General features: G+C 66.1%; 106 protein-coding genes, 2 tRNA genes, 8 pseudogenes and 1 riboswitch (2 of these 117 running past the window's edge). Of the genes and pseudogenes, 47 read left to right on the top strand and 69 right to left on the bottom strand.

The window, feature by feature from the left end; genetic code table 11:
* The 8 genes from ACV7NQ_RS26780 to ACV7NQ_RS26745 all read right to left on the bottom strand — a co-directional run.
* Positions 1 to 1,331, bottom strand: the 5' portion of a protein-coding gene (locus ACV7NQ_RS26780) for a PstS family phosphate ABC transporter substrate-binding protein (RefSeq protein ID WP_463362153.1). The gene continues 196 nt to the left of window position 1, outside the view; the window shows 1,331 of its 1,527 coding nt (coding positions 1-1,331); the start codon lies at positions 1,329 to 1,331; the stop codon falls past the left edge of the window.
* Positions 1,332 to 1,533: 202 nt separating this feature from the next.
* Positions 1,534 to 2,598: a PHP domain-containing protein gene (locus ACV7NQ_RS26775; protein WP_463362152.1), complete on the bottom strand. Its 1,065-nt coding sequence runs from the start codon at positions 2,596 to 2,598 to the stop codon at positions 1,534 to 1,536.
* Positions 2,599 to 2,603: 5 nt separating this feature from the next.
* On the bottom strand, positions 2,604 to 3,185 hold the full coding sequence (locus tag ACV7NQ_RS26770) for a dihydrofolate reductase family protein (RefSeq protein ID WP_463362151.1): 582 nt from the start codon (positions 3,183 to 3,185) through the stop codon (positions 2,604 to 2,606).
* Positions 3,186 to 3,249: 64 nt separating this feature from the next.
* Positions 3,250 to 4,110, bottom strand: coding sequence for a bifunctional DNA-formamidopyrimidine glycosylase/DNA-(apurinic or apyrimidinic site) lyase (mutM, locus tag ACV7NQ_RS26765; RefSeq protein ID WP_463362150.1), 861 nt, complete (start codon positions 4,108 to 4,110; stop codon positions 3,250 to 3,252).
* A gap of 1 nt (position 4,111) precedes the next feature.
* A complete protein-coding gene (gene rnc / locus ACV7NQ_RS26760; protein ID WP_463362149.1) occupies positions 4,112 to 4,834 on the bottom strand; it encodes a ribonuclease III in 723 nt (240 codons plus the stop codon).
* A 22-nt stretch (positions 4,835 to 4,856) separates the two neighbouring features.
* A complete protein-coding gene (rpmF, locus tag ACV7NQ_RS26755) occupies positions 4,857 to 5,039 on the bottom strand; it encodes a 50S ribosomal protein L32 (RefSeq protein WP_014987105.1) in 183 nt (60 codons plus the stop codon).
* Positions 5,040 to 5,093: 54 nt separating this feature from the next.
* On the bottom strand, positions 5,094 to 5,723 hold the full coding sequence (locus ACV7NQ_RS26750; protein ID WP_463362148.1) for a YceD family protein: 630 nt from the start codon (positions 5,721 to 5,723) through the stop codon (positions 5,094 to 5,096).
* 111 nt (positions 5,724 to 5,834) lie between these two features.
* Positions 5,835 to 6,581, bottom strand: coding sequence for a DivIVA domain-containing protein (locus tag ACV7NQ_RS26745; RefSeq protein ID WP_463365827.1), 747 nt, complete (start codon positions 6,579 to 6,581; stop codon positions 5,835 to 5,837).
* Between the two features lie 293 nt (positions 6,582 to 6,874).
* Here ACV7NQ_RS26745 and ACV7NQ_RS26740 point away from each other — a divergent pair, with 293 nt between their 5' ends.
* Positions 6,875 to 7,381 carry a GtrA family protein gene (locus ACV7NQ_RS26740; protein ID WP_463362147.1) on the top strand — a complete coding sequence of 169 codons (507 nt, stop codon included), beginning with the start codon at positions 6,875 to 6,877 and terminating at the stop codon, positions 7,379 to 7,381.
* A 77-nt stretch (positions 7,382 to 7,458) separates the two neighbouring features.
* On the opposite strand, the gene coaD is transcribed toward ACV7NQ_RS26740, so the two are convergent.
* The 3 genes from coaD to ACV7NQ_RS26725 are packed head-to-tail and all read right to left on the bottom strand — an operon-like array spanning position 7,459 to position 11,945.
* Positions 7,459 to 7,944, bottom strand: a complete 486-nt coding sequence (coaD, locus tag ACV7NQ_RS26735; RefSeq protein WP_463362146.1) for a pantetheine-phosphate adenylyltransferase — start codon at positions 7,942 to 7,944, stop codon at positions 7,459 to 7,461.
* Positions 7,945 to 7,971: 27 nt separating this feature from the next.
* A complete protein-coding gene (gene rsmD / locus ACV7NQ_RS26730) occupies positions 7,972 to 8,544 on the bottom strand; it encodes a 16S rRNA (guanine(966)-N(2))-methyltransferase RsmD (protein WP_463362145.1) in 573 nt (190 codons plus the stop codon).
* The gene (locus ACV7NQ_RS26725) at positions 8,541 to 11,945 is read right to left on the bottom strand and encodes a pyruvate carboxylase (protein ID WP_463362144.1); all 3,405 of its coding nucleotides are present in this window, start codon (positions 11,943 to 11,945) and stop codon (positions 8,541 to 8,543) included. The genes rsmD and ACV7NQ_RS26725 overlap by 4 nt, the downstream gene beginning before the upstream one ends.
* A gap of 209 nt (positions 11,946 to 12,154) precedes the next feature.
* Positions 12,155 to 12,396, top strand: a riboswitch (cobalamin riboswitch).
* A gap of 145 nt (positions 12,397 to 12,541) precedes the next feature.
* Between ACV7NQ_RS26725 and metE the strand changes: the two genes are divergently transcribed.
* On the top strand, positions 12,542 to 14,809 hold the full coding sequence (gene metE, locus ACV7NQ_RS26720) for a 5-methyltetrahydropteroyltriglutamate--homocysteine S-methyltransferase (protein WP_463362143.1): 2,268 nt from the start codon (positions 12,542 to 12,544) through the stop codon (positions 14,807 to 14,809).
* Positions 14,810 to 15,423: 614 nt separating this feature from the next.
* Here the strand turns inward: metE and ACV7NQ_RS26715 are convergent.
* Entirely contained in the window at positions 15,424 to 15,585 is a 162-nt protein-coding gene (locus ACV7NQ_RS26715) for a hypothetical protein (protein ID WP_463362142.1), read from the bottom strand.
* Positions 15,586 to 15,618: 33 nt separating this feature from the next.
* On the opposite strand from ACV7NQ_RS26715, the gene ACV7NQ_RS26710 reads away from it, so the two are divergent.
* Positions 15,619 to 15,972, top strand: a complete 354-nt coding sequence (locus ACV7NQ_RS26710; RefSeq protein ID WP_463362141.1) for a hypothetical protein — start codon at positions 15,619 to 15,621, stop codon at positions 15,970 to 15,972.
* 176 nt (positions 15,973 to 16,148) lie between these two features.
* Here ACV7NQ_RS26710 and ACV7NQ_RS26705 read toward each other — a convergent pair whose 3' ends face one another.
* The 4 genes from ACV7NQ_RS26705 to ACV7NQ_RS26690 form a co-directional block, all read right to left on the bottom strand.
* On the bottom strand, positions 16,149 to 18,692 hold the full coding sequence (locus ACV7NQ_RS26705) for an ATP-binding protein (RefSeq protein ID WP_463362140.1): 2,544 nt from the start codon (positions 18,690 to 18,692) through the stop codon (positions 16,149 to 16,151).
* A gap of 41 nt (positions 18,693 to 18,733) precedes the next feature.
* Positions 18,734 to 20,245, bottom strand: coding sequence for a helix-turn-helix transcriptional regulator (locus ACV7NQ_RS26700; protein WP_463362139.1), 1,512 nt, complete (start codon positions 20,243 to 20,245; stop codon positions 18,734 to 18,736).
* A 71-nt stretch (positions 20,246 to 20,316) separates the two neighbouring features.
* Entirely contained in the window at positions 20,317 to 20,895 is a 579-nt protein-coding gene (locus ACV7NQ_RS26695) for a dihydrofolate reductase family protein (RefSeq protein ID WP_463362138.1), read from the bottom strand.
* Positions 20,896 to 21,214: 319 nt separating this feature from the next.
* Positions 21,215 to 21,949, bottom strand: coding sequence for a MerR family transcriptional regulator (locus tag ACV7NQ_RS26690; RefSeq protein WP_463362137.1), 735 nt, complete (start codon positions 21,947 to 21,949; stop codon positions 21,215 to 21,217).
* A 160-nt stretch (positions 21,950 to 22,109) separates the two neighbouring features.
* Between ACV7NQ_RS26690 and ACV7NQ_RS26685 the strand changes: the two are divergent.
* Positions 22,110 to 22,274, top strand: a pseudogene (locus ACV7NQ_RS26685) (DUF1707 SHOCT-like domain-containing protein); the annotation flags it as partial.
* A gap of 22 nt (positions 22,275 to 22,296) precedes the next feature.
* Here ACV7NQ_RS26685 and ACV7NQ_RS26680 read toward each other — a convergent pair.
* The 3 genes and pseudogenes from ACV7NQ_RS26680 to ACV7NQ_RS26670 all read right to left on the bottom strand — a co-directional run.
* Complete coding sequence (locus ACV7NQ_RS26680; protein ID WP_463362136.1) at positions 22,297 to 24,372, bottom strand: serine/threonine-protein kinase; 2,076 nt, start codon at positions 24,370 to 24,372, stop codon at positions 22,297 to 22,299.
* A 6-nt stretch (positions 24,373 to 24,378) separates the two neighbouring features.
* Positions 24,379 to 24,756, bottom strand: coding sequence for a hypothetical protein (locus tag ACV7NQ_RS26675; protein ID WP_463362135.1), 378 nt, complete (start codon positions 24,754 to 24,756; stop codon positions 24,379 to 24,381).
* A gap of 192 nt (positions 24,757 to 24,948) precedes the next feature.
* A pseudogene (locus ACV7NQ_RS26670) lies at positions 24,949 to 25,242 on the bottom strand (amino acid permease); the annotation flags it as partial.
* Positions 25,243 to 25,590: 348 nt separating this feature from the next.
* On the opposite strand from ACV7NQ_RS26670, the gene ACV7NQ_RS26665 reads away from it, so the two are divergent.
* Both ACV7NQ_RS26665 and ACV7NQ_RS26660 read left to right on the top strand, forming a co-directional pair.
* Positions 25,591 to 25,767, top strand: a complete 177-nt coding sequence (locus ACV7NQ_RS26665) for a DUF1737 domain-containing protein (RefSeq protein ID WP_463362134.1) — start codon at positions 25,591 to 25,593, stop codon at positions 25,765 to 25,767.
* A 136-nt stretch (positions 25,768 to 25,903) separates the two neighbouring features.
* A complete protein-coding gene (locus ACV7NQ_RS26660) occupies positions 25,904 to 27,349 on the top strand; it encodes a short-chain fatty acyl-CoA regulator family protein (protein WP_463362133.1) in 1,446 nt (481 codons plus the stop codon).
* Positions 27,350 to 27,415: 66 nt separating this feature from the next.
* Here the strand turns inward: ACV7NQ_RS26660 and recG are convergent, their stop codons facing one another.
* Both recG and ACV7NQ_RS26650 read right to left on the bottom strand, forming a co-directional pair.
* Positions 27,416 to 29,710 carry an ATP-dependent DNA helicase RecG gene (recG, locus tag ACV7NQ_RS26655; protein WP_463362132.1) on the bottom strand — a complete coding sequence of 765 codons (2,295 nt, stop codon included), beginning with the start codon at positions 29,708 to 29,710 and terminating at the stop codon, positions 27,416 to 27,418.
* 4 nt (positions 29,711 to 29,714) lie between these two features.
* Positions 29,715 to 31,457, bottom strand: coding sequence for a DAK2 domain-containing protein (locus tag ACV7NQ_RS26650; protein ID WP_463365826.1), 1,743 nt, complete (start codon positions 31,455 to 31,457; stop codon positions 29,715 to 29,717).
* 323 nt (positions 31,458 to 31,780) lie between these two features.
* Here ACV7NQ_RS26650 and rpmB point away from each other — a divergent pair, with 323 nt between their 5' ends.
* From rpmB to ACV7NQ_RS26635, 3 genes are all read left to right on the top strand, one after another.
* Complete coding sequence (gene rpmB, locus ACV7NQ_RS26645) at positions 31,781 to 31,972, top strand: 50S ribosomal protein L28 (protein WP_011210730.1); 192 nt, start codon at positions 31,781 to 31,783, stop codon at positions 31,970 to 31,972.
* 106 nt (positions 31,973 to 32,078) lie between these two features.
* Positions 32,079 to 32,582, top strand: a complete 504-nt coding sequence (locus ACV7NQ_RS26640) for an N-acetyltransferase family protein (protein ID WP_463362131.1) — start codon at positions 32,079 to 32,081, stop codon at positions 32,580 to 32,582.
* A gap of 66 nt (positions 32,583 to 32,648) precedes the next feature.
* A complete protein-coding gene (locus ACV7NQ_RS26635) occupies positions 32,649 to 33,428 on the top strand; it encodes an enoyl-CoA hydratase/isomerase family protein (RefSeq protein WP_463362130.1) in 780 nt (259 codons plus the stop codon).
* Positions 33,429 to 33,458: 30 nt separating this feature from the next.
* On the opposite strand, the gene ACV7NQ_RS26630 is transcribed toward ACV7NQ_RS26635, so the two are convergent.
* From ACV7NQ_RS26630 to thiL, 4 genes are read right to left on the bottom strand one after another with little or no spacing between them, the layout of a single operon-like run.
* Positions 33,459 to 34,325, bottom strand: coding sequence for an alpha/beta fold hydrolase (locus tag ACV7NQ_RS26630; RefSeq protein WP_463362129.1), 867 nt, complete (start codon positions 34,323 to 34,325; stop codon positions 33,459 to 33,461).
* A gap of 58 nt (positions 34,326 to 34,383) precedes the next feature.
* Entirely contained in the window at positions 34,384 to 34,650 is a 267-nt protein-coding gene (locus ACV7NQ_RS26625; protein WP_463362128.1) for a hypothetical protein, read from the bottom strand.
* Between the two features lie 27 nt (positions 34,651 to 34,677).
* On the bottom strand, positions 34,678 to 35,361 hold the full coding sequence (locus tag ACV7NQ_RS26620) for a uracil-DNA glycosylase (RefSeq protein ID WP_463362127.1): 684 nt from the start codon (positions 35,359 to 35,361) through the stop codon (positions 34,678 to 34,680).
* An 11-nt stretch (positions 35,362 to 35,372) separates the two neighbouring features.
* A complete protein-coding gene (gene thiL / locus ACV7NQ_RS26615) occupies positions 35,373 to 36,521 on the bottom strand; it encodes a thiamine-phosphate kinase (RefSeq protein ID WP_463365825.1) in 1,149 nt (382 codons plus the stop codon).
* 182 nt (positions 36,522 to 36,703) lie between these two features.
* Here thiL and ACV7NQ_RS26610 point away from each other — a divergent pair, with 182 nt between their 5' ends.
* A complete protein-coding gene (locus tag ACV7NQ_RS26610) occupies positions 36,704 to 37,597 on the top strand; it encodes a DUF3515 domain-containing protein (protein WP_463365824.1) in 894 nt (297 codons plus the stop codon).
* Between the two features lie 42 nt (positions 37,598 to 37,639).
* On the opposite strand, the gene ACV7NQ_RS26605 is transcribed toward ACV7NQ_RS26610, so the two are convergent.
* The 3 genes from ACV7NQ_RS26605 to ACV7NQ_RS26595 form a co-directional block, all read right to left on the bottom strand.
* On the bottom strand, positions 37,640 to 37,840 hold the full coding sequence (locus tag ACV7NQ_RS26605; protein WP_463362126.1) for a DUF6191 domain-containing protein: 201 nt from the start codon (positions 37,838 to 37,840) through the stop codon (positions 37,640 to 37,642).
* Between the two features lie 27 nt (positions 37,841 to 37,867).
* On the bottom strand, positions 37,868 to 38,968 hold the full coding sequence (locus ACV7NQ_RS26600) for a D-alanine--D-alanine ligase family protein (protein WP_463362125.1): 1,101 nt from the start codon (positions 38,966 to 38,968) through the stop codon (positions 37,868 to 37,870).
* Positions 38,969 to 39,044: 76 nt separating this feature from the next.
* On the bottom strand, positions 39,045 to 40,055 hold the full coding sequence (locus ACV7NQ_RS26595) for an NAD(P)H-dependent glycerol-3-phosphate dehydrogenase (RefSeq protein ID WP_463362124.1): 1,011 nt from the start codon (positions 40,053 to 40,055) through the stop codon (positions 39,045 to 39,047).
* Positions 40,056 to 40,086: 31 nt separating this feature from the next.
* On the opposite strand from ACV7NQ_RS26595, the gene cofC reads away from it, so the two are divergent.
* The 3 genes from cofC (at position 40,087) to ACV7NQ_RS26580 (ending at position 43,997) form a co-directional block, all read left to right on the top strand.
* Positions 40,087 to 40,785 carry a 2-phospho-L-lactate guanylyltransferase gene (gene cofC / locus ACV7NQ_RS26590; RefSeq protein WP_463362123.1) on the top strand — a complete coding sequence of 233 codons (699 nt, stop codon included), beginning with the start codon at positions 40,087 to 40,089 and terminating at the stop codon, positions 40,783 to 40,785.
* A 72-nt stretch (positions 40,786 to 40,857) separates the two neighbouring features.
* A complete protein-coding gene (locus tag ACV7NQ_RS26585; protein WP_463362122.1) occupies positions 40,858 to 43,032 on the top strand; it encodes an RNA degradosome polyphosphate kinase in 2,175 nt (724 codons plus the stop codon).
* 20 nt (positions 43,033 to 43,052) lie between these two features.
* Positions 43,053 to 43,997, top strand: a complete 945-nt coding sequence (locus ACV7NQ_RS26580; RefSeq protein ID WP_463365823.1) for an NUDIX hydrolase — start codon at positions 43,053 to 43,055, stop codon at positions 43,995 to 43,997.
* Between the two features lie 156 nt (positions 43,998 to 44,153).
* Here ACV7NQ_RS26580 and ACV7NQ_RS26575 read toward each other — a convergent pair whose 3' ends face one another.
* The 3 genes from ACV7NQ_RS26575 to leuC all read right to left on the bottom strand — a co-directional run bounded on the left by ACV7NQ_RS26575 (position 44,154) and on the right by leuC (position 47,103).
* On the bottom strand, positions 44,154 to 44,807 hold the full coding sequence (locus ACV7NQ_RS26575; protein WP_463362121.1) for an HU family DNA-binding protein: 654 nt from the start codon (positions 44,805 to 44,807) through the stop codon (positions 44,154 to 44,156).
* Between the two features lie 156 nt (positions 44,808 to 44,963).
* Positions 44,964 to 45,572 (bottom strand): 3-isopropylmalate dehydratase small subunit, encoded by a 609-nt coding sequence (gene leuD, locus ACV7NQ_RS26570; protein ID WP_463362120.1) that lies wholly within the window; start codon positions 45,570 to 45,572, stop codon positions 44,964 to 44,966.
* Between the two features lie 106 nt (positions 45,573 to 45,678).
* On the bottom strand, positions 45,679 to 47,103 hold the full coding sequence (leuC, locus tag ACV7NQ_RS26565) for a 3-isopropylmalate dehydratase large subunit (RefSeq protein ID WP_463362119.1): 1,425 nt from the start codon (positions 47,101 to 47,103) through the stop codon (positions 45,679 to 45,681).
* 167 nt (positions 47,104 to 47,270) lie between these two features.
* On the opposite strand from leuC, the gene ACV7NQ_RS26560 reads away from it, so the two are divergent.
* The 3 genes from ACV7NQ_RS26560 to ACV7NQ_RS26550 all read left to right on the top strand — a co-directional run bounded on the left by ACV7NQ_RS26560 (position 47,271) and on the right by ACV7NQ_RS26550 (position 48,882).
* Entirely contained in the window at positions 47,271 to 47,972 is a 702-nt protein-coding gene (locus tag ACV7NQ_RS26560; RefSeq protein ID WP_463362118.1) for an IclR family transcriptional regulator, read from the top strand.
* Positions 47,973 to 48,004: 32 nt separating this feature from the next.
* On the top strand, positions 48,005 to 48,562 hold the full coding sequence (locus ACV7NQ_RS26555; RefSeq protein WP_463362117.1) for a pyridoxamine 5'-phosphate oxidase family protein: 558 nt from the start codon (positions 48,005 to 48,007) through the stop codon (positions 48,560 to 48,562).
* A 134-nt stretch (positions 48,563 to 48,696) separates the two neighbouring features.
* Positions 48,697 to 48,882, top strand: coding sequence for a DUF5302 domain-containing protein (locus ACV7NQ_RS26550; protein ID WP_463362116.1), 186 nt, complete (start codon positions 48,697 to 48,699; stop codon positions 48,880 to 48,882).
* Between the two features lie 510 nt (positions 48,883 to 49,392).
* Here ACV7NQ_RS26550 and ACV7NQ_RS26545 read toward each other — a convergent pair.
* The 4 genes from ACV7NQ_RS26545 to ACV7NQ_RS26530 form a co-directional block, all read right to left on the bottom strand.
* A tRNA-Glu gene (locus ACV7NQ_RS26545) sits at positions 49,393 to 49,465 on the bottom strand.
* 147 nt (positions 49,466 to 49,612) lie between these two features.
* A tRNA-Gln gene (locus ACV7NQ_RS26540) sits at positions 49,613 to 49,684 on the bottom strand.
* A 121-nt stretch (positions 49,685 to 49,805) separates the two neighbouring features.
* On the bottom strand, positions 49,806 to 51,293 hold the full coding sequence (gene gltX / locus ACV7NQ_RS26535) for a glutamate--tRNA ligase (RefSeq protein WP_463362115.1): 1,488 nt from the start codon (positions 51,291 to 51,293) through the stop codon (positions 49,806 to 49,808).
* 47 nt (positions 51,294 to 51,340) lie between these two features.
* The gene (locus ACV7NQ_RS26530; RefSeq protein WP_463362114.1) at positions 51,341 to 52,117 is read right to left on the bottom strand and encodes a fumarylacetoacetate hydrolase family protein; all 777 of its coding nucleotides are present in this window, start codon (positions 52,115 to 52,117) and stop codon (positions 51,341 to 51,343) included.
* Positions 52,118 to 52,368: 251 nt separating this feature from the next.
* On the opposite strand from ACV7NQ_RS26530, the gene ACV7NQ_RS26525 reads away from it, so the two are divergent.
* The 3 genes from ACV7NQ_RS26525 (at position 52,369) to ACV7NQ_RS26515 (ending at position 54,219) form a co-directional block, all read left to right on the top strand.
* On the top strand, positions 52,369 to 53,547 hold the full coding sequence (locus ACV7NQ_RS26525; protein ID WP_463362113.1) for an MFS transporter: 1,179 nt from the start codon (positions 52,369 to 52,371) through the stop codon (positions 53,545 to 53,547).
* 79 nt (positions 53,548 to 53,626) lie between these two features.
* A complete protein-coding gene (locus ACV7NQ_RS26520; protein ID WP_463362112.1) occupies positions 53,627 to 53,842 on the top strand; it encodes a hypothetical protein in 216 nt (71 codons plus the stop codon).
* Between the two features lie 2 nt (positions 53,843 to 53,844).
* On the top strand, positions 53,845 to 54,219 hold the full coding sequence (locus ACV7NQ_RS26515) for an antibiotic biosynthesis monooxygenase family protein (RefSeq protein ID WP_463362111.1): 375 nt from the start codon (positions 53,845 to 53,847) through the stop codon (positions 54,217 to 54,219).
* Between the two features lie 18 nt (positions 54,220 to 54,237).
* Here ACV7NQ_RS26515 and ACV7NQ_RS26510 read toward each other — a convergent pair whose 3' ends face one another.
* Positions 54,238 to 55,338 carry a branched-chain amino acid aminotransferase gene (locus tag ACV7NQ_RS26510; protein WP_463362110.1) on the bottom strand — a complete coding sequence of 367 codons (1,101 nt, stop codon included), beginning with the start codon at positions 55,336 to 55,338 and terminating at the stop codon, positions 54,238 to 54,240.
* 239 nt (positions 55,339 to 55,577) lie between these two features.
* Positions 55,578 to 55,994, bottom strand: coding sequence for an IS200/IS605 family transposase (gene tnpA / locus ACV7NQ_RS26505; protein ID WP_463362109.1), 417 nt, complete (start codon positions 55,992 to 55,994; stop codon positions 55,578 to 55,580).
* A 22-nt stretch (positions 55,995 to 56,016) separates the two neighbouring features.
* Here tnpA and ACV7NQ_RS26500 point away from each other — a divergent pair.
* Positions 56,017 to 56,064 (top strand): annotated as a pseudogene (locus tag ACV7NQ_RS26500) (helix-turn-helix domain-containing protein); the annotation flags it as partial.
* Positions 56,065 to 56,095: 31 nt separating this feature from the next.
* Positions 56,096 to 56,668, top strand: a complete 573-nt coding sequence (locus ACV7NQ_RS26495) for an RNA-guided endonuclease InsQ/TnpB family protein (RefSeq protein ID WP_463362108.1) — start codon at positions 56,096 to 56,098, stop codon at positions 56,666 to 56,668.
* Here ACV7NQ_RS26495 and ACV7NQ_RS26490 read toward each other — a convergent pair.
* Positions 56,606 to 57,814: an ISAs1 family transposase gene (locus tag ACV7NQ_RS26490; RefSeq protein WP_463358437.1), complete on the bottom strand. Its 1,209-nt coding sequence runs from the start codon at positions 57,812 to 57,814 to the stop codon at positions 56,606 to 56,608. The two genes, ACV7NQ_RS26495 and ACV7NQ_RS26490, sit on opposite strands and share 63 nt — an antisense overlap.
* Before the next feature lie 156 nt (positions 57,815 to 57,970).
* On the opposite strand from ACV7NQ_RS26490, the gene ACV7NQ_RS26485 reads away from it, so the two are divergent.
* The gene (locus ACV7NQ_RS26485; RefSeq protein WP_463362107.1) at positions 57,971 to 58,585 is read left to right on the top strand and encodes an RNA-guided endonuclease InsQ/TnpB family protein; all 615 of its coding nucleotides are present in this window, start codon (positions 57,971 to 57,973) and stop codon (positions 58,583 to 58,585) included.
* A 43-nt stretch (positions 58,586 to 58,628) separates the two neighbouring features.
* On the opposite strand, the gene gcvT is transcribed toward ACV7NQ_RS26485, so the two are convergent.
* Positions 58,629 to 59,729, bottom strand: a complete 1,101-nt coding sequence (gene gcvT / locus ACV7NQ_RS26480) for a glycine cleavage system aminomethyltransferase GcvT (RefSeq protein WP_463362106.1) — start codon at positions 59,727 to 59,729, stop codon at positions 58,629 to 58,631.
* On the opposite strand from gcvT, the gene ACV7NQ_RS26475 reads away from it, so the two are divergent.
* Complete coding sequence (locus ACV7NQ_RS26475; protein ID WP_463362105.1) at positions 59,706 to 60,095, top strand: hypothetical protein; 390 nt, start codon at positions 59,706 to 59,708, stop codon at positions 60,093 to 60,095. The genes gcvT and ACV7NQ_RS26475 overlap by 24 nt on opposite strands.
* Before the next feature lie 12 nt (positions 60,096 to 60,107).
* Positions 60,108 to 61,619 carry a leucyl aminopeptidase gene (locus tag ACV7NQ_RS26470; RefSeq protein ID WP_463362104.1) on the top strand — a complete coding sequence of 504 codons (1,512 nt, stop codon included), beginning with the start codon at positions 60,108 to 60,110 and terminating at the stop codon, positions 61,617 to 61,619.
* Between the two features lie 36 nt (positions 61,620 to 61,655).
* On the opposite strand, the gene ACV7NQ_RS26465 is transcribed toward ACV7NQ_RS26470, so the two are convergent.
* Complete coding sequence (locus ACV7NQ_RS26465; RefSeq protein ID WP_463362103.1) at positions 61,656 to 62,018, bottom strand: oxidoreductase; 363 nt, start codon at positions 62,016 to 62,018, stop codon at positions 61,656 to 61,658.
* Positions 62,019 to 62,277: 259 nt separating this feature from the next.
* On the opposite strand from ACV7NQ_RS26465, the gene sucB reads away from it, so the two are divergent.
* The 5 genes from sucB (at position 62,278) to lipA (ending at position 67,509) form a co-directional block, all read left to right on the top strand.
* Positions 62,278 to 64,125, top strand: coding sequence for a 2-oxoglutarate dehydrogenase, E2 component, dihydrolipoamide succinyltransferase (sucB, locus tag ACV7NQ_RS26460; RefSeq protein ID WP_463362102.1), 1,848 nt, complete (start codon positions 62,278 to 62,280; stop codon positions 64,123 to 64,125).
* A 36-nt stretch (positions 64,126 to 64,161) separates the two neighbouring features.
* Positions 64,162 to 65,070: a TIGR01777 family oxidoreductase gene (locus ACV7NQ_RS26455; RefSeq protein WP_463362101.1), complete on the top strand. Its 909-nt coding sequence runs from the start codon at positions 64,162 to 64,164 to the stop codon at positions 65,068 to 65,070.
* On the top strand, positions 65,067 to 65,600 hold the full coding sequence (locus ACV7NQ_RS26450; RefSeq protein WP_463362100.1) for an N-acetyltransferase family protein: 534 nt from the start codon (positions 65,067 to 65,069) through the stop codon (positions 65,598 to 65,600). The genes ACV7NQ_RS26455 and ACV7NQ_RS26450 overlap by 4 nt, the downstream gene beginning before the upstream one ends.
* 110 nt (positions 65,601 to 65,710) lie before the next feature.
* Positions 65,711 to 66,445: a lipoyl(octanoyl) transferase LipB gene (gene lipB / locus ACV7NQ_RS26445; RefSeq protein ID WP_463362099.1), complete on the top strand. Its 735-nt coding sequence runs from the start codon at positions 65,711 to 65,713 to the stop codon at positions 66,443 to 66,445.
* Between the two features lie 47 nt (positions 66,446 to 66,492).
* On the top strand, positions 66,493 to 67,509 hold the full coding sequence (lipA, locus tag ACV7NQ_RS26440; RefSeq protein ID WP_463362098.1) for a lipoyl synthase: 1,017 nt from the start codon (positions 66,493 to 66,495) through the stop codon (positions 67,507 to 67,509).
* Between the two features lie 535 nt (positions 67,510 to 68,044).
* Here lipA and ACV7NQ_RS26435 read toward each other — a convergent pair.
* The 3 genes from ACV7NQ_RS26435 to ACV7NQ_RS26425 all read right to left on the bottom strand — a co-directional run bounded on the left by ACV7NQ_RS26435 (position 68,045) and on the right by ACV7NQ_RS26425 (position 72,619).
* Complete coding sequence (locus ACV7NQ_RS26435; RefSeq protein WP_463362097.1) at positions 68,045 to 68,911, bottom strand: SMP-30/gluconolactonase/LRE family protein; 867 nt, start codon at positions 68,909 to 68,911, stop codon at positions 68,045 to 68,047.
* Between the two features lie 228 nt (positions 68,912 to 69,139).
* Positions 69,140 to 70,933, bottom strand: coding sequence for a hypothetical protein (locus tag ACV7NQ_RS26430; protein WP_463362096.1), 1,794 nt, complete (start codon positions 70,931 to 70,933; stop codon positions 69,140 to 69,142).
* Positions 70,934 to 71,389: 456 nt separating this feature from the next.
* Positions 71,390 to 72,619: a glycosyltransferase gene (locus tag ACV7NQ_RS26425; RefSeq protein WP_463362095.1), complete on the bottom strand. Its 1,230-nt coding sequence runs from the start codon at positions 72,617 to 72,619 to the stop codon at positions 71,390 to 71,392.
* A gap of 189 nt (positions 72,620 to 72,808) precedes the next feature.
* On the opposite strand from ACV7NQ_RS26425, the gene ACV7NQ_RS26420 reads away from it, so the two are divergent.
* From ACV7NQ_RS26420 to ACV7NQ_RS26410, 3 genes are all read left to right on the top strand, one after another.
* On the top strand, positions 72,809 to 73,198 hold the full coding sequence (locus ACV7NQ_RS26420) for a hypothetical protein (RefSeq protein ID WP_463362094.1): 390 nt from the start codon (positions 72,809 to 72,811) through the stop codon (positions 73,196 to 73,198).
* Positions 73,198 to 75,888, top strand: a complete 2,691-nt coding sequence (locus ACV7NQ_RS26415) for a DUF4132 domain-containing protein (RefSeq protein ID WP_463362093.1) — start codon at positions 73,198 to 73,200, stop codon at positions 75,886 to 75,888. The genes ACV7NQ_RS26420 and ACV7NQ_RS26415 overlap by 1 nt, the downstream gene beginning before the upstream one ends.
* Positions 75,889 to 76,163: 275 nt before the next feature.
* Complete coding sequence (locus ACV7NQ_RS26410; RefSeq protein ID WP_463362092.1) at positions 76,164 to 76,331, top strand: DUF4158 domain-containing protein; 168 nt, start codon at positions 76,164 to 76,166, stop codon at positions 76,329 to 76,331.
* Positions 76,332 to 76,426: 95 nt separating this feature from the next.
* On the opposite strand, the gene ACV7NQ_RS26405 is transcribed toward ACV7NQ_RS26410, so the two are convergent.
* Both ACV7NQ_RS26405 and ACV7NQ_RS26400 read right to left on the bottom strand, forming a co-directional pair.
* The gene (locus ACV7NQ_RS26405) at positions 76,427 to 80,167 is read right to left on the bottom strand and encodes a beta strand repeat-containing protein (RefSeq protein ID WP_463362091.1); all 3,741 of its coding nucleotides are present in this window, start codon (positions 80,165 to 80,167) and stop codon (positions 76,427 to 76,429) included.
* A gap of 344 nt (positions 80,168 to 80,511) precedes the next feature.
* A complete protein-coding gene (locus tag ACV7NQ_RS26400) occupies positions 80,512 to 80,727 on the bottom strand; it encodes a DUF4158 domain-containing protein (RefSeq protein ID WP_463362090.1) in 216 nt (71 codons plus the stop codon).
* Positions 80,728 to 81,028: 301 nt separating this feature from the next.
* Between ACV7NQ_RS26400 and ACV7NQ_RS26395 the strand changes: the two genes are divergently transcribed.
* Together ACV7NQ_RS26395 and ACV7NQ_RS26390 are read left to right on the top strand one after the other, a co-directional pair.
* Complete coding sequence (locus ACV7NQ_RS26395) at positions 81,029 to 81,787, top strand: alpha/beta fold hydrolase (protein WP_463365822.1); 759 nt, start codon at positions 81,029 to 81,031, stop codon at positions 81,785 to 81,787.
* Between the two features lie 399 nt (positions 81,788 to 82,186).
* Entirely contained in the window at positions 82,187 to 82,612 is a 426-nt protein-coding gene (locus ACV7NQ_RS26390; protein ID WP_463362089.1) for a tautomerase family protein, read from the top strand.
* On the opposite strand, the gene ACV7NQ_RS26385 is transcribed toward ACV7NQ_RS26390, so the two are convergent.
* On the bottom strand, positions 82,560 to 83,555 hold the full coding sequence (locus ACV7NQ_RS26385; protein WP_463362088.1) for a LysR family transcriptional regulator: 996 nt from the start codon (positions 83,553 to 83,555) through the stop codon (positions 82,560 to 82,562). The two genes, ACV7NQ_RS26390 and ACV7NQ_RS26385, sit on opposite strands and share 53 nt — an antisense overlap.
* Before the next feature lie 99 nt (positions 83,556 to 83,654).
* Here ACV7NQ_RS26385 and ACV7NQ_RS26380 point away from each other — a divergent pair, with 99 nt between their 5' ends.
* Positions 83,655 to 84,284, top strand: coding sequence for a carboxymuconolactone decarboxylase family protein (locus ACV7NQ_RS26380; protein WP_463362087.1), 630 nt, complete (start codon positions 83,655 to 83,657; stop codon positions 84,282 to 84,284).
* 66 nt (positions 84,285 to 84,350) lie between these two features.
* Here ACV7NQ_RS26380 and ACV7NQ_RS26375 read toward each other — a convergent pair whose 3' ends face one another.
* Positions 84,351 to 85,277, bottom strand: coding sequence for an aldo/keto reductase (locus ACV7NQ_RS26375; RefSeq protein WP_463362086.1), 927 nt, complete (start codon positions 85,275 to 85,277; stop codon positions 84,351 to 84,353).
* Positions 85,278 to 85,448: 171 nt separating this feature from the next.
* Positions 85,449 to 85,691 carry a hypothetical protein gene (locus ACV7NQ_RS26370; protein ID WP_463362085.1) on the bottom strand — a complete coding sequence of 81 codons (243 nt, stop codon included), beginning with the start codon at positions 85,689 to 85,691 and terminating at the stop codon, positions 85,449 to 85,451.
* Between the two features lie 195 nt (positions 85,692 to 85,886).
* On the opposite strand from ACV7NQ_RS26370, the gene ACV7NQ_RS26365 reads away from it, so the two are divergent.
* The 6 genes from ACV7NQ_RS26365 (at position 85,887) to helR (ending at position 92,806) form a co-directional block, all read left to right on the top strand.
* A complete protein-coding gene (locus tag ACV7NQ_RS26365; protein ID WP_463362084.1) occupies positions 85,887 to 87,368 on the top strand; it encodes an AAA family ATPase in 1,482 nt (493 codons plus the stop codon).
* A 40-nt stretch (positions 87,369 to 87,408) separates the two neighbouring features.
* Positions 87,409 to 87,600, top strand: coding sequence for a DUF6228 family protein (locus tag ACV7NQ_RS26360; RefSeq protein ID WP_463362083.1), 192 nt, complete (start codon positions 87,409 to 87,411; stop codon positions 87,598 to 87,600).
* A gap of 247 nt (positions 87,601 to 87,847) precedes the next feature.
* The gene (locus ACV7NQ_RS26355; protein ID WP_463362082.1) at positions 87,848 to 89,281 is read left to right on the top strand and encodes an ATP-binding protein; all 1,434 of its coding nucleotides are present in this window, start codon (positions 87,848 to 87,850) and stop codon (positions 89,279 to 89,281) included.
* A gap of 332 nt (positions 89,282 to 89,613) precedes the next feature.
* Positions 89,614 to 90,135: a hypothetical protein gene (locus ACV7NQ_RS26350; protein WP_463362081.1), complete on the top strand. Its 522-nt coding sequence runs from the start codon at positions 89,614 to 89,616 to the stop codon at positions 90,133 to 90,135.
* Positions 90,136 to 90,423: 288 nt separating this feature from the next.
* On the top strand, positions 90,424 to 90,657 hold the full coding sequence (locus ACV7NQ_RS26345) for a hypothetical protein (protein ID WP_463362080.1): 234 nt from the start codon (positions 90,424 to 90,426) through the stop codon (positions 90,655 to 90,657).
* Complete coding sequence (helR, locus tag ACV7NQ_RS26340) at positions 90,614 to 92,806, top strand: RNA polymerase recycling motor ATPase HelR (RefSeq protein ID WP_463362079.1); 2,193 nt, start codon at positions 90,614 to 90,616, stop codon at positions 92,804 to 92,806. Before ACV7NQ_RS26345 ends, helR begins: the two co-directional genes overlap by 44 nt.
* Positions 92,807 to 93,036: 230 nt before the next feature.
* Here helR and ACV7NQ_RS26335 read toward each other — a convergent pair whose 3' ends face one another.
* From ACV7NQ_RS26335 to ACV7NQ_RS26305, 7 genes are all read right to left on the bottom strand, one after another.
* Positions 93,037 to 94,092 (bottom strand): RDD family protein, encoded by a 1,056-nt coding sequence (locus ACV7NQ_RS26335; RefSeq protein ID WP_463365821.1) that lies wholly within the window; start codon positions 94,090 to 94,092, stop codon positions 93,037 to 93,039.
* Between the two features lie 140 nt (positions 94,093 to 94,232).
* Positions 94,233 to 94,733, bottom strand: a complete 501-nt coding sequence (locus tag ACV7NQ_RS26330; protein WP_463362078.1) for a hypothetical protein — start codon at positions 94,731 to 94,733, stop codon at positions 94,233 to 94,235.
* A 160-nt stretch (positions 94,734 to 94,893) separates the two neighbouring features.
* Complete coding sequence (locus tag ACV7NQ_RS26325; RefSeq protein WP_463362077.1) at positions 94,894 to 96,204, bottom strand: WXG100 family type VII secretion target; 1,311 nt, start codon at positions 96,202 to 96,204, stop codon at positions 94,894 to 94,896.
* Entirely contained in the window at positions 96,201 to 96,548 is a 348-nt protein-coding gene (locus tag ACV7NQ_RS26320) for a hypothetical protein (RefSeq protein ID WP_463362076.1), read from the bottom strand. Before ACV7NQ_RS26320 ends, ACV7NQ_RS26325 begins: the two co-directional genes overlap by 4 nt.
* A 14-nt stretch (positions 96,549 to 96,562) precedes the next feature.
* Positions 96,563 to 97,084, bottom strand: a complete 522-nt coding sequence (locus tag ACV7NQ_RS26315; protein WP_463362075.1) for an ESX secretion-associated protein EspG — start codon at positions 97,082 to 97,084, stop codon at positions 96,563 to 96,565.
* A gap of 85 nt (positions 97,085 to 97,169) precedes the next feature.
* On the bottom strand, positions 97,170 to 97,532 hold the full coding sequence (locus ACV7NQ_RS26310; RefSeq protein ID WP_463362074.1) for a hypothetical protein: 363 nt from the start codon (positions 97,530 to 97,532) through the stop codon (positions 97,170 to 97,172).
* Between the two features lie 248 nt (positions 97,533 to 97,780).
* The gene (locus tag ACV7NQ_RS26305; RefSeq protein ID WP_463362073.1) at positions 97,781 to 97,915 is read right to left on the bottom strand and encodes a hypothetical protein; all 135 of its coding nucleotides are present in this window, start codon (positions 97,913 to 97,915) and stop codon (positions 97,781 to 97,783) included.
* A 332-nt stretch (positions 97,916 to 98,247) separates the two neighbouring features.
* Here ACV7NQ_RS26305 and ACV7NQ_RS26300 point away from each other — a divergent pair.
* Positions 98,248 to 98,562 (top strand): annotated as a pseudogene (locus ACV7NQ_RS26300) (NAD(P)/FAD-dependent oxidoreductase); the annotation flags it as partial.
* A gap of 6 nt (positions 98,563 to 98,568) precedes the next feature.
* Here ACV7NQ_RS26300 and ACV7NQ_RS26295 read toward each other — a convergent pair.
* Both ACV7NQ_RS26295 and ACV7NQ_RS26290 read right to left on the bottom strand, forming a co-directional pair.
* Positions 98,569 to 98,832 (bottom strand): annotated as a pseudogene (locus ACV7NQ_RS26295) (NAD(P)-binding protein); the annotation flags it as partial.
* A gap of 75 nt (positions 98,833 to 98,907) precedes the next feature.
* Positions 98,908 to 99,552 carry a hypothetical protein gene (locus ACV7NQ_RS26290; RefSeq protein WP_463362072.1) on the bottom strand — a complete coding sequence of 215 codons (645 nt, stop codon included), beginning with the start codon at positions 99,550 to 99,552 and terminating at the stop codon, positions 98,908 to 98,910.
* A gap of 277 nt (positions 99,553 to 99,829) precedes the next feature.
* On the opposite strand from ACV7NQ_RS26290, the gene ACV7NQ_RS26285 reads away from it, so the two are divergent.
* Positions 99,830 to 100,666: a transposase family protein gene (locus ACV7NQ_RS26285; protein WP_463358528.1), complete on the top strand. Its 837-nt coding sequence runs from the start codon at positions 99,830 to 99,832 to the stop codon at positions 100,664 to 100,666.
* 185 nt (positions 100,667 to 100,851) lie between these two features.
* Here the strand turns inward: ACV7NQ_RS26285 and ACV7NQ_RS26280 are convergent.
* Positions 100,852 to 101,205, bottom strand: a pseudogene (locus ACV7NQ_RS26280) (transposase); the annotation flags it as partial.
* A gap of 627 nt (positions 101,206 to 101,832) precedes the next feature.
* Between ACV7NQ_RS26280 and ACV7NQ_RS26275 the strand changes: the two are divergent.
* Positions 101,833 to 102,624: a class I SAM-dependent methyltransferase gene (locus ACV7NQ_RS26275; protein WP_463362071.1), complete on the top strand. Its 792-nt coding sequence runs from the start codon at positions 101,833 to 101,835 to the stop codon at positions 102,622 to 102,624.
* Positions 102,625 to 102,786: 162 nt separating this feature from the next.
* Here ACV7NQ_RS26275 and ACV7NQ_RS26270 read toward each other — a convergent pair whose 3' ends face one another.
* From ACV7NQ_RS26270 to ACV7NQ_RS26235, 8 genes and pseudogenes are all read right to left on the bottom strand, one after another.
* Entirely contained in the window at positions 102,787 to 103,200 is a 414-nt protein-coding gene (locus ACV7NQ_RS26270; RefSeq protein ID WP_463362070.1) for an LppA family lipoprotein, read from the bottom strand.
* A 140-nt stretch (positions 103,201 to 103,340) separates the two neighbouring features.
* Positions 103,341 to 103,850: a DUF2247 family protein gene (locus tag ACV7NQ_RS26265; RefSeq protein WP_463362069.1), complete on the bottom strand. Its 510-nt coding sequence runs from the start codon at positions 103,848 to 103,850 to the stop codon at positions 103,341 to 103,343.
* A gap of 129 nt (positions 103,851 to 103,979) precedes the next feature.
* Complete coding sequence (locus ACV7NQ_RS26260) at positions 103,980 to 105,185, bottom strand: hypothetical protein (protein ID WP_463362068.1); 1,206 nt, start codon at positions 105,183 to 105,185, stop codon at positions 103,980 to 103,982.
* Positions 105,182 to 105,361: pseudogene (locus ACV7NQ_RS26255) on the bottom strand (WXG100 family type VII secretion target); the annotation flags it as partial. The gene ACV7NQ_RS26260 and the pseudogene ACV7NQ_RS26255, both read right to left, overlap by 4 nt.
* Before the next feature lie 214 nt (positions 105,362 to 105,575).
* Positions 105,576 to 105,872, bottom strand: coding sequence for a YciI family protein (locus ACV7NQ_RS26250; RefSeq protein WP_463362067.1), 297 nt, complete (start codon positions 105,870 to 105,872; stop codon positions 105,576 to 105,578).
* 236 nt (positions 105,873 to 106,108) lie between these two features.
* Positions 106,109 to 106,435: a hypothetical protein gene (locus tag ACV7NQ_RS26245; RefSeq protein WP_463362066.1), complete on the bottom strand. Its 327-nt coding sequence runs from the start codon at positions 106,433 to 106,435 to the stop codon at positions 106,109 to 106,111.
* 534 nt (positions 106,436 to 106,969) lie between these two features.
* Entirely contained in the window at positions 106,970 to 107,665 is a 696-nt protein-coding gene (locus ACV7NQ_RS26240; RefSeq protein ID WP_463362065.1) for a maleylpyruvate isomerase family mycothiol-dependent enzyme, read from the bottom strand.
* A gap of 483 nt (positions 107,666 to 108,148) precedes the next feature.
* On the bottom strand, positions 108,149 to 108,292 hold the full coding sequence (locus ACV7NQ_RS26235; RefSeq protein WP_463366118.1) for a hypothetical protein: 144 nt from the start codon (positions 108,290 to 108,292) through the stop codon (positions 108,149 to 108,151).
* A 128-nt stretch (positions 108,293 to 108,420) separates the two neighbouring features.
* On the opposite strand from ACV7NQ_RS26235, the pseudogene ACV7NQ_RS26230 reads away from it, so the two are divergent.
* Positions 108,421 to 108,896 (top strand): annotated as a pseudogene (locus ACV7NQ_RS26230) (TetR/AcrR family transcriptional regulator).
* 146 nt (positions 108,897 to 109,042) lie between these two features.
* Positions 109,043 to 109,216 carry a hypothetical protein gene (locus ACV7NQ_RS26225; protein WP_463362064.1) on the top strand — a complete coding sequence of 58 codons (174 nt, stop codon included), beginning with the start codon at positions 109,043 to 109,045 and terminating at the stop codon, positions 109,214 to 109,216.
* 37 nt (positions 109,217 to 109,253) lie between these two features.
* Here ACV7NQ_RS26225 and ACV7NQ_RS26220 read toward each other — a convergent pair whose 3' ends face one another.
* Positions 109,254 to 109,385: a hypothetical protein gene (locus ACV7NQ_RS26220; protein WP_463362063.1), complete on the bottom strand. Its 132-nt coding sequence runs from the start codon at positions 109,383 to 109,385 to the stop codon at positions 109,254 to 109,256.
* Positions 109,386 to 109,660: 275 nt separating this feature from the next.
* Between ACV7NQ_RS26220 and ACV7NQ_RS26215 the strand changes: the two genes are divergently transcribed.
* Positions 109,661 to 110,026, top strand: a complete 366-nt coding sequence (locus ACV7NQ_RS26215; protein ID WP_463362062.1) for an HPF/RaiA family ribosome-associated protein — start codon at positions 109,661 to 109,663, stop codon at positions 110,024 to 110,026.
* Between the two features lie 1,253 nt (positions 110,027 to 111,279).
* Here ACV7NQ_RS26215 and ACV7NQ_RS26210 read toward each other — a convergent pair.
* Entirely contained in the window at positions 111,280 to 111,543 is a 264-nt protein-coding gene (locus tag ACV7NQ_RS26210) for a HEAT repeat domain-containing protein (protein ID WP_463362061.1), read from the bottom strand.
* Positions 111,544 to 111,601: 58 nt separating this feature from the next.
* Positions 111,602 to 112,330, bottom strand: partial view of an NF041680 family putative transposase gene (locus ACV7NQ_RS26205; RefSeq protein ID WP_463358523.1) — the 3' portion only. The gene runs 711 nt beyond the window's last position; only the last 729 of its 1,440 coding nucleotides appear in the window; its start codon lies beyond the right edge, outside the window; its stop codon occupies positions 111,602 to 111,604.

Below are 112,330 nucleotides of genomic sequence, written 5' to 3'. Positions count from 1 at the left end.
TCGCGGGTCGCTGCGACCCCGTCCAGGTCGAGAGTGCCCACATCCGCCTTCGCCGCCTCCGAGGACTCGCTGTAGCCGATGGCGCCTGGGATCGCGGCGACGGCCTGCAGCATATCCGTGGTGACCGGTACGTCGCAGTGCGCGCCGACCGCCTGGGGCGTGTCCATGATCGCCATGCAGCTCACGTGCGGGCGGTTCGGCTGCGGTTCGCTGAGCAGTCGATGCTCGAAGGTGTTCCTGGTGCCGGATCCGGGGATCCGATTGACCAGCACGATCGGCAGATCCGGGCCGCCGACGTCGCGCCAGTTGGTGACGCGGCCCGAGTACATGTCTTGGATCTGCGCGCCGGTGAGATTGTGGACGCCCACCGCCTTGTTCACGACCATGCTGAACAGCGACAGCGCCAGCGAACGGTACCGCAGTTGCGGATATCCCTCGCCCTTCGGACCATCGGTGATCGCCAGCAGCTCCCGATTGTCCTTGCCCTCCTTGGTGATTCGGTCCAGACCGCGTTCGGTGCCCTCGAAGCCGAAGGTGAATTTCGCTCCGGTGCAACGCTTTGTGTACTGCTGCGCGGCCTCCTGGATAACCGGTGCGAACGCCGTCGAGCCGACCACCGTGACGCTCCCCTCGGCACACTCCAGCGGCGCCGGCTCCGGAGCCAGCACATTGACGACGACCTGGACGACGATCACCGCCACAAGAAAGGCGATGAGCGCGACCATCACTCGGGAAATACCGGTGCGGCTGCGGGTCTCTGCCACTCGCCCGCCCTTGATCCGCCCGCGCAGCACCGGCTCCGGATACTCGCCGCTGCCCTCGGACCGTTGCAGGATCGCCAGGATCTTGTAGTGGTCCGCCCGATTCATCGTCACCTTGGGCAGATCGATCACGCCGATGTGCCCGGCCGTGTCCTCGCGCACGGCAATCCCGGAATCGCGGTCCAGGCTGTCGGCGAGTCCCGGTTCGCTCAGCTCGGTGACCGCCATGCCGATGACGCGACGCTGCGGGAAGTGCAGGTGCAGCCCGACGCGGCCGGCATCGGGCACGGCGTAGTCGTTGGTGTCGATGGTGGTGGCGCCGCTGTTCTCGATGCGGACCAGCACTACCGACAGGTCCTTCAGATCCGGGCTCGGACCGTCGCTCTCGGGTCGCAATTGCGGCAGGACACCGGGAAAGACCGATTCGATCTCACCGGTGACCGGCGTGTCCATCTGCACGCGGTAACCGAGTCGCCGACGTCCGACCAGCACGAATTCCCACAGAAACGCGACGATCGGCACCGCGATACCGACGAAGGCCAGCATCATGTCGATCGGAAAGCCGCCCACCCGCTAATCCACCCCCAAGAGATCTGTGTGCCACCATCTTCGGGCATGCGCGCGCCGCCGCCCACCTACGCCACAAGTGTTCGGCAACAGTTAACCCGACGGCCAAGGCCCGCGAGACATTATCGGTTGCACCGACGAAAGTCCTTCATAGCAGTGGATCCCGACGTTCGCCGTGATGACGGGATGCCACCGGCTCGGCTGCTCAGGCGTCCGCCGACTCGGTCCAGGCCAGCAGGTCGGCGAAGGGCCAGGTGTTGATGACCCGTTCGGCCGCAACACCATTAGCGACGGCGCGCTCACACCCGTAACCCTGCCAGTCAAGCTGACCCGGCGCATGCGCGTCGGTGTCGACGGAGAAGTAGCAGCCCATCTCGACGGCGAGCTGGATGAGGCGCGCGGGCGGGTCGCGGCGTTCGGGGCGGCTGTTGATCTCGACGGCGGTGCCGTAGTGACGGCACGCCTCGAACACCACCTCCGCGTCGAAGGTCGACTCCGGCCGAGTGCCCCGCCCACCCTCGACCAGCCGACCGGTGCAATGGCCGAGTACGTCGACATTCGGGTTCGCCACCGCGTACACCATGCGCTTGGTCATCACGTCGCTTTCGGCACGCAGATGCGAATGCACGCTGGCGACAACGATATCGAGCTCGGCGAGCAGGTCGGCCTGCTGGTCCAGGGTGCCGTCGTCGAGAATGTCCACCTCGATGCCGGTGAGAATACGAAACGGCGCCACCCGCTCGTTGAGCTCCGCGACCACATCCAGCTGGCGGCGCAACCGGTCGGCGGACAGACCGTTGGCGACGGTCAATCGCGGGGAATGATCGGTGAGGGCGCAGTATTCGTGCCCGAGCGCGGCCGCGACGCCCATCATCTCCGCGATCGGACTGCCACCGTCGGACCAGTCGGAGTGAGTGTGCAGATCACCGCGCAGCAGCGTCCGCAGCGGCTTGCCCGGCACGCCGATGGGCTGCGCGGCCATCCGCAGATCGGTTAAATAGTCCGGTACCGCACCGGAATACGCCTGTTCGATGACGGCCGCGGTCTTCGGCCCGATCCCGGCGAGATCGCGCCAGCTGTGTGCGATGCGGTGTGCGTCGCGTTCCTGCTCCGACAGCTCCGCCACAATGTCGGCGGCGCGCCGGTATGCCTTCACCCGATGCGTTTCCGCGCGCGAGCGTTCCAGCCAGAAGCCGATCTCACGCAGCGCCCGCACCGGACCCGGCACCTGCGTCAGGTCCGGTGCGGCGGTCGAATCATCTTCCGCCACAGCGGTTATCGAATCCTGGCGTACTTCACGAAGGCCACGCCATCCTCAAAGATCCGGCTGGTGATCACCCGGAATCTGGCCGCATCGGGCAGCCGAGGGCCGCGACCGAACAGTGGGCGTCCCCCGCCGAGCACCACAGGATACAGCTTCAGGAAGATCTGATCGATCTCCGGCAGCAACACCTGAGCGAGTTCCCCGCCACCGCACAGCCAGATCCCGAGCCCGTTGTCCCGCTTGAGCTCTCGCACCTTCGTCAGAGGGTCCGCGGCGATCAGCTCGACCGCCGGATCCGGGTTCTCCGGCAACGTCGTCGACACCACGTACTGCCGCAGGTGCGCATACGGACTCGACGTCCCGGTGCGCACGCCGAAATCATGCGTCTTGCGCCCCATCAGCACCGTATCGAAGTAGCGGTTGTACTTATCGATGCCGAGCGCCTCCCGCACCTTCGTCGGCAGCGTCTCCGGATACTGCGCGGTGATCGCGGGGCCGTGGTCACCGCCGACCGGGAAGAAATCGACCGAGCCCTCCTCGGTGGCGATGAAACCATCGATGGTCGATGCGACGTAGTAGGTGAGCTTGCGCATATATCCTTCCTCCACGGGTCGATGTGACTCCCGAACCCCCAGAAGAAACGGTAGCTCGGCGGGTCTAGTGCAGGCGGGGCTTCGGCTGGCAGCGAGGGCAAGAGTACGACGAACGGTTCATGAAGCGCTCGCGACGGATCGGCGCGCCGCAGCGGCGGCACGGCTCGTCCTCACGACCGTAGACTGCCAGGAAGCGCTCGAAGTAGCCGGATTGGCCGTTCACGTTGACATACAGCGCGTCGAACGAGGTGCCGCCCGCGGCGAGGGCCTCGCTCATCACCACGCCGACCTCGCCGAGCAGGGTCCTCAGGGCGGGGCGGGTGAGCCCGGCCGCGAGCCGGTTGCCATGGATCTTCGCGCGCCACAGGGATTCATCGGCGTAGATGTTGCCGATACCGGAGATCACGGACTGATCCAGCAGCACACGCTTGATCTCGGACTGTTTGCCGCGCAGCGCGGCCACCACCGACTCGGCGTCGAAGAGCGGATCCAGCGGATCACGGGCGATATGCGCGACCGGCTCGGGCAGCAGGGCGCCGTCGACCGCGACGAGCGGCGCGAGCGCCCAGCCGCCGAAGGTGCGCTGATCGATGAAACGCAGCTGGGTGCCGTCGTCGAGGGTGGCGAGAATGTGCGCGTGCTTCTCCACCGGGGCGTCGGCGGGCTGCACCAGCATCTGCCCGCTCATCCCCAGGTGCACGACCAGTGAGGTGTCGGGATCGTCGAAGGTGAGCCACAGGTACTTGCCGCGCCGTTGCGCCGCGGCCACCCGTAGCCCGGTCATCCGGGCCGCCAGATCGGCGGCACCCTCGAGATGCCTGCGCACCGACCGAGGATGGGTCACCGCCACCGACTCGATGACATGGCCGGCCACATGTTCGGCAAGTCCGCGACGGACCACCTCGACCTCGGGGAGTTCGGGCACGTCAGGCTTCGGCGGTCAGCGCCTGATAGGCGGCGCCCGCGGCCTTCTGTTCGGCTTCCTTCTTGGAGCGGCCGATACCGGAACCGTAGGGGCGGCCACCGATCACCGTGGTCGCGGTGAATTCCTTGTCGTGGTCGGGGCCCGTCGAGGTGATGACGTAGCTGGGCACGCCGAGTCCACGTTCGGCGGTGAGCTCCTGCAGGCTGGTCTTCCAGTCGAGGCCCGCCCCCATCCGGGGACCGCGTTCGAGCAGGTCCGCGAACAGTCGCAGCACCACACCGCGGGCCACGTCGATGCCGTGCTCCAAGTGCACCGCACCGAGCAGCGATTCCATGCCATCGGCGAGGATGCTCGGCTTGTCCCGGCCGCCGGTGAGCTCCTCGCCCTTGCCGAGCAGCAGGTGGTCGCCGAGGCCGCCCTCGCCGAGCCCGCGCGCCACCTCGGCGAGCGCATGCATGTTCACCACACTCGCCCGCAGCTTGGCCAGTTCGCCCTCGGACTTCTCCGGGTGCTCACGGTACAGCCGCTCGGTGATGCTCAGGCCGAGGACCGAGTCGCCGAGGAATTCCAGACGCTCATTGGTCGGCAGCCCGCCGTTTTCATAGGCATACGACCGGTGCGTCAGCGCGAGGCGCAGCAAATCCGGCTGCACATCCACGCCGAGCGCGGCGAGCAGCCGGTCATGGTCAACGGACGGGCCGGATTCGTCCTTACTGGCGGTCACGTCTATACGACAGGTCGAACGATCAGACAGCAGCGGTGACCTGGCGGCCCTTGTAGGTGCCACAGGAGGGGCACGCGATGTGTGGCAGCGTCTTCTCGCCGCAGGCGCGGTTCGGGCACGTGATCAGGGTCGGCGCGGTGGCCTTCCACTGACTGCGCCGCGACCTGGTGTTGGAACGGGACATCCGGCGCTTGGGAACGGCCACGACTACATCTCCTCTTGTCCTGTTGCTTGCCAGTCGGCAGCACGGGTCTCGGTCTTAATGGTCTGGGTTGGCCGCACCCGAATCGGGGCTGCCGCTGCCGGGCGACTCGGTGGCAAAGTTCGCCAACCCGGCCCAGCGAGGGTCAAGTATCTCATGCCCATGGCCGGAACCCGCAATCGCCATCCGTACACCGCATTCCGGGCACAGTCCGGCGCAGTCCGGCGAGCACAGCGGCTGCAGCGGAAGCTCCAGGCCGATGGCGTCGATGATCACCGGTTCCAGGTCGATCGTGTCGTCGACAAGGCGGTGGATCTCGTCGTCCTCGGTGGTCTGCTCCGTGGCGCTGTCGGGGTAAGCGAACAGCTCCGTGAGGTTCAGTTCGACCTCGCCGGTGAACGGGTCGAGGCAACGCCCGCATTCGCCTGCCGTCGGCGCGGTCACCGTTCCGGTGACCAGCACACCCTCGGACACCGCCTGTAGCTGCACATCGAGCTCGACCTCGGAGCCTGCCGGAATCGCGATCAGATCCAGCCCCATTCGATCCTTGGTGGCGACCGCGCGACGCACCTCCTGCATGGTGCCGGGGCGACGGCCCAGGCTGCGGGTGTCCAGCACGAAGAACGCGTCCGGATTGCGGCGGGCGGCCGCACCAGGACGCGAGGCAGAACCGGAACCGGCGGGCATCACGAACTCACTCACGTATTCGAAGGGAAATGGGCAACCACACCACAATACGCGAGGCCATGGCGAACCCCCAAAACGCGAGCGGCATCGCCGCGGATCGGCGAAGCGCGTCTACCGGCGATAGTCGGCGGCGTAGTCCGGCGCTCCCGCACCCGAACGCAGTTGGTGACGGCCCCGGCCAACGGTCCGCAGGGTGCTGTCGAGGGTCTCCTCGAACTCGGCGAGCTTGCTGTCGACGTACTGGTCGCACTCCTCGCGCATACGGTCAGCCTCGGCGTGCGCCGCGTCGATCACCCGCGCCGACTCGGCGTGAGCGGCGCGCACCACCTCGGTCTGCGCGACCAGGCGGGCCTGCTCGGCCAGCCCGTCGGCGACGGAGCGGTCGTAGGATGCCTGGCCCGCCTCGATCATCCGCTCGGATTCGGTGCGGGCGCGGCCGGTGACAGCCTCGAATTCGGCATTGCCGTCGGCGACGACGCGGTCGGCCTCTGCCTGCGCGGTGCTGACCAGATGGTCGGCGTGCGCGCTCGCCTCGGCCACCATGCGGTCGGCATGGGCCTTGGCGTCGGCGAGGATCCGGTCGGCCTCGTCGCGCGCGGATCCGACGGTCTGGTGTGCCTGTTCGTTGGCGCTGGTCACCGTCGTCTCGGCGGCCGAGCGGGCGTCCGAGACGATCTTGTCGCGATGGTCGAGCACGTCTTGGGCGTCGTCGAGCTCGCCGGGCAACGCGTCACGCACGTCGTCCAGCAGTTCGAGCACCTCGCCCCGCGGCACGATGCAGCTGCGGGTCGGCGGGATGCCGCGCGCCTCTTCGACGATGGCAACCAGCTCGTCGAGTGCTTCGAATACGCGATACATGCTCACTACCCCACTCTCCTGCGGACCTACGGCGAACTTTCCACCGAGGCCCAGTGTGCCCCCCGTCACGGCTCGTGCCGAGTCATCCTCCGGTGTGTCGCGCCAGTGTCTCGTACACCACAAAAATCAAGTGGAGGATCTACCTCCACTTGGTGTTACATTTATCCAGAAGGTTCGGAACAAGACCTTCATAAGCGAATCCCAGGCCCCTACCGGGACTGTGGGACAGGAGGAGGCCCGCCAGGCGGACGTCCAGAAGCCGACTGTTGAACTCGTGTTCGATCGGAAAGACAATGACTGTTCTCGAAGCACCGCGACCGGTGGCCGCCAGCATCTACACCCCCTGGGCTGGCCCGTACCCGGTGCTGCGCGCGCCATCGGCGGCCAGGATCGAACAGCTCATGGGGTACCTGCGCGGCGACCGCGCGTTTGCTCAGTTGATCCGTTTCGCACTTGTCGGTAGCTCCAGCAATATCGCCTACGTCCTGCTGTTCTTCGCCATGCACGGCATCGGCCCGCTGATCGCCAACGTCGTCGGATCGATCGTCAGCACCGTGATCGCCAATGAGCTGCACCGTCAGCTCACCTTCCACGCGTCCGGCCGGGTCGGCTGGTTCACCGCACAGTGGGAAGGCGGCGGCCTTGCGCTGATCGGCCTCGGCATCACCACCGCGGGACTGGCCGCGCTCGATGTGTGGACCCCCGGCATCGGCGGGGTCGCGGAGGCGACCGCCATCCTCGCCATCACCGCGGCGGTCGGCGGCATGCGCTTCCTGGCCCTGCGTGGCCTGGTCTTCTAAATCCTTCGGTATCAGCCCACACGAATCCGCCCCGGTCCCGGAGTTTTGGAGCCGGGGCGGAATCGCGTCCGGGGTAGTTATCCGCGGCGTTCCGCGAGACGGTCCAGCAGGCGCTTGTGTACCGAGGGCGGGAGCATGTCGGTGACATCGCCACCGAAGGTCGCGACCTCCTTGACCAGAGAGCTGGATAGGAAGCTGAAGGCGGGGTTGGTGGCGATGAAGAAGGTGTCCACTCCGGACAGGTGCTTGTGCATCTGGGCCATCTGTAGTTCGTAGCCGAAGTCGCCCGCGTCACGCAGACCCTTGACGATCGCGCTGATGCCCTGCTCCCGAGCGAAATCCACGAGCAGGCCGTACCAGGACTCCACCCGGATATTGGGCAGGTGCGCGGTGGCCTCGCGCAGCATCTCCATGCGCTCTTCAACGCTGAACATGCCCTGCTTGCTCTTGTTGATCATGACGGTCACCACGACCTCGTCGAACTGGGCCGAGACCCGGTTGAAGACGTCGATGTGTCCATTGGTCACCGGGTCGAACGAGCCCGGGCACAACACTCCTGCCATGCGTCAAACGCTAGCAGGCGACATCCGTCATCCCGCCGTTGCGACAGCGGTGAACTCGGCGAGCTCGATTCGGGTCTCACCGTACTTACGCGGCTTGGCCGCGACATAGCCTGCGGGCCAATCGATCTCGGGCGAGCGAATGGAGCGCTCCACCACCACGATGGCGTCCGGCGCGAGCCAGCCGCGCTCGCTCAAGGCCCGCAGATCAGCCGTCACCGCGGCCGGGTCGACGTCATAGGGCGGGTCGGAGAACACCACATCGAATTCGCCCGCCCCGGCTCGCTCCAACACCGAAGCCACAGTCCCCATCCGCACTTCCGCGCCGGGCAGCCCGAGGTCGGCGATATTGCCGCGCACGATCGCGGCGGCCGCGCGGTCGGATTCGATCAGCAGCGCATGTGCGGCCCCGCGCGACAGCGCTTCCAGGCCGAGCGCGCCCGACCCGGCATAGAGGTCGAGCACGCGGACACCGTCGAAGTCGATCCTGGCGTCCAGCGCGCTGAACAGCGCCTCGCGCACGCGATCGGAAGTGGGCCTGGTGCCAGCGGGCGGCACCCGTAGCCGCCGCCCGCCCGCGGTCCCCGCGACGATCCGCGTCATTCGGCCGCTGACTCGCGCACCGTTAGTTCGACCAGCAGGTCGCCGCCCTCGACCTGCTGGACCCGGCCGATCGCGACCCGGCCGACGGTGCCGGCGCGCGGCGCGGTGATCGCGGCCTCCATCTTCATCGCCTCGATGGTGCCGATGGTGTCGCCCGTCGCGATCGAATCGCCTTCCGACACAGCCAGTGTCACCACGCCGGCAAACGGCGCGGCGATGTGGCCCGGGTTGGACTTGTCCGCCTTCTCCGCGGCCGGGATCTCGCTGGCGATGGACCGGTCACGGACCGCGACCGGACGCAGCTGACCGTTGAGAATGCACATCACCGTGCGCATACCACGCTCGTCGGGCTCGGAGATGGCCTCCAGGCCGATGAGCAGGGTGACGCCCTTCTCCAACTGCACGCGATGTTCATCGCCACGGCGCAGGCCGTAGAAGAACTGGTTGGCCGAGAGCCCGGAGGTATCGCCGTATTTCTCACGGTGGGCGACGAATTCGACGGTCGGGGCGGGGAACAGCAATCGGTTCAACGTGTCGCGCCGCTGCTGCGAGGAACCGGCGAGCCCAGCCTCGTCCTCGGCGGTCAGCGCGGTTTCCGGTTTCGCGGGGCCGCGTCCCGCGAGTGCCCGGCTGCGGAACGGTTCCGGCCAACCGCCCGCCGGCGTGCCGAGTTCGCCACGCAGGAAACCGATTACCGAATCGGGGATGTCGTAGCGGCCGGGATCGGCGGTGAAGTCCTCGATGTCGACGCCGGTCCCGACGAGCGCCAGCGCCAGGTCACCGACCACCTTGGACGAGGGTGTCACCTTGACCAGCCGACCCAGAAGTCGGTCCGCCGCTGCGTATTTCGCCTCGATCTCTTCGAACCGGTCGCCGAGCCCGAGCGCGATCGCCTGCTGGCGCAGGTTCGACAGCTGGCCGCCGGGAATCTCATGGGTGTACACGCGTCCGGTCGGCGCAGGCAGCCCGGATTCGAAGGGCGCGTATACCTTTCGCAACGCCTCCCAGTACGGCTCCAGATCGCAGACATTCCGCAGGCTCAATCCGGTGTCGAACTCGCTGTGCGCCGCGGCCGCGACGATCGCCGACAGCGCGGGCTGACTGGTGGCGCCCGCCATGGCGGCACTCGCGCCGTCGACCGCGTCGGCGCCGGCCTGCCATGCGGCGAGGTAGGTGGCCAACTGTCCGCCCGGGGTGTCGTGGGTGTGCACGTGCACCGGCAGGTCGAAGTTGTTGCGCAGCGCGGTGACCAGGGTCGCGGCGGCCGGAGCGCGAAGCAGGCCGGCCATGTCCTTGATGGCGAGCACGTGCGCGCCCGCGTCCACGATCTGCTCGGCCAGCTCGAGGTAATAGTCAAGCGTGTAGAGGGTTTCGTCCGGGTTGGACAGGTCACCGGTGTAGCTCATCGCGACTTCCGCGATGGCCGTTCCGGTTTCGCGCACCGCGTCGATGGCGGGACGCATCTGATCGACGTTGTTGAGCGCGTCGAAGATGCGGAAGATATCGACGCCGGTGTCGGTCGCTTCCTGCACGAACGCGCGCGTCACCTGCTCCGGGTACGGCATGTAGCCGACGGTATTGCGGCCGCGCAGCAGCATCTGCAGGCAGATATTGGGCACCGCCTCGCGCAGTGCGGCCAGCCGCTCCCACGGGTCCTCGAACAGAAAACGAAGCGCCACATCGTAAGTCGCACCGCCCCATGCCTCGATGGACAGCAGCTCGGGGGTCAGCCGCGCGACGTGCCCGGCGACCGCGAGCAAGCCGTTGGTGCGCACCCGGGTGGCCAGCAGCGACTGATGAGCGTCGCGGAAGGTGGTGTCGGTGACGCCGACCGCCTTCTGTTCGCGCAGCGCCCGCGCGAAACCCTCAGGGCCCAGCGCAAGCAGCCGCTGCCGCGAACCGGCGGGCGCCGGCACGGTCAGATCGATGGCGGGCAGCTTGTCGTGCGGGTACACCGTGGTCGGCCGCTCGCCGTGCGGCTTGTTCACGGTGATGTCGGCCAGGTAGTTGAGGATCTTGGTGCCGCGGTCGGCCGACTCGCGCAGGGTGAGCAGCTGCGGACGTTCCTCGATGAACGAGGTGGTGACCCGGCCCGCGCGGAAATCGGGATCGTCGAGCACGGCCTGCAGGAACGGAATGTTGGTGGCCACGCCGCGGATCCGGAACTCCGCCACCGCGCGGCGGGCGCGGGCCACCGCGGCCTCGAAGTCACGGCCGCGGCAGGTGAGCTTCACCAGCATGGAATCGAAGTAGGCGCCGACCTCGGCGCCCAGGTTCGCGCCGCCGTCGAGGCGGATGCCGGCACCGCCGGGGGTGCGGTAGGCGGTGATGCGGCCGGTATCGGGGCGGAAACCGTTGGCCGGGTCCTCGGTGGTGATGCGGCACTGCAGCGCCGCACCGCGAATCGTCACCGTTTCCTGGCTCAGCCCCAGCTCTTCGAGCGTCTCGCCCGCCGCGATACGCAGCTGCGCCTGCACCAGGTCCACATCGGTGATCTCCTCGGTCACCGTGTGCTCGACCTGGATGCGCGGGTTCATCTCGATGAAGACGTGATTGCCGCGTTCATCGAGCAGGAACTCCACAGTGCCGGCACAGCTGTAGCCGATCCGCTCGGCAAAGGCCACCGCATCGGCGCAAATCCGTTCGCGCAGTGCGGGATCCAGGTTCGGCGCGGGCGCGAGCTCGATCACCTTCTGGTGGCGGCGCTGCAGCGAACAGTCCCGCTCGAACAGGTGCATCACATTGCCATGCTGGTCGGCCAGGATCTGCACCTCGATGTGGCGCGGGTTCACCACGGCCTGCTCGAGGAACACCGTCGGATCGCCGAAGGACGACTCGGCTTCCCTGGACGCCGCCTCGATCGACTCGCGCAGGTGTTCGGCATCAGCGACCCGGCGCATACCGCGCCCGCCACCACCGGCCACCGCCTTGACGAAGATCGGGTACGCCAACTGCTCGGAGGCCGCGAGCAGCTCTTCGACGTCGGCCGAGGGCTCGCTGGACCGCAGTACCGGCAGCCCGGCAGCCTTGGCCGCCGCGATGGCCCTAGCCTTGTTGCCCGCCAGTTCGAGCACCTCGGCGGACGGGCCGACGAAGGTGATGCCCCCGCGAGCGCACGCCGCGGCCAGATCCGGGTTCTCGGACAGAAAGCCGTAGCCGGGGTAGATGGCGTCGGCACCGGCCAGCTTCGCGGCCTCGATGATGGCGTCGATGGACAGGTACGCGCGGACCGGGTGACCCTTTTCGCCGATCTGGTAGGACTCGGCCGCCTTCAACCGGTGGACCGAATTGCGGTCCTCGTAGGGGAAGACAGCGACCGTACCGATCCCGAGTTCATAGGCCGCGCGGAAGGCACGTATCGCGATCTCGCCGCGGTTGGCAACCAAGACTTTCGAGAACATTGGCCTAAGGTACCGGCCCCGAATGCGCTTCCGACACGGAAGGTCCCTTCGCAACCATCTTCACAACCGGACCTAGCAGGCTTGCGAAGTTCCGTTTACGGCGCCGATACATCTCACCGAGCGGCCCGGTCGCCGGTGCGGCGAAAGGTATGCTCGAGTTGCAGCTGGTTCGCCGGTGCGCAGGCGAGATGGAGCCGCGACGTCGCGTATCCGGAGCCGAGTTCGCTTCGTCCGTGCTGGGCGGGGCGGGCGAGAGGGAATCCGGTGAGAATCCGGGACTGTTTCGCAACGGTATGCAGGAACGACCGCCGTCACACCCACTGAGTTCGATGGGCCGACCAGTCCGCGATTTGGGAAGCGACGGCCAGTAGGTGAGCCCCGGCGCAGGCCGGGGTGGGCCAGAAGGCCCGTGCCCGCAAGTCCGAAGACCTGCCAGCCGTGTCGGGTACGCCGTATCCGGCGGCCACCGCCTCGTGGATTGGGCGCGCGGACCACCAGTGCTGACGTGTCGGGCTCCTGTCGGTTTTCCGGCGTGTCACTTGGTTTCCGCGAGCTCGTATGGCGATGACCCTCGAACTCAGCACTGGAGAAACATCGTGACTGTTTCGGATCACACACCGTTCACCGCAACGGTTCTCGGTCTCCCGCGGGTGGGGCCGCACCGTGAGCTCAAGCGCGCCACCGAGTCCTACTGGGCCGGGCGTATCGACGCCGAACACCTGCACGCCGTCGCGCGCGACCTGCGACGCTCCCAGCTCACCGAACTAAAGGCCGCCGGGCTCGATTCGATTCCGGTCGGCACCTTCTCCTACTACGACCAGGTGCTCGACACCGCCGAACTGCTCGGTGCGCTGCCGCCCCGGGTGGCCGGGATCGCCGAGCCGCTCGACCGCTATTTCGCGGCCGCGCGCGGCACCGACACGGTCGAACCGCTGGAGATGACCAAGTGGTTCGACACCAACTACCACTACCTCGTGCCCGAAATCGACTCGGAAACAACATTTTCACTGCACCCGGAGAAAGTGATCGACGAGCTGCGTGAGGCGCTCGCACTCGGTGTCCCCGCTCGACCGGTGGTGGTCGGCCCGGTCACTTTCCTGAAACTGGCGAAGGCGACCGGAGTGGCGGCGCTGGATCGTCTCGGCGAACTCGTTCCGCTCTATCGTGAGCTGCTGCGGCTGCTCGCCGCGGCGGGGACCGAGTGGGTGCAGTTGGACGAGCCCATCGTCGTCACCGACCTGACCGACGACGAGATCGACCTGGTGCGGCACACTTACGCCGAACTGTCGGCGGCGACGGATCGTCCGGCGATCCTGGTCGCCACCTACTTCGGACGGCCTGGCGCCGCACTGACCGCACTGGCTGGCACCGACATCGAAGGTGTCGCACTGGATTTCACCGTGCCGACCGATTTCTCGGAGATCGTTGCGGTACCGGCATTGGCGAGCAAGCTGCTGGTCGCGGGTGTGGTCGACGGACGAAATGTGTGGCGCGCCAACCTGGATCAGGCCCTGGCCACGCTCGGCACGCTGCTGGGTAGCGCGGGGCCGGTGGCCGTGTCGAGTTCCTGCTCGCTGCTGCACGTGCCCTACACCCTGAAGCTTGAAACCGGCATCGACGAGCAACTGCGCTCGTGGCTGGCGTTCGGCGCCGAGAAGGTCGCCGAGGTGCGACTGCTTGCGACCAGGCTGCACGAAGGCCCGGAGGCGATCACCGACGCATTAGCCACCACCCGTGCGGCTTTGGCGACCAGGCGCACCGATCCCCGCCTGCACAACCCGCAGGTGCGGGCCAGGCTCAACGCGCTCGGTCCGGAGGCGACGAGGCGCGCGCCCGCGGACGAGCGACGCACACTGCAGGCCGAACGCCTGCGATTGCCCGCACTGCCGACCACGACGATCGGTTCGTACCCACAGACCTCGGCGATCCGCCGGGCCCGCGCAGCGGTGCGCAAGGGTGAGATCGATCAGGCCGAGTACGTCCGCAGGATGCATGCGGAAATCGCGGATGTCATTGCGCTGCAGGAGAAGCTGGGCCTGGACGTGCTGGTGCACGGCGAGCCGGAACGCAACGACATGGTGCAGTATTTCGCCGAACAACTCGACGGCTTCGCCGCCACCGAGGCGGGTTGGGTGCAGTCCTACGGCACCCGCTGCGTGCGGCCGCCGATCCTGTACGGCGATGTGGCACGGCACAATCCGATGACCGTCGATTGGATCACCTATGCCCAATCGCGCACCGACAAGCCGGTCAAGGGCATGCTTACCGGCCCGGTGACGATTCTGGCCTGGTCGTTCGTCCGCGACGACCAACCGCTCGCGGATTCGGCACGGCAGGTGGCGCTGGCGATCCGGGACGAAACGGTGGACCTGCAGGCCGCGGGCATCCGCATCGTCCAGGTCGACGAACCGGCGCTGCGCGAACTACTCCCCCTGCGCGCGGCGGATAAGCCAGAGTACCTGGACTGGTCCGTGCACGCCTTCCGCCTGGCGACCTCCGGGGTCTCGGACGCCACCCAAATCCACACCCACCTTTGCTATTCGGAGTTCGGTGAGGTTATCGGCGCCATCGCCGGTCTGGACGCCGACGTGACATCGATCGAGGCGGCCCGCTCGCATATGGAGGTGCTCGACGATCTCAACGCGGCGGGCTTCGGTCTGGGTGTTGGTCCCGGCGTCTACGACATCCACTCCCCCAGGGTGCCGAGCGTCGAGGAGATCACCAGGTCACTGCGGGCCGCACTGAAAGCCGTCCCCGCCGGACGGCTCTGGGTCAATCCCGACTGCGGCCTGAAGACCCGCGGACCGGTCGAGGTCGAAGCGTCGCTACGCAATATGGTCGTCGCTGCGGCGGCGGTGCGCTGACCGGCGCGGCGCCAGAGCCGTCCCACTGCCAGCGCAACCCCCACATTCTCACTCTGATGCGCGCAGTCTCACTCTGATTCGGGCTCCGGCCGCGGCATCCGACGCCGCGACGGATACCGCTCGCATGGCTCCTCGGGCCGCGGCTCCCGTATCCGCGATCGCGAGCCGATGCCCTGACGCCACGCGGTATGACACCCCGGACAACGATCCATATCCCCTCCTCGCACGCTCGGCACAGCATCCCCTGTTGTCATCCTTCGACGCGCGAGACCCCGGTCCGGTTCCCACCGTTTCCTGCGGATTCTCCGACGACACCAGCGCTGACCGTTTCGACTCGCCGCGCCGCCTTCCCGCCAGCGACAAAACTCTAGACATCTATCGAACCGTCGATTAATGTGACGTTATATAGCGGCACGATAGAAAATGAGTCGCTAGCCGGGGATTCCCGGACGATCCAGCGATCGTGACAGGAACGGACGCAAACGATGACCAGCGACAACAAACCGCGACGGACGACGAAACCGCTCCTGCGCCTGCTGATCGTGAGCGCAACGGTGGCGACCCCTGAGGTGCTGATGCCGACACAGGTTCTAGCCGAGCCCGGCCCGACCGTTTCAGCGGCACGGACCGAAATCCTTGACCACCACCGACACGACCGGCCCGGCAGCGATTCGCAGCGCCATCGCAGGCGCCGCGAGCACGAGCGCCGCGAGACCTGCTGCGCGCAGTTCATTCCCGGCCGACTCTTTTGCGGCGTTTTCGCCGACTGAACCCACTTTGACCAGCTTGAAAGTGAACGGAGAAATTCGATGACCACTAATACCTCCCATCCGACCGGCCGCCGCTTGCTCACCTTTGCCGCAATCGTCGGCGTGGTCACCACCGCCTCGGCGGGTTTGGTATTCGCGGAGTCCGGCCGCAGCAACCATTCGACCGGCCGCGGCGGCTCCTACAGCGACGGTGACACCACCGGCGCGCATCACATCGACCCCATGGGCTACATGCACAGAGAGTCCGATCCCCTGAAGCAGGCCGAGCAGGACCAGTCCGTTCGCGACTACTACCAGCAGCACAACACGGGCAACAACACGTACGGACGCGTCGGCTCCGCTGACGGCGGCGGCTGGGTCGTGTGCAAAGCCCAAGCGAGCTGGTGCAAGTAATCCAACAAGTGTATGTGCCGTTATCCAGCGGCACATTACATGACGCGTAAAGTACCCCGAAAAGCCTGAACGAAAAGACGGAATACAACGACTACTGCGTGGGCGGTCAGCTGATCGAAGGCGCGCAGGACGTGTACCGAGTGGTCACCGACCGCACGGTGCCATGCACTGGACTGTCACGGTCGGGTCGGCGGGCGAACGGGCCGCTGCTCGGATTCGAGCCGGATGCGCTCGTCGAGTTCGCCGGGCACGTGCGCCATGATGTCCGAGCGAGTGGCCGCCATCAATTTGCGGCGGACCGTCGCGACCTGAGCATCGACCGTCCGAATAGAGCTGCCGCGGCGCGCGGCGATGGCACTGTTGGCCCAGCCCGCAGCCGCCAGCACCGCGACGTCCCGCTCTGCGGGCGAGAGTTCCTGCCAGCGAGAGGCATTCGCGCGAGCGACGGCAACCTCGCGCGGCAGCTCCTCGATCGCGAGCCTGCCCAGCATGAACCGTTGCACCTCATCGAGTTCCGGGCGCAGTCGCGCCCCGCGGCGTGCGGCCTCCGTATAAGCCTGCGCACCGAGGACCGAGGTCGCGACCTCGCTGGCCTGCTCGATCCCCCTGGCCACCAACGTCACCCGGTCGGCGACGACGCCCAACCAACGGTGCAGAGTCGCGACACCGCCTTGCAGATAGGCGATCTCGGTGGCCGCCGTCTGTAGTTCGGCGCGGTTGCCATCCCCCTCCGCTATCCGGGTGGCGAGGATATAGCTCAGCGCCATCATGCTGAAGTGGATGACCCAGCTTGCCGTCCACCTGTCGCCGATGCCGATATGCCGTTCCACCGCGGCCCTACCGATTTTCACCGCCTCGTGCGGGTCGGCGTGCCTGGACAATGCGATCAACCACGCCAGTTCCGCCCAGGAGACCGCCCATCCGGAATCGGCGCCGACGGACCGATCGAAATGCTGCCGCGCCACACTCAGGGCTTGCTCGGCCTCACCCAGGTTCGCGCAGGTGAGCGCGTGGAACAGTTCGCTGCGTTGCGCGCCGCCCTGGTCGTCCAGCTCGATGAATTTCCTTCGCGCCCTGGCCAATACATCGACCGCCCGCAGATCCAGATGGATCAGGAACAACTCGAGTCCCCAGGTGGACTCCACCGGGGCGGGCAGGCCGATATCGTCGCGGGTGGTCTCGCGCCAGTTCCGACGCAGTCCCGGATCCGTCACGCACTCGGCCACGCATTCCTCCAGCAGTTGCGCGGTGTAGGCATGCCGCCCCTGCCAGATCGCGACCCATCCGAGCAGCGCGGTCGCGGTCATCCGCAGCCGGGTGGGTGCGAGTTCGACATGGCGGGTGACTTCCAGAGCCTGTTCGGTGAGCCCCGCGATGGCGCGGTTAGCTCCGGTGATGAACGGAACGCGCAGCGCCATCAGGACGGCGGCGGTCTCCAGGCCGATGACGGCCTCGGTGGGCTCGGTCAGGCTGGTTTCTATGGCCGTGAGGATGTTGCACCACGCCGCGCGTACCCAGTCGAGCCATTCCTGTTCGCGCGGGCTGTACCACGCGGCCTGACCCGCGACGACCCTGTCCCGGTAGTAGCGCCGATGGCGGCCGAGCAGCCGCGCATCGTGCACACCGTCGGTGCGGCGAGACAGCCGGTCGCGCGCGAACACCCGGACGCTTTCGAGCAGGCAGTACCGCACGGTGGTCGGCGCGATCCGCACCGAGACCAACGACCGTTCCGTCAGCCGCTCCAGCAGCCGCGCAATCTGCGCCTTCGGCAGTGACGGATCGGCGCATACGGCCGCGATGGCGTCGTATTCCGCTCCGCCGGTCCGTGTTTCGTCGCCCTCGGCCTCGCAGCCCGCGGCGAATACCGACATCCGGTCCAGCAGAAGCTGTTCAGGGCCGGTACACAGTCCGTACGACCAGGCGATCACGTCACGCACGCTGCTATGGCGTTCCTCGGCCCCCACCCGGACGCCGCGCGACCACTGCATCCGCCGGTCGTCGGTATCGCCGGTGAGTTCACGCAGCACGATGACGGGCGTCCGGTGCCGCAGGCGCGCCGCCGCCAGTCGGATGAACAGCGGGTTGTTGTGCACGTGCCCGCAGATCTGCTGGGCGATGGCGAGTTGGTCGGGATCCTCGGGGATCGGCTGCCCGGTGAGCTGCGCGCGCTGCCGGAACAGTTCGAGGGCGTGACCGGCCGACAGCGGCGGCACGGTGACGATGTGCTCATCGATCCACCCGACCGGTTCCCGACTGGTCGCGATGATGGTCAGCGCCGGCGCCGCTTCCAGCAGCCAGACGATCAGCGGACCCACGCCTGCGAGCACGTGCTCGCAGTTGTCCAGCACCAGTATCGATCGGTGGCCGGCCGCCGCGTCGCCGCCCGCGAAGGTCCCCAGCAGACCGTCCCAGGCCGAGTGGGTAGCGATGTCGGACGTGATGACCGACTGCACCACCTTTTCGGCAACGACCGCGGTATCGACACCCGGCGCCAACCGGGACAGCCGCGTCCAATACACGGTGTGACGCGGTGTCTTTCGGAACCTGCGCAAGGCTTCGGTCGCCAGTGTCGTCTTGCCGATACCACCGGGTCCGGCCAGGGTGATCAGTCGAGCATTGGATGAGGACAGCAGCGCGTCGATCACCCGCAGCTCGGCGTGCCTGCCGACGAACTCACTCGCCGCTGCGGGAACCTCACCGCCTGGATGCGCTGCAGACATGTTGCTCACCTATCGATTTCGTTGGCACCTGTCGCAGTAGCCTATCGATGCCGAGACTGCCTGCGGATCGGCCGGCGTTCGGATTCATTCCGGACGCGTTCGGTGAGTTCATCAGGAATGTAGCCGACGATATCGGTGCGCGAGGAAATCATCAGTTTCTGCCGGACGGTGGCGACCTGTGCGTCGACGGTCCGGATGGAGCTGCGCCGGCGGGCCGCGATCGCGCTGTTGGGCCAGCCCGCGGCGGCGAGCACAGCCACGTCGCGTTCCGCCTGGGACAGATCGCGCCACCGCGACGCAACCCGCAGCGGCCGCGGGCAGGGCACGGTGGCCGCCGGATTCCAGGCCGACAGCACCGAGTCCAGTGCGGTCTCGTTCTTCGGAGCATGCTGGATAACCTGTCCGACAAGGACTTTGGACCGAAAGTAGCGACGTTGCGCGGCGGCCAGTCGGTCCGCTTCACCGCGGTCGCGGTGGCGTAGTCGGTCGCGGGCGAAGACCTGAACGCTCTCCACCAGATACCAGCCGACGGTGGTCTCGGTCAGGTGCACCGAAAGCAGCGATCGCTCCGTCAGTCGTTCCAGCAGGTGCTCGATCTCGCTCGCGGGCAGCACCTGGTCCGCGCACACCGCGATCACCGCATCGAGTTCGATGCCCTTGCGGGGTGATTCGTCGTCATCGGTCTCGAAACCCGTGGCGAATACCGACAGCCGCTCGAGCAAGAGTTGTTCCTGCGCGCCGCACAGCGCGAACGACCAGGCGATGACGTCGTACACGCCGCGGTGCCGTACCGCGGTGCCCGCCCGGGCGCCGTGTGTCCACTGCAGGCGCTTGTCGTCGGCGTCGCCGGTGAGCTCGCGCAAGATTATGGCGGGCGGTTGATGCCGCAGGCGCGCCGCGGCCAGCCGGATGAACAGCGGGTTGTAGTCGACGCGTCGGCAGATCCGCGCGGCGACGGCGAGTTGCTGCGGATCGCCGGAGACCCACCGCCCGACGAGTTCGGCGCGTTGCCAGAACAATTCGAGCGACTGCTGCGGCGACAGCGGCGGCACCGTCAGGATGTACTCGTCGACCCAGCCGATCGGTTCCCTGCTGGTGGCCAGGATCGTCAATCCCGGGGCTGCCGCCAGCAGATCCGAGATCAGCGGACCGATGGCGCCGAGCAAATGTTCGCAGTTGTCCAGCACCAGCACCGCTGGATCGGCGGAATGGTCGGTACCGCCGTCGATGGCGCTCGCAGGCACGTCGCGCCGCGGCCGGGATGCGACGGCGGCGCGTACCGCCGACTGCACCCGGTCCCGCGCGGTAGTCGCGCGGTCGGCTTCCAACTCGGCCAGCCACACCCAATAGACCGGGCGGATTCCGGCGCGATACACCCCACGCATGGCCTCCACAGCCAACCTCGTCTTGCCGATGCCACCCGGACCGACCAGGGTGATCAGCCGTGCACCCCCCGCCAGCAGGGTGCACAGCCGGTCCAATTCCATTGGGCGGCCGACGAATTCACAGGTCGACGCAGCCAGCACGTTGCTATGTGCCTGTACCAGGGACATAGAGATGAAAGTTAGCCGAACGATCGTCGAGGCGGGGGAAATTTTCGGTTACCGGGGTGATACGTCGACCGTCACGCCGATGAGTGGGCCATCTGTTGGTAGTGCACCTGGACAACGGCGCTGTCGAAGGTCATCACGTCGACAAGTTGCAGGCCCGCCATCACCGCCGGAGTCGGGAACAGCGGAACGCCGCCGCCGAGCAGGAGCGGATGTACGAACAGTCGGTACTCGTCGATCAGATCGTGCTTCATGAAGGCCGACGCCGTCTCGGCGCCGCCGAACAAGACCATATTGCAGCCGGGCTGCTCCCGTAGTGCGGAGATCTCGTCGACCATCCGGTCCCGGACGACTCGCGTGTTCCAGTCCGCGCTGCCGAGGCTGCGCGAGAAGACGAGCTTCGGCGTCTGCTTCCAGCACCGCGCGAAGTCGACATAGAACTCGGATATCGCCGGATCGCCGTCGGCGGTCGGCCAGAACGATGCCATCATCTCGAAAGTCTTGCGCCCGTACAGGAACAGATCGGCCGCGCGCAGCTCGTCGAGAAACGATTCGCACAACTCCTCGTCCACCATCGGCCAGTGGATCTGCTGATCCGGCCCCTCAGCAAAACCGTCGAGCGACATCTGCATCCACAGTGTCACGCTTCCCATTGATCAACCCATCTGCTGCCCTCGTACCAAAGTGAGATTGTCGAGGGAGCGGCGGGGCGCGCGCATCGGTAGATTCGCGCACGGCATACCTAGGTAGATGGCGCGGCGTGGTTCGGTGGTTGAAAACTCAACCACATCGAGGGCGAACTGCGACGCTGTAAAGAGGTTCAGGTGAGGCGAACAGCGTTGTGGCGCAGATTTCCTGCCGGCTGGCGGCGTCATTGCCGCTGCTGCCTGCCACCTAACCTACCGCCGATCAACAGCACGTTATAGCTCACTACCTTCAGGTGTGGGAATAGCGAACCGCGGAAGTCGGCCGTCATGCCTCCGACAGCACCTCGGCGAGTTCCGTGTCCTGGTCGAGATACCGTGCCACGAACAGATTTACGAGCTCAGCGGTCGCCTCGCCCGGCGTCGTCCTAGTTGCCGCCAGACGTTCGGACAGTTCCACCAGTTCCACCGAACTCCGCTCGGATTGTTGGAACGCCGCCAGGGCGGTCCTGCGGAACATGTCCACGAACCGACGGGCGATGCGGTCGGCATCGGTGCGCAGCTTCTCGAGTTCGTCGAGTATCTCGCCGTTGGGCACCCCCTCCGCCGCCAGCTTGTCGATGATCCGAATCAGGCGACGATCCGCGATCCGATAGTTCGCGGCGTCGACGGGCTCGTACAGACCGGCAGCGACCACACGGGCCAGGCCGTTGGGGACATCGCGGTAGCGTTCGGCAAGTTCCGTCGCGGCAATCGTTTCTCCGGCGTCGGCAACCACCGCCCCCATAGCGACTTCCTCGGCGACGCCGAGGATGTCGCCGAGGTCGTCACCGCGGCCCCAGGCGTTGAGCAGTTCCTTGATGCCGTTGAGTTTGATCCCGCGATCCAGCAACCTGCTGATGGTCCGCACACGATTGAGATGCTCTGCGTCGTAAAACCCCGTGCGCCCTTTGACCTGCGGTGGGGGCAGCACGCCCCGCTCATGGTAGACCCGCAGGCTACGCACGGTCGTGCCCGCCTCACGCGCCAGCTCGTCGATCGTGTATTCAGCACCGGCAGCCATACTTCAAGGAAACCACATCACGGCCCCGACCGGCCCCTGCGCACGGGCGTGGTGTCCGCGATACGTGGCCGACAGCGACAAATCAGCAAACACCATCCCGACGCGTGGTCTTCCCGCCCATGCAAACCGGCGCCTGCACGTTACGCCTAATCCTTCCGACATGAGCGAATCCGCGGGCTCTCGAGTCAGTGTCGCGGATCGCGAGCGGGCGCTGCGCGAACTGTCGCACCACCTCGGTTCCGGCAGGCTGGATCTGACCGAATTCGACGAACGCAGCGTGCCGGTCTCGGCGGCCACCACCAAAAGTGAGCTGGCCGAACTGTTCGCCGAACTGCCCGGCAGTACACCTAGAACCGGGTCCGCGGCCGCACGTAGTTGGCCAGATCAACCAGCCGGTACCGGTGCAGGCGGTGCGGCGCGATGCGAGCCAACGCGCGCAGGCTCGATTCCAGTCCGCTCTGCAGGCCCCGCGGGGTGACTGGGAAGCCGAGGATCGTCGCGTCGGCACTCGCCAATCGTCCGCCCGCGCGCAGCCACTCGAGCGCCGCGCCCACCACGATAACCTGCAATTGCAGGGCCCGCGGCTCGTCCGGCGCCGCCTCCAGGCGAGTCGCCGCCTCGCCGAGATCCGCCTCAGTGATGTCGGCGACCGGCCGCGACACCAGTAGCAGGCAACCCGTCATGCGGGCCACGCTGTGATAGCGCGACGCCTCGGGCACCTGATCCAGCACCGCCACGGCCTCGAGCAGCGCACCGTCGGCCGCCAGTCGGCGCGCCAGGCCGAACGCGGCGCTCACCACACCGCGGTTGGTCTGCCATACCGTCTGGTAGTACTCGGCCGCGATCCGATGCCAGCGCTGGGCGTCGGCGGGCGCATCGAAGTACTGCAGCGCGAGTTCCGCGGTGGCGGCCAGCGCGAGCGCGGGCGCGAGTTCACCGGGCAACATGCTGTGCACGAGCTCGAAGTACTCGTAGGCACGCTCGTACTGGCTATCGAGCAGGGCGGCCACTGCGGTGTACCACTCGAGGCGCCAGTCGGCGCCGTAGCGGGGTCGCAGATCCGCCAGCCGGTCGCAGGCCAGCACCACATCGCCGAGGTCGAGATGGGCGCGGATCGCGGTCAGCGAGCCCTCCAGCTCGAACGACTCCGGCTCCGGGATGATCCCGGACACGATGCGGTTGCCGGCGCGCCGCAGCGCGTCCAGGACCTGCCTCGGGTCGCCGTGCAGCAGCGTGGACAGCAGGTCGGCGCTCGGGTCCTCACTGTCCATCAACGGCACCGGTAGCGCCGCCACCACACTCGGCGCGTCCAAGGCCGGGCGACGGTGTCTGCCGTCGGTCATCCCGTCGGTCTGCCCGATGAGCGTTTCGATACCGAAATCACCACGCATGGAACCCAATTCGATCGACGCCTGCGGGTGTTCGAGACCCGTTTCGGCGGCGAGCACGATCCGGAGCACCCCGGCGAGCTGGCAGTACATCGAATAGGCGGAAGGGAAGCGGCGCTGCGGATCCAGGTCGGTGGCCCGCTTCAGCAGCCGATACAGGGCCGGGTTGCGCCCCAGCCGCGGCTGGTCCTCGGGTGTGGGCAGGCCAGGCAGATAGTGACCGTCGGCGTCCTTGGGCAGTTCGAGTATCAGCGCGGCCAAGGTCCGGCCGACCGTGTAGATGTCGGACGCCACGGTGGGGCCGGTTTCGGTGATTTCGGGCGCCTGGTATCCGGGTGTCCCGTAGATGCTGCCGTAGGACTCCATCGCGGCAACCGCACCGAGGTCGATCAGTTTGACCTCGTCCTCACTGACCATGATGTTGTCGGGTTTGAGGTCGTTGTAGGCCAGTCCGAACGAGTGCAGATAGTCCAGCGCAGGCAGGATCTCCATCATGAAGGCGATCGCGTCCGAGACCGAGATGCGCTCCGGAGCACGCAGATCGAGCATCTTCTTCAACGATCGGCCGCCGACATACTCCATGACGATGTAGCCGTCGGCGACGTCGCGCGTCGACTTGTGTTTGACGAAGTTGTAGATCTTGACGATGCCGGGATAGGCCACCTCGGAGAGGAATTGGCGTTCGGCGAGGGCGACCACATGCGCCTCGAAGTCGAGCGGATTCTGCAGGCCCTTCAACACCACCCAGCGGTCGCTCACATTGCGGTCGATGGCGAGGTAGATCCAGCCGAGGCCGCCGAGCGCGAGACTGCCCTGCACCTCGTACTGGCCCGCCACCATCTCCCCCGGTCCGAGGGCGGGTCGGAAGTTGAACGGCGATCCGCACCGGCCGCATTCGCCGACCACCGCACTCGGTCCGGCCTCGGTGGTGCGGCCGACCGGGTTTTGACACTTCCAGCAGAATCGTCTGTGCTCGGGCACTTCCGGACGCTCGAGTATCGAGGTGCGCGGATCGAGCGGGCTCACCTGAGGCATGGCTACCTAACCGTCACCGAGCCGGCGCACGCTCGGCCGGGACCTGGCGCTGCGACCCGAACCGGGATCGGATTCACCTTCGAGCTGAGCCAGTAGCGCGGCCTCGGAACCGGTGGTGAGCTCGGCGGTCGAAACCTGTTGACCCGGCTCACGTTCGTCGACGTCCGGGGTCGGCTCGGGGTAGGCACGACGGCGCGGCGACTGGCCCTCGACAATCCATGGCCTCGACCACAGGTGCGAGAACCGTAGGGGCACCTCGGTTTTGGTGGATCGCCTAGTAGCCCGTGGGTGTGGCATCCGCCGTGGCACCTCGGTGCCGCGCATCCGCCGATTCGCCCACGGATGCGGCAACGGACGGTCGGATGCGCTGGGGTGCTCCGGCATGCGAACCTCTCGAACCCACCGTTTAAATGGGGTTTCATTCCGGTCCGCCACCTGTCGACGCGCGTCAGCATTGTTCTCAGCATCGAAATAGGTCCGCCCCGGGCTTGTAGCCCGGGGCCGGACAATGGCTCACTTTTCGTCGGGCTTGTCGAGAACCACCGCGGTGTCGTTGATCGAGCGCCGACTCGGCCGCTCGGCCAGGACCGAGACGAAGGACCCCGAGGAGGGGCGATGCAGCACCAGCTCGCCGAGCGCTCGCAAGATGAAGAACACGAACACGCCACAGACGGCGTACACCAGGAACAGCCCGGGTCCCGCGTGGGCCAGCCTGCCGCCCGCGCCGAGGAACAGTCCGGTGCCGATGGCGCCACCGATCGCGATCATCTGCAGCTGACGTGGGCTCAGCGACTTGTGGTAACCCGCGTCCTCGTCATGGAGCGAGTCCACCGGCGCGGACAGCTCCGAGGAAGGTCGAACTGTGGTCATGGTGACAGCCTTACGAGTGACGAGGATCATATCTGCAATCAATGTACCGTCAACTAACGGTACGTTCAATAGCGGACACATGATGATAATCAAGAATTTTTGGCGACATACCCACTGAGCAGCGACGATCGGCGCCGACGTCAATGATCGGGCCGCTGCATATCGGTACGCTCGAGATGAGAATCGGCTGATGGAGCGGATACGGCGTGGTTCGAACGGGAGTTCATCGCGGTACCCGAGGATCGCTTCTTCCGCGCCGAGCTGTACTCTGCGGTTCGGTGAGATCGCCCGCGCTCGCTGTTGCCGCAATCGGACCGGTCACCGCGCCGACCGCTTTAAGCTGGCGGCATGACCGAAGATCAACCTCTGCGCTACCGATTGATCACCGGAGTCGACGACGCCACGTTCTGCGAGCGGGTCAGCAGCCTACTCGATCAGGGTTATCGGTTGCAGGGGCCGCCCGCCGTAACCTTCAACGGCACCAACGTGGTTGCCGCGCAGGCGCTGGTCTGGGGTCCGTATTGAGCAGGCTGAGTACGCTGCCGCGGCGATCGCGCGCATAAGAAAACCCCTTCGCACGCTACGCACCCGCATTCGATCCGAAACACCTCGCAACAGCAAAGGTTCCCGGCGAGAACTCGGCATTTTGCAATGTTTGCGAATGACGGCCGCTACGATCTTGCCCGTGCGCAAGATGTACGCGGGCGCCCGACTACGGCGGTTGCGCGAGGAACGACGGATGACGCAGGCGGCACTGGCGAAATCCCTCGATCTGTCGCCCAGCTACCTCAATCAACTCGAGCGCGACCAGCGACCACTCACCATCCCGGTGCTGTTGAAACTCAACTCCACCTTCGACCTCGACGTGCAGTTCTTCGCTGCCGACTCCGATGCCCGGATGGTCTCCGACCTGCACGAGGTGCTCGTCGATGCCGCGGGCGGCGACAGCGCACCGCTGACCGAGGTTGAGGAACTGGCGACCCGACTCCCCGAAGTCGCCCGAATCGTCGTCGCGATGCACCGGCGGCTACGCGCCGCCACCGATCACCTCGATCTGCTCTCGGCCCGGGTCGCCGCGCCCGCCGGTGCGCCGGGCGCCCCCATGCCCTACGAGGCTGTGCGGGACTTCTTCTACGACCACCACAATCACATTCCGCAACTCGATCACGCCGCCGAACAACTCTTCGAGGAGTGCGGTCTGACCATCGGCTCGCTCGATCGCCAACTGGCCCGCGTTGCCGAAGAACGCGCCGGGGTAACGGTTCTGGTGCGCGGCGACGGCGCGGACCCGTCCATCCCGAAGCGGCACTACGACCCCGACAGCCGCACCCTGACCCTGGCCCGGCGGCTGCGTCCCGGGCAGCGCGCCTTCCAGATCGCCACCACCCTCGGTTTCCTGCTCTTCGACAAGGAATTGGACGCCGTCCTCGCCGAAACCCCCTCGCTCACCGGCGAATCCCGCACGCTGGCGCGGGTCGGACTGGCCAATTACTTCGCCGGTGCGCTGGTGCTGCCCTACGGTCGCTTCCTGCGGTCGGCCGAGGAATTGCACTACGACATCGACCTGCTCAGCCTGCGCTTCGAGGTCGGCTTCGAAACGATCTGCCACCGGCTGAGCACCCTGCAACGCCAGGGCCAGCGGGGCGTGCCGTTCTTCCTGGTCCGCACCGACCACGCGGGCAATATCTCGAAACGCCAGTCCGCCACCGCATTCCACTTCTCCCGCGTGGGTGGCAGCTGCCCACTCTGGGTGGTGCACGAGGCGTTCGACAACCCCGGTCGCATCCTGACGCAGATCGCCGCCATGCCCGACGGGCGCCGCTACCTGTGGATCGCCCGCACCACCATGACCGCGCCGCACGGATTCGGCACGGCGACAAAGAACTTCGCGATCGGCCTGGGCTGTGACATCGAATACGCCGACCGCCTGGTGTATTCCGCCGGACTGAACCTCGACGACCCCGCCGCCGCGGTCTCCATCGGCGCGGGCTGCAAGGTCTGCGAGCGCCCCGACTGCCCCCAACGCGCATTCCCCCATATCGGCAGCCCCCTGGCGGTCACCGAACACACCAGCACCGATCTCCCCTACCCCCGCATCCTCCGCTGACCGCACGTTCCGAACTACATCGAAGCCGTTACCGCACAACGTGCTTCGACACCGCGTGCGAATCGGTCAGGATTTGGCCAGATACTCGATGCGTTCGGCGTCGACCGCGGCATGCATCATGCCCGCCAACCCGGGGTGCTTGCGCAGGCCGGGATCGGCCTCGACCACCTCGCGGGCTAAATCCTGTGCGGCGGTGATGACTTCGAGGTCGTCGAGCAGTGACAGCAGGCGCAGGGAGCGGGCGGTGCCGGATTGGGCGGCGCCGAGCACGTCGCCCTCGCGGCGTTGGCGGAGATCGAGGACGGCGAGTTCGAAGCCGTCGGTGGTGGCGGCCACCGCGTTCAGCCGGGCCATGGCGGTGCCGGCGGGATTGGCGTCGGTGATCAGCAGACACAGGCCGGGATGTTTGCCACGGCCGATGCGGCCGCGTAGCTGGTGCAGTTGGCTGACGCCGAAACGATCCGCGTCCATGATCACCATCACGGTAGCGTTCGGGACGTCCACGCCGACCTCGACGACGGTGGTGCAGACGAGCACATCGATGTCGCCGTCGTTGAAAGCGCGCATCACTTGGTCTTTTTCGTCCGAGGGCAACCTGCCGTGCAGCAGGCCGATGCGGACACCGGACAGCGGGCCGGTGCGCAGCGTCTCGAATACGTCGACGGCCGCCTGGGTGGTCGGGCCTTCCTTCTCTTCCGCTTTGTCCGTGTCGGTGGACTTCGAACGACCGTTGCGGGACTTGCCGGAGCGGCCACCCTCTTCGTCTTCGCCGATCCGGGAACACACCACGTATGCCTGCCGTCCGGCCGCGACCTCCTCCAGGATCCGTTCCCAGGCTCGGTCGACCCAGCTCGGATGCTGCTTGCGCGGCACCACTTTCGAGGTGATCGGCGAACGCCCCTTCGGCAGCTGGGTGAGGGTGGAGGTCTCCAGGTCGCCGAGGGTGGTCATGGCGATGGTGCGCGGGATCGGTGTCGCAGTCATCACCAGCAGATGCGGGGTGATGCCGGATTTCGCCTTGGCGCGCAGCGCATCCCGCTGTTCGACACCGAACCGGTGTTGCTCGTCGACCACCACCATGCCCAGATCGAAGAACTCGACCGCGTCCTGGATCAGCGCGTGAGTGCCGATCACGATGCCCGCCTCGCCGGTGACCGCGTCGAGCAGCGCGGCCTTCTTCGCGCTCGCCGCCATCGAACCGGTGACCAGTACGACCTTGGTCGCCTGGTCCGCCGCGCCGAGCTCACCGGCGGTGCCGAGGTCGCCGAGCATGGCGCGCAACGACCGATAATGCTGGGCGGCGAGCACTTCCGTCGGTGCGAGCAGCGCGCACTGCTGGCCGGCGTCAACCACCTGCAACATCGCGTGCAGCGCGACGATCGTCTTACCCGAGCCCACCTCACCCTGCAGCAGACGGTGCATCGGACGGCTGCGCGACAGGTCCTCGGAGATCTCCGAGATCACCTGCTGCTGCCCCTCGGTCAATTCGAAGGGCAGGCGCGTGTCGAAAATGGCGGCGACACCGTCGGATCGGGGCGGACACGGCCGGGCGGCGCGCCCCTCTACCTCGTGCCTGCGCTCGGCAAGCACCAGCTGCAAGGCCAGTGCCTCGTCGAAACGCAGACGCTCCCCGGCCTGTTCGATATCGGACTTGCTTTCGGGCAGGTGGATCAGCCGCAGCGCGTCCGACACCTTCAGCAGGCCGCGATCCTCGCGCAGATCGTTGGGCAACGGATCATCGATCGGGTCGAGCTGATCGAGCACCTGCCGCACACAAGCCAGCAGATCCCAGCTCTGCACCTTCGCGGTCGCCGGGTACACCGGAATGTACTCCCGCTCGAAGAACGAGACATCCACGCCGCCCGCGCCTTTCGCGCTTTGCGCCAGACCGCGCAGGGCGCCGCCGCCGCGCACCGTCGTCAGGTTCTCGACCGAGCCCTCTTCCTTCTCCGGCAGGATCAGGTAGTCGGGATGCGAGAGGTTCCACCGGTCCGGCCGCCACCAGTGCACGGTGCCCGACATCATCGCCCGGACCCCTTCGCGGACAAGGTAACTCACCTTGTCACCGTTGAAGAAGGTGATCTCGATCGGCCGCACCGAACCGGTATCCAGGATCACCTTCAGCAGTCGGCCCCTGCGGTTCTTCATCGGCCGCAGTTCGGTTTTCGTCACCCGGCCGATGACGGTGATGTGCGCACCCTCCTCCGGCTCCTCCTGGGTCAGGGGCTGGCCCTGAGTGGCGTAGCGCAACGGATAGTGCCGCAGCAGATCCTCGACCGTGTGCATGTCGAAGGCGTCGGCCAGTGGCTCGGCCGCCTTTACGCCGAGCAGATGGTCGAGCCGATCGCTCAGGGTCGCCATGGTTCTATTCCACCCCTATCTGCACCAGATCTCCGTGCTGCCCACCGGAATACACAGCGACCTCCACTCCGGGAAAGCCGTGCGCGATGTGCGCGGCCAGTTCGTTCGCGAGTCCGGCGGGTACCGATTCGCCCATCAACAGGGTCACCAGTTCACCGCCGAAACCGAGCATCCGATCGAGCAGGGTCAGCCCCGCCGTCCGCACATCCCGATCGATGACTATCACATCCTGGCCGACCAGGCCGAGCCCGTTGCCGGGTTCGCAGGTGCCAACCATGGTGAGCGCGCGCTCCGTGGCCGTGCGCAGCGAACCCCAGCGGGTGGCCGCGGCCGCCTCCGACATCGTGAAGGCGTCGTCGACGGCGATCCGGCCGCGATCGTGCACGGCAAGCGCGGCGAGACCCTGCACCATGGATCCGCTCGGCAGCAATAGCACGTCGCGGTGCGCATCACGAGCCGCGACACCGACGGCGACCAACTCGTGCGCGGGCAGCGCACCGTTGGGCAGCACCAGCACCTCACGGTTGGGCATCCGCCGGATCGAGGCCAACAGCGCGGCACTGGAGACCCTGCCGTCGTGGCCGAGCACTACCGCGCCCGCGGCCTCGAACAGCGCGGCGGCTCCGGCTCCGGCCGCCACGGCGAGAATCCCGCGACCCGCAGGTCCGCGGCGTTCGGCCGCGCCGTGCCCGTCCGCGTCACCCGGCCCGGCGAACTCGCCGCCCCCAGCCACCTCGGCGCCGCCACCTGTCTGCGCCGCGGCCTCGGAATGCCCGTGATCACCGTGTGCGGTGATCGCAAAGCTCTCGATCCTGATGCCGCTCAAGGTTCCCGCGCCGATCCCGGCTTCCACCGCGGCCCCCGCGTCCGCGCAGTGCACGTGCGCCGACCACGATCCACCGCCATCACCGACGACCACGACTGAGTCCCCCAGTTCGCCGAGCACCGTACGCAACCGGGCGATCCGCCGGTCGTCGGTGTCGGCGAGCACGTACATCACCTCGAAGTGTGGTCCGGGTTCCACGGACGCGTCCGACGCCATGGATTCACTCTCACCGCGCACATACTCCGGCCTGGCGGGCGTCTCGCCCAGGGTGACCGACACCAAACTGTCGAGCAGCACCACCAGCCCACGCGCGCCCGCGTCGACAACCCCGGCCTCGCGCAACACCCCGAGCTGGGCGGGCGTGTCGCCGAGTGCCTTGGCGGCCCCGTCGGCCGCCGCAACCGCTACCTCCGCCAGCGCGGGATTCGAACACGCCGCGGCACAGCTCGCCGCGCAATCCAGGACGGTGAGGATGGTGCCCTCGACCGGCGCACTGAGCCCCTCGCGCACCAGACCAGATGCTTTGGCCAGTGCCTCACGCAGGGTGCGCCCCGTCAGTGGTCCGCCGTGCACCGTTTCGGCGATGCCGCGCAGCACCTGCGACAGGATGATTCCGGAGTTACCGCGGGCGCCGAGCGTCGCCCCGCGCGCCATCGCGGCGGCCACATCGTGCGCGGATACCGCACTCCCCGGTGCGCGATACGAGTGCGCGGACACCACCGCGGCATCCGCGGCCTGCATCGCCGCGCGCATGGTCGCCAGCATGTTGGTGCCGGTGTCGGCGTCGGCGATCGGGAAGACGTTCAGCGCGTTGATCTCCTCGCGCCGCCGCTCCAGGCCCTCGAGGCAGGTCCGACCCCAGCGCAACAGCGCCGCGCCGTCCAGAGCACTCGGACGGACGAAGGTCCGGCCATCGCTCATCGTGTCCCGCACTCCGGGCACCGTCACCTCTTTCCGCGTTTATCCCGCGCACCACCACCGTCCGCCAGGTTAGCGGGCGAGACCGACAGTGGATTCGGGACTCCGGACCAGTACACTCGGCAGTGTCCACCGGCCGTCGTTGCGCGTCCTCGGGCCGACCCGGTTTGGCGTATCGGGGCACCGGCGGTTAATCTTGCGGGGTTGCCTCGCGCCGCCGTCGCCGGTCTGCGCTGGCCGACATCAGTCGGCAGGGCATAAGACATTGTTTCCGGACATGCTGCCGTAAGCAGCGGTCCCCACATGACATGAAGGAGTTCGCGACTATGGCTGCCGTCTGCGACGTCTGCGCCAAGGGCCCCGGCTTCGGGAAGTCGGTCTCGCACTCGCACCGGCGTACCAACCGTCGTTGGAACCCGAACATCCAGACCGTTCGCGCCCAGGTTGCGCCGGGCAACACCCGCCGCATGAACGTGTGCACCTCCTGCCTGAAGGCGGGCAAGGTCGTCCGCGGCTGATTCAGCCGCACCGCACCGACACACGCCCCGGCACCCCATGGGTGATCCGGGGCGTAGTGATCGATACGGCATTTCGGCGATACGGCAGTGCACGAGTATGGTGACCATGACCCCGTGGCAGATCGTCCCGCTCGCTGCCGAGCACACCCGCAGCCTGGCCGAGTGTCACATCGCCTGCTGGCGTGAGGCGTATCAGGGCCAGGTGCCCGACCACCTGCTTGCCGCCTTCGACGTCGAACGACGCGCGGCGCAGTGGGAGCGTATCCGGGTCGCCTACCCGGGACATATCCATGTGGCGCTCGTCGACGACGAGGTGATCGGATTCGCGAGCGCTGGCCCGTCGACTGATCGGGACGCGGTGACCCCTGTCGAACTGAGCGCCATGTACGTCCGCGCACCCTGGTACGGCACCGGCGTCGCCGACGACCTCATCCGGACGGCGCTCGATCCGACGATGCCCTGCTCACTGTGGGTGTTCGAGGAGAATCCGCGCGCGCAGGCCTTCTATCGAAGGCACGGTTTCGAGCTCGACGGCACCCGCCGGACCGAAGCATTCACATCTGCCATGGAGGTGCGAATGGTGCGATCGCCGGACGGCTCGCACCAATGACTCTGCTCAGCAGCCCTTGGCCTCTCACCCCGCATCGGCCGCTCGGCGCGCGATAGGGTGCTGACCATGACCTCCACCGAGCAATCCGGGTACGTCACCACCGTCGACGGCGTGCTACAGATCACCATCGCGACCGCCGCCAATGGCACCTCCATGGATTTCGCCGGCATCAACGCGGGCACGGCGGCATTGCGGACGCTCGGTTCCGAGATCGGCGCGGTGCTGTTGACCGGTTCCGGCGCGAACTTCTGCGCGGGCGGCAATGTGCGCGGCTTCGCCGCTGCCGATGATCGCGCCACCCATATCCATGGTCTCGCAACGGATCTGCACCATTTCGTGCGCGCGCTCGACGCGACCGCGGTTCCGGTGGTGGCCGGCGTCCAGGGCTGGGCAGCGGGCGCCGGGATGAGCCTGGTCTGCCTCGCCGACATCGCCATCGGCGGCCCGAGCACCAAGCTGCGCCCCGCCTACCCCGGGATCGGGCTGAGCCCGGACGGCGGCATGTCATGGACGCTGCCGCGCATCGTCGGCGCGGGGCGGGCACGCGAAATCCTGCTCACCGACGCCGTTCTGGACGCCGATGAGGCGGTGCGACTCGGCATCCTGAGTCGCCTGGTCGCCGACGATGACGTCCGCGCCGAGGCGCTGAACTTGGCCCGAACCTTCACCGCCGGACCACAATCCACCTATGCGAGCATCAAATCGCTACTGGCGCAATCTAATTCGTCCACACTTAGCGATCAGCTCGACCACGAGCGCGACTCGATCGCCGCCGCTGTGAACAGCCCCGCCGGGCAGGAGGGCGTCAACGCCTTCGTAGACAAGCGCAAGCCCGACTACAGCTAGGGCGTATTCGTCAGTGGGCGGCGCGTCGAATCAGCTGTGGCGCAGTTGAACTACAAACTTCGCTACGGCGTCGGTGAAGGAGTCGTTGTCGTCACCGGCGGCCGTATGCGCCGCGCCACCGATCTCGACGAGCTGGGCGTGCGGCACCAGTTCCAGGAACGAGGCCGCGCCCTCGGCACTTACCACATCTGATTTCATGCCGCGCATCAGCAGCACGGGGATCGTGAGGGCGCGCGCGGCGGTTTCCATCTGATCGGTCATCTCGGTCGGGTCCTCGACGCGATTCGAGAGCATGTCGGGATCCCAGTGCCAGTACCAGCGGCCGTCGCGCTCGCGCAGATTCCGCCGCAGCCCTTCGGAACTCTTGGGGCGCGGCCGGTGCGGCATATATTCGGCGACCGCGTCGGCGGCCTCGTCGACGCTGTCGAAACCGTCGCGATGCTTGCCGAGGAAGTCGATCACCCGGGCGACGCCGTCGTGTTCGGGGCGGGTGACGATATCGACCAGCACCAGCGCGCGGATCGCCTCGCCACCCGGCACCGCAGTGGTGAGTAACCCGGTGATTCCGCCCATACTGGCACCGACGACGACGGCGGGGGCGCCCAATTGCGCCAGCACGGCCACCAGGTCCGCGACCATGGTCGGGTGTCGATAGTCGCTGTCGGGCGCCCACTGGCTGTCGCCATGTCCGCGCGCGTCCAGGGTGACCACCCGCATGCCGGCGGCGGCCAGCTTCGCACCCGTCTGCTTCCAGGAGTGCCTCGTCTGCCCGCCACCGTGCAGGAACAGGACGAGCGGGCCGTCGATCGAGCCGAACTGGTCGGCGGCCAACTCGATCCCACCCGATCCGCGCAGCCGAAGACGGACCGGATCGAGAAGATTGTTCGCATTACTCACGATCTGAGGATCGCACACCACCGCGGACGGGCCGCGCGAGCCTGGGTCGGTGAGACTTTCAGCAGGACAGCTTGAGGGTGAGAACCACGCAGGAGATTTGGGCATCCACCGAGGCTGAGATGGTGGAAGAGCCGGTGGAGGTGAACTCCTCGGCGACCGGGGCCGAGGTGGCGGTGCTCGCCTGGGTGTCGGTGGCGGGCTCGAGCTTCAGCGGCGCCGCACCGGCCGCGGCGGTACCGCCTGCTAGCGCCGCGCAGAGAGCTAGCGTGGCGGTGGCGACGCGCAGAGCGCCGCGAACTGTGCTGTTGTACATCGTGCTCCTCATGTGATTATTTTCTAACGGGTCGAGCGTTCATGGCAGACGCCAATCCACCGGTTCGGCGCCGAACTCGTCGAGCAGTTCATTCACCCGGGAGAACGGGCGGGAACCGAAGAAGCCGCGCGAAGCGGACAGCGGGGACGGGTGCACGGACTCAATGTAGGGCACCTCGGCCTCGGCCAGCGTCGGCTTCAGTGTCGCCGCGTCCCGACCCCACAGGATCGCCACCAGCGGCTCGTCGCGCGCGACCAGCGCGCGAATGGCCTGTTCGGTCACCACCTCCCAACCCTTGCCGCGATGCGAGGCGGGCTGGCCCGGCGACACCGTCAGCACTCGGTTGAGCATCAGCACACCCTGATCCGACCAGGGGCTCAGGTCACCACAGGACGGTGTGGGATGGCCGAGGTCCTTGCCATACTCGGCGAAGATATTGGCCAGGCTGCGCGGCACCGGCGAAACATCGGGCGCGACAGAGAAACTCAGTCCCATCGCGTGCCCGGGGGTCGGGTATGGATCCTGACCGACAACCAGCACCCGCACCGCGTCGAACGGACGCTGGAAGGCGCGCAGCACGTTCTCGCCCGCCGGTAGATAGCCACGGCCCGCGGCGTTTTCGGCGCGCAGGAATTCACCCATGGCGGAGATCTGTTCCGCCACCGGCTCGAGAGCCTTCGCCCAACCCGGATCCATGATCTCCGTCAGTGGTTTCGCGCCCATGACCGGACAACCTAGCCGGTCTCGGGGCCGGGCGCAGCGTCCGCCCCACCGAACGAATCCCAGCCTCCATTGCCCGGCCGCCGAACACCGTCAACCGTGACGCCGTGACCTGCCAGCACCCGGCCGATCGGCACCCAGCCCGCGGGCACATCCTGCTCCCGCGGCCAGGTCGCGGCGAAGGCGTGATCCTCCCCGCCGGTCAGAATCCAGTGCGCCGCGTCGGCATCCAGACGTTGAGCGATCGACTCCAGCGCCCGGTCGCGCAGCGCCGCCGAGTTCAGATCGACCGCGACCCTGGACGCCTGGGCGATGTGCCCCAGATCGGCGAGCAACCCGTCCGATACATCGGTGAGCGCAGTGGGCACCGCCTCGGTCCCTGGCACCGCGGCAGAGCCGATGATGCCCTCCGACCCGAACACCGCGGCGCCCCGAGCCTGCGGCGCCACATCGTGGCGCGCGCCGAGCACCCCGTCGTCCGGTAGCACGTCGCGGCGCCGATCGTGCGCACCGGCGCGTGAGTCGCGCGCCCTGGTAGCGGCGTCGGACAGCGCGTCCAGCACCGCCCAGTACGGCGGCTGCGGAACCCGGTGGGCGGCAAGCACATCGGCGAAAGTCTCGGCAGTCGAATCGACGCCGGCGGTCAATGCGGCAAGGCCCGCCGCGGACCAGCCAAGGCGGCCCGCTACCGCGACCGTATCCCCCACGCGCGCACCGGCTCTGGTGATCGGCGCCCGGCCGCGCAGATCACCGAGGGCCGTGACCGAGATGACGATCTCCGGACTGCGAACCAGATCCCCGCCCGCGATGGAGCCACCGGCCCGCCTCGCCTCGGCCCACATCCCATCGGTGAGCTCGTCGATCACCTCGATCGGAGTATCGGCCGGGCAGCCGAGCGCCACCACGAACGCGGTCGGCACCGCACCCATCGCGACCACATCGGCCGCGTTTTGCGCGATCGCCTTCCGCCCGATGTCGTGCGGACTCGACCAGTCGAGCCGGAAATGCCGACCCTGCACCAGCATGTCGGTGGTCACGGCGAACCGACCGTCCGGCGCTGCCACCAGCGCCGCATCGTCACCGGGTCCGAGCAAAACCCCGCGCTCCTGCACCCGACCCGCGTTGATCCGCGCGATCAGTGCAAACTCCCCCAGCTCACGCACCGTCCGCGGCCCCGTGCTCTTGCTGATGACCCGGTCCTTCCCGACGTCCTGCTGGCTGGAATGGCCACGACGGTACTCTTTCCAGGGCAATCGAGTACTACTGGGCCGGTGCGTAGCACCCGCGGTGGACAGACCCGCGGCACGCCGACCAGCGCAAACCCGAACAGGAAGGACCGGTGAGCATGGCGGCGGATTCGTCGAAGCCCGATTCGTCGAAGCCCGATTCGTCGAGGGCCGATTCGTCGAGGGCCGATGCCGAGAAAGGCACGGCCGAACAGGCCGGAGCGACCGCCGCACCGGACACCGCGCCGAGCACCGGGACAGCTCCTGCGGGGACCACGGCATCGGACGCCGAAGCGTCGGTCCCGGCCGACGCCGACAGTGGAAGCGCCGCTGCGAGCGAAGCAGCATCGGACGCCGAGCCTGCCGCGGACGCCGAAGATGCGGCGACCACCGGCGACGCCACGCAAAACGCCGACGACGCGGCAAAGGGCGACGGCGCGGCATCCGACAGTGCGGGCTCCGAGTCGTCTCCTCAGACCCGCGCCTACCCGCCCACACTCATCGCCACCGCGGTCGCACTACCCGTCGTGCTGATCGTCGCCGTCCTGGTGGCCGCGATCCTCGCACGCAAGGCCCCGACCGAGCGCGAGCCACTCGTGCTCGGCCCGGTCCCCGCGCCCGCCGCGGACGGCCCCGCCTGCACCACCCTGCTCCCGGCCCTGCCCGTCGAACTAGGCGACTACACCAAATCCCAACTCGTAGAACCCTCCCCGCCCGCCACCCGCGCCTGGCAACACCAAGACGGCGGCGACCCCATCGTGCTGCGCTGCGGCCTGGACCGCCCGTTGGAATTCAACCGCGCCTCGGCACTACAGATCGTCGACGGCGTCCAGTGGTTCGAGGCCCGCGACCCCGCCGCCAAGGCAGGCACCTGGTTCGCCGTCGACCGCGAGACCTACATCGCCCTGACCGTGCCCGACGGCTCGGGTCCGACTCCCCTGCAAGCAGTTTCGGACACGATCACCGCCAACCTCCCCGAAAAAGCCATCGACCCCGGCCCACTGCCCAATTGATCGACCTGTCCGAGCTTCCGGCTCAATACGAGTACGCGGTTGTCACTCGCGCGGCAGCGGGCTGAGCACCGCGGTGCCGGAGGTCAGGTCGGTATCGAAGCCACCCGGCGCACCGTCGCCCGGATTGTCCCGATGAATCAGCGTCGACTGCTGTTGTTCGAACTTATGGTGCCGCCCCGCCGTGAACACCACGTCGAACTGTTCGGAGCCGACCGCCGAGATCGGACGACCGTCGCGCCGCATCCACGGCACGCGCGAGCCTGATTTTGCCTACCGCAGGCCGGTACCTCTGACCAGCGCCGTCTCGATCAGCGTCGACACCAGACTCGCGTAGCCGATACCGGTGGCCTCCCACATGCGCGGGTACATCGAGATCGAGGTGAAGCCGGGCATCGTGTTGATTTCGTTGATCACCGGGCCGTCGGCGGTGACGAAGAAGTCGACGCGGGCCAGGCCCTGGCAGTCGAGGGCGCGGAAGGCCCGGACCGCGAGTTCCCTGACGCTGTCGGAGAGTTCGTCGTCCAGCTTGGCCGGTACGTCGAATTCGCAGACATCGTCGAGGTATTTGGTGTCGAAGTCGTAGAACTCGGGTGCGGTGGCATCGGCTTCCGGCATCCGGATTTCGGCGACCACGCTGGCCTCGACCCGACCATCCGGGAATTCCAGTACGCCGCACTCGACTTCGCGTCCAGCAATGCCCGCCTCCACGATCACCTTCGGATCGTGTTCGCGCGCCGTCGCGATGGCCGCGTCCAACTCGCTCCAGTCGGTGATCTTGGTGATGCCGATCGAGGAGCCGCCGCGCGCCGGTTTCACGAATGCGGGCAACCCGAGCCGCGCCCGGTCCTCCTCGCTCACCGTGGCCGTCCCCGGCCGCAGCACCACCTGGCTGCCGATCGGCAGGCCCTCGGCGGCGAGCAGTTTCTTGGTGAATTCCTTGTCCATGCCCGCCGCGCTGGCCAGCACACCAGGCCCGACGTACGGGATGCCGGTCAGCTCGAGCAGGCCCTGTAACGTGCCGTCCTCGCCGAACGGTCCGTGCAGGATCGGGAACACCACATCGACCGAACCCAATGCCGCACTCGGGTCGTCGAGTGCGACCAGCGCGCCGGAGCGGCCCGGGTCTGCGGCCAGGGTCAGTGCGGTGCCGCTGCCGTCCACCGACGGCAGCGCGGCGTTGCCTTGGAATCCCAGTGCCGCGATGTCGGAGCTGCCGAGCACCCAGCTGCCCTCGATGGTGATGCCGATCGGCACCGCCTCGTACTTTTCCGGATCCAGGTTGCGCAGTACGCTGCCGGCCGACACACAGGACACGGCGTGCTCGTTACTGCGCCCGCCGAACACCACGGCCACCCTGATCCGGTTCATCATGCTCCGAACCGTACCCGTTTCGGCGGCCGTTCCAACCTCGTACCCGGACGCCTTCAAGGTCAGCGCCGCGCCGCGGTTACTCCGGCTTGATCCTGCGGCCGAGCAGGGTACCGACCGCCTCGCTCACCGAGACGCCCTCATGACACACCTGGTGCACCCCGTTGGTCAGCGGCATCTCCACGTCGTGCGCGGCCGCGAGCGCACGCACCGATGTGCACGACTTCACACCCTCGGCGACCTGGCCATGAGTCGCTTCCTGGGCGGCCTCCATCGACCCGCCCGCACCGAGCACGTACCCGAACGACCGGTTGCGCGACAGCGGCGAGGTGCACGTCGCCACCAGGTCACCGACACCGGCCAGTCCGGCAAGGGTGACGGGTTCGGCGCCGAGCGCGACCCCGAGTCGGATGATCTCGGCCAGGCCGCGGGTGATCAGGCTGGCGATCGAGTTGTCGCCCAAACCCATTCCCGAGGCGATCCCGCAGGCGAGCGCGATCACGTTCTTACACGCGCCGCCGATCTCGCAGCCGATCACGTCGGTGTTGGTATAGGGGCGGAAATAGCCGGTCGCGCTGGCCTGCTGCACCGCGATCGCGCGGGCGGCGTCGGTGCAGGCGATCACGGTGGCCGCAGGCTGGCCTGCGGCGATCTCCTTGGCCAGGTTCGGACCCGACAGCACGGCGATCCGGCTCTCCTCGGCCCCGGTGACCTGACCGATCACCTGGCTCATCCGCAACAGCGTGCCGGTTTCGATGCCCTTGGCCAGACTCAGCAGCGTGGCGTCGTGGTCGGAGCGCGCCGTGCCGATCGCGGCGTTCCACTTTTCGAGATTTCCACGCAGGGATTGGGAAGGCACCGCGAGCACCACGATCTCGGCGCCGTCGAGAGCCCGCTCGTGATCATGGGTGGCCGCGACCGTGGGCAGTTGCACGTCGGGCAGGTAGAACGGATTGCGATGTTCGGTCGCCAACGCCTCGGCCACCTCGGGTCGCCTGGCCCAGATCGTGACGTCGGTTCCCGCTTCCGCCAACACCTTCGCGAACGCGGTCCCCCATGATCCCGCACCCAGTACTGCCGCCCTCGTCATCAGCCCAATATGCCATGTAAGGATTGGACGCATGCGTCAGCACTCCGTGCACGCCGTGATCGCGGTGAAGAGTCTCGACCGGGCCAAGAGTCGCCTGGCCGACCGGCTGCGCCCCGAGCACCGGGCACGGCTGGTGCTTGCCATGCTTGCCGATACTGTGACCGCCGCCGCGGCGGCGCCGCAGATCGTATCGATCACCGTGGTGACTCCGGATCCGGTGGTCTCGGAACTGGCGTATACGCTCGGCGCCGCCGTGCATCCCGAACCCCGCCACGATGGGGTGGATCCCGCGGATCCGGACGGGCTGAACACCGCGCTGACCGACGCCGCGTCCGCCCTGCGGCGGCGGCACGGCCCGGTGGAGCTACTGGCCCTACAGGCAGATCTGCCCGCGCTGCGCCCCGAAGAACTCTCGGACATGCTGGCCACCGCACCGCTCGGCCTGCGCTCGGTCATCGTCGACCACGCCGGCAGCGGCACCGCCGCGCTACTTGTCCGCGACACCTTCGCCGCCCTGGATCCGCGATTCGGGCCCGGCTCGGCGCGCAGGCATATGGCCTCGGGCGCGGTCGATCTCACCGGCGACTGGCCGGGTTTACGGCTGGATGTCGACACCGCTGCCGATCTGGACTGTGCCGTCGCGCTCGGCGCCGGGGACGCAACTCGTGCTGTCCTGCACGACATAGGCTGGCCGGGCCGCGTTCACGAGCACGTACCGCACGTGTGCTAGATAGTCGCCACACTGGGCGTGATACTTACCCAATCGCGATGTCCGCCTGCCCACGGTCGGCTTTTGTAGGGGATGATCGTTGACGTGAGCGATACGGAAACTGTCAAGCAGCAGCAGCTGCTTCCCATGGCACCACCCGCCGCGACACCTCCCGCCGAGGAGTCGACGGCGCAGTGGCTGCCACGTGATCGCTACCTGAATCGCGAACTGAGCTGGCTCGACTTCAACGCCAGGGTGCTCGCCCTCGCCGAGGATGAGTCACTGCCGTTGCTGGAACGCGCAAAGTTCTTGGCGATCTTCGCGTCGAATCTCGACGAGTTCTATATGGTTCGCGTCGCCGGTCTCAAACGCCGCGCCGAGACCGGACTTTCCGTGCGCTCCGCGGACGGGCGCTCGCCCACCGAGCAGCTGACGATGATCGCGGCCCGCGCCCAGGAGATTGCCGACCGGCATGCTCGGGTTTTCCTCGATTCCGTGCTGCCCGCGCTGACCGCCGAGGGCATCGCCATCATCGACTGGGCCGATCTGGACGATGATGAGCGCCAGCGGCTTTCGGGACATTTCCAGGATCAGGTCTTCCCGGTGCTCACCCCGCTGGCGGTGGATCCGGCCCACCCGTTCCCCTACATCAGCGGCCTGAGTCTCAACCTCGCGGTGACGGTGAAGGATTCCGCCACCGGCGGCGAACACTTCGCCAGGGTGAAGGTGCCCGACAACGTCGACCGTTTCGTCCGGGTGCGGCGCACCGACTCCGGTTCCTCGATCGCGGCGTTCCTGCCGATGGAGGAGCTGATTGCCGCGCACCTCGATCTGCTGTTCCCCGGTATGAAAGTGGTCGAGCACCACGCGTTCCGGATCACCCGCAACGCCGACTTCGAGGTCGACGAGGACCGCGACGAGGATCTGCTACAGGCCCTGGAGCGCGAACTCGCGCGCCGGCGCTTCGGTTCGCCGGTGCGACTCGAGGTCTCCGACGATATGACCGAGCACATGCTCGATCTGCTGTTGCGGGAGCTCGAGGTCGACGCGGACGATGTCATCCAGGTGCCCGGCCTCCTCGACCTGTCCTGCCTGTGGCAGGTGTACGGCGTCGATCGGCCCAACCTCAAGGACCCACCGTATGTCCCCGCCACGCCCGCGGCGTTCGGCGAGCGCGAGACCCCGCGCAATGTTTTCGCTGCGCTGCGCGAGGGCGACGTGCTGGTGCACCACCCCTACGACTCGTTCTCCACCAGCGTGCAGCGCTTCATCGAGCAGGCCGCGGCCGACCCGCAGGTGCTTGCCATCAAGCAGACCCTGTACCGCACCTCCGGTGACTCCCCGATCGTGAACGCGCTCATCGACGCCGCGGAGGCGGGCAAGCAGGTCGTCGCGCTGGTCGAGATCAAGGCACGCTTCGACGAGCAGGCCAACATCAAATGGGCCCGCGCGCTGGAACAGGCCGGGGTGCATGTGGTGTACGGCCTCATCGGCCTCAAGACGCACTGCAAGACCTGCCTGGTGGTGCGGCGCGAAGGCGCGACCATCCGCCGCTACTGCCACATCGGCACCGGTAACTACAACCCGAAGACAGCGCGGCTCTACGAGGACATCGGATTGCTCACCGCCGCACCGGAAATCGGCGCCGATCTGACCGACCTGTTCAATTCGCTGACCGGTTACTCGCGAAAAGCCAACTACCGCAACCTACTCGTTGCGCCGCACGGGGTTCGCGCCGGAATTATCGAACGGATCCAGCGCGAGACCGAGTTGGCGCAACAGGGTGTCCCGGCGCGAATCCGGTTGAAGGCCAATGCGATCGTCGACGAACAGGTCATCGACGCGCTCTACCGCGCCTCGCAGGCCGGGGTTCCGGTGCAGATCGTGGTGCGCAGCATCTGCGGATTGCGGCCGGGCGTGCCCGGCATGAGCGAGAACATCGAGGTGCGTTCGATTCTCGGTCGGTTCCTGGAACATTCGCGGATCATGCACTTCCAGGCTCAGGATCAGTACTGGATCGGCAGCGCCGATATGATGCATCGCAACCTCGACCGGCGCGTGGAAGTGATGGCGCAAGTGAAGGATCCGCGCCTCACTGAACAATTGGGCGTGGTCTTCGACTCCGCGCTGCATCCGATGACGCGCTGCTGGGTACTCCAGGCCGACGGAAGCTGGCATGCCTGGCCGGAGCAGACGGGCACCGACGGCGAACAAGTGCGTGACCACCAAGTATTCCTCATGCGACTGCGGAGACCGGATCAGCCGTGACTGGTGCGACGGGGTACGAGATGGACGGGGGCCCGTTCTGGGATCCCCGAGTGACAGCGAACATTCACGCCGCGGGCGCGGTGCTGTGGCGCAAGTCGCCCGAGGATTCGGGCGTCATCGAGATCGCCGTGGTGCATCGCCCCAAGTACCAGGATTGGTCCCTACCCAAGGGCAAACTCGACCCCGGGGAAACACCGGTCCTCGCCGCGGTCCGCGAGGTGCGGGAGGAGACCGGCCTGCATTGCCGGCTCGGCCGCTACCTCGGCCACGTGACGTATCCGATTCCGGGACACCGGAAGCTGAAGCGGGTCGACTACTGGGCGGCCGAGGCGGCGGGCGGTGAATTCACCGCCAATTCCGAGGTCGATCGGCTGAGCTGGTACCCGCTGGACCGGGTGATGGAGCAATTGTCCTACCCCATGGACCGGCAGGTGCTGCGCGCGTTCACCCGCCTGCCCGCCGACACCGACACACTGCTGCTGATGCGGCACGCGAAAGCGGGCCGCCGCGACCGATTCCATGGCCCGGATGACGAGCGCCCACTGGAGCGGGCCGGACAGGCCCAGGCGCAGGCGCTGGTGCCGAATCTGTTGGCGTTCGGCGCATCCGAGATCTTTTCGGCGCCACCATTGCGTTGCGTGCAGACCGTCCAGCCGTTGGCCGAGAAACTCGGCACCGACATCGTCCTCGAACCGCTGTTCTCCGAAAGCGGTTATGCCGCAGCGCCCGACGCCGCCCGCGAGCGCGCCCGCGAACTCGTGTCCGATCGCGCGGTGCGGGTGTTGTGCAGTCAGGGCAAGGTAATTCCCGATCTGCTCAACTGGTGGGCCGAACGCGACGGCATTACTCTGCCGTCCGCGCGCAATCGCAAGGGCAGTGTGTGGGTGCTGTCCTTCGCGGCCGGAAATCTGGTCGCCGCCGACCATCTCGACCGCTCACTCTCGGACGCCATTGTGAAGTCCTGACGGCCGGTACGCACACAGCGCCGAAATCCAACGCAGAGCTCGAAACGGCCCCGGGGCGAACCCCGGGGCCGTTTCGAGCCGGTAGGAGAGGTGATTGCGGCGTCAAGGCCGAATCACCGGGCGACGCAGCGTCACCACCGACGCCGGACCTCAGCGTCAGCGAGTGCGACGGGCCGGAGCCTTCTTGGCAGCGGACTTCTTGGCGGGAGCCTTCTTCGCGGCCGTGGTCTTCTTGGCCGCGGTAGTCTTCTTGGCCGCCGTGGTCTTCTTGGCCGCGGCCTTCTTGGCAGGGGCCTTCTTGGCCGCTGCGGCCTTGGCAGGAGCCTTCTTGGCCGCCGTCGTCTTGCGGGCAGTGGTCTTTGCCGGTGCCTTCTTGGCAGCCTTCTTCACCGTCGTCTTGGCAGGCGCCTTGGTGGCGGTGGCCTTCTTGGCCGCCGTCTTCTTCGCCGCCGCCTTCTTGGCCGCCGCCTTCGTCGCCGCCACCGGCGCATTCGCGCCGCGCTTGACGGCGGGACCGCTTGCAGTGAGTTTCTGCTTCCCCGCGATCACTGCCTTGAATTGAGCACCCGGACGGAACGCAGGCACCGAAGTGGGCTTCACCTTGACGGTTTCGCCGGTGCGCGGGTTCCGCGCCACGCGAGCCGCACGCTTACGCTGTTCGAACACACCGAATCCGGTGATTGTGACGCTCTGACCCTTGTGCACCGCTCGCACGATGGTGTCGACCACGTGCTCGACTGCCGCGGTGGCCGTGCGCCTGTCCGTACCCAACTTTTCGGTCAGAACGTCGATCAGTTCCGCCTTGTTCATTGAATCCTCCGCAGACTAATGGCCCGTCGTCGGACCGACTAAGTACCACGGTAAACCCACTTTGGGCAAGAGTCTATGTGCCACGCCAAAATTCATGTGGTTTAGCACACGTCCAGCTACCACCCCAAGGGGTGCTCAGCTATCGACCCGAGGTGATTACGCTTGCGAAATGCGTGCCGGAAGCGTGGCGGGTTTCCAAGTTGGCCTTGCTTTTTCGAACTCGCCGATGGCATCGCTACGCCTCAGGGTGAGCCCGATGTCGTCCAATCCTTCCAACAGACGCCACCTGGTGTAGTCATCAATATCGAACGGCAACACGACGGTTCCGGCCGTCACCGTGCGTGCTTCGAGGTCCACAAACAATTCCAGGCCGGGCTGTTCCTCGAGAAGCTTCCAGAGCATTTCGACATCGTTCTGTGACATCTGAGCGGCCAGTAGCCCGCCCTTGCCGGCATTGCCGCGGAAGATGTCGCCGAAGCGCGACGAGATGACTACACGAAAGCCGTAGTCCGACAGGGCCCATACGGCATGCTCACGTGAGGATCCGGTACCGAAATCCGGACCGGCCACCAGCACGGTGCCCCGGTCGTAGGGCTCGGTGTTCAGAATGAAGTCCGGATGTGATCGCCACGCTGCGAACAGTCCGTCCTCGAATCCCGTGCGCGTCACGCGCTTCAGGTACACCGCCGGAATGATCTGATCGGTGTCGACATTGGATCGACGGAACGGGACGCCGATCCCCTTGTGCACGGTGAAGGCTTCCATTACTTGATTCTCCTGGGTCGGTAGACGAGTTGGGCGGGGAACGGGATTGATCCGAGCGCGGGCGGCGGACTCGGCACACCCTGTTCGGGATCTCCCCGGCGGCAGATCAGTTCAGATCAGCGGGGGCCGAGAGGGTGCCACGGACCGCCGTAGCGGCCGCTACGAGCGGGGAAACCAGGTGTGTGCGGCCACCTTTGCCCTGCCTGCCCTCGAAGTTGCGGTTCGAGGTCGAGGCACAGCGCTGACCGGGCTCCAGCTGATCGGGATTCATTCCCAAGCACATAGAGCAACCGGCTTGCCGCCATTCGGCGCCGGCGGCGGTGAAAATCTCGCCCAGTCCTTCTTTATCCGCCTGTGCGCGCACTCGCATCGAGCCCGGTACAACCAACATTCGCACGCCGTCGGCGACCTTACGTCCCTTCAAAATCCCGGCCACCGCACGCAAATCCTCGATGCGTCCGTTGGTGCACGAGCCGACGAATACGGTGTCGATCGCCACGTCCCTAAGTGGAGTTCCCGGCTCCAAATCCATGTATCGCAGCGCTTTCTCCGCAGACTCGCGCGCCGTCTCATCGGAAATCCGCGTCGGGTCGGGCACCGCGTCCCCCAGCGGCACACCCTGTCCCGGGTTGGTGCCCCAGGTGACGAACGGTGTCAGCGCATTCGCGTCGATGTGCACCTCGGCGTCGAAAACCGCGCCCTTGTCGGTCTTCAGCGCCTCCCAGGCGGCCACTGCGGCATCCCAGTCGGCTCCCTGCGGCGCGTGCGGGCGGCCCTTCAGGAATTCATAGGTTGTTTCGTCCGGCGCGATCATGCCCGCCCTGGCGCCCGCCTCGATGGACATGTTGCAGATGGTCATTCGCGCTTCCATCGACATGGCGCGGATCGCCTCGCCGCGATACTCGAGCACGTAGCCCTGACCGCCGCCGGTGCCGATCTTGGCAATGACGGCGAGGATCAAGTCCTTACTCGTGACACCGGGCGGCAATTGGCCGTCCACGGTGATGGCCATCGTCTTGAACGGACGCAGCGAGAGTGTCTGGGTGGCAAGGACGTGCTCCACCTCGCTGGTCCCGATGCCCATCGCCAGGGCGCCGAACGCGCCGTGGGTGGAGGTGTGGCTATCGCCGCACACCACCGTGGTGCCCGGCTGGGTGAGGCCGAGCTGCGGTCCGACCACGTGCACGATGCCCTGATCGAGATCGCCCATCGGATGCAGTCGCACACCGAACTCCGCACAATTGCCTCGCAGCGTTTCCACCTGGGTGCGCGAAATCGGGTCTGCGATCGGCTTATCGATATCGATCGTCGGGACGTTGTGGTCCTCGGTCGCGATGGTCAGGTCGGGACGACGCACCGGCCGGCCCGCCGCGCGCAGCCCGTCGAAGGCCTGCGGGCTGGTCACTTCGTGCACGAGATGGAGATCGATGTAGATCAGATCCGGCTCCCGCGAGGCGCCTTCGCCCTCGCCGCGAACGACGACGTGTTGCTCCCACACCTTCTCGGCCAGCGTGCGTGCGCGGTCGGCCATTATCGATCACCCTTTCCGATGAGCATCCGGTCCACACGCTCGGGCTGAGAGCGCGCTGCCGGCTGCACAAGTTTTGCGGACAGTGGCGCCACCGAAGGATCGGGGGCGGCCAATGTTGGATCACTCAACATTGGCAATCTCACTATCCGAGACGCTAGTATCGTTCTATGAGACAGCATAGCGGTATCGGCGTCCTCGACAAAGCGGTGTCGGTCCTATATGCCGTCGCGGAGCATCCCTGTGGTCTCAACGAACTGTGCACCCGCACCGGCCTGCCGCGAGCCACCGCGCACCGCCTCGCCGTCGGACTCGAGTTACACCGGCTGTTGGCCCGTGACAACAACGGCCTGTGGCGGCCCGGCCCGGCCCTGGCCGAGCTCGCCACCGGCGCCACCGATCCGCTGCACGAGGCCGCGGCGGTAATTCTGCCCCGGCTGCGCGAGGTCACCGGCGAGAGCGTCCAGATCTACTGCCGCGACGGCGATGCCAGGATCTGTGTGGCCGCCCTGGAGCCCACCGTCGGCCTGCGCGACACCGTCCCGATCGGCGCCCGGCTGCCGCTCACCGCGGGCTCGGCGGCCAAGGTACTGCTCGCCTGGGCCGATCCGGAACTGCAGCGCACCATCCTGGCCGACGCGGTGTTCGGCGAGCGCGTGCTGGCCGAGGTGCGCAGGCGCGGCTGGGCACAGAGCGTCGCCGAACGCGAGAGCGGCGTGGCCAGCATCTCCGCACCCGTGCGCGACGCGGCGGGCAATGTGATCGCCGCGGTGTCGGTGTCGGGACCGATCGATCGCATGGGTCGGCGACCGGGCGCGCGCTGGGCGGCCGACCTGGTCGCCGCGGCCGAAGCGCTGCACAAGCGCCTGTAACACGTTCTAGTCACAACACCTAAGGTAGGCGCATGGGAGTAAACCAACGGGCACAGATCGTCATGTCCGACACCGAGATCACCGACTTCTTGGAGCGCAGCCGCATCGCGACCCTGGCCACCATCGGCCCCAAGGGCACGCCACACCTGACCGCCATGTGGTACGCGCTGATCGATGGCGAGCTAGAGCCCGATGCGTCGGGTCGCAAGCTGCCCGAACTGTGGTTCGAAACCAAGGCGAAATCGCAGAAGGCGGTCAACCTGCGCCGCGACCCGCGCATCACCTGCATGGTCGAGGCAGGCCAGACCTACGACACCCTGCGCGGCGTCTCCATCGAAGGCCACGCCGAGATCATCGACGATCCGGAAAAGCTCTACACCGTCGGCGTGAGCGTCTGGGAGCGCTACACCGGACCCTACAGCGAAGAAGTGCGCCCCTTCGTGGAACAGATGCTGCACAAGCGCGTAGCGATCCGCGTGGTGCCCGATCGGGTGCGCAGCTGGGACCACCGCAAGCTCGGCCTGCCCGGGCAGCCGCTCGGCGGTACCACGGCCAACGCGCTGGACGCAACCGCGCCCGCCCGACGGTAGGGTTCAACCTGCGTGGCGAAATCCGCCTGACAGGGCGGCGCGGGCGCGTTAGCGTCGAAACGTTCGACACGAATCGGCCGCGCAGCGCCGTCCGAACGGACGAGGTGCTCGGCCGCGACGACGAGGAGCAGTCGATGGCGGAACCGGATAGTTCCAATGGCAGTAGTGCCGAAGAGGTGAAGCGCAAGTTCAAGGAGGCGCTGGACCGCAAGAACCAGCAGTCCGCCAAGGCGTCCGATCACCTGGACGGACGGTCCAAGGCATCGTCGGCGCAGGGCAACGCCAGCCACAAGCGCGAGTTCCGGCGCAAGAGCGGATAAACCTGCCGACACGAGCAAGGCCCTCCAGACACATGACTGGAGGGCCTTAGCTTATGTCTGGAGAGAGCTTATGTCTGGAGTGCCCTTGCCCGCCTGAACGACATTGCGCAGAACCACAAGCCCAGGCGGATCTGAGCCGTCCGCAATGGATGGGTTCCCGTGCAGCCCTCCAGATCGGTTCCGGTGTGCGGCGCTCCGGATCTGGACCGGCGCGCAGCCCGCAGGCCCTGGTGCCGTGCGCAATCCCCAGGCCCTGGTGCCGACGTGCAGTCCGCAGGCCTTGGTGACGTGCAGTCCGCAGGCCCTGGTGGCGGCGTGCAGCCCTCCGGACTCGGTGCCAGTGCCCGGACTCGGTGCCCGTGCTCAGACCACCGCACAACAGGATGCCGGGGCGAAGCCTCCGGCCGGGGGCGCAGCCCGCCGCAGGGGCGTGGGGGTCGCACCCCCACGAAACAATGCGAAAACGAGAAAGGCCCACGCTCTCCATGAGCATGGGCCCTGCACGAGTTGTAGCCCCGACGGGATTCGAACCCGCGCTACCGCCTTGAGAGGGCGGCGTCCTAGGCCGCTAGACGACGGGGCCAGGACTGATCTTCCACTTGCGTGGTGACCATCCGGTGATCTTTCGATCGTTGGAAGCTCGGCTAGCTTAACCGGCCATAGCTCGGCGACCAAATCGCCGGTTGCTGTTGATCTTTCGGCCGCGAACCGAGGTCGACAACAATCTCCGCTGGGGTACCAGGACTCGAACCTAGAACGGCTGAACCAGAATCAGCTGTGTTGCCAATTACACCATACCCCAATGCACCGGGCGCTCGACCTCGTGTCTGGCTGACTCCGAGGCCCTGTTCCTGGCCGAGAAAGAGAGTACCAAACTACGCCCGGTTAACTACAAATCGGCTGGTCAGAAGGGAGTTTTTCGCCTAGACCGAGTCCGCGGCGGTCGTTGCGGTCCATTCCTGAGCCGAACGCAGGCGGTCCAGGGTGACCTCGCGGCCGAGCAGTTCCAGCGACTCGTACAGCGGCGGGCTGATGTGCGAACCCGTCACCGCCACCCGCACCGGCGCGAAGGCTTTGCGCGGCTTGAACCTCAGATCATCGATAAGCGCCGTTTTCAGCGCTTCCTCGATAGCGGCCGCGGTCCACTGTGCGAGCGGTTCCAGCGCGGCAATAGCGGCCCGCAATACCGGTGTGGCGTCGGGACCGAGATTCTTCGCGCCTGCCGCCGGATCGATCGCGAACTCATCGGCGGGCGCGAACAGGAATCGCAACAGATCCCATGCGTCGCCCAACACCACGATCCTGGTCTGCACCAGTTCGGCCGCCGCCGCGAACAACTTCTCGTCGATTTCGGCGCCGATGCGGTTGTGTTCGGTCAGGTACTCGCGCAGTCGGTGGGTGAAATCACAAGGCTCCAGCAATCGGATGTGTTCGGCATTGAGCGCATCCGCCTTCTTCTGGTCGAAACGAGCCGGATTCGAATTAACTTTTGAAATATCGAAGGCGGCAACCATCTCTGCCATAGAGAACACATCGTGATCATCCGCGATGCTCCAGCCGAGTAGCGCGAGGTAATTCAGCAAACCCTCAGGGATTAATCCCCGATCGCGATGTGCGAAGAGATTCGACTCCGGATCACGCTTGGACAACTTCTTGTTACCCTGCCCCGTCACGAACGGCAGATGACCGAACTCCGGGGTGAAGTCCGCGACGCCGATCCGGCGCATTGCCGCATAGAGGGCGAGCTGCCGGGGCGTTGAGGAAAGCACGTCCTCACCGCGCAGCACGTGGGTAATCTTCATCAGCGCATCGTCGACCGGGTTGACCAGCGTGTACAGCGGGTCACCGGTGCCGCGGGTCAGCGCGAAGTCCGGCACCGTGCCCGCCTTGAACGTGGTCTCGCCACGCACCAGGTCGTGCCAGGTGAGGTCCTCGTCGGGCATTCGCAGTCGAATCACCGCGGGCCGTCCGGCAGCCCGATACGCCTCGATCGCCTGTGGCGTCAAATCCCGGTCGAAGTTGTCATAGCCGAGCTTCGGATCACGGCCCGCGGCGCGGTGACGCTCCTCGACTTCCTCTGGCGTGGAAAAGGATTCGTACGCCTCGCCGGCCTCCAGCAATTTCCGCACCACATCGAGATGCAAATCACGTCGCTGCGACTGCCGGTATGGCTCGTATGGTCCGCCGACTTCCGGGCCCTCGTCCCAAGTGAGGCCGAGCCAGCGCAATGCATCCAGAATTGCGCGATAAGACTCTTCGGAATCCCGTGCCGCGTCGGTGTCTTCGATGCGAAAGACGAACTTGCCGCCGGTGTGGCGGGCGTAGGCCCAGTTGAACAGCGCCGTCCGGATCAGACCGACATGCGGTGTCCCGGTGGGTGATGGGCAGAAGCGAACCCGTACTTCAGTCATAGCTCTCCTTTCGATCAGTGTCGTTTCGAGTGACCTGCAAGCAGTCGCTAACGATGTTTGGCGGCAACGGGATTGGTGAGGGTGCCGATGCCCTCGATGGTCACCGACACGTTCTGTCCCGGCTGCATCGGGCCGACGCCCTCCGGGGTTCCGGTGAGGATGACATCGCCGGGCAGCAGCGTCATTACGGCGCTCACCCACTCGATGAGCTTCGGAATATCGTGCAGCAGAAGCGAAGTGCGGCTGCGCTGGCGGACCTCGCCGTCCAGTTCGGTAACGATCTCCAGATCCGATGGGTCCAAGGAGGTTTCGATCCACGGACCGAGCGGGCAGAAGGTGTCGTAGCCCTTGCCCCTGGTCCATTGACCGTCGTGGCGCTGCTGGTCGCGGGCGGTGACATCGTTGGCCGCGGTATAGCCGAGCACCACGTCCAGCGCACGGGCGGCGGGCACGTCCTTGCACGGCCGCCCGATCACCACGGCAAGTTCGCCCTCATAATCGACCTGAGAGGAACTGGGCGGCAGGATGATCGACGCGTTCGGGCCGATGATCGAGGTATTCGGCTTGAGGAAGATCACCGGATCCTCCGGCGCGGGCCCACCCATCTCGGCCGCGTGCGCGGCGTAATTCTTGCCGATGCACACCACCTTGCTCGCCAGGATCGGCGCGAGCAGGCGCACATCGGCCAGTGGCCAACTCCGGTCGGTGAACGTCGGCTTACCGAACGGATGTTCCGCGATCTCTTTGGCGGTGGCGTCGCTTCCTTCCCCTTCGATACTGACGAAAGCGACCCCATCGGGACTGGCAACTCGACCTAGACGCATGACCCGCAGTCTATCGACCAGCTGTCACCCGCCCGAACCCGCGTTGTGTTTGATTTGCCGCGCCTGCGGCACGGCGGGTTCGCGGTACCTCGACCTCACCGGGCGAGAGGGCCCCTGCCCGGAAACCTCCGGTGTGTGACCCGATCCACATCGGGTTCGCGAAATCGCCTTGCCCACCGGGTGTACGGTAGCATCCGACGTTCACTCAGTGGGAACGCTATCCCATAATATGAGATTCAGGGGTGAGGCCGATGGCTACCGCGACACAGATCCACGAGGTCCGACGGTGGTCCATGCTCGGTCTCGGCGTGTTCGCGCAGTGCTCGAGCGCGGTTTTCATCAGCGGCGTGCCGTTCCTGCTACCCGCGCTGACCGCGGGCGGAATGCCGCTGGCCACCGCCGGACTGCTGGTGGCGATGCCCACGGTGGGACTGGTGTGCACATTGATCGCGTGGGGTTATGTCGTCGATCGCATCGGCGAGCGCAAGGTGCTGGTCGGCGGGCCGTTGCTGGTGCTGGCGGCGGGCGTCGCGGCCGCGAGCGCGTCGAACCACATCGTCCTCGGCGCCCTGCTGTTCGTGGGCGGCATGGGCGCGGCCAGCACCAACGGCGCCAGCGGCCGGGTCATCGTGGGCTGGTTCCCGCCGCATCGACGCGGGCTGGCGATGGGGATTCGGCAGACCGCACAGCCACTCGGCGTCGGCATCGGCGCGCTGGCCATCCCCGCCGTCGCTGCGGCACACGGGGTTTCGGCTGCCGTCCTGGTTCCTGCGATCATGGCTGGCGTTGCCGCGCTCGGCTGTCTGATCTGGATCGTCGATCCTCCCCGCCCCGAGGGCAAGGCGGCCGATCGGGCCAACCCCTATCGCGGCGACTCCACGCTGTGGCGCATCCACGCGGTGTCGGTGCTGCTGTGCGTACCTCAGGGAACGGTATGGACTTTCGCGCTGCTGTGGCTGCACCGCGACGTCGGCTGGTCACTGGTGGCCGCCGGCGTCCTGGTCACCGCGACCCAAATCCTGGGCGCCATCGGCAGAATCGGCGCGGGCCACTGGTCGGATCGGGTCGGCAGCCGACTGGCCCCGCTGCGCACCGTCGCCATCGGGGCCGTACTGTCCATGGCCGGTCTGGCCCTGACCGCATGGACGCACTCGTGGTGGGCGGCCATCCCGCTGTTGGTGGCGGCGTCGGTAATTACGGTCGCCGACAACGGACTTGCCTTCACCGCCGTCGCCGAGATCGCTGGTCCCTCCTGGAGCGGCCGCAGTCTCGGCATCCAGAACACCGGCCAGAACCTGACCCAGGCCGCCATCCCACCGGTGTTCGGCGCCCTCATCACCGCGAGCGGGTTTCCCGCGATCTATCTGGCGGCTGCCGTCTTGGCGGTGGCCGCGGTCCCGCTGGTTCCTACTGATCACCGAACCGAGTAACCGTGCCGCCCTGACGAATTCACGCCCGTCCCGATCTCGGAGCGGGCGCGAATTCGTCGGCGATCCGCGTGACGAGTGATTGCTGCCGCGAGCCAGGGCGCGTGATAGAGCCACCGACTACGGCATCCCGCACCCGGACCTTATCGCCGATCTCGTCTGCGGCTCCCTCGGTCACGCCATCGACCGGATCGACGCGGGCTACGCGCCCGACGAGATCGTCCCAGAGACAGTCGCTTTCGTTCACCGAGCCGTCGGGCTCACCGACCGCAATCGGAAGCCCACACCGAAAAAGTAAGGATGAGAACAATGTTCGTGGTCATCAACGATCTCTACGTCACCCCTGAGAATCACGAGGTCTTCGAACGGAACTTCGCGGCAGGCATGCACGCCACCCTGCCCGACGTCCCCGGCCTACTCGCCGCCCGCCTCCTGGCCCCCGCCCAGCCCGACCGCGGCTACCTCTTCGAATTCACCGACGAGACAGCATATTCCGCCTACCTGGAGTCCGACAACTTCCGCGCCGCCCACCAAGACCCGAAGCGCCACGCCCCGATCGACGGCAGCCGCCTACCAGGTCCGCACCGAAGTAACCGGCACGCCCCAACCCGCACAGCTCTAGCCTGCGCCCGCCGTCGAGCGGCCGTGAGTGGCACATGGTCGAGGCACTCGTGAAGTACGGACCCAGCCGGGTCACATGCCGCGCATCCACCCGTGGATGTCGGCGAAGGTGCCGCGTTGGATGCCGGTGAGGGTTTCGCGCAGCGCCATGGTGACCTCGCCGGGTTCGCCGCCGCCGACCGTGAATTCGCCGTCGGTGGCGCGGACCCAGCCGACGGGGGTGATGACGGCGGCGGTGCCGCAGGCGAAAACCTCGGTGATTTCACCGGATTCGGCGCCCTTGCGCCATTCCTCGACCGAGACCTTGCGCTCCTCGACGGGGTAGCCCGCGTCGGCGGCGAGGGTGAGCAGGGAGTCGCGGGTGATGCCGGGCAGCAGCGAGCCGGAGAGCTCGGGGGTGACCAGGCGCGCCTCGGAGCCGGAGCCGAAGACGAAGAACAGGTTGTTGGTGCCCATTTCCTCGACGTAGCGGCGCTCGCAAGCGTCCAGCCAGACCACCTGGTCGCAGCCCTTTTCGGAGGCCTGCGCCTGGGCGAGCAGCGAGGCCGCGTAGTTGCCTGCGACCTTGGCCTCGCCGGTGCCGCCGGGCGCGGCCCGCACGTATTCGGTGGACAGCCACACCCGGACCGGCTTGACGCCGCGCGGGAAGTACGCGCCCGCCGGGGAGGCGAGCAGCAGGTACTTGTAGGCCGACGCGGGCTTTACGCCGAGACCGGTCTCGGAGGCAAACATGAACGGACGCAGGTACAGCGACTCCTCGCCGCCCGCCGCGGGCACCCAGCCGCCGTCGACCTCGAGCAGCTGGCGCACCGATTCGATGAACAGCTCCTCCGGCAGTTCCGCCATCGCCATCCGCCGCGCGGACTTGCGGAAGCGCGTCGCGTTCGCGTCGATGCGGAAGCAGGAGACGCTGCTGTCTTGCTGACGGTATGCCTTCAAGCCTTCGAAGATGGCCTGGCCGTAGTGGAAGACCATCGTCGCCGGGTCCATCGCCAGTGGGCCGTACGGCTCGACGCGGGCGTTGTCCCAGCCTTCGCCCTCGATGTAGTCGATCGACACCATGTGGTCGGTGAAAAAGCGCCCGAACCCGGGTGCCGCGAGGATCTCCTGTATCCGCTGCGCCGGGGCGGGCGCGGGATGCGGAACACGGGTGAACTGTGCGGCAACGGTCATGAGCCTGATCCTATCCGGCGCCGATTCGGCGGTGTACGCCTGATCCGCCTGCTTCCGCAGACGCATAGTTTCCGCAGTTCCACGCCGTGACTTGCTGTACAAATCGCCGGGCTCAGACCGCGATCTCACGCGAGTCCGCGAGCGGCTCAGGTGCTGGCTACCGGAGGTCCGCTAGTGCGCCGCCCTTCAGGGCGGTGGTGAAGGCGGACGCGGGAGTCCGCGCAGCGGGCGAGCGTGCCCTAGACCGGACGTTCCTGCTGCTCGATGTATTGCCGCAGCACCGAAATCGGGGCACCGCCAACCGATCCAGCGAAGTAGGACCCCGACCACAGCCGTTGCGCGCGCCAATAGTGGCGCACGAGTTCGGGGAACTCCTGACGCATCCGACGCGACGAAACTCCCTTAAGGGAGTTCACCAACCGCGACAGCGCAACCTTGGGCGGGAAGTTCACCAGCAGGTGGACATGGTTGGTTTCGCCGTTGAACTCCACCAGCTCGACTTCGAAGTCCTCACAGACTGCGCGCATGATCTGCTCTATCCGCGCCAGGTGTCGGTCGGTGAACACGCGATGCCGGTATTTCGTGACAAAAACCAAATGTGCGTGCAGGACGAAAACACAGTGCCTACCGGTGCGGATGTCGCCATATTCGGTCATAAACCAATGATAGTATCGAGGTGTGCAGCTTCGATACAACTTCCGCCTGTACCCCACCGCGGGGCAACAGCGGTCGTTGGCGAGGGCATTCGGGTGCGCGCGTGGTGTACAACGATGCACTTCGGGCACGTCAGGAAGCATTCGGAGCTGGGTATCGGATCAGCGACGCCGAGCTGTCGAAGCGGGTGACGGAGGCGAAGCGGACCCCGGAGCGGGAATGGCTCGGGGAAGTGTCGTCGGTGGTTCTTCAGCAGGCACTCGCCGATCTGAACACGGCCTACCGGAACTTCTTCTCGTCGGTGTCCGGGAAACGCAAGGGCGCGAAGGTTGCTCCGCCGAAGTTTCGTTCCCGCAAGGACAATCGGCAGTCGATACGCTTCACCCGCAATGCCAAGTTCGCGGTGACCTCGAGTCGGAAGCTGCGTCTGCCGAAGATCGGGGAGGTACCGGTTCGCTGGTCGCGAGAGCTGCCATCCAATCCGTCGAGCGTGACGGTTGTGAAGGATGCGGCGGGCAGGTATTTCGCGTCGTTCGTGGTCGAGGTCGATTCCGAGCCGCTGCCACTCTCGGACTCCGAGGTCGGTATCGACTCAGGGCTCCGGCGTTGTCGCCTAACTAGCCTGCGACCAAGGGTTTTGGGTGTTCGTCAGCAGGTGGAGGCCTCTGTTCGGTGAGAAGGCTGTCGTCCGGCAGGCCTCGGCGATGTTGGCGGCACCATCGATGCGGTGAAGGCTTATCGCCGTGTTTCGGAGCGTCGCGGCGACTTGCGGAGCGGTGCCGGTCCGCAGGGTGCTGCGGTCTTCGTCGTAGGTCACATCACGGACCCAGTGGATCGCATTCTCAATTCCCCAATGGTTTCGCAACCATTCGGCTAACTGTCGGGGTTTGGCTTGCTCGAAGGTGACACTGCAGATGGCGTATACGGTCTCGACCGTCAGTTTCCCGGTGGTGACCTGGACGCGTTCGCGGGTGATCTGCATGATCTGGCGGGCGTAGGGAAACCCGATCCCGCGCGGCACGCTCAGCACCTTCATGGTGCGGGTCTCGATCCTGCCGTGCGATGGCTTGGCGTCGGCGTCACGGTGGGCGATGGGGACCTCGGCCCACGGCTGGGCGATAATGCGAGCCAACAGCTTGGGCTGATTCGCCTTCACCGTCATCAAATAGTGCGACTTGAGCTGCCCGCAGATCAGTTTCGCCGTGGCGACCTGCGTGTGCATCGCATCGATCGTGGCGATGAGCCCGGTCCGGTTCATTGCCTTCAGAAGCTTTCGCACCGTGGGGATTTCGTTGGACTTCGCGGCGACTGCCAGCTGGCCGAGGACCAATCGCGCGTGGTGGGCGAAGATCGACACCAGGTGCGGTGCGCGGCCCCCGCCCAGGCGCGCCCCGCGCACGGTTTTGCCATCCAGGGCCACCGCCATCAGTCCGCCGGAGTCCGCGGCAGCGGCCACGGCGGCGAAATAGTCACCCAACCGGCGATCCAGATCCGCGGCGTCGAGTCTGGCGATGAGGGTTCGCAACGTCTTCTCGCTCGGGCGACGCACTCGGATGCCCAGTTCTGCCAACACTTCCGGTGGCGCGGTACGCACCCAGGTGGCGAACCCGGCCACCGACTGCATCCCCGCCGCCGTGGCCAGGATCATGATCGCCAGCAACCCCACCAACGGGTACCGGATTCCACGGGGATCACGCGGGTCGGGAACCGTCTTCAGCACCTCCAGCAAACACGGTGCGACCGTGTGGGTTTCCGGTTCGACGCGCCGTCGATCCAACACCTCCACAACGGGCTCGACAAGGGATACTGAACAGACGGACACGGGCGACTCCGGGGAAGATTCTGGCCTAAGGAACCTTCATCCTCCTCGAGCCACCCGTGTCCGCCTCGCATCCGAAACGGCGTGTCGCACAGCTAATTACCGCAGCTCACCGGCTTGCAGACCGACAACGCCGGAGCCCTGGGTATCGACTTGGGGTTGACATCATTCGCAGTGCTGTCGAACGGCACGGTGATCGACAATCCGAGGTTCCTCCGGCGCGCCGAGCGCAAGCTCCGCAAGGCGCAACAGTCATTGTCGCGCAAGCAGAAGGGCTCGGCGAATCGAGCCAAGGCGCGAATCAAGGTCGCGAAGGCGCACGCCGAAGTGGCTGATACGCGCAGGGATTGGGCGCACAAACAGTCCACGGCGATCATCCGCGACAACCAAGCGGTGTTCGTCGAGGATTTGTGCGTCAAGGGTCTTGCGCGCACGAGGTTGGCGAAGTCGGTTCAGGATGCTGGCTGGGGCATGTTCAGCCGCATGCTCGAGGAGAAGGCGGCGCGGTACGGTCGACACTTCGGCAAGGTCGATCGCTGGTTCCCGTCGTCGCAGCTGTGTTCACTGTGTGGCGCGCTGACCGGCAGGAAGCCGTTGCATGTCCGCGGATGGACGTGCACGTGTGGCACCACCCACGATCGGGATGTGAACGCCGCGAAGAACATTCTGGCCGCAGGACGTGCGGACAGCCCAATGCTTGTGGAGTTGGTGTCAGTCTCGGCCTCGGTCGAGCAACCGGCGTTGAAGCAGGAACCCACCGGAAGCGCGGCTTAGCCCGCACAGGCCGGAATCTCCCGCCTTCAGGCGGGAGAGGACGTCAATTGGTGTTCGTCTCGACGAACGGCGGCCGGACAACCTCGCAGCGCAGGCTGCGGCCGCGGACGTCGACCTCGACCTCGTCGCCGGGCTGCAGGTCGGCCTCGGTGTCGAGCAGGGCGAGGGCGATGCCGACCTTCAAGGTGGGCGAGAAGGTGCCCGAGGTGGTTTCGCCGACCGGTTCGCCGTCACGCAGCACGGTCTGGCCCTGGCGCAGTACGCCGCGGTCGAGTGCCTTCAGGCCGAGCAGGATTCGGCGCGGGCCAGTCGACTTCTCCTGTTCCAGTGCGGCTTTGCCCCAGAATTCGGGCTTCTTCCAGCCGACCGCCCAGCCGGTGCGGGCCTGGACCGGCGAAATCTCCAGCGACAGTTCGTGTCCGTGCAGCGGGTAACCCATTTCGGTGCGCAGGGTGTCGCGGGCGCCGAGGCCCGCGGGCCGGCCGTCGGCGCCGCGCACCCGCTCGACGAGGGCGCGGAACAGCGGTTCGGCGTCGGCCCAGCGGGGCAGCAGTTCGAAGCCGTGTTCACCGGTGTAACCGGTGCGGCACACCCGGACCGGGCGTCCGTCCCACTCGGCGTCGGCATAGGCCATGTATTCCATCTCGGTCGGCAAACCGAGCGCGGCGAGGACCTCCGTCGAACGCGGTCCCTGCACCGCGAACACCCCGTATTCGCGATGCTCGTCGGTCACCGTGATGCCCTCGGGCGCCACCTTCTGCAACTCGGCGACCACCGCCGCGGTGTTGGCGGCATTGGGCACCAGGAAGATCTCGTCATCGCCGACGTAGTAGGCGATCAGGTCATCGATCACGCCGCCGTCGGGCGCACAGCACAGCGTGTACTGAGCCTTGCCCGGACGGATGCGGCCGAGGTCGTTGGTGAGCGCCGAGTTCACGAATTCGGCCGCGCCCGGGCCGCGCACCGTCGCCTTGCCGAGGTGGCTCACATCGAACAACCCGACCGTGCCGCGGACCGCCTGATGCTCGGCCACCGTTCCCGCGTAAGACACCGGCATTTCCCACCCGCCGAACGGCGCGAAACTCGCCCCGAGCTCGACGTGGACGCCATGGATCGGGCCTTGCAGCAGGTTCGTGTCGGTCACCCGGCGAGCTTAACCCGGCCGGATCCGACCAACGGCCCGTCCCCGCCGCGGCGTCACCCGGCCGACAGACGGCCCAGCTCCGGTCCTCCGGCCGGTGCCCTATGCACCGTCGAGCGTCCTCGTAGACTGGCGCTGCTGTGGAGTTCGGAACGCGCCGGCCGCAGCGGCGGCGGCGAAGCGCTCGCCGGATCGGATGCCCTCCTCGGCGAACTCCCCGAACTGCTGGACCCAGCCGCCCGACCGGTGCTGCATCGGCTCTTCGCCAACGCTCCGACCGGACTGGGTCTGGACTTCGACGCCGTACTGGAGACCGGGGTCGAACTGCGGCTGGATGGCGTCGCGATGCGACACCTGCCGTCGACCTAATAGCCTGTGACCATGACCGCTGTTGCAGATCGCTCACTCGGACCCGAACTGGCACGGACCGAAACCATCGGCCCCGACACCGATGTGCTCGTCATCGGATTGACCTCCTCCGAGAACGGCCCGGCGATCGCGCCCGACGACCTGTTCAGCGACGTGCTCGACGCCGCGACCCGCGCGGAACTACTGGACCAGCTCGGCGCGGTCGGCGCGAAAGGCAAGGCCGAGGAGCTGACCCGGGTGCCCGCACCGGCCGGGCTCCACGGGGTGACCAGCGTGCTCGCGGTCGGCCTCGGCGCCGCCGACAAGGTCGACGCGGAGCAGATCCGCCGTTCGGCCGGGGTGGCCGCGCGGGCGCTGTCGGGCACCGAGCTCGCGGTGACCACGCTGTCGGGCCTCGACCTAGGCGCCGCCGCCGAGGGCTTCTATCTGGGCGCCTACGCGTTCACGCCGTTCAAGTCGGGCAAGTCCGCGCCCAAGCCGGACGAGGGCCCGGTGGCCAGGGTCGAATTGCTGGTGCCCGAGCCGGAATTCGGCGAGGCGGTGCTGGTGAAGGCGCAGCTGGTCGCCGAGGCGGTCGCCACCGCACGGGATTTCGTCAACACTCCGCCCAGCCACCTCTTCCCCGCCGAATTCGCCTCGCGCGCGCAGATATTGGCCGAGGCGGCCGGGCTCGAGGTCGAGGTGCTCGACGAAACAGCCCTGGAGACCGGCGGTTTCGGCGGTGTGCTCGGCGTCGGCAAGGGTTCCTCGCGCCCGCCGCGGCTGGTCCGGATCACCTACGCGGGCGGGCCGAAGAAGGTCGCACTGGTCGGCAAGGGCATCACCTTCGACACCGGCGGCATCTCCATCAAGCCCGCCGCGAATATGGAGAACATGACCTCGGACATGGCCGGTGCCGCCGCGGTCGTCGCCACCACGTTGCTCGCCGCCCGCCTCGGCCTGCCGATCACCGTCACCGCGACCGTGCCGATGGCGGAGAACATGCCATCGGCTACCGCGCAGCGCCCCGGTGACGTGCTCACCCAGTACGGCGGCACGACCGTCGAGGTACTGAACACCGACGCCGAGGGCCGCCTCATCCTGGCCGACGCGATCGTGCGGGCGGCCGAGGACAATCCCGAGTACCTGATCGATGTAGCGACCCTGACCGGCGCCCAGATGGTCGCGCTCGGCACCAGGACCCCCGGCGTGATGGGCACCGACGAGTTCCGCGACCGGGTCGCCCGCATCTCCCGCGAGGTCGGCGAAAACGGTTGGGCCATGCCGCTTCCCACCGAGCTGCGCGCAGACCTGAACTCCAAGATCGCCGACCTGGCCAATGTCGCGCCGCACCGCTGGGGCGGCATGCTCTCGGCCGGACTGTTCCTGAAGGAGTTCGTGCCCGAGGGCGTGCAGTGGGCGCACCTGGACGTGGCGGGCCCGGCGTACAACACCGGCGGTCCGTTCGGCTACATCGGCAAGGGCGGCACGGGCGTCCCCGTGCGCACCCTCATAGCGGTCATCGAGGACATCGCCGCCGAGTAGCTCGCAGAACATATTGAACGAAATAGAGGCCGGAACCTACCTGTCGCGCAGATCCCGCTCGATCGCCCGCTCGCGCTCGATGCGCTTGCGGGCATCGTGATCGCGCATCCGCTGCGGATAGCCGGTCTTGCGGACGTCGTAGACGGGAATGCGCAAATCTCCAGCAAGCCGTTGCGCTCCGCGCTCGCCGACCACGCGCCTCGTCCATTCACCGTCGGCGGCGACCAACACGACAGTGACATCGGTCACTGTCGTTTTGGGCTCTACATAGCCTTCTACCCCGGTGTGGGTGTGTACCCACTGCGCGAGATAGCGGGCGTCCTCGCTGCCCGTCGAACCCGAACGAAAAGCGCCGCCGCCCCTGGCCGTGGCGCCACGAAACCGATCCAGCAAACCCACCGCCGCCGACCTCCTGTCCGACACCGGGAAACACTCGTCACCGGCCTTCCCATCTTGCCAGCTCCGTGCAGTTCGCTGCCCTGTGCTACGCCGCACTCAGACGGGTGCAAGGATGGAACGCGATACAAGAACCACACGGATCTCCGGTGCCACGCACATTGATCGGTGGCTTTCGGGCTTTCCCCGCAACCCGCGGGGGGAGCCCGCAGTGAGACCAACTGTTGTAGAACCCGTCGAACAGTCAGAGGAGTCAACGGACATGGCCTTCTCCGTCCAGATGCCGGCTCTTGGTGAGAGCGTCACCGAGGGAACGGTGACCAGGTGGCTGAAGCAGGAAGGAGACACGGTCGAGGTCGACGAGCCACTGCTCGAGGTCTCCACCGACAAGGTCGACACCGAGATCCCGTCGCCGACGGCCGGCGTGCTGTCGAAAATCACCGCCCAAGAAGATGATGTGGTCGAGGTCGGTGGCGAACTCGGCGTGATCAGCGACGCCGGTGAGGCGCCCGCGCCCGCGGCGGCGCCCGCCCCGGAGGCTGCGGCCCCCGCACCCGCCCAAGAAGCTCCGGCGCCCGCACAAGAGGCACCGGCACCTGCGCTCGCGCAGACCGAGCCGGCCCCGGCGCCCGCAACACAGGACGCACCGGCCGCCGCTGGATCGGGCACCTCGGTGAAGATGCCGGAACTCGGTGAGTCGGTCACCGAGGGCACCGTCACCCGTTGGCTCAAGGCCGTCGGCGACCAGATCGCCGTCGACGAGCCGCTGCTCGAGGTCTCCACCGACAAGGTGGACACCGAGATCCCCTCGCCCGTTGCCGGCACTCTGCTGGAGATCACCGCGCAGGAAGACGACGTCGTTCCGGTCGGTGGGCAGCTGGGCGTGGTCGGCACCGGATCTCCGGCCGCCGCTGCTCCGGCGCCTGCCCCGGCACCGGCACCTGAGCCCGCTCCAGCACCCGCGCCCGCCCCTGCACCCGCGCCCGCTCCGGTACCTGCGGCCGCCGCGCCCGCTCCGGCACCGGCCGCTCCGGCACCGGCTCCCAAGCCTGCACCGGCCGCTCCGGCACGGGCTCCCAAGCCTGCACCGGCACCCGCCGCGGCTCCCGCGGCCACCGCACTGGGGCCGGATACCTCCGGCAACGGCGCGACCCCGTACGTCACTCCCCTGGTCCGCAAGCTGGCCGAGGAGAACAACGTCGATCTGGCCGCTCTCACCGGTTCCGGTGTCGGTGGACGCATCCGCAAGCAGGATGTGCTCGCCGCCGTGGAAGCCAAGCAGACTCCGGCCGCCGCTCCTGCGGCACCCGCCGCTCCCGCGGCACCCGCCGCGGCCGCCAAGGCTCCCGCCGCCGCTCCGGCCGCGGCCCAGTCGCAGCTCGCCCACCTGCGCGGCACCGTCCAAAAGGCCAACCGCATCCGCCAGATCACCGCGACCAAGACCAGGGAATCGCTGCAGACCACCGCGCAGCTGACCCAGGTCCACGAGGCCGACGTCACCAAGATCGCGGCGCTGCGCAGCCAGGCCAAGGCATCGTTCAAGGAACGCGAGGGAGTCAACCTGACGTTCCTGCCGTTCTTCGCCAAGGCGGTCGTCGAGGCGCTCGGCGTGCACCCGAATGTCAACGCCAGCTACGACGAGGGCACCAAGGAGATCACCTACCACGCCTCGGTGCACCTCGGCATTGCCGTGGACACCGAGCAGGGTCTGCTGTCCCCGGTGATCCACAACGCCAGCGACCTGTCGCTGGCCGGGTTGGCGCGTGCCATCGCTGACATCGCCAACCGGGCCCGCAACGGCGGCCTCAAGCCGGACGAGTTGGCCGGTGGCACCTTCACCATCACCAACATCGGCAGCCAGGGCGCGCTGTTCGACACCCCGATCCTGTTGCCGCCGCAGGCGGGCATGCTCGGCACGGGTGCGATCGTCAAGCGCCCGGTGGTGGTTGTCGACGAAACGGGCAACGAATCCATCGGCGTCCGGTCGATGTGCTACCTGCCGCTCACCTACGATCACCGCCTCGTCGATGGCGCCGACGCCGGTCGGTTCTTGACCACGATCCGGCATCGGCTCGAGGAAGCGGCGTTCGAGGCGGACCTGGGCCTCTGATCAGGGCCGTTGTTCAGGAAGGTCGGAACGTCACGCATGAAGGTCGTGATCGCCGGTTCGTCCGGGCTGATCGGGACAGCGCTCGTCGCGGCCCTGCGCCGCGACGAGCACGATGTCGCCCGCTTGGTACGCCGTTCCGCCGCCGCCGCGGATGAATTCCGGTGGGATCCCGCTCGCGCCGAACTGGACGAGCGGGCTCTGCGCGGCGCGGACGCCGTAGTCAATTTCTGCGGTGCGAGCCTCGGGCACCGACGCTGGAACGGCAGCTACAAACAGGAGCTGCGCGACAGCCGGATCACCCCGACCGACGTACTGGCCAACGCGGTCGCCGCGGCGGACGTGCCGGTGCTGATCAACAGCAGCGGCGTGCACTTCTACGGCGGCGACACCGGAGACCGCGTGGTCGACGAAACCTCGCCCGCGGGAACGGGTTTCCTTGCCACGCTGTGCAATGACTGGGAGGCCGCGACCAAACCCGCCACCGCCGCCGGCGTGCGCACAGTGCTGCTGCGCAGTGCCGTGGTGCTGTCGCATCACGGCGGCCTGCTCGGCATGCTGCAGCCGCTGTATTCGCTCGGTCTCGGCGGCAGGCTGGGCAACGGCAGGCAGTACACGCCGTGGATCTCGATGGCCGACGAGATCGGCGCGATCATCTTCGCGCTCACCAACGACACCGTCTCCGGGCCGATCAACGCGGTCGGCCCGGCACCGGTCACCAACGCCGAGTTCAACCGCGCACTCGGCCGGGCGCTGCACCGGCCGACCCCGCTGGTGGTGCCCGCGTTCGCGCTGCGCGCGCTGATCGGTGAATTCGCGCAGGAAGCGATTCTGCACGGCCCTCGCGCGATCCCCACCGCCCTCGAGGAAGCGGGCTATCAGTTCCAGCACCACACCATCGGCGCCGCATTGGCGGCGACGTTGGGTCGCGGGGGAGATCACCGATGACCGAAGTCGATACCCGCCCCGCCATGGTCATCCGTGACGCACACGAGGGCGACCTGCCGTCGGTGCTGGAGATCCACAACGCGAATATCGCCACCTCCACGGCCATCTGGGATGAGGAGCAGGTCGGCCTGGACGACCGGCTGACCTGGTTCTGGACCCGCACCGCGGCCGGGCAGCCCATCCTCGTCGCCGAGATCGATGGCGCGGTCGCCGGATACGCCAGCTACGGCCCGTGGCGGCCCAAGACCGGCTACCGCTACTCGGTGGAAAACTCGGTGTACGTCGCGGACCGATTCCAGCGACGCGGCGTGGCCACCGCATTGCTCACCGAACTGGTCGCGCGGGCGCGTCGTTCGGGAACCGTGCACGCGATGATTGCCGCCATCGAATCCAGCAATACCGGCTCGATCGCGCTGCACGAACGCTTCGACTTCCGCACCGTCGGCGAGCTCCCGCAGGTGGGTTGGAAATTCGATCGCTGGATGGACCTGACGCTGATGCAGCTGACGCTGCCGGTCGATCCGAAGTAGCCTCGCGCCGAGCGCATTCGGAGTAGCCGTTCGGCGCTCCGGTTACTCTGTGGCATCCACCACACCACGTCGGTGGGACCTGCGATCGGGCTGAGCGTACCGTCGAGAACGTGAACGACACGCGCACCACGTGGTCCGCCAGATTCGATACGACGCCGATCGTGGTCGAGGATCTCGGACTCATCGACTACCACAGTGCCTGGGACCTGCAGCGGAAGATCGCCGCGGAGCGGGCCGATGGCATCGGAAACGACCACTTGCTGCTGCTCGAGCATCCCTCGGTGTACACGGCGGGTCGACGCACCGAGACCGAGGACCTGCCGATCGACGGCAGCCCGGTGGTACAGGTCGATCGCGGCGGCAAGATCACCTGGCACGGGCCGGGTCAGCTCGTCGGCTACCCGATCGTACGGCTGGCCGAGCCGGTGGATGTCGTGCAGTACGTGCGCAGGCTGGAAGAAGCGCTGATCACCGTGTGTACCGAACTCGGGCTGGATTGCGGCCGGATCGAGGGCCGGTCCGGGGTGTGGCTGCCCGCCACCGAGTTCTTCGCCGAACGCAAGATCGCCGCCATCGGCGTGCGGGTTCAGCGCGGTATCGCGCTGCACGGTATTTCGCTCAACTGCAACTCCGCGCTCGACGGCTTCCAGGCCATTGTGCCCTGCGGCATCCGTGACGCCGGCGTCACCACACTGACCCGCGAGCTGGGCCGCGAGGTGACGGTGGCCGAGGTCCGGCCCGCCGTCGCCGATGCGATCGTCCGCACGCTCAACGGCGAACTCCCAGTGACCGCGCACGATATCGCGCGCGTAACACCGCCCGCCGAGTCCGGCGTCGGCGCGTGACCGATGGCACGGCAGCCGGGGAAAACACCGGGCGTAGCATCGGTTCGGTGACCTCAGCTCAAGCACCGGCAGGACGCAAACTGCTACGCATCGAGGCGCGCAACGCGGAGACCCCGATCGAGCGCAAGCCTCAGTGGATTCGGACCCGGGCGAAGATGGGCCCCGAATATTCCGAACTCAAGGGACTCGTCAAACGCGAGGGCCTGCACACGGTGTGCGAGGAGGCGGGCTGCCCCAACATCTTCGAATGCTGGGAAGACCGCGAGGCCACCTTTCTCATCGGCGGCGAGCAGTGCACCCGCCGCTGCGACTTCTGCCAGATCGACACCGGCAAACCGGCCGCACTCGATCGCGACGAGCCGCGCCGGGTGGCCGAGAGCGTGCAGGCGATGGGGCTGCGCTACTCGACCATCACCGGCGTGGCCCGCGACGACCTCGAAGACGGCGGCGCCTGGCTCTACGCCGAAACCGTCCGCGCCATCAAGGCTTTGAACCCGAACACCGGCGTCGAACTGCTCATCCCGGACTTCAACGCCGACCCGGACCAGCTAGCCGAGGTGTTCTCCTCGCGTCCAGAAGTGCTGGCGCACAACCTCGAAACCGTGCCGCGCATCTTCAAGCGCATCCGCCCCGCGTTCCGCTACGAGCGCTCGCTGTCGGTGCTCACCGCGGCGCGCGAGGCGGGCCTGGTGACCAAGTCCAACCTGATCCTCGGCATGGGCGAGACGCCTGAGGAAGTCACCCAGGCTATGCGCGACCTGCACGAGGCGGGCTGCGACATCCTCACCATTACTCAGTACCTGCGGCCTTCGCCTCGGCACCACCCGGTCGACCGGTGGGTGAAGCCAGAGGAGTTCGTGGAGCACTCGAAGACGGCCGAGAAAATCGGTTTCGCAGGAGTTATGGCCGGACCGCTGGTCCGCTCCTCCTACCGCGCGGGCCGGTTGTACGCCCAGGCCATGGCCCACCACGGCCGCGAAATCGCGCCTGCCATGGCACATCTCGCCCAGGAAGGCACCGCTTCCCAAGAGGCCAGCGCGGTGCTGGCCCGCTTCGGCAGCTGACCACCGGGGCGGAGATCGAAACTGTTGCGGTTCGATCTCCGACCGGCATGCCCACGCTTCCATTTGAAACGTATACCTCGGTGAACTCGACGAGCCTGTCGGTTCATATTTCAGCGTCATCGAATTCACCGAGGAGTCTGCATGAAACGCATCGTGCGCAGAGTTGCCGGGGTTGTGGGCGCCGCAGCAGTGGCCCCGATCCTGTTGACCGCGACGGCACAAGCCGATCCGGGAACCGTGTACTTCAGGGCGGTGGGCGGCTTGAGCTGCGCCATCGCCGAAGAGGCACCGTGGATTCGACCGATATCGGGACGACAGCCCCGCCCGCCTAGCCGGGGCTGTCCCGCCCTTCAGAGGACTTTGCCGCTATCCCACTGGATCTTGTTCAACCCTCAGTTCACCGGGCAATGTCAGCATAGATCTGTACTGCGGCGACGTCCGCTCATGCCGTTACCGTGCATCGGATTCCTGGTAGCGCATGCGTGCCGTGATCGGCTGGATCACCACACTTCCGCCGCCGGTTGGATGCTCGATCTCAGGAAGTCCGTACCGGCGTGAGGTCGACGCCGGCGAGCGGTCGCAGTCGGCGCAGCGTGCCGTCGAAGGCAGTGACGTAGAGCGCCCAGCCGGCACCGTCCCGGCCGATGCGCACCGAACTCGGTCCGGTCCATCCGCTCGACAGGCCCGAAGCGATGACGCACGCAGCGCCGGTATTCGGGTCGACGCGGTAGATCGCGCCCTCGAGGTGAGCGGCGACGTAGAGCGCTCCGGCCCGGGACATGGTCAGATCGTCGAGACCGGGGAACAGGCCAGGCACCGTCGCGACGACCGTCCACCGGTCGGGCGCCTCCAGCGGGACACGAATGATGTGACCGGTGAACAGGTCGTCGGTGTACACAACGCGGCCGTCCGGGCTGGGCGCGAGACCTTCCGAACGCGGCACCGTCGACCAGTTCGGCTCGACGGCTCCCGAGCCATGCCGATAGCGGGTCAGGCCCATCGACGGGCCGCCCTCGGTTCCGACCCAGGTTGTCAGCAGATCGCCGCCGGCCAGCCGCAGCAAACCGTTGCCCGCCAACGCAGCCGGCGATGTCAGCTGACCGGTCGTGGTGTCCAGTTGCCACAACTTGCGGTCCTGACGGGTGAGGAAGTACAGGCTCGATCCGGCCAACTGCAAGCCGCCGGGGGCGGCCATGTTCGCCAGTACGGTGCGCACCTGCCCCGCAGCATCGACGTCGTAGACCTTCGAGTCCCCGGACAAGTAGAACCCGCCATGGCCGTCGGGTTCGAGGTTCTCCAACTGCTCCAGCCCTTGAACCACCGTGTCGACCTGCCAACCATCGCACTGCGCAGGGGGCGCGCCGTAGGCCGGCGTCGCTGCGGCACCAGCTCCTACGGTCATCGCCACAGCAACGCACAGCGCTCGAATTTCCTTGCCCCACATCCTCATCCCGCGCAATCTACGTCGTCGACGCAGGCAGCGCACCACCCCAATGTTGGTGGCAGACCCAGCATCGCTGAGCAGCGCGTGCTGGTGGTCACGGGCGGCATAGACCACCCCGTACTCACCGAACTCCGACCGTTCGGCTTGCGCTCGAAATCGGCGGTGTCGAGCCCCCGTGGACTCGCGTCAGCGGTAGTAAACCTCGAGTTCGGCGATTGAGGTGAAGTACGCGCGGCCGCCCGGTTTGCCGACGATTCGCACGCCATCGCCCGAGGTCGTGGCGAACGTGAAGGTGTAGGTCTTGAATGGTCCCGCGGAGGGGGCGTACGGGTAGCGCGGTTCGACGTTCGTGTTCTGCACGTCGACCCATTGGAAGTGTTGCCGTACTTGGACCCGCAGGCTCGCGGCGAACCAGCCGCCGTCGTCGAACATCTCCCCCGTCGTGTAGACCACTTTGTTCATCAGGTACGGCTTGGCCCAGGTGAAGCCCCAGAAGTCCAGGTCTTTGTTCTCCTGATCGAAGCTGTCGTCGCTCTTGGTGAAGTCGCCGTCGTGGTAGTACTCGCCGTGACCGTGGTGTGCGCACTTCTCGATGGGCGTGACGGATTCACCGGTGTAGGCGAGGTTGTCATGCGGGTCCGGTTGGTTTGCCGGGGGTTGCGCGGTGAACGGCTGCAGTGTCAGCTTCCGCAGGTTGAAGGTATAAGCGGTGTCGCCACCAGAGTTGCCCACCCACCAGTTCGACTGCACCCACATCGACGTGCCGTCGGCGGAGACGAACTTTGAGGGGATGGTCGTGCCATAGCCGCCGTTTTTCGGGCCGGGAAGCCCGGCGCCGCGGCCGAACCACGGGTAGCCGCCGAAGTCCTTGGTCAAGAACAGTCGCCAAGGGCCCCACGGCGCGGGTGCCTCGTAGAACTCGAACGTGTACTCCGTCCACGAGGTGTACAGGTACCGCTCGAGCGGTTTGATATAGACGACGCCGCCTTGGGAGATCACCGAGAGGTTGTGCGGGTACTGCTCGAAGTTGCGAAGCGTCGTGTACTGGCGCCTGGTGTCGTGGAGCACCGGTCGTCTTTCTTCGAGCTGTTTGGTCCACAGCGGTGTGCCACCGCTGAGTCCGGCGAAGAACTCCCAGCTGCTTCGGTGCTCGACCGCGTCCTTCGGTGCTCGCGCGAGGTAGAGGTCCACCGGGTCGGCGACCGTGGCGCTAAAGGACTCGCGCCAGTTGCCGTCCAAGCCGTAGGCGTAGACGTAGCGCGCTGCCTGCGTACCCAACGCGTCTACGGCCTCGCGGGAGTCGCGCCCGAAGTCGAGGAAGAAGACAGTGGTGAAGACACCGTCTGTGAACATAGGTTCCTGGGTCTTGTGCCAGGTGCGTCCGTGGTCGTCCGACCACGAGACGCTGGCGTTGGGTGCGTCGTTGAATGCGACGTCGCCCGGTCCGGTACGCAGATCCTGGATGGCAAGGTAGAGGCGCCCGTCGGCGCAGACGATCCCGGTCGGCTTCCTGTTGTACTTGCTGGGGTCGCCCCAGATCGTGCCCACCTCGTCGGCGGCGGCCAACCGCTCCCCGGTGATACCGGACTTCGGGTCGCCGGTAATCCGGTTGACGACGATATCGTGCCTGAGCCCGTCCCCGAAGCCTCGGCCGTCGCCGTTGGCCGAATACAGGTTGTCGTCGTCCGCCCAACAGGTCGGCCACAGATCGCCGTCGCTGTCGCTGTCGACGGAAACCGCGTTCTCCACGAACGCGGTAGCGAAGAAAGTGCTCGCCTGCGCCTCTTCGGAAGCAATACCGGTGCTGGGGGTTTCGCCGGTGCTGGGGGTTTCGCCGGTGCCAGTCTTAATGACCGACGACGGTGACCGCGACCCGGCTGACCCGGCTCCAGCTTCCCCGAGGCCGGCAGCCAGGACACCGGCAACACCGGCAACTCCTGAGATACGAAATATGAAGTGCCGGCGACCCATTGCGCTCATCGCCGTCCCCATTGATCGCGACCCAACCGGTCAGCTGGTCGGGGGCGGGAGGCAAATGACCGGAATGTCGAACCGGTGATACGGTCCGGTCTGGCATCATCGGACGCCAGCAGGCTGGTACTGCAGTTCACGCTAACCATCTTTCGAGCAACGAATCTCCCAGATCCCGTGCACACCTGGTTATCTGCACCGACCGGGTGCCCGGTGCGTTGTGCATGGTAGCCGGATTCGTACTCGACCACCGATATGCGGCCGAGCCGCGAATCGTCCGAGACCCACAAGCTCACCCAGGCCGCGGCGACGGCCTCGATATCGGCCAACCCGCCGGCGCAACGACCAGCTGAACGCCCACCCGACTGAGCCTGCATGCCGCCACAAGAAGGCCCTCGAACGGGCCTGAAGGTCCCTGGACCGTCGCGCGGCAGGCGGGGTGCCTGCCGCGCGACCGCCGGGCGATCAGCCCGCGGACCCGCTCCGGCCGGTCATGTCGAGGAGCATTTTCGCGGCCACCGTCGCCCCGTCGGTGCGGATTGTGCCGACCATGGCCCTTGCCCGCGCTCGGGTCTCGGGGGCCAGGGCGACCTCGAGCGCGGCCGACAGGGAGTCAACAGTCGGCGTCGGGCCGTCGTGTGCCGCGCCGATGCCCAGCTCGGCCACTCGGGCGGCCCAGTACGGCTGGTCCGCGATCTGGGGGACCACCACCTGGGGCGCGCCGGCGCGGGCGGCCGTCGTCGTGGTGCCCGCGCCGCCGTGGTGCACGACTGCGGCCACCCGGCCGAACAGCGCCTGCTGGTTGACCTCGTCGACGACGAAGCAGTCGTCGGCGTCGTCGATCAGGGCCAGCTCGGCCCAGCCGCGAGCGAGGAGGACGCGGCGGCCCTGCGCGCGGACCGCATCGATGGCCACCCGGGCGATGTCCTTCGGGACGTGCGCGGCCATGCTTCCGAAGCCCACGTACACCGGTGGTTCACCGGCGTCCAGGAACGCTGCCAGCCCTTCCGGGAGCGGGCGGTCGTCCGGCAGGATCCACGCCCCGGTCTGCACGACGTCGAGGTCCGTCATGCCCTGCGACGGGCACAGCGTCGCGTCCGCCGCCAGCCACGGCTGGTCGGTGAAAACGTAGTCGCGGACGTTGTCCACCCGCGGCAGGCCGATCGCTGCCCGATGGCTGTTGAGCGCCGCGCCGTACAACGCGTCGACCCGCTGGGCGTCCTGCTCCCACAGCACCCGGTTGTCGGTCTCATCCTGCGGAGACGGCGTGCCCGGCCGCCTACCCGGACGGAAGTGCCGCGACGGCAGTCCATAGATTTGGAAGCACGCGAGCACGTAGCGGATGCCCAGTTTCTCGGCCACGTCTCGTGCGCCGGCCGGCATCAGGCCGGTCGCCAGCAGCGCGTCACATCCCTCGGCCGCCGCGGTGAGCGTCTCGAACCGCGCGGCGACCAGCTCGGCAGCGAGCCGGAACGCGTCTTCCGCGGTCGGTGGCTTCGTGCCGGCGACCACCGAGCGCACCGTCGGGCCGAGCGGCACCAGCGGCACGCCGCCACGCGCCAGCAGCTCCGCGAAATCCTCGTCCGGCGGCGCGCACACCCGCGCCTCCGCGCCGAGCCCTCGCAACGCCACCGCGAGCCCCACCAGCGGTTCGACATCCCCGCGTGATCCCCACGTCGTCAACAACACACGCACTTCGCAAATCTCCCATTTCCGCAGGTCCTGGCTTTCTGCCGACAATGATGGGGCACGAGCCGGGTCTTGCCGCAAGCCCCCCGGTGCGCTATAAGTTGAGAGGGGCAAGCTATAAGTTGAGAGGGGCAAGGAGTAGGACGTCCTTGCCTTCGCTTTTTTCTTGTCGGTGGCTGTGGCTACCCTGTTGCCGTGGCGAGGGTGAAGATCGTCGATGAGACGACGTCCGGGAATCGCGGCGACGGTTGGACGTTCGAGGTGGCCGAGGAGCGGCTGCCGCTGCGGGAGGTGATCCGGCGGCGGGTGTACAAGGAGATCGCCGAGTACAACACCGCCACGGCGGGTGGCGTCTTTCGTGGCCTGGTGCGGCCGGCGGACGCCGAGGTGGTGCGCGATGGGTTCCGCGCCACTGGTGATATCGACCCGGAATGCCAGTGCGAGGGGGTGCTGAAGGCTTTCGGGCGCAACGGTTTGGTGGTGTTGGTCGGCGATCGACAGATCGAGGAGCTGGACGGGATGGTCGCGCTGCCGCCGGGCGTGGAAATCACGTTCCTTCGGCTCGTCGCACTGGTGGGTGGCTGATGTCGAGTTCCGAGTACACAACCGCGGCGCGCGCCGCCGTCACCGCCGACGACATGGACACCTTCTTCGACGCGTACATGCGGGCATACCAGGCGATTACCAATCAGTCCGACAGGGAGGTCTGGTCCGAGATATTGCACCTGGTGGGGGATCTTCCGGCCGAGGCGTCCGAACGGTTGGCTCGCGTCTGCGCGGCCGCGGTCCCCGCCGCTTCCGAGCATGCACGCCACGGCATCGGGGTCCTGGAAGAGACCGTCGCCCGCAGCCTTTCCGAGCCCATGATGGCGGTGCGTGCCGCCATCGCCGCGGACGATATGGATGCTCTGCGTGACGCGATGATGCGGGCATACGAGACGACCACCAAAGACATGCTGATCTGGTCGAGAGTGGTGGACGTAGCGCGCGGCCTGCCTGCCGAGACAGCCGAACGGTTGGCTGGTGTGTGTGCGGGCGCGTTTCCCGCCACTTCCGAGCATGCACGACACGGCATCCTGGTCCTGGTGTCGACCATTGCCCCCACCTTGCCGATACTGGTCGAAGAACGGCGAGCGGCACTGGAAACCCTGTCGAACCAGTTGGGCCAGTTGAGTCTGTTGTCGTTCGACCCGGTTTTGGCGCAAGCGGAACTGGCATCCGGCCGCGCGCTGAGCCCCGAGGTTGTCGCGGTGTATCGCCGCGCGGCCTGCGAAAGGTACTCGCCCACCGGTGTCGTGGACATTGCCCGACGAAGCCCCGAGCCGGTGCTGAACGTTGGTGAGCAATGGGCGGACCAAGCTCTGGAGTTGGCGCAGTCCTCGCCGGGTTGGCACGACCTGTTGGCCTTCGCCGCCACCGCCACGATGGCGAAGCCAAACGAGAAGTGGGAGGAAACCGGTCAGGCTCTGCTGGCGAAGGTGTCCTTCGACGAGGAGGTGCCAGCCCTGCTGGAAAAGGTTGGCCTGCCGAGGACACTGCCGCTGGAGAACAGTGCAATCCGGGAGCCGGGGCCCATCAACGATCTCTACGACCCGTTCAACGCGAACGCTGTACGCGGTCTGTTGTGGTTGGTGGCGTTGCGGTCCCCGCAGCCGACGACCGCCCGCGTCCTGGCCGGTCTGGTGGAGACGTCGCTGCGCAGACTCGCCGGTGTGGGACCACGCAACCCGAAGGTGGCGAACGCCGGCGTCTACGCTCTCAGTCGACTCACAGGCGAGGCGGCGCTGGCCGAACTGGCGCGGCTGGCCGCCACGGTGACCTACAGGGGCACGTTGAAGCTGATCAACGCCGCGCTGGAGGCCAAGGCACGCGCGCTGGGGCTGACCCGTGCGGAGATCGAGGAGATGGCCGTGCCCACGTACGTCCTGACGTCGGTGGGTCGAGCGGAATTCGCATTCGGCGCCGCGTCGGCGACAGTGACCGTGGACGGCATCAAGGCGGTGCTGAACTGGTTCACAGGTAAGCCGGTGAAAAGCGTCCCGGCCGCGGTGAAACGCGACCACGCCGAGGAATTGAAGGAACTCGAGGCGACGGTCCGCGACGTCGGCAAGATGCTGACCGCCCAAGTCGAACGGTTGGACCGCCAGTTCCTGGCACGGCGCACCTGGGACTACCCCTCATGGCGGCAACATTATGTCGACCACCCACTGGTGGGCACGATCGCCCGCCGTTTGTTGTGGACAGTCGACGGCCTCGCCTGCGGCTACGCCGATGGCGCGCTGCGCGATCTGGCGGACAACCCGATCAGCGGTGAGGTCGTGGAGCTGTGGCACCCGCTCGGCCGCTCGCCGGAGGAGATCGGCGCATGGCGGGACTGGTTGGAGCGCAAGAATATCCGCCAACCGTTCAAACAGGCCCACCGTGAGGTGTATGTGCTGACCGACGCGGAGCGGCGCACCGGCGACTACTCCAACCGCTTCGCCGGACACATACTGCGCCAACACCAGTTCCACGCGTTGGCAGCGGTCCGGGGATGGCGCAACAAGCTACTGCTCGATGCCGACACCTCCCTGCCGCCACCGACCCGCGAGCTGCCGCAGTGGGGATTGCGCGCGGAATACTGGGTGCAGGGCGACAGCGATTGGGGCACCGACACCACCGAGTCCGGCAGCTACCTGCGCCTGCTCACCGACCAGGTGCGGTTCTACCCGATCGACGCACCGCAAAACTGCGCCAATGCCGGCTTCCGTGGCGGCTTCCGTACCGACCCGGCCGGGCCGGCCACGCCACTACCGTTATCGGACGTGCCCGAACTGGTGCTGAGTGAAGTGCTGCGCGACGTGGATCTGTTCGTCGGTGTGGCGAGCATCGGCAACGACCCGACATGGCAGGACGGCGGCCCCGGCGGCAGGTTCGCCGAATACTGGGCCGACTACAGCTTCGGCGAACTGAACCAGACCGCCCAAACCCGGCGCGAGGTGTTAACCAGGCTGCTGCCCCGACTGGCCATCGGCGACCGGTGCACCGTGGACGCCAGATTCCTGCACGTGCAAGGCAGCAGACACTCGTACCGGATCCACCTGGGCTCGGGAAACGTCCTGATCGCCCCGGAGAACCGCTACCTGTGCATCGTCCCGTCTCAACGCACAACCGCGCCGGATTCGTTCCTGCCGTTCGACGGCGACCGGATGCTGTCGGTGATCCTCAGCAAAGCACTACTGCTGGCCAACGACACAAAGATCACCGACCCAACCATTCTGAGTCAACTCTTGTGAACGGCACCCTAGAACCCCGTGCGACCTAGCCGTTCCTTGCGAATTTTCACACCAGTGGCGTGCCACGGCGGATCCGGCGGCGCACGTCCCACAGCGACAGCCGGACCGGGGCCTGTCCACAATTCGTCCCTCGGAACTTCCCAATGGCCCCGCACAAGCAATCGCGCTTCGGGGCCATTGCTTGTGCGGGAGTCGGGGGTTGAGGTGACCGCGAGAAAACTCACGCTAAGCCGACTGACTTAATCGAGCTGTCTAGCTGGTGGTTTCATGGCGGCGTGACTGATGAGGGTGTGCCCGGTTACTGCCGTTTCGGGTCGTTGTCTCGGGTGGAGCTGGAGCGGTTCTTCCATTTGGACGACGAGGATCGGCGGCAGATCTCCGCGCGGCGTCGTGACTACAACCGGTTGGGGTTCGGCGGTTGGTACTGCCCAATCCGGCGCTAAGGAGTTACTACCGGATAACAGGCCGTTATCCGGGGCATCTGTCCGTCGAGCTGGGCCGTCGGCAATAGCTCGCCGACGGCCCAGTCCATCAGTTATCAGACTCCCGGAGCCGGAACATAGGTGTAGGGGACGCCGTTGCTGGTTCCGCCGGGAGTGGTGATGGTGACCAGCACTGTCCCGGTCCCAGCGGGGCTGGTGGCCAGGGTCTGCGTATCGGAGAGGCCCGTGAACGGAGCCGGTGTGGTACCGAAAGTCACATCAGTGGTCCACGCCAGGTCCGTTCCGGTGAGCAGCACCGACTGCCCGCCTGCTTCAGGCCCACTGTTCGGAACCACGGTGGTCAGGGTCGGAACCGGAAGATAGGTGAAGAAGACACCGTTACTGGTTCCACCCGGCGTGGTGGCGGTAATCTGCACTAGCCCGGTCCCAGCCGGGCTGACGGCCGTGATCTGGGTATTCGAGTCGATGGTGAACGAAGCCGCCGGTGTGGCGCCGAAAGTCACCGCAGTGGTTCCGGCCAGATCTGTTCCGGTGATCACGACCGTTGTCCCACCGGCCTCGGGTCCCAGATCCGGGACGCCTGTGATCAAAGCAGGCACGGCGACGTAGGTGTAGGCGACACCGTTACTGGTTCCACCCGCAGTGGTGACAGTCACCTGAACCGTCCCGGCGGACCCAGCCGGGGAGACGGCGGTGATCTGCGTTGCGGAGTCGACAGTGAACGACGTCGCCGGTGTCCCACCGAAGGTGACCGCGGTGGCTCCCATTAGTCCTGTTCCGGTGAGCACGACCGTGGTTCCACCGGCCACCGGTCCCGTGCTCGGGACGATTGCGGTGAGGGTGGGCACCGCGATGTAGGTGAACGCGACGCCGTTGCTGGTTCCGCCCGCGGTGGTGACGGTCACCTGCACCGTCCCTGCCGACCCGGCTGGGGTGAGGACGGTGATCTGGGTGTCGGAGTTGACGGTGAACAAGGTCGCCGATGTGGCGCCGAAGATGACCGCGGTGGCTCCGGTCAGACCTGTCCCGGTGATCACCACCACCGTCCCACCGCTTACCGGCCCTGAACTGGGAACGATGGCGGTCAAGACAGGCACCGCGGCATAGGTGTAGGCGACACCGTTACTGGTTCCACCCGCAGTGGTGACGGTCACCTGAACCGTCCCGGCGGACCCAGCCGGGGAGACGGCGGTGATCTGCGTTGCGGAGTCGACAGTGAACGACGTCGCCGGTGTCCCACCGAAATTCACCGCCGTCGCACCCGTCAGGTTCGTCCCGGTCAGCACGACCGTGGTTCCGCCAGCCACCGGTCCGGCGCTCGGGACGATTGCGGTGAGGGTGGGCACCGCGATGTAGGTGAACGCGACGCCGTTGCTGGTTCCGCCCGCGGTGGTGACGGTCACCTGCACCGTCCCTGCCGACCCGGCTGGGGTGAGGACGGTGATCTGGGTGTCGGAGTTGACGGTGAACAAGGTCGCCGATGTGGCGCCGAAGATGACCGCGGTGGCTCCGGTCAGACCTGTCCCGGTGATCACCACCACCGTCCCACCGCTTACCGGCCCTGAACTGGGAACGATGGCGGTCAAGACAGGCACCGCGGCATAGGTGTAGGCGACACCGTTACTGGTTCCACCCGCAGTGGTGACGGTCACCTGAACCGTCCCGGCGGACCCAGCCGGGGAGACGGCGGTGATCTGCGTTGCGGAGTCGACAGTGAACGACGTCGCCGGTGTCCCACCGAAGGTGACCGCGGTGGCTCCCATTAGTCCTGTTCCGGTGAGCACGACCGTGGTTCCACCGGCCACCGGTCCCGTGCTCGGGACGATTGCGGCGAGGGTGGGCACCGCGACGTAGGTGAACGCGACACCGTTGCTGGTTCCGCCCGCGGTGGTGACGGTCACCTGCACCGTCCCGGCCGACCCGGCAGGGGCGACGGCCGTGATCTGGGTTGCGGAGTTGACGGTGAACGAGGTTGCCGGTGTCCCACCGAAACTCACCGCCGTCGCACCCGTCAGGTTCGTCCCGGTCAGCACGACCGTCGTCCCACCGGTCACCGGCCCCACGTTCGGCACCACCGTGATGAGGGTGGGCACCGCCACATACGTGTAGGCGACACCGTTACTCGTTCCACCTGCGGTGGTGACCGTGATCAGCACCGTCCCTGCCGACCCCGCTGGGACGACGGCGGTTATCTGGGTGGCGGAGTTGACGGTGAACGAGGCCGCCGGTGTGCCACCGAAACTGACCGCCGTCGCACCCGTCAGGTTCGTCCCGGTCAGCACGACCGTCGTCCCGCCGGCCACCGGCCCCACGTTCGGCACCACCGTCGTGAGGGTGGGCACCGCGACGTAGGTGAACGCGACACCGTTACTCGTTCCACCCGCAGTGGTGACAGTCACCTGCACCGTCCCGGCGGACCCGGCCGGGGAGACGGCCGTGATCTGCATTGCGGAGTTGACGGTGAACGAGGTTGCCGGTGTCCCACCGAAACTCACCGCCGTCGCACCCGTCAGGTTCGTCCCGGTCAGCACGACCGTCGTCCCGCCGGCCACCGGCCCCACGTTCGGCACCACCGTCGTGAGGGTGGGCACCGCGACGTAGGTGAACGCGACACCGTTACTCGTTCCACCCGCAGTGGTGACAGTCACCTGAACCGTCCCGGCCGACCCGGCCGGGGAGACGGCCGTGATCTGCATTGCGGAGTTGACGGTGAACGAGGTTGCCGGTGTCCCACCGAAACTGACCGCCGTCGCACCCGTCAGGTTCGTCCCGGTCAGCACGACCGTCGTCCCGCCGGCCACCGGCCCCACGTTCGGCACCACCGTCGTGAGGGTGGGCACCGCGACGTAGGTGAACGCGACACCGTTACTCGTTCCACCCGCAGTGGTGACAGTCACCTGCACCGTGCCGGCCGAATGGGCTGGGGCGACAGCTGTGATCTGGGTGGCGGAGTTGACGGTGAACGAGGTTGCCGGTGTCCCACCGAAACTCACCGCCGTCGCACCCGTCAGGTTCGTCCCGGTCAGCACGACCGTCGTCCCACCGGTCACCGCTCCTGAAGCGGGTGTGATGCTGGTCAGAGTGGGCACCGCGGCATAGGTATACGCGACACCGTTACTGGTTCCCCCCGAGCCGGTGACGGTGACCTGCACCGTGCCAGCCGAATGGGCTGGGGCGACAGCTGTGATCTGGGTGGCGGAGTTGACGGTGAATGTTGTTGCGGTCGTGCCGAACCGGACTGTCAACGGGCCGGTGAATCCGGTGCCGGTGATCGTGAGGTTGTTCCCGCCCGCGGTGGGTCCGGAGGTCGGGGAGATGGAGGTGATGGTCGGAACGACGACATAGGTGTAGGTAACCGGGTTGCTGGTGCCACCCGGTCCGGTGACGGTGACAGACACGATCCCGGTTCCCGCCGGGCTGACGGCGGTGATCTGGGTGTCGGAGTTGACCATGAACGAGGTCGCCGGTGTGGCACCGAAATTGACGGCGGTGACTCCGGTCAGGCCCGATCCGGTCAGCGTGACCGGAGTCCCGCCCGTGGTGGGTCCTTGGCTGGGGCTGACGCTACTCAAAGCCGGAACCGTGAGATAGGTGTAGGGCAGCGGGTTGCTCGTGCCGTCCAGGTTTGCGGTGACGGTGACGTTCACCGTGCCAGTTCCAGGCGGGGCGATGGCCGTGATCTGGGTATCGGAGTCGATGGTGAATGTCGTTGCCGTCGTAGCGAACCGGACAGTCAATGGACCGACACCGCTGAACCCGGAGCCGGTGATGATTACAGAGTTGAAACCCGCTGCAGGGCCGAAAGAGGGTGTCAGCGAGGTGATAACAGGTGGCATTTTCCTGCCTTCTAACCAGTGATCAGTGGAAAAGGGTTCTCCCGCAGCAGCACAGTCCTGGTCGTGACACCGCTCATACTCAGTAACCCTCCAGCGGCGGCACTTTGGCAATACATCCCCCGGTCCGTTTTCGTCCGGTCTTTGTCCGTTTTCAGGTTCGGCCGGTAGCTATTGGGGGTTGATACGGTAGGCGGCTCGATCCGCTCGGCACGCAAGTGCGCCAGAAGGCGTGCACGGACCTGGTCGGCCGAACCTTTCGCTCTGGGTGACATACGCGACCAGCAGTCCGCGACAGCGTCCGCGTCGGCGATGCTGCACTCAAGAAATCCCAGCGAACCGCGAATCTAATTGCGGTGGAACCTATTCGTACGACCAGACCACTCGTAGAAGGCGATCTCGGTCCGTGTGACGCCGATTTGACGCGCCACGTACTCCACGGCATTGTCCGGGACCTCGCCGCGACCACGAGGGAACCGGCCATGCTCGGTATAGAACCGAAGCATCAAAGCTAACCCGAGCTTCGTCGCACCACGCTTGCCCCGCAACGAGTTCCAGCTCATTCCCAACCAGCGTCCAACAATCGATCAGCTCGTCCTCATCCAACTCCTGAGCCACGGCCGGAAGCTACACCGCACACAGCAGGCGCACACCAGAAATGTTCGTTTGCCGCTTCGGCTCTGCTGCCCGCGCCGCAGCGGTAGGTCCCCAGCTGGTGCTGGAGCTCGACGCACGAACCTGCCGTCCTCGGTATGACCGGACCCCACTCGAGGGCGGGCCGACATCGGCTGCCCCGGTCGAGGCCGCGTTGTCGCGACGCCCCCTGCGCGGTAGCTTGCGGGGATGGAGATCCGAGTGGGCCAAATGGTGGTCCACTACGTGGAGCACGGGACCGGTCGCCCCGTGCTGGTACTCCACGGCGCCGGCGTCGACCACCGCGAGGCTGAGGCCTGCTTCGAGCTGGTTTTCGACGGCGTTGCGGGGCTGCGGCGGATCTATCCTGACCTCCCTGGAATGGGCCGGACAATCGCTCCCGAAACGCTACGCAGCGCCGACGACGTCCTCGACACGCTGCTCAACTTCGCCGACGAGGTCATTGGCGGGACCGCGCTTCTCCTCATCGGTCACTCGGCGGGCGCGTACTACGCGCAGGCGATGGCCGCGAGACGCCCGGCGCAGGTCGCTGGTCTGGCGCTCGTCTGTCCATTGTTGCCAGGACTGCGCGACGTCCCAGAGCACCGCGTCGTCGCCGGATCGGGTGAGATCGGTGACGACGTCTTCCGGAGCTACTTCGTGATCCAAACCCCGGAGATGCTCGAACGGTACGAACGTTACCTCGCCCCAGCGGCCGCGCTCGTCGACCAGGCAGCGCTCGAGCGAATCGGCGAACGGTGGGCGCTCACCCCCGATCACGCGCCGGCTTACGCGGGTCCGACAGTGGTCGTGGCGGGGCGGCTGGACTCGACGGTCGGGTATGCCGCCGCTACCGACCTCGTCGACCACTACCCCCACGCCTCGCTCGCCGTGGTCGACGACGCGGGACACGCCCTACCCCACGAGCAACCGGAACTCCTGCGCGCCCTCCTCGCTGAGTGGCTCGCGCGCGTCGAACGCTCGAGCTGACCCGAAACAGGCTCGGCCCAGATCAGCATGGTTGCCGGGTTGAGCGCGGGTGGAATGTAGGGCCAGCACCGTCGGCGACCGGTCCAGGTCTGACCCCCGCGGTAGGCGATGGTGTGCAGTGATGGGGATGTCAGGATGGCGAGCGAGTGCCGAATCTCGTTGCGCGTGAATCCGATCCGGTCGGCTGTTGCTGGATGTTGCGCTTGCTGGTCGAACAGGATCCGGAGTTCGAAGGCGCGTGGCAAGTGCTCGACGCATGCTGTCGATGCCGACCGGGCTGCGCATGCGATTTTGGCATGTGGGCCATTCCAAACATTCGTTGGACGCATGCGCCTGCACGCGCTTAGCTCGAGGTGTAGTCGGCTCAATCGGTCGACACGTGAATGCGAGGAGTGCTGCATGCCTATGACCAAGATCTATATGAGAGAGGGAAGTTCGCCCGAGCATCGGCGGGCGATCTCCGACTCGATTCATCGATCGCTCGTCGACGTACTCGGAATTCCGGACGACGATAAGTACCACGTCTTCCACGAACTCGAGGCCGACAACCTCATCACCGCGCCGATTGCGTTCGGTCTGGAGCGTCGTCCGGAGGCAATATTCATCCAGACGTATTTCGGGGCGCGACCCGTCGAGCAGTTGCGGCAACTCTACCGCTCCTTGGTGACCAACCTCGCCGAGCGTCCCGGCCTGGAAAGCAGGGACATCTACATCAACGTCGTGGAGTCACCGTCGGCGAACTGGTGGGCGGACGGTCGGAGGCTCGACCCGGTCACGGGATTCGACGAGCGGATCGCACGCGACAAGCTGCCGACAAACCCTTAAGGGGAGCGCTCGGGCGGCTTGCGAGGGTGATCAGCCCGAAGGGAGACGCCCTGCCGCCTCTCGCAGGCAGTCGGCGAACTCGGTCACCGCATTGGTTGGAGCGCCCGGAAGCCGTGCGAGCAGGACGCGGCGGGAGATGGGCACGCCATCGGAGACGTGGAACCAACCGCACTGTGTCGGGCACCAGACCGATGAGGTACGGAGGTAGCGTCGTGACGCCCCATCCCGTCGCGACCAGGGCCAACTTCGACAGCCAGTCCCGCGCTTGATGCCCGATCGTCGGTCGGTGCGGCAGCGCGGGCCAGACCCCCAGCCCCGGTTCGCTCGGCGTCTCCGGGCTCGAGATCCACGTCGCTCGCTGCAACTCGGCAAGAGTCACCGAGCCGTCGCGGCCGAGGTCACCGAGCGCGGGCACCGCGACCAGCAGGTCGCCTTCGAGCAGGATGTCGAGTTCGAAAGGCGGGTCCTGGTCATCGGGAGCAGCGTAAGGAGGTCGGGACGAGATGATCGCAAAGTCCAGCGTTGCGGCGCGCACGCTCCGGGTGAGGGCCGGGGTCGAGCCCTCTCGGGTGATGATCTCGACGTCGGGACGGCGTTGTCGCATCAGAGCGAGCGCCTCGGGAACGAGCGCCGCTCCTACGCTCGTGAAGACGCCGAGGCGCACAGTGCCGCCATTCGGGTCGGCCCCGTGCAAGACGCGTGCGGCCAGGTCGACTTGATCGAGTGCCGCCGAAGCATGCCGCAGAAGTGTCATGCCGGCCGCGGTGAGCCGAACTCCGCCGACCCGCCGCTCGAAGAGTTGGGCATCCACAGCGCGCTCCAACCCGGCCATCTGCCGTGATACGGCGGACTGCGTGTAACCGAGCGCCACTGCGGCCGCGGTGAAAGACCCGGTCTCCGCGATCGCACGCAGCAGCCGCAGCGAGGTCGACGACCACTCCATGACGAAACAACATATCAAGCCTTCCGATCCATCGCTTTCGGCATGGGTCGGTCAGATCGTCCGGTCGCTGAACGACCGCAAATCCACGAATGGAGAGCAATGCAAACATCAGCTGAGGGCAGCCTCGATCGGCTCGGCGGCCGACTATCGTTGCTCGCACCGGCCGACCTCGACGGGGCGCAGTATCAGGTGTACGAAGCGCTGACGCGGATGGTCGTACCGGAAGCCGCGGAAAGCGGGTTCACCGCGCAACTCGACGACGGGCGGTTCGTCGGCCCGTTCAACGCGCTGCTCCGCGTTCCGAACATCGCGGCGGGACTCGGCCAGTGGACGAGCCAGATCACCAGTTCCGGAATCGCCGCCGACGTCCGTCAGGTCGTGATCCTGACCGTCGGCGCGGCCTGGTCTGCCGAGTACGAGATCGATGCGCACAGATCGGCTGCCCGCGTTGCAGGAGTTCCGGATGGCGCAATCGAAGCCATCATTCAGCGAAGGGCCCCACACGGATTGACCGCCGAGGCGGACGTGGCCCATCGGCTGACCGCAGGCCTGCTCGCCGATCACGTCGTACCCGATGAGCTGTACCTCGAGGCGACCGCGACCTTCGGCGAGGCCGGAGTGATCGCGATCCTGTGCCTCATCGGCCAGTACCAGACGATCTCCGCGATCCTCGTCTGCTTCGAGGTACCCGTGCCCGAGCGCGTCGACGCAACAGCCCAAGCCGAGTAAGAGCAGCACATTGCATGGCACCGGCTCGAACCCGTGGACGCGTCGGGCCTTCTCGCAGGGTGTCGCTCACGCCGATTGCGTGGTGGCCGACAGCCGGTCGATCTCAGCGGGTGTCAGCGTCATCGTGGCGGCAGGCAGGATCTGCTCGAGCTGCTCTGTGGTGCGTGCGCTGGCGATCGGGGCGACGACCCGAGGGCGGGCGAGCAGCCAGGCGAGCGCGACGGCGGCCACCGTGGTGTCGTGGGACGCGGCGATCTCGTCGAGCGCCGCGAGCACCGCCGCACCACCGTGGTCGAGGTACGCGCGCGCGCCCTCGGCGCGCTGGGACTCGACGACGTCGCTGCCCGGCCGGTACTTGCCGGTCAAGAAGCCCTTCGCCAGCGCGTAGTAGGGCAGCACGGCGAGGTCCCAGGCGTCGGTGACGGGCAGCAGCGTGCGCTCGAAGTCCCGTTCGACGAGGTTGTAGTGCGGCTGCAGGACGGTGAACTCGGCGAGCCCGTGTTTGCGCTGGAACTCGAGGGCGGCGGTGAGCCGTTCCGGCGTGTAATTGGAGGCACCGAGGTGGCGGACCGTGCCTGCTTGGACGAGCGCGTCGAAGGCGCGCAGCGTTTCCTCCAGCGGCGTCTCTTCGTCGTCGAAGTGCGCGTAGTAGAGGTCGATGCGGTCGGTCTGCAGGCGTTCGAGCGAGGCGTGTGCCTCATGCTTGATCGTCTCCGCGCGCAGGTTGCGGAGCGGTCCGCGGCCGCCGCCGACCTTCGTGGCCACGACGATCTGGTCGTGGTTGCCCCGGTCGGCCATCCAGCGCCCGATGATCGTCTCGGAGCGGCCGTGCTCGATCAGGTAGGAGTTCGAGGTGTCGATGAAGTTGCCGCCCTTTCCGGTGTACGCGTCGAGGACGGCGCGGGACTCCGGCTCGTCGGCGGTCCACCCGAACACGTTGCCGCCGAGGCAGATGGGAAAGACGTCGAGGTCAGTACGTCCAAGAGAAGCCATGTCATCAGACGCTAGCCGTTGCCGGCTGCCACCGCGTCCCGGCTGACGGGCGGCCAGGGGTTCCGGGTAGCTGGAAGGATAGACGGGCGCTGCTGTCGGCGCTGGCCGACGCGGATGTCGCGTGGGCGGCCCACACCGAACAGTTCGGCGACGATTGCGATCCAGGCGCAATCACTGCGGTGGCAGCTCGCACCACGGCGGCTGGACACCCCGCGCCGCAGCCGCCGACCCGACCAGAGCGACGACCTGATCCGGCTCATCGACTCCTTCCCCCAGGACGAACAACCCGGCCGAATGAGCGCTGCCCGCGTGCGCGAATCGCTTGGACTGTCGTGAGACTCCGGCATCGGTGGGATTGACACACCTCGAGTCCTCGCTGCGCCGGTGGTCGAGGCGCACCCCGGCTACCGTCAATCAACCACCACCGGTATTCCTTCATCACCGTTATGCCTCGAGCGGGCAAATACTTTCGACGCCTCGATCCGGCCGACGCGAGCCACGCGGCCGACTCCGCTTCGCAGGTGGGCATACCGCCCGCATACGCAAATTATGGTAAATGGATATACTATCATTGGCAGTAAATCAAACTATGTTTATTGCGAGGTGAAGATGGAGAAGCCGCCGACCATCGTCGGGCGCGACCGGCAGTGGCGCGCCGTGGAACGGTTCCTGTTCGACGGCGGCATCGCCAGTCCGCTGCGAATCGGGCTGGTTTCGGGACGGCGGCGAACCGGCAAGACACAACTGCTGTCGACAGTGTGCCGGGAGGTCGGTGGCCTGTACACCGTCTGCGTCCAAGACGAAGGCGATCGCGCTGCGCGCGCGCGATTCGCCGGTAATCTCGCCGAACATGCCGGACTACCCGCGTCGGCGTTGGGCACACCGGAATCCTGGGAACGGCTGCTGCGTGCCGCGTTGGAAACTGCGACCCGCACCGCGACCAGCGGCAATCCCCCGCTGGTGGTCATCGATGAGTTCCCCTACGCGACAGCCCACGCACCGCAGCTGCCTTCGCTGATCCAGCACCTGTACGACGCCTCCCAGAACGGGAAGGGGCCGGGTGGTCGAATGATCCTCTGCGGCTCGGCGCTCAGCGTGATGCACGAACTACTTTCCGGCGCAAAGCCTTTGCGTGGCCGGGTGATGATGGATCTGCGGCTGCCCGCCTTGGACTACCGGGAGGCGGCTGGGCTCTGGGGCATCGACGACCCGGATATCGCCTTCCACGTCCATGCCACCGTCGGCGGCATCCCCGGATATCGCTCGCTCATCACCGGCACCCCCGGATCGATCGAGGACTTCGACGAGTGGGTCATCGACAACTTGCTCACCACCGATATCGGCGTCTTCACCCACACCGAAGTCGACTATCTGCTGCGCGAAGATCCCCGGATCAATAGCCGCGCGCTGTATTTCGACATCCTCAGCGCGGTTGCTTCCGGCGCGAGCACACCAAGCAAGATCGGTGCCATGCTCGGCCGCGACAGCAACTCCGTGCGCTATCCGCTCGGTGTGCTCGAGTCGGCGGGCTACCTGACCCGGAACCAGGACATGTTGCGCGCCCGCAAACCGACGATCACGGTGTCGGATCCGGTCATCCGCTTCGACCGGTTGATCACCGCACCCCATCTCGGACAACTCGAGTTCGGCCGCGCTCGCCAGGTATGGCAAAGCGCGGCACCGACATTTCGATCCAACATCCTCGGCACCCACTTCGAAGAACTTGCCCGAGACTGGATCCTCCGCTTCGCACCCGACGAACTCGACCGTCCCGCTGGATTCGGCGATGTCGGATTCGCGACCGTCCAAGACAACCCGGGTCGGGCGAAACACGAGATCGATGTGCTCGCCATGGACGGCCGCCGCGTAACCGTGATCGGTGAAGCGAAAGCCACTCTCGACCGACGTGGACTGCCCGACCTCGACCGGCTCGACCGAATAAAGCAGCTACTGACCGATCTCGGCCACAACACAACCGATACCGTGCTTGTCCTGTTCACCACCACCGGCTTCACCCTCGACCTCGAAAAGGCCGCAACCGGTCGATCCGACGTCGAGCTCGTCGACCTCGAACGTCTCTACAACGTATGAGCGACAGTCGATTTCGCGGCTTCATGCACAGAATATCCACGTGTGCCGTGCGGCAGGTGGGCACGTCCAGTTGGCGTGGACGCTGCGGCCGTGGGGCCGTTCGACCACTGGTTGCTGGACAGCCACGATTCGGACCGATGTCGAGGCGGGTGAGCAGATGCGCGGCCTTGCGGCGGCTCTGCACCGTTTCCTTGATCCGGACGGCCCACCGCTTTCCGAGGACGTCGACTGATGGTCTGTGGCCGCGCCGATGTCACGTAAATTGTTGCAGCGCAATATAGATCACACAGTGCTGGCTGGCGTGGCGGCGGGATGCGGGACGGCCACCGCGTGATGATGCCCGGTTTATGTGGAACGCAAGCAATGCGCGGTAGCTGTGGGCACGGCATAGGCGTTGGCGGAGCCTAGCCCCACCCATAGGCACAGCAAACTAAGATTGCACCATAGTAAGATAGAATCTCACCTTCGAGGAGACGGCTATGGAATTCACCGGGAGAGCCACCGACCTCGACCTGCTCGCTCGTCAGCTGACCTCGGTCATCGACGGCACCGGCAGCACCCGGGGGCGTGCGGTCATCGTGACCGGTCGCCGACGCGTCGGGAAATCACGGCTCGTCCAGGAGTTCTGCGATCGGTCGAACCGCGCCTACGTGGTCTTCCAGGCGACCCGCGGCCGCAATCCGATCGCCGAGCGCGAGGATTTCACCGCAACAATCGCTCAGTCCAGCCTCGGTGGCGGAGAGCTGATCAGCGGGTTTCAGGCCGGCGACTGGAATCAAGCCCTGCGATCCCTCGCGATCGCCATACCAGAAGACACGCCCTGTATCGCGGTCATCGACGAGGTGCCGTGGCTGGTCGAACAAGATCCGGAGTTCGAAGGCGCGTTGCAGACGGTGTGGGATCGCCACCTCTGCGCCAAACCAGTCCTTCTCGTGCTGGTCGGCAGCGACATCTCGGTCATGGAGGCCCTTGGATCCCGCGATCGGCCGTTCTTCGGGCGCGCGACAAAAATGACCGTCGAACCGCTGCATCCGGCCGACGTGCAATCCATGACCGGCCTCAGCGCAGCCGACAGCATCGACGCCCAGTTGATCACCGGCGGGTTCCCGGAGATCGTCCAGTCGTGGCGCCCGGGAATGAGCCGAACGGACTTCCTTCGCGACGCAGCGGCCAACCCGCTGGCTCCGCTGCTGGTGGCAGGCGAGCTGTCGCTACTGGGCGAGTTCCCGGAGGGGATGCGAGCGCGCGCAGTCCTGGAAGCCATCGGCAGTGGAGAACGAACCTTCAGCACCATCGCCGCACAAGCCGGTGGAGCGAACGCACTCCCCGCAGGGACCCTCAATCCGCTGCTGAACATGTTGCGGAACAAGCGAATCGTCGACAGCGATCTACCGCTGTCCACGAAACCCGACACCAAGAACAAACGCTACCGAATCGCCGACTCCTACCTCCGGTTCTGGCTGGCCTTCCTCCAGCGCGGCATTCCGCTCATCGAACGCGGCCGCGGCGATCTCGCGCTGACCCGGATCGAACGCTCGTGGACCACCTGGCGCGGACGTGCCATCGAACCATTGATCCGCGAATCCCTGCTGCGTCTGCTGCCCAACGATCGATGGCCCGAAACCGAGACCGTCGGCGGATGGTGGAACCGACAGAACAATCCCGAAATCGACCTGATCGGCGCCGACCGCGAACCCGTCGCCAGCGCAATACATTTCGTCGGTTCCATCAAGTGGCTCGAAGACCGTCCCTTCGACCACCACGACTACGACACCCTCGCCCGCTCCCTGCTCGCAGTACCCGGCACCGATCACAACACCGCACTGGTAGCCGTCTCCCGATCCGGCGTTGCCGACAATCTGCCACTCGCAATGCATTGGGGCCCGGACGATCTCGTCCGAGCATGGCTGTGATGAGCGCCGCTCATCAACGCGCTCGACGGTCGGCTGTAGGTGATTACGTAATCGTTTGACTCATTCGGTACGGACCACCAGCCGCATCACGCCCGGCGGCATCGCGCAGCGATCGGCGGTGGATCTGCTGGCTGCGGCAGACGTTTGGCGGGACCAGCGCTCCCGTTGGTGGGAGGTGGGGTGAGGATCGTGGCTGGAACATTGCGAGAGGCACACCGGGGCAGCTGAATTCGTGTGCGACGCGGTGCGGAGGGCTGGATGGACCATGCGGTTGACATGTTGACCTGTCATACCTCGAGTGGCTTCGGCTGTGCGGTGAGGGTGGGTCTGGAGTGAGTGTGCGTCCCGGTGGGCTGTTCGCCGGATATCGGCTGGGGCGGTTGCTCGGTGCAGGCGGGATGGGTGCGGTGTATTCAAGGGTTCGCAAGGCGGCGGGGATCGGGGTGTACTACGAGTTTCTGGAACTGCGGCACAAGCCCGACATCCACGCTGCGACCGGGTTCGTCGTCGAGTCGCCGCTGGACGAGGTCAACCGGCCCCGCGGCGGCTCGCACAGTCGGCTGCAAATCCCACCGGCGCCGCATGAAGTTGCCCGGCTGTTCGATGGTTGGCAGGACGAACTGGCCGCCGTCCGCAAATACGCGCCGACGGCGCGCAATTACACCGCCTGCCGTCTGGTCAGCCTGATCGGGCCGCGTGTGTCGGAGCTATGCCTGCTGCGAATGGGCGATATCCGTTGGGAGCTGGGCCGGTTCGGCAAGATCCTATTGCGAGGCAAGGGTTCTCGCGGTCGCGGCAAGAAGGAACGGCTCATGCCATTGATCAACGGAACGCATGACCTGCTGGACTGGTAGGTCCACGGACCGCGCTGGGAGTACGACGACCTCGTCAACGACCCGATGGCACATTCCCATCCGAGCGCCGCAACGCCGACGGGTAGCAGCAAATCCGTCACCACCGATGCCGTGCGCGACGGGCTCGCCGAGGCGGTGGCCACTCATCTACCTACCCATGAAGAAGAAACCCACTCCTTCCACTTTCAACATATAGCGCACCGGGGGGCTTGCGGCAAGACCCCGGTCGTGCCGCAGAATTACCGGCCGAAGCCAAGACCTGCGGAAATGGGGGGGTACGAAGTGCGTGTGTCGTTGTCGACGTATGGGTCGCGCGGGGACGTCTGGTGGGAACCGCAGTGCAGTTGCCTGGCACTCGGCGCGGAGGTGCGGGTGTGCGCGCCTGCGACCTTCGAGTCCCTGTCGGCCGCGCTCGCAACGGCCCTGACCCCCGAGACCCGCACACGAGCGACGGCGGTGGCCGGCACGATCCGCACCGATGGGGCGACGGTGGCCGCGAAACAAATCATGGATTGGAGCTGACGACTTGACCCCTGTGACTACCAGCGCGTTCGACCTTCCTGCCCACCTCTCCCCCAAGGCCGATCCGACGCTGATCGCCGACGACGAGGAGCACTTCGCGGCCATCGCGAAGAGCCTCGAGCAGTCCATCGCCGACCTGTCCAACCGCCTCGATTCTGCGCGCAAGGCTCCCGTCCGCTTAGGTCAGGAGGTGCTGGAGCGGGATATGCTGGTCCACCAGCTGTCGGCTCAGCTGCGCGCTCTGCGTCGCTTCGGCTTGGACCTGTGCCTCGGACGCATCGTCAGCGCAGACAACCCCGAGCCCGTGTACGTCGGACGACTCGGCCTCATGGACCCCTCGGGTAATCAGTTGCTTATCGACTGGCGCTCCCCCGCGGCTGAGCCGTTCTTCGGAGCGACCCACGCAAAACCGATGGGCCTGGCCAGCCGCCGCCGGTATCGCTGGACCCGTGGCCGGATCAGCGACTACTGGGACGAGGTCTTCACTGCGGACGGGTTGCAAAGTAACGCCGCACTCGACGACCAGTCCGCCTTCATCGCCAGCCTGGGCAGCAACCGGTCGCCCCGGATGAGAGACGTGCTCGGCACCATCCAGGCCGACCAGGACGCCATCATCCGCGCGGGATCCAGCGGCGCTCTCGTCGTCGACGGCGGTCCGGGTACAGGCAAGACCGTCGTCGCTCTGCACCGCGCCGCGTACCTGCTCTACTCCGACCCCCGACTCCGTCACGGCGTGCTGTTCGTCGGTCCGCACGAGCCCTACCTGGCCTACGTCGCCGACGTCCTTCCCAGCCTCGGAGAGGAGGGCGTACAACTCTGCACCCTCCGGGACCTCGTCACCGAAGGAGCCGAGGCACCGATCGAAGCAGACCCGGACGTGGCACGCCTCAAGTCGTCCGCGGATCTGGTGAAGGCCATCGAAGCCGCCGTCAGGTTCTACGAGCAGCCACCCACCAAGGCGATGACGGTCGCGACCGACTGGTCCGACATCCGGCTCACCCCCGACGACTGGGCCGAGGCGTTCGAAGCACCGGAACCCGGTACACCGCACAACGAAGCGCGCGAGCAGATCTGGGAGCTGTTGCTGACGATCCTGATGGACAAGTACGACGGTGACGTTCCGGCCGCCCAACTTCGGCAATCGCTGCTGCAGAACGAGGAATTGCGCACGACCCTCGACAACGCGTGGACGCTGGTCGAAGCGGCCGACCTGGTCGCAGACCTGTGGTCGGTACCCGCCTACCTGCGCAAGTGCGCTCCCTGGCTCAGCCCCGACGACGTTCGGAAGCTGCAGCGCGCGGACGCCCAGAGTTGGACGGTGTCCGACCTGCCGCTCCTGGACGCAGCACGGCAGCGGCTCGGCGACCCGGAGGCGTCGCGACGTCAGCGCCGGCACAACGCCACCCTCGCCGCCGAACGCGAGCGCATGTCCAGCGTCATCGACGACCTGATCGCCTCCAACGACTATGCCGACGGCGAAGGCCTCATGACGCAGCTGCGACACCAGGACCTGCAGGAGATGCTCGTCGACGAGGCCGTACTGCCGAGCACCGACCCGGACCTGCTCGCCGGCCCCTTCGCCCACATCGTCGTCGACGAGGCTCAGGAACTGACCGACGCACAGTGGCAGATGTTACTGCTGCGCTGCCCGTCCCGCAGCTTCACCATCGTCGGGGACCGAGCCCAGGCGCGTCACGGGTTTACGGAGTCATGGCGGGAACGGCTCGAGCGGGTCGGCCTCGATCGGATCGAGATTGCCTCGCTGAGCATCAACTACCGGACGCCGGAAGAGGTCATGACGGAAGCTGAGCCGGTCATCCGGGCTGCGCTGCCGGACGCCAACGTGCCGACCTCCATCCGCAGCAGCGGCATCCCTGTCGTACACGGATCCGCTTCGGATCTGGACTCGATCCTCGACACCTGGTTCGCTTCGCACTCCGACGGGATCGCCTGCGTCATAGGAGATCCGACGTTCCGGGCGACGTCCCGCGTCCGGTCGCTGACCCCTGAGCTATCGAAGGGGCTCGAGTTCGACCTGGTCGTCCTCGTCGACCCGGGGTCGTTCGGCGAGGGCATCGAAGGAGCGGTCGATCGCTATGTCGCTATGACCCGAGCGACCCAGCAACTCGTCATCCTCACGAGCTCCTGACGGTCACGCGGCTACCGGCCGTGCGGGCTCCCCGCAACGTCTTGCCGTCCAAGGCCACCGCGACCCACTCGCCGTCTCCGGCCTTTCATCGTCCTCGCGTCGCTCGCCCGTGCCCGCCCAACATTCCAAACGTGGTGTCGCTCACCTATTTACGCAGCTCACGGCGCGAAAATCCGACGACGCCGGAGCCCTCCCTGATTACCGACTGAGCGATCCATCTCGGGCGCCTGTCATCGGACCGCCGCACCTTCGGTGTCTGTTGTTCTATCTCGCAGCAGATCTCGGCGTCGCACAGCGGGCAGAAAGTAATCTTCGGGCCGGTCCGGGCCGGGAACGTCGGACATGGTGACGAGTGCAGGCGGGAGTGCCACGACCATGTACAGATCGACCAACCACACCGCCAACAGTCTTCCGAACGAAGGATGTTCACCGTTGTCGGGGCGAATGACGCACAATCCGAACATCGCCTTGCCGAGGGTTGTGTGGAAGATCGATTGACCAATCACGCGATTGATTGCGGACGCCGCCAGCCAGCAGCCGATCAAGGCGACGATGTTCACTCCGAAGTGCTTCCAGTCCAACCGTAGGACGGCGTCCGTGGAAAACTCGGGGCTGACCGCGATCGCCGCACCGATCCCAATGCTCGAGTGCATGATCCAATCAACTGCGAAGGCGCAGATCCGCCGAAGGATGCGCGGTGACGGATAGCGGGCATCTTCCTTCGTTCCGTGTCGTGCAGGTTTCCCTACCTGATCCCCGGCAGGCTTCATCATGAGCTGACCACGAACCCGCGTTAGATGGTAATCGTGGGCCACGCGCGCCGATTCGTCTCGATTGTCCCGGTCGCTCGGGTTGTCCGTCCGGAACGTCAAGCGAGGTGGTTGCCGAGATTTGGCGAAATAGGCGTATCGGAGGTCGCCTCCGCCTGGCCTGGAGATCACCCCGTATTTCGCTGGATCGCCGGCAAACCAAATCTCTGATGACTTGTGGTTGACCAGCTTCCCGATGTCTTTCGGCCAAGTGCTCAGAATGAGGGCAGATACTGGCCGGCGATTCTGATCGAGCAGTTCTACCCATTCGTGGCGTCCTGTGGTTATGTAATTTATGGGCCAAGAAGTCCACGGGTATCGCGCGAGTGCTCTTCTCCTTCTCCGGTTGATCCAGAGCAGCACTCCGCCGAAGAGCAGGCCTACCGTCATACCGGCTACGGCAAGATTGCCGCCGATCGAGATCAGTGCCGATAGTTTCTTATCCTCGACGCGATCGCGAATGTCTATCGATACCACACTCAACGGCAAGCACAGTAAGCCGAAAAGCAGGAGAGACCAGCGTGCAAACCTTCCCTTCCGTGCCGCTGCCTTGGTTGCTGGACAGGATATTGCCGGCGGCGGTGTTGCGACTCTTCCGTAGGACATGACCACCTTGCTCACAGGTCCAAAGAAGACGCTGCACCGGATCGCCGAGGCGTAGTCGTGAACTCGATGGATGCGGCCATTGCGGCAATCATCGGGAGATACTCATCTCCGTACTCGATGGATGCTGTGGAGAATTCGATCACCGCGATCGTGGAACCATCCGGTGAAGAGGCAACAGCCTCCAGTTGGTAGACCGAATGCTCAGAATCGGAGGAATCCTGCCCTGGAAGTTCAGGTGCCGGGAGAGCGCGTATTCGGTCGAGAAGCAGCAACGGTCGACCTGATATCTCGACGAGTTCGGCGTTCTTGAACGTCTCACCGGCAGCGCGCCTTCCGCTCAGCACCTCGCCCAGCGTCAGGCGCGGATTCCTCCGCTCGCCATACTCGTTCAGGGAGATGATGAGTGTCGACGAGATCGGACCGCCATCCGATGACAGATGTTTGCCGAGACCGCAGTACACAGCGTTGAGCTGAGCGAGGCGCGTCAGCATGACTCGCAGCGCCTGCAGCACCGCAGCTGCCGCGGAACTCACCGTTCCCGGGCCGATCCGAACGAACAATGATTCCGCCTGCGCTATCGAATCATCGATATCGTCGAGCGGAAGAGCTATGTATCCATTCGGAATATCGACAGCGATCGACACGTCCACCGATGCTTCGGTCGTCGACATCTCAGTTATCTCCGATCATCGACCCGATGGGATTCAGGATGGAGCTCACGACCTTACCCGATCGGGAAAATAGATCTATCGCCTCGGCTGTGGATACCGGTGCGGCGTGCGGCCCGGCTACTCCGGTGAGTTGGAGTACGCTGCGAGTCGCGTCGTTCATGTGTAGAGCTTCGACAACGTTCGGCACACCAGGGATCTTGGCAGTGCCGTTGACTATTCCGGCAGCAATCTTCGAACTCAATGTAGATTCGTGTGTTACGGCGTTGTAGGCGGTTCCACCGATTCGCTCGAGGGCACCCAACGATTGAGCAGCATGAGCGCCGTCTGCAATGGCCTCCCCGCCTCGGAAGAGTGCCCACCCAACCTTCCCTGTCGCGATGCCCGCACCGCCTACGGGAGCTAGACCCAATGAATCGAGACCGACGCGCTTCCAAGCATCGAGTTCGCCGTTCTTCAGGCCCTCTCGTATTTCTGGATCGGAGAAATCCAGTGCGAGAAGGCCCGCAGTGGCAGTCGCTGCTACCGCGAAACCGATGATGTCGAACGGAGGGGGCGTCACAAGAGCGACCAGCCCGCCGATTGCAGCAACAATCGAAAGCGTCTGATGGACCCCTTCTCTGTGTTCGTCGATCCACTTGCCCACTGCCTCGACCGCGTCGGCGATCCGGTCCCAGATGCTCTTGTCCGGCGGGCTCGGAGCGAAATCCTTTGCGGCAGCGTCCAACTCGCTGGCAGTGCCACGGGCAACACGGTCGTGCGCACCCTCGAGGTCGCGTGCCCGCTGGATGATGGAGTCCAGTTTTCCCTGCCAGTCGCTTACCGCAGTGCTGGCTGCTCGGACTTGTGCGACGGCGGCGTCGAGACGCGTCTGCGCGGCCTGCAACTGCGCTGGGTCGGAGAACTGCATGTTCGCCAGACTCAAGTCCGGATTGGACTGGGCTCGTTTGAAAGTCGCGATAGCTTCGGTGTGCTGGCCCCTCGCGTCGGCGGCTTCGGTTTCCAGACCTTTGGCGGTGTCCTGGAAGCTGACGAGGTTCGTGTGCCACCCCTCGAGCAGCCCGACGGCACGTTTCAGCGAGTTCTGCGCGTAGCCGAGGTCTTGTGCCAGCGTGGCGTCGAAGCCCGACCGGAAAGCATCTCCGGCGTCGCCCTTCCAGACATCGTCGTTACTGTTGCGCAGTCGGCTCAGCAACGCATTGGTTTCCTCGACTGCGTCTGCCGCCGCGCTGATCTGTGCACGCAGCCCCGCCACGTCGGCCGGCGCTCCGGGCACCGGGTTGAAACCCAGGTTGGGGTATGGGTTCTCGGTCATGCTTCGTCCTGGGCAGTGGTCGGTTGGTGTGGCGTCTGCCCGTCGAGAACACCCCTGGCCCGCTCCAGGACCCTCGCGAACGCGTCGTCGGCCTGCTGATAGGCGTCATGGCATTTCGCGACACCGTCCGCGGTCACCTTGGCGGCCTCGCCGATCCGCTCGATACCGAAACGCCAGCGGCGTTGGAAGCTGTCGGCTGCGTCGTTCAGTACCTTCGTCCCGATGTCGCCGTGACCGTCTCGGGCCATTGCCTTCGTCGCATCGTTCAGTACCTGCTCGGCGCCCCGCAACGACTGGACCGTCTTGCCCAGCACGTCGATATCCACCTGAAGAAAACCTGGCAAGTCAACGCACTCCTTCACGCGAGGTCATGTATCAGTATTGGACGCACCGACTGCGACATCGGTTCCATCGGGGCGGGCATTTGGCTGGCCAGGTCCTGCGGAGCGGTGGGCCGGACGGTGACGTGCCTGCCGCGGACCTCGAGGTAGCGGCCGTCGTCGGTGATGTCGTGCCACTGCAGCACATTCCACGGTGCGGTGAGTTTGTTGACGGGACCGGTGAACAGCAGGGCGGAGCCCCCGCCATCCGCGGTACGGCCCAGCAGGCGTTGGTAGCGTTCCCGCGGGGTGTTGCGGGCAATGCTCCCGCGGTAGCCGTCGGCTGCGCTCCGCAGGTCACCCGGGTGGATGCTTGCTGGTTGCTGGCTGCCGGGAGGGTAGGCCGGTAGGGAGCTGGTCAGGCGCGCGGGAAGGTGTTCCGGGCGGAACAGGCGGTTGGCGAAGCGGCTGGTGAAGCGGAGTGGATCGGGGAACCGGTCGTTCGCGCCACTGAACCAGAGCGTCGCGAAATCGTCAGGGTCCCAAGTCCATTCAGCCATTGAGAGATTCCAATCGGTCGTACTGCGCGTCCAGGACGGCTGGACGGCGTGCGGCCCGAGCTTGCCGGGGCCAGTTGATGTTGGTTCAGGCGGTCAACATCGACAAGCGGAGCAGGGCCCGTCGCCACGCCGACCGGGACTGCGGATCATCCGGTACGTCGGTGACACCGGACTCCGCTGGGGCGTCGTCACCTTCGATCTCGGTGAGGGTGCGGTCGGCGCGTGAGCCCTGGCGGTGCGAGTCCGCGCAGGAATCTGCCCGCGCCCTCGCCGATCTCCCCGACCGATGGCGTGCCGTCGCGAAGCCGCGGGCGAATTCCGCAGACGAATCGGTACTCGCCGCATTACTGGACACACCGATCTTCGATGCGGACACGGCGCAGAAGATCACCGGCACCACCGAAGCCAGCGTGTACCGGGCCCTCGGCGGGTTGACAGAAGTTGGCATCCTGGAGGTGCTGTCCGAGAACAAACGCAATCGAATCTGGGCGGCATCGGACGTATTGGCCGAGCTCGACGCTCTCAGTGCCGCCACTCGACGCTCTCAGTGCCGCCATCGGAAAACGAACCACGCAGATTCGGTAGTTGGTATCAGATCTGGTCGACGCGGAACTGGTTGAATCCCCCTGGGTTGGTGTTCACCGTGACGAGCCGCATGGATCTCCCTCCCTCCCAGCTCGATCCGCCGCTGGCTCATCAGTACGGCCACAGTTCCTTCACCGGCGTCGGCGTCGGCACCGGGCGGGCGAGCTGTTCGATATCGGACCACCGGCACTCGCCGTTCTCCACGCGAACGGCGAACGCGCGGAGTTCGGGTGATGCTATCGGCATGTCGGGTCCTCGCCGATCGTGGAGACACGATTCTCAACCCTGAACTCACCCCCGCCCTTGCCGCGCGGGAGATTTCAATGTTCGCCGACTGGGCCAGTGCCCGGCCGTTCCACGCGGCGCTGACCGATCGCAGCGTGAATCTCGGTGTCTTCCAAGGAACACCCATCGTCCCGGTCATCGTCCCAGGCGCGATCCGCGCAGGCTACGTCTCTTCGACCTTGCTCCAGAACGGCATCTACGCAGCGCCCCCCGCGGGCCAAGACCGCCTTCGCTTCTTCATCACCTCGGAATACACGCAGGAGCAACTGGCGAAAACCGTGGATCTACTACAGATCCGCGAACTCACCGAAAACAGTGTGATCCTCGACGACGGCGCCGAGTTGCCCGCCGAACTCGTCGTGTACGCAACGGGATACGGCTCGATGAACGGCTGGGCCGCCGACCTCATCGGCCAGGACGTCGCAGACAAGGTCGGCAAATGCTGGGGCCTAGGCTCGGACACGACCAAGGATCCCGGCCCGTGGGAGGGCGAGCAGCGCAACATGTGGAAGCCCACCCGGCAGCCGGGACTGTGGTTCCACGGCGGCAACCTGCACCAGTCCCGGCACTACTCGCTGTATCTGGCGCTGCAGCTGAAGGTGCGGTAGGAGGGCATAGGGAACCTCCATCACCCGGGTGTACATCTCCAGCCAGTCGCCGATCTTGTCCTTCGGCGCGAATACCGGCCAGTTGTCCGGAAACGGCAGATACGGCAGGTGGTCGTACCAGACCAGGTCGTGCAGGCACAGCGACTTGTATCGTTTGCGCCACTGGTCGCCCGGCCGGTCGTGCTTGTCCACCACGATCGCGGGCACGCCGAGCTGGCGCATCCGGGCACCGAGCGCGATACCACCTTGGCCGCCACCGACGATCACCAGCCGCGCCGACGACCTCGGGTTCCGCGAGGGCGCGGTCTGTGCCCGTCGGAAACAAACAACAAAGGACTCCTCCAACTACTGATGCGTTGGGGTGCTCAGAAATCGGTGCAGAGAATCTGTCATGTTGGTGACGAAAGCGTCGCGGGTCTCGTCGGTGACGTTGCCGAGGGACAGATAGGGGTTCAGGTCTTCTAGTTCGACCAGGAGGAGATCGCCTTCTGGGGTGCGACATGCATCCACTCGCTGGATGCCGTGGTCGATCGTGTTCCAGTCGATGAAGCGCTGAGCGAAGACGAGATCCGCCTCCGTGGGTTCGTAAGCCTCCAGAATCCAGCGATGCTCGGGGTCAGGTGCGTAGAGGGCGTACTGGAAGGTGTGGTCGATGTAGTAGAACGACACCTCGTAGGAGAAGTCGATGCGCGGCTGAACCAAGACACCGTCGTAGGTCTGACGCCCCAGATCGTCTTTGCTCACAAAATGCAGTCCGATGGAGTCTGCTCCTGCTTTCGGTTTGATCGCGTATAGGGATGAATCGGGAAGACGGTCCACGTCTTGCAGGCGATCAATGGTGGGGATGACCGGGTATCCGGCTTCGGTCAGGTCAAGTAGATATTGCTTGGTGGCCATATCACCCCGGCCGGTCAGCGGGTTGTACACGCGTATGCCGCGAATCGCGGCCATCTCACAGAAGGAATCGTGCTCCTGCTGGTAGTGCAGCACCGGTCCACTGTTGCGAACTACGACAGCGTTGAAAGTGTCCATCAGCGTTACAGCATCGCGCGGATGGCATAATGCGATGTCGAATTGGGCGCGAAGCCGGGAGGAGAGAAAGATATCCTCGTCGCAGTACCGTCGCCCACGGGCCTGGAGGCTTATTCATAAGCCTGTCCCGCAATCGGCTGTGGCATAGCAACTCTCGTGGCCTGTGTGGCCGGTGAGACGGTGATCGCACTGCTTGATACGTCGGCGCGTCGCAGCCGAATTGGCAACGGCCCTCATGTATCTCAGTTCGTGGAGTTACGAAGTCTACGAGCGAGAACGAGGGCCGTTGCGGTACAAGGCTATTACGGGGCTGACCGATGGGCAACTGACGGAACTGACTGCCCGGGTACACGAGACCGTCGGCGGGTTCGAGTCGGCCGGTCGCCCTTACGCGTTGAGCTTGTTCAGGTCTGTCGCTTTGGTGGTGTCGTTGATGCGCAGAAACCTCGTCCAGGATGTCGCGGGCGCGTTCTTCGGGATCAGTCAGTCCACGGTGAGCCGCCGCTGGGATCTGCTGCGACCGGTGATCGCTGACGTACTCGAAGAGTTCGTTCCCAACCCCCGCGACGTCATCGGAGTCGGGTCCGTGCTGGTGGACGGCACAATCTGCCCGACCTGGGACTGGTCGGCGATCCCGGACCTGTTCTCCGGAAAAACCCAGTATCCGGGGTTCAACATCCAGATCGCCGCCGACCTCGACGGCAGGCTCGTCGCGGTCGGCATGACGATCGTGCACGGCGCCCGACACGACGCGCACGCATACGCCGCCTCCGGACTCGCCGACCTTCTCGCCGAGATCGACACTGTCGCCGATTCCGGTTACGTCGGTGTCGACGGAATCGATCTGGTGCCCTACAAGAAACCTCCGGGCCGCGAACTGCACGAGAGCCAGGCCGCGTTCAATACCGCACTCTCCGGAATCCGGGCCGCGGTGGAGCGAGCCGTCGCTCACCTGAAGACCTGGCGCATGCTCAGCGAGGAAGGCGGCCGCTACCGCGCGCCAGTCCACAAATTCCCCTCTGCCCTGAAAACGATAGTCGCACTGCACTTTTTCGCGGAGGCTTATGAATAACGCTCCTGGTAGGCAAGATCGGTCACGTACAGAAGACTGGGTCGGGCCGACAATGTTCATCTCCTCGAGTGATCACCAACTGTACTGGTGGACGTCGTGTCGGAAGTCACGTCTCCGTGCCGCTTTCATGGGGAGCCTGTCACGAAAAGTGTGTAAGTCTGAGATGACTTCACACGTATTGTCTTCTAGCACAATGGGATTTGTCCAGGAAGTGGGCTGCGAGCGTGTTCAGCGCCACAGTCCAGTTGCGTGTCCCGGTACCGGAGAAACCTCCTCTCTCACTCGAAATATTGCGCAGCCCAAGGTAGACCAGCTTCATCGTGGCGTCGTTGCTGTCGAAATGCCCCCCGATTCTTGGTGATTTTGCACAACTGGAAGTTGATAAATTCGATCTGGTTTGTGATGTAGACGATCTTGCGTGGCTCCACGGGAAAGTCGAGGAATGGGATGAACTCCTCCCACGCCAATTTCCACACGTCGACCGCTCCCTGGCATCTATCGCCGAACTCGCAGTCGAAACCCTTCAACGCCTGTTCTGCGCCCGTGAGCTGGACGTCGATGATGGCTTGTTGAGCAATTGGGTCACCCCACCGGACACATGGCCCACACTTCTTGTCGAGGCTCGATTTCTTTCCACAGTCCGCTACCCGGGCACCTCGACCGATTTCCTCGTTGACTCCCTCACCGGAAGAGATCGCTGGGGCACAGATGGGGATCAGGAGAAGCCGCCGATGACATATCAGCCACAGACCAACCCGTATGGCCCGACTCCCGGTCGGCCGACGCCGCCAAGGAAAGGGGCGCCGACGTGGGTGTGGGTAGTTGCAAGCCCATATCGGCAACGGCGAGACCCGCCCGCGCTGGTGAGTCGACGGCGCTGACTCGGACGGCGCCTGGCACACGCACGTCCCCTCGGCGAGACCGACTCACGGCGTGTGGCGCGTCGTCCGGCGCATCCTGGCTCCGTCGCGCCGATGTGGCGAATCCCATACGCCGGGGCTGCGATGCTCAGTATTCGCTCAGAAATCGCTGAAGTATCGGACCTACTCTGAAACTATTGCCATTTACAGAGGAATTATTACTACGCGGCAATAGCTGCCGCTCCCAGATTCCGGTGAATATAACGGAAAGCTACATGATCGTTTCGATATCGACAGGAGGCAGCCATGGTTGTCGAGCTCTGGAGTAACGGGGCGGGATACGAGAATTTCATCGGCCGATGGAGTCGCCCGGTTGGCGAGAAGTTCGTGAGGTGGCTGGGCGTCCCGCCCGGGCAGACCTGGCTCGAAGTCGGCTGTGGCGCAGGTGCCCTGACCCGCACCCTGCTCGCTCATGCCTCGCCACGACAGCTCAGCGCCGTGGAGCCGTCCGCCGGATACTTGGCCCACGCCCGATCAACCATCCACGACGATCGCGTCGAGTTCACAATCGCTGACGCCGCATCACTGCCCTACGCGTCGGATTCGTTGGATCTAGCGGTCAGCGGACTGGTGATGAATTTCGTCCCCCGCCCGGTCGAGGCGCTGTCCGAACAGATGCGAGTCGTGCGCCCCGGCGGCACTGTCGCGGGCTACGTCTGGGACTTCACCGACGGTGCCCGAATGTTCAGCACGTTCTGGGACGTCGCGACCATGCTCGATCCGGCGGCGTTCGAGTACGCGTACGCACCGCAGTACACGGTGTGCCGGCGGGAGCCACTGCAGAGGATATGGCGTGCGGCCGGTCTCGCGGACGTCACCATCGAGGCGATCGAGGTGCCGTCGGTGTTCGAGAGCTTCGAGGACTATTGGCAGCCGTTCTTGGCCGGCGAGGGCCCCGCCGCAGGCTATCTGGTGTCCCTACCGCCGTGGCGGCAATCGGTGTTGCGTCGAGCCCTGTACGACCGGCTTGCGATCGCCGCAGACGGCTCGCTGCCGATGACCATGCGCGCCTGGGCGATTCGCGGTACCCGGATCTGATATCGCGATAAGACCCGGGTAGGCCCGCATGAGCAACCGGAGAAGGCCGCTCGGCTGAATGATGCCGCTGGCCTCGGCTTCAGCGATCCAGCTGTCGAGGTGGCAGCCTCGGGATCGTCTGCCACCAAGTAGACCGCCACCGTCATCACGACTGTGGCGTGGTCATGAGGTCGGGCGGATTGGGGTGCTGAACTTGTCTCGGGGGAGACGACAACCGACCTTGCCCGCTATGACAGCCGACACCTGGCTGCTGACTTTGAACGTTGTGCCGTCCGCCGCGTTCGAGAACCAGACGTCGTGATTGCCGAAGCTGCCCGGGCTTGCTGTACGGTCCTGCATGACTTCCGGCGCGGTCGCACCGAAGTTCGCTGCAATGGCACGCATGCGTTCGACGTATCGGGGCCAGATCTCGTCCGGAATCGGGGTACTGCTCACATAGAACGGAAGGTTGACGGTCTGTCCTTCTGTCTGGTCATACGGTGTCGGGCAGTCCGAGGCGAGGGCATCGCGATGCCACTCCCACCTCATACCCGGCACTAGTTCAGTTGCTGCCCTGCGTGTCAGACATCCCAGCACCTCGCAGCTTGAATTTCCTTGACACCCAAGCTCCTGGGATGTCTGACACCGGGCTCCTTCACTTTTCCGTTGCAGACTTCAGCAATCAGCAACCTACGAGAAGGAGCCCTCACCACAAAAACCAACCGCCACAGGCTCACTCAGAAAGAGCCGCACCCGTTGTCGTTGGCACCCGCGTCAGGAACCCGGTTCATGTAATACGAACGTTTCTCATCGAGATAGCGTTGCCACCGCTGCTTCAGGCCGAGCATCCCAGGCAAGCTACCGACAGGCGGGGGCATGAACGTAACGAACTCGCCCACGTCTTCTGGGTAGCCGAAGTCCGCGAAAATCATGTCCACCGCCTTGAACGGTTCGTCGAATTCGCTCTGATTCTCGTGAACCCACGCGAGTGCCAAATAGGCCCACACTCGATCATCGTGGTCGGCAAGCTTGTCCATCAGCCCGGGAAGCCGATACAGCTCGTCGGACAGGAGCAGCGATATTTCCTCTATGATGTCCATCTTCGTGCTGGGGGGAACCACGCTCGTAAGCGCCAATTCGACAACATCCTTCGACGTCAGCCACTCGTTCGCATAGCCGTACCTAAGCTCGCCCGGCGTCAATTGCGCCCACTCGGAGACGAACGAAGCCGGAATATTGAACTTCACCGAAACACTCGAGTCGCTCATGGCTTGGTCGGAATTCCGTTGATCGTTCCGTTGCGGACAAACAATTGATGAACCACTTTACCTCCGTCGTCGATAATCCATTCGAATCGGCCCGGTGTGCCGTTCACCTCACCTGGCATCTGCCAGTGTAACGGCCCTCCCGTCACCGCCGACGAGCTCGGTTACCGTGCCTTTTTTGCCGATATCGTCGACGGGGAACGATGCCGAGCGGTGGAACACGTCCGGCTTGAGGCCCGAACCCGTACGGTCCGCGTTCCTGATGATCTCCTGCGCCTCTTGTGAAGTCGGGAGCTTCGTCGGCGGACCGTCGCCGGGAGTTCTCTTCCGCCACTTCTGATAGATGTTCTTCCCGAGCTCGCAGAGTCGCTCGAGCTTCTCCCAGGCCCTTTTCGCACCTTGCCAGATGGTCGGCGGGATCCCTCTGGCGATATTCTTCGCCACTTTCCAAGCATCGATTGCCCGCACGATGATCTTATGAAATTTCTCGATCGTTTTCGCCAGCTTGGCAGCGGCTACTGCACCGCCCAAACCGAAGCTTACCGCAGAGGCAACCGCGGCAAATATCGCATCGACCCCCATCTCCGTAGCGAATTGGACGATGATTCCCTCGAGCTGCTCACGAAGCTCTTCGGTGTGGCGCCTGTAATCGGCGCACGATGTGGCTTGGTCGTTCGACGCGGTCTTCAGTTCTTCGACCGAGCCGGATAGCTCGTTCAAATCGTCGAGGACAAAAGGTATTTCATCGGAAGTTATTCCATCGAACATTCCCGCCAGGCCGCGCAGCTTGTCCGAGGCCGCGCTTATAGGTTCTCCGGATGCCAGGTAACTCCAAATCTTGCGCGCATTCTCCAGTTTGTCCACGTCACCGTCGGGGACGGGAATGCCCACTTTGGCGGCAAGCCCGATTCCGCCGTCAATCAATCCGCCATGGGACGGCCCGCCCGCCGACGGCGGAGAGGAGGGCGTACACCCCTGCGACGTCGGTGGCAGGGCAGGCGCGGGCGGCGGCGCCCCAGGAGCGCCTGCCGCGTCGTGTTCGGCTATTGCATGGTTGTGCCCTGCTTGCCGCAACACTTCGGCGTAGTTCTCGGCCGCCCGGATAGCGGATTCCCAACCAGCCAGAACCGCAAGGGCCCCTTCGTCATATGTCCTCGCCCATGCCTGGGCGGCGTCGAAGGTCCCCGCCATCCCATCGCAATGTTGCTTCAAGGACCCGACTGCGTTCGCGTATGAGCCATACATTTCCACCGCGGCCTCATGACAACGACGCGCAGCCGAGTAGTAGACGTTCGGATCGACTACGAGCGTCGTCATCGCCCCAGCATCCGCAGATTGGTTGTCACCGCATCGGTGTAGGTCTCATGCGCTCGCCGCGTGGCATCCTCCAGCGCCTGCAGCCCCTCCTGGACATCAGTCGCTCCGACTGCCCACTCACGATGCGCATCCGTGTAGGCGGCTGCGGCAGGCCCGGTCCACGAGGTGCCAATGTGCTTGCGCGACTGTCGAGTTCGCTCAGGTACCCGGCAACGAGAACTCTGGTCAGTGGTCGTAGGCGATCAATGACCGGGTGACTGGTGCCCTTCCCCGTTCGAAAGCTCGAGCGCCCACGCCGCGAACCACACAAGAGCCCACCGTCGAGTCACTCGCTCCGAAACACGCGGTCCACGGGGTTCACGAGCATAGATGGCTGAAAGTCCCTGCCGGTCAGGCATTCTCCCGAGCGAGGTAGGCCAACGCGGGAGCGGTCTTGGTTGGAACGAACTCGATCACCTCGTAGGTGGCCGCGCCGGCCATGCCGAACGGATCCTGCTCCAGGACCGCGTCGAGCTGGGCGCGGGAGCCGGCATCGGCCAAGATCACCCCGCCCGTACGGGGCACCCGCCGCCCCGACGCGACGAAAACGCCCGCGGCATAGTTGGCGTCCAGCCACGCAGCGTGCTCAGGGATCAACGAGTCGATGGTTTCCAGATCGGCGGTGTAGGTGAGTATCACGACAAACATCGGCCCATCCTCCCTCACCGCCAACTCCGGACCTCGACACCACCCCAGGAACGAGTTAGGACTTACTCGTCTAGACGATAGGGCCAGCCACCTCACACTCGCAAAGTTGTCGTCAACACAGTCGCCGCCCAGCTGGTGCGATGTCAGCTTCGACCGCTGAGCACTATCCATTTCTGGCCGTCGTAGGTCGAAACTTGCCCGGTAGTCGTGCGGTTGCCCAGACCTGATCCGGTGGATCATTCGATTCGGTAGGGACCAGCGAGGAGCTTCGTCGCGGTGACCGTGAACTCGTCGTCGAAGTCGCATTCGACGACACCACTGACGATCATGCTCTGGCCCTCCTCGAAAGTTCTGATTACGGCGTGCGCGCCAGCGCGGCAACCGCCCTCGGCCACATTGCGCGTATCCATCGGAGCATTGACAGCAACCGTGTCGTTCCTGCCCTGCAGCGCATTCTGAATGATCCGGAGACTGCTGGCCGAGCCGACGACGCTTTGGACGACATCGCAATGTTCGCCCCATCGGGTGGAGCAGGCCCAGCCTGACGGCTCGAATGCGAACACAACAGCTGTCCGTATCCGTGAAGCATCTTGCGCAGCAGTGTATCCCGCAGTGATGCGGGATACACTGGCACGCTCAGGAGGGATCGATATCGGGAATCAGCTTCTCGGAGGCAATCCGCGCTGTATCTGGTCAGGTGGTGGCTCGAGTTTCTGTCGTTTTTGGTGAATCATGCTGTGGTGCCTGGTGATCCGTGTCCGACCTATGAGCGGCTGGTTGCTCTTGTCGTGAGTCAGCGGAGGTGATTGCCAGACTCGGCATCTCGAGCACCCCCTGCTGTCCGTTTGTCGTTTGCCACCGTCGTGCCACCACGTTGCCAGTCGTGGGACCACTGGCAGCGGCACAGGAGTGGAACGGGTTATCGCGCTTTTGATTGGCGGGCCCCGGGTTCCCGAACGACCGATATGCAGCTACTTAAGACATGTGCGCTCATCGGCAAGAGCGAGCATTGGTTAGGTTGCCAGACGCATTGTCGGACAAGTGATTACAAGTGCCCCGAACGCTCGGATGCTGGGTTGCGGCCGGAGCTGTGTGCGCTACGGCACCAGCGGACCGGACAGTGCGCGCTCTCCGGCAGTGCGGTCGCCCGACCATATGAGCGCAGGATCGGAGAGGGATTTGCGCCCCCATAGGGCGAGCAGTAGATCCGCGGCGGTGCCGGACAGTTCGGCGGGTGGTTCGCCCGGGCCGTAGATCCAGCTGTCGCCGGTGTCGGAGGCGTGGATGCGGATCGCGGTGTCCGGCTCTGTGGCCAGGCCGCGCTTGATCATGCGGGGCGCGAAGAGTTCGAAGACCTCCGCGATGCCGTCGGCGGCCGGTTCCGGGTCGAACGGTGTGGGCGTGCCGAGCGCATTCTGCCCGTCCCACAGGTGCATCAGCGTCTCGTGCATCCGGCGCCGCTGCCAGAAACCCACCGTGCGTGGCAGCTGGCTGGTGAAGGTCCAGGCCGGGGTTTGCGGATCTGCGGACAGCGCCGCGACGAGGGCGGCTGCGGTGTCGTCGAACCAGGCCCGCAGCTGGACCGCGCCATTGGGCGCGGGCTCACCGTGATGATCGCCCCGCCCCTCCCGGACGCCGATCACCACCCACATGTTGCCGTTGCCCACGTGGTCGGCCAGATCGTAGAAGGTCCAGTCGCCGCAGCCGGGCACAGGCGCGGACAGGTCCAGTTCGGCGGTGATGAGCGCACCGAATTCGACGAGTTTCGCCTGCAGCACGGCAAGGTGGTCCATACCGCTCACCGTATCCGCTGCCGCGTCGGTTCACACGCCGGGACGTTGTCATGGTTGCCGTGGACGCGGCAGCGGAGAGCTGTCGGCCTCGACCCGAACGCCCATCAAATGGGGAAACAGCAACTGCACCAACGAATCTGCTGAACCGATCGCGACCATGACCAGCATCTGTAGCGTATCTGGTTGCGACACAGCGTGTTCGACACGACCGGATCAGCGAATGTGTGCCAGAGCCGTTGAAAATCCCCGCTGGCGGCCACATGGCGGGAAGGTATCTGGTCGTCGGTCAATGACTTTCAGTTAGCCGACCGTTGGGACCGGAGAACAAGCGACCGCGTCTCGTGTGTCCGAGTGTCAGCTCTGCCGATCTATCGAGCTGGCACCGACGGACGCCACCGGCATCGGCTGCTTCACGGCGGCACCCTCCGCCCTTCCAGATAGCGCTCATTGCCTGGTCGTTCGAATACACGGTTATGCCCGGCATCAGCGCGTGGAGCCGGTGACGTGGTAGCCGAATACCGCGAAGTGATCGGTCAACACGTGGGTGCTGCCACCATTGGCGAAGACGCCCGCGACGCCGACGAACACGGCGGCGATCAGGATGACGAGCCCGATGATGACGATCATGACGATCCTCCAAGCCTGTGCTCGGATCTGGTGATCTCCCAGTACACGCCACCCACACCCTGATGTCAACGATGTAGGTCTACACTCATTATCTACAGTGCTTGTTACGGCGGAGGGAGCTTCCCGCGATGACCGAACCCCCGACCAACCGCAACAATTCCGGTCCCGCTACCGACGGTCGCGGCCCTGCCGCCGATGGTCGCGGTGAGGGGCCGATCACGCGGGCGGCGGTGTTGAACGCCGGGCTCGAGATCGTCGATCGTGATGGGGTCGACGGGTCGTCGATGCGACGCCTCGCCGAGGCGGTGGGCAGGGATCCGATGGTGATCTACCGGCACGTCTCGAACAAGGCCGCGGTGCTGACGGTGTCGCCGAGATCGTGTTCGCGCAACTGTCGGTCGATGCCACCGACCCGGATCGGACCACCCAGTTCCCGCTGCTGCGCGAACTGGCACCGGTGCTGGCCGCCTACGACGGCGCCGCCGAACTCGAACACGGCCTCGACATCCTGCTCACCGGCTCGGCCACCACACCGACAGACCCCGGCGGCGACTCACCGGGTTCTGCACCAGATAACCGAACACAACCACACGATCGGACGTGAACCCACCATGAGTACCTATCTCGACTCTCCCGACCTGCCCTTCCGCCTGCAGTTCTCCGCCACTGAACCCGCGGCGGTGGCCACCGCCGCCCGCGCCTGGGTCTCACACGGGCAGATCTTCACCGTCGCCCTGACCAACGAGTCCGGTGCGGTCAAACCGGTATCTGCTGGTGAATTTCGGCGCCGTCACCTGCCTGACCGTGCACGACCAGGACAAGCTCGACGACCCCGGCCAACGGCTCATCACCTACACCGCGTCCCTGACCGAGGGCGGTGACCTCGACATCGAAACCCGATCACTGTCCGCCCACACCAGCTGAGAGCAACCGAATCCCCCTTCCGTCAACGCGACCCGGTTCAGCGGGTAACCCGCAACCGCCTGCGCCGACTCGGATTCACGACGTCGATGACACGGCCCGCGAACCACATCGGCACCAACCAGGAAACCGCATCCTCGTGCACCGCCGCGACCAGCGTGTTCCCCTCCAACGACGGGATCGTTGTGCACGGGCTCGCGGTGATGCCCGCGTTGGTGTCGCGGGAACGCAGTACCGCGCCGGACTCGATCGCCGCTGGGCTACCAGGAACTCCGGGGCATCGCCTTCGCCAACAGTTGGGCGACCAAGACCGCTCAGTCCGATGATCATCGGGGATTACGGTAAGTGGTGCGATAAAGGCGGATCAGGCTACGGCGGCGGAGTCGACTACGAACACATCCGCCTCCGTCCGAGTAACAGTTGCCACCTACCGGAATGGATACGCACATGCAGATTCAGATCAACACCGACAGCAACATCGACAGCGGCGAAAAGCTGATCCGGCACGTCGAGGAGGAGATCGCTTCGACGCTCGAGCACTTCAGCGACCAGATCACCAGCGTCGAAGCCCACCTCAGTGACCAGAACGCGGGCAAAGGCGGACAGGACGACAAGCGATGCGTGCTGGAGGCTCGTCCCACCGGTCAGCAGCCGGTCGCGGTGACCCACAACGCCGCGACGATCGATGACGCCTGCCGGGGCGCGGCCGAGAGCATGGCAAATCTGCTCGCCAGCCGGTTCGGCCGGCTGCACGAGACAAAGGGTGGCGACTCCATCAGGCACCCGCACAAGAATCGCCCGCACACGAACTGAGTCAGAACGGCAGGCCAGCACCGGGTTGTTCGGTAATCGGGCCCGGATGTTCCCTGGCAGAGGCCAGGAGCGGTACGGAAGACACCCGCGTTCACGGTGGAGCAGTGCCGACACGCAATCGTCGCCGCGATGACCACGCGACCAGCGCATCAGCTGAGGCCGCGACGCCACACGGACATGTTCTACTGGCACACCACCGACCAGTCATAACAGCTGCGCGCCAACGAGATTCGCGCCGATCGGGTTGGAGCCACGATATGGGTCGGTCGAACAGTACGCTGCCGTCGGCGGTGCCGTCGACAACGCGCGGGGCGTAATCGGACAGCCGAAGGTTGTGGCTGCGAGCGTAGGCCCGCGATGTCCATGGCCAACTTAAAGTGGCTCTGGCACACATTCGCTGATCCGGTCGTGTCGAACATGCTGTGTCGCAACCAGATACGCTACAGATGCTGGTCATGGTCGTGATCGGTTCAGCAGATTCGTTGGTGCAGTTGCTGTTTCCCCATCGGATCGGCACGCGCCCCGGTCGGCCGGACAGCACCGACTGCGGGAGCCGTGCGGTTCCGTCCGAACCCGGACCGCTTGTGCCACGCCGACAGAGCCGCTGCTGACGATCGCCGGGGGCGAGTGGGATGGCGCCGGTCACAGCTGGATCCCGTACGAGGACCAGGCCGCTGGCATCTCCGATGCCGCGTACCTGTCGCAACCGAGCGGGATCCAAATCGGCCGCGGCTACGACCAGATCGTCCGCGTCTGCCCGGAATAGCCCGACCACCCACACGTCCGGCTGATGCAATGACCAGCCACATGCTGTAGGACCGACTACCCCTTGACAGGCCCCAGGCACCGAGCAAGAACGGACTGAACCTGCGCTCCGGGATAGCAGTCGCCAGAGCACCGGTGTCCGCGTCGCGGGGATCGGAGGGATCGTCGGTCGTGGGATCCCCGGACAACCTGTCGACCACGATGTCGAGTGCGGTCTCGGCGAGCTGGGCGTCCGCGTACTGTCGGCGCAGTTGCCGCAGCTCCTCGTTCTCCGCGGTGAGCCGGGCTTTGTCCTTGGACAGTTCGCGGATCTCCTTGGGGCTGCGCGAGCGCGAACGCCCACCGCGCCGCCAACAGCTCCGACTACCTACTCACCGGCCGATTGCGCTGCCCACACAATGCGGGCGCGCCATGATCGGCACCCGTGCCACCGGCCGCAACCGCACCTACCGCTACTACACCTGCTGGGTTGGTTCGCATTCGATCCGTCAGGCTGGGCCTGCTCCACCCGATGGGGCGAACATTGCGATGTCGTCCAAAGCATCGTCGGCTCGGCCAGCAGTCTCCGGATCATTCAGAATGCGCTGCAGGGCAGGAACGACACGGTTGCTGTCAATGCTCCGATGGATACGCGCAATGTGGCCGAGGGCGGTTGCCGCGCTGGCGCGCACGCCGTAGTCAGAACTTTCGAGGAGAGCCAGAACACGATCGGTCACCCCGAGCGCCCCCAGCGCTGGCAGGTCGGACGTCATACCAGGGCTGTAAAGTCTCGGCGTCTGTACGGCAGGCCCTTAGCTTGATTTTTAACCTCTAACTGGCAGCCGTGGTGGTCTTACCGACCGCCTGGTGTGGTGCGCGTCGGATGTTTTTTGCGCCGGGCGGGCGTCCGGGACCCGGCCGTGAGGGTTTCGGCGCGCGGGCCGGAAGAGCGGTTGTCGGGCGGAGGTGGCGAAATCCCCTGCGGACGCGGGCTGGGGTGAGGCGGCTGGGGCTGGTTGGTTTTCTCTCCCAGGGGTGGCGGAGGTCTTCGGTGAGTCCTCGGGCGAGGCGGAGTTGGGTGTGTGCGGCGATGATGAGCCAGGTCCAGCGGTCGGCGGCGGCGGAGTCGCGGATACGCGGCTTGGTCCACCCGAGGGTCTGTTTCAGGAACCGGAAGGTGTGCTCGATGTCGAAGCGCCGCAGGAAGGTTCGCCAGATTCGGTCGATAATGGCGGGGTCGGCGATGTCGGGTTGCGAACACCATAGCCACAGTGGTTTCGGGTTGCGGTCGCCGGGTAGCCGGTCCACCCGAAGCCCGATGACGACGCCCTCGATGATCGGCAGTTCCCCGTCGTGGTAGGCCCAGGATCCTCGGCGGGCGAGTTTGGGGTGCAGACGGTTCCATGCCGTCGCACGCACGGCGCCGTAGCGGTCGGTGTCGGTGGTGGTGACGACAGCGGGCTCGGGATGGGTCCCGGTGTCGGACAACGCGAAGTCGGGGCCGTGCTTGGCGGGACGGCCCCTCTTGCCCGCACGGGGTTCGGCGGGGAAGGCCAGGAC

Source organism: Nocardia sp. Tas62D01 (genome assembly GCF_055232035.1).
This window is presented reverse-complemented; position numbering and strand designations above follow the sequence as displayed.

Excerpts from the sequence above, each read along its gene's own strand:
- ACV7NQ_RS26315 (WP_463362075.1), bottom strand. The coding sequence starts at position 97,084 with ATGGCTGAATGGACTTGGGACCCTGACGATTTCGCGACGCTCTGGTTC.
- ACV7NQ_RS26405 (WP_463362091.1), bottom strand. The coding sequence starts at position 80,167 with ATGCCACCTGTTATCACCTCGCTGACACCCTCTTTCGGCCCTGCAGCG.
- ACV7NQ_RS26430 (WP_463362096.1), bottom strand. The coding sequence starts at position 70,933 with ATGAGCGCAATGGGTCGCCGGCACTTCATATTTCGTATCTCAGGAGTT.
- ACV7NQ_RS26515 (WP_463362111.1), top strand. The coding sequence starts at position 53,845 with ATGAGAACAATGTTCGTGGTCATCAACGATCTCTACGTCACCCCTGAG.
- ACV7NQ_RS26210 (WP_463362061.1), bottom strand. The coding sequence starts at position 111,543 with ATGACGTCCGACCTGCCAGCGCTGGGGGCGCTCGGGGTGACCGATCGT.
- ACV7NQ_RS26285 (WP_463358528.1), top strand. The coding sequence starts at position 99,830 with ATGTATCTCAGTTCGTGGAGTTACGAAGTCTACGAGCGAGAACGAGGG.
- recG (WP_463362132.1), bottom strand. The coding sequence starts at position 29,710 with ATGGCGACCCTGAGCGATCGGCTCGACCATCTGCTCGGCGTAAAGGCG.
- ACV7NQ_RS26415 (WP_463362093.1), top strand. The coding sequence starts at position 73,198 with ATGTCGAGTTCCGAGTACACAACCGCGGCGCGCGCCGCCGTCACCGCC.
- ACV7NQ_RS26450 (WP_463362100.1), top strand. The coding sequence starts at position 65,067 with ATGACCGAAGTCGATACCCGCCCCGCCATGGTCATCCGTGACGCACAC.
- ACV7NQ_RS26605 (WP_463362126.1), bottom strand. The coding sequence starts at position 37,840 with ATGCGGCGCGACGGTCGTCCGATCTCGGCGGTCGGCTCCGAACAGTTC.
- ACV7NQ_RS26385 (WP_463362088.1), bottom strand. The coding sequence starts at position 83,555 with ATGGAGTGGTCGTCGACCTCGCTGCGGCTGCTGCGTGCGATCGCGGAG.
- ACV7NQ_RS26580 (WP_463365823.1), top strand. The coding sequence starts at position 43,053 with ATGGACGGGGGCCCGTTCTGGGATCCCCGAGTGACAGCGAACATTCAC.
- ACV7NQ_RS26365 (WP_463362084.1), top strand. The coding sequence starts at position 85,887 with ATGGAGAAGCCGCCGACCATCGTCGGGCGCGACCGGCAGTGGCGCGCC.
- ACV7NQ_RS26470 (WP_463362104.1), top strand. The coding sequence starts at position 60,108 with ATGACCGCTGTTGCAGATCGCTCACTCGGACCCGAACTGGCACGGACC.
- ACV7NQ_RS26695 (WP_463362138.1), bottom strand. The coding sequence starts at position 20,895 with ATGGGAAGCGTGACACTGTGGATGCAGATGTCGCTCGACGGTTTTGCT.
- helR (WP_463362079.1), top strand. The coding sequence starts at position 90,614 with ATGGGGCGACGGTGGCCGCGAAACAAATCATGGATTGGAGCTGACGAC.
- ACV7NQ_RS26435 (WP_463362097.1), bottom strand. The coding sequence starts at position 68,911 with ATGACCGTAGGAGCTGGTGCCGCAGCGACGCCGGCCTACGGCGCGCCC.
- ACV7NQ_RS26530 (WP_463362114.1), bottom strand. The coding sequence starts at position 52,117 with ATGCGTCTAGGTCGAGTTGCCAGTCCCGATGGGGTCGCTTTCGTCAGT.
- ACV7NQ_RS26355 (WP_463362082.1), top strand. The coding sequence starts at position 87,848 with ATGGAATTCACCGGGAGAGCCACCGACCTCGACCTGCTCGCTCGTCAG.
- ACV7NQ_RS26665 (WP_463362134.1), top strand. The coding sequence starts at position 25,591 with ATGACCGAAGATCAACCTCTGCGCTACCGATTGATCACCGGAGTCGAC.
- ACV7NQ_RS26560 (WP_463362118.1), top strand. The coding sequence starts at position 47,271 with ATGAGACAGCATAGCGGTATCGGCGTCCTCGACAAAGCGGTGTCGGTC.
- rpmB (WP_011210730.1), top strand. The coding sequence starts at position 31,781 with ATGGCTGCCGTCTGCGACGTCTGCGCCAAGGGCCCCGGCTTCGGGAAG.
- ACV7NQ_RS26455 (WP_463362101.1), top strand. The coding sequence starts at position 64,162 with ATGAAGGTCGTGATCGCCGGTTCGTCCGGGCTGATCGGGACAGCGCTC.
- ACV7NQ_RS26260 (WP_463362068.1), bottom strand. The coding sequence starts at position 105,185 with ATGACGACGCTCGTAGTCGATCCGAACGTCTACTACTCGGCTGCGCGT.
- ACV7NQ_RS26705 (WP_463362140.1), bottom strand. The coding sequence starts at position 18,692 with ATGTCTGCAGCGCATCCAGGCGGTGAGGTTCCCGCAGCGGCGAGTGAG.
- ACV7NQ_RS26510 (WP_463362110.1), bottom strand. The coding sequence starts at position 55,338 with ATGACCGTTGCCGCACAGTTCACCCGTGTTCCGCATCCCGCGCCCGCC.
- ACV7NQ_RS26215 (WP_463362062.1), top strand. The coding sequence starts at position 109,661 with ATGCAGATTCAGATCAACACCGACAGCAACATCGACAGCGGCGAAAAG.
- ACV7NQ_RS26240 (WP_463362065.1), bottom strand. The coding sequence starts at position 107,665 with ATGGACCACCTTGCCGTGCTGCAGGCGAAACTCGTCGAATTCGGTGCG.
- ACV7NQ_RS26550 (WP_463362116.1), top strand. The coding sequence starts at position 48,697 with ATGGCGGAACCGGATAGTTCCAATGGCAGTAGTGCCGAAGAGGTGAAG.
- ACV7NQ_RS26625 (WP_463362128.1), bottom strand. The coding sequence starts at position 34,650 with ATGAGGAGCACGATGTACAACAGCACAGTTCGCGGCGCTCTGCGCGTC.
- ACV7NQ_RS26680 (WP_463362136.1), bottom strand. The coding sequence starts at position 24,372 with ATGCCTCAGGTGAGCCCGCTCGATCCGCGCACCTCGATACTCGAGCGT.
- ACV7NQ_RS26770 (WP_463362151.1), bottom strand. The coding sequence starts at position 3,185 with ATGCGCAAGCTCACCTACTACGTCGCATCGACCATCGATGGTTTCATC.
- ACV7NQ_RS26600 (WP_463362125.1), bottom strand. The coding sequence starts at position 38,968 with ATGATGAACCGGATCAGGGTGGCCGTGGTGTTCGGCGGGCGCAGTAAC.
- ACV7NQ_RS26740 (WP_463362147.1), top strand. The coding sequence starts at position 6,875 with ATGACTGTTCTCGAAGCACCGCGACCGGTGGCCGCCAGCATCTACACC.
- sucB (WP_463362102.1), top strand. The coding sequence starts at position 62,278 with ATGGCCTTCTCCGTCCAGATGCCGGCTCTTGGTGAGAGCGTCACCGAG.
- ACV7NQ_RS26235 (WP_463366118.1), bottom strand. The coding sequence starts at position 108,292 with ATGATCGTCATCATCGGGCTCGTCATCCTGATCGCCGCCGTGTTCGTC.
- ACV7NQ_RS26700 (WP_463362139.1), bottom strand. The coding sequence starts at position 20,245 with ATGTCCCTGGTACAGGCACATAGCAACGTGCTGGCTGCGTCGACCTGT.
- ACV7NQ_RS26305 (WP_463362073.1), bottom strand. The coding sequence starts at position 97,915 with ATGCCGATAGCATCACCCGAACTCCGCGCGTTCGCCGTTCGCGTGGAG.
- ACV7NQ_RS26525 (WP_463362113.1), top strand. The coding sequence starts at position 52,369 with ATGGCTACCGCGACACAGATCCACGAGGTCCGACGGTGGTCCATGCTC.
- ACV7NQ_RS26555 (WP_463362117.1), top strand. The coding sequence starts at position 48,005 with ATGGGAGTAAACCAACGGGCACAGATCGTCATGTCCGACACCGAGATC.
- ACV7NQ_RS26745 (WP_463365827.1), bottom strand. The coding sequence starts at position 6,581 with ATGTATCGCGTATTCGAAGCACTCGACGAGCTGGTTGCCATCGTCGAA.
- ACV7NQ_RS26400 (WP_463362090.1), bottom strand. The coding sequence starts at position 80,727 with ATGAGCTGGAACTCGTTGCGGGGCAAGCGTGGTGCGACGAAGCTCGGG.
- ACV7NQ_RS26250 (WP_463362067.1), bottom strand. The coding sequence starts at position 105,872 with ATGTTTGTCGTGATACTCACCTACACCGCCGATCTGGAAACCATCGAC.
- ACV7NQ_RS26575 (WP_463362121.1), bottom strand. The coding sequence starts at position 44,807 with ATGAACAAGGCGGAACTGATCGACGTTCTGACCGAAAAGTTGGGTACG.
- ACV7NQ_RS26395 (WP_463365822.1), top strand. The coding sequence starts at position 81,029 with ATGGTGGTCCACTACGTGGAGCACGGGACCGGTCGCCCCGTGCTGGTA.
- ACV7NQ_RS26710 (WP_463362141.1), top strand. The coding sequence starts at position 15,619 with ATGACCACTAATACCTCCCATCCGACCGGCCGCCGCTTGCTCACCTTT.
- ACV7NQ_RS26640 (WP_463362131.1), top strand. The coding sequence starts at position 32,079 with ATGACCCCGTGGCAGATCGTCCCGCTCGCTGCCGAGCACACCCGCAGC.
- cofC (WP_463362123.1), top strand. The coding sequence starts at position 40,087 with ATGCGTCAGCACTCCGTGCACGCCGTGATCGCGGTGAAGAGTCTCGAC.
- coaD (WP_463362146.1), bottom strand. The coding sequence starts at position 7,944 with ATGGCAGGAGTGTTGTGCCCGGGCTCGTTCGACCCGGTGACCAATGGA.
- ACV7NQ_RS26380 (WP_463362087.1), top strand. The coding sequence starts at position 83,655 with ATGCAAACATCAGCTGAGGGCAGCCTCGATCGGCTCGGCGGCCGACTA.
- ACV7NQ_RS26750 (WP_463362148.1), bottom strand. The coding sequence starts at position 5,723 with ATGCCCGCCGGTTCCGGTTCTGCCTCGCGTCCTGGTGCGGCCGCCCGC.
- ACV7NQ_RS26325 (WP_463362077.1), bottom strand. The coding sequence starts at position 96,204 with ATGACCGAGAACCCATACCCCAACCTGGGTTTCAACCCGGTGCCCGGA.
- ACV7NQ_RS26635 (WP_463362130.1), top strand. The coding sequence starts at position 32,649 with ATGACCTCCACCGAGCAATCCGGGTACGTCACCACCGTCGACGGCGTG.
- ACV7NQ_RS26660 (WP_463362133.1), top strand. The coding sequence starts at position 25,904 with ATGACGGCCGCTACGATCTTGCCCGTGCGCAAGATGTACGCGGGCGCC.
- ACV7NQ_RS26725 (WP_463362144.1), bottom strand. The coding sequence starts at position 11,945 with ATGTTCTCGAAAGTCTTGGTTGCCAACCGCGGCGAGATCGCGATACGT.
- ACV7NQ_RS26585 (WP_463362122.1), top strand. The coding sequence starts at position 40,858 with ATGATCGTTGACGTGAGCGATACGGAAACTGTCAAGCAGCAGCAGCTG.
- ACV7NQ_RS26690 (WP_463362137.1), bottom strand. The coding sequence starts at position 21,949 with ATGGCTGCCGGTGCTGAATACACGATCGACGAGCTGGCGCGTGAGGCG.
- rsmD (WP_463362145.1), bottom strand. The coding sequence starts at position 8,544 with ATGACGCGGATCGTCGCGGGGACCGCGGGCGGGCGGCGGCTACGGGTG.
- leuD (WP_463362120.1), bottom strand. The coding sequence starts at position 45,572 with ATGGAAGCCTTCACCGTGCACAAGGGGATCGGCGTCCCGTTCCGTCGA.
- ACV7NQ_RS26375 (WP_463362086.1), bottom strand. The coding sequence starts at position 85,277 with ATGGCTTCTCTTGGACGTACTGACCTCGACGTCTTTCCCATCTGCCTC.
- ACV7NQ_RS26390 (WP_463362089.1), top strand. The coding sequence starts at position 82,187 with ATGCCTATGACCAAGATCTATATGAGAGAGGGAAGTTCGCCCGAGCAT.
- tnpA (WP_463362109.1), bottom strand. The coding sequence starts at position 55,994 with ATGACCGAATATGGCGACATCCGCACCGGTAGGCACTGTGTTTTCGTC.
- leuC (WP_463362119.1), bottom strand. The coding sequence starts at position 47,103 with ATGGCCGACCGCGCACGCACGCTGGCCGAGAAGGTGTGGGAGCAACAC.
- ACV7NQ_RS26675 (WP_463362135.1), bottom strand. The coding sequence starts at position 24,756 with ATGCCGGAGCACCCCAGCGCATCCGACCGTCCGTTGCCGCATCCGTGG.
- ACV7NQ_RS26620 (WP_463362127.1), bottom strand. The coding sequence starts at position 35,361 with ATGGGCGCGAAACCACTGACGGAGATCATGGATCCGGGTTGGGCGAAG.
- ACV7NQ_RS26275 (WP_463362071.1), top strand. The coding sequence starts at position 101,833 with ATGGTTGTCGAGCTCTGGAGTAACGGGGCGGGATACGAGAATTTCATC.
- ACV7NQ_RS26595 (WP_463362124.1), bottom strand. The coding sequence starts at position 40,055 with ATGACGAGGGCGGCAGTACTGGGTGCGGGATCATGGGGGACCGCGTTC.
- gltX (WP_463362115.1), bottom strand. The coding sequence starts at position 51,293 with ATGACTGAAGTACGGGTTCGCTTCTGCCCATCACCCACCGGGACACCG.
- ACV7NQ_RS26310 (WP_463362074.1), bottom strand. The coding sequence starts at position 97,532 with ATGCCAACTTCTGTCAACCCGCCGAGGGCCCGGTACACGCTGGCTTCG.
- ACV7NQ_RS26610 (WP_463365824.1), top strand. The coding sequence starts at position 36,704 with ATGGCGGCGGATTCGTCGAAGCCCGATTCGTCGAAGCCCGATTCGTCG.
- ACV7NQ_RS26650 (WP_463365826.1), bottom strand. The coding sequence starts at position 31,457 with ATGAGCGATGGCCGGACCTTCGTCCGTCCGAGTGCTCTGGACGGCGCG.